Genomic DNA, 110,866 nt, shown 5'->3' with positions numbered 1-110,866 from the left:
GCTGGCCTGCTGGTTCGTCGGGGCCGGTGCGGCGGCGGGGATCATCCCGCTGACCGACGTGCTGAGCCTGCGGCTGGCGCGGCACGGCGGCTTTGCCTTTTCGGTGCCGCGCGGATTCGGTTCGGTCGCCTTCGTCGTCGCCAATGTGGTGATGGGAGCCCTGCTGGTGCGGGCCAGCGTCGATCTGGTGATCGTCTGGATCGTGGTCGCGGCGCTGCTGATCGCGGCGGTCGCGGCCTTCGTCCTGCCGCCGGAACCGGTTGACGAGGCCGGTCCCAGTCTCGGGGCCGAGCGGTTTCGCGGCATGGGCCGGCTGGCGGTCAACCCGACCTTCATGACCGCCATTTTCGCCATCGGCGCGGTGCAGGCGGCCCACGCGTTCTTCTACGGGTTTTCGGCCATCCTGTGGAAGGCGCAGGGCCTGGCCGAGAGCCTGACCGGCCTGCTGTGGGCCTTTTCGGTCGTGGTCGAGATCGGCTTCATGTGGTGGATCGAGCCGTGGCGGCGGCGGCGCGGGATCGGGCCGTGGCTGATGCTGGTCATCGGGGCCGGGGCGGCGGCGGTGCGCTGGACCGCCATGGCCTTCGCCCCGCCGCTGTGGCTGCTGTGGCCGCTACAGGCGCTGCACGCCCTGAGTTTCGCCGCCACCTATCTGGCCGGGGTCGAGATCGTCGAGCGACTGAGTCCGCCCGGCAGCCACACGGCGGCCCAGACCCTGAGTTCGGTGCTGTCGGCGGGGGTCCTGATCGGCCTGGCCACGGCCCTGGCCGGCCCCCTGTACGATGCCTTCGGTGCGGGCGGCTATCTGGCGATGACCGGCCTGGCCCTGACCGGGGCGATCGCATCCCTTTGGGTGCGGACGTCGCTGGAAAAGGCGGACGGCCAGGGTCCGCGACCCGGAGCCCGCCGGATCCCGGCCGGTTCGACCTGACCCATGCCGGGTCTAGGTGCCGTAGGCGCGGGGCAGGGGCGACAGGTGCAGGGCGATGGTCGCGGCGGCGACCTTGACGGCGCGCTGCATCGCGGCGTCGGACGCGCTGGCCGGGGCCCGCAGCAGGCCGATGGCCGGGCTGTCGATGCCGTCGGGCAGTCCGGACAGAATGCGGTACAGCAGATAGCTGCCGGCGTCGGCCTCGGACTCCGAGGAGGCCACCGCCGCCAGACCGGCCTCATTCAGGGCTTCGACGATTTCGAGCACCGGGGCGGTGGCCCGGGCCACGCCGGGACCGGTGTCGTCGAGGCGATCGGTGCCGTTGAGCACGCGGTTTTCGGCCCGCATCTGCACGCGGAAGGACTCGCCATGACCGGTCCGGCCGACCAGCAGCAGGGCCCGGCAGCCACGCGCCCGGAGGTGCTCCTGCAGGCTGACGGCGAGGTTCTCGGGGGCGTCGGCGGCAACCGCAACGGTGCGGGCCCCGGCCGGATTCCACGCCACGCCGGACAGGTCCTCGACCGGATCCCAGCCGGTTTCACCGGCGTCATAGGCACAGATCACGATGGCGGGTCGGCGATCGGATGCGGCGTCTGCCTGGATATCGAGCATGGACCCTGCTTGCGCATGACATTTACATGACGGCTGGGGAACGGTGTCCTTAACCCCCGGCGCGCGTCAAGCGCCGATTGATGGTCGTTCCCTGCGGAGAGCGGTTCGGCGGGGTCAGCCGAGGTCGCCGATGGCGGCATCCAGCAGCATGAAGGCGCGACCGCCGTCGGAGGTCAGCAGGGCCAGGACCGCGGCCCCGTCGCCGGTCCGCGCGCGCAGGCGCTGGCTGAAGCCGTGTACGAATTGTTCGGCATCGTTGCGCAGGTCCGCGTCGCTGAGCACGCGGCGCGAGACGCTGCGCACGGCAGCCGGGGCGACCCGGCGCACGATCTGACGGGCCCGGTCGGGATCGCGATCGGCGATGGCCTGTCCGGACTCCTCGACCCGGGAGCGGGGCAGCAGGGCATTGGGGTCGACGCCCATGCGGCGGATCGCGGCGATGATCCGTTCGGTCAGGACCTCGAGCTGGGCGTCCGTCTGCTCGTTGCCCCGGGCTTCGGGCATGACGGGTGTGTCCAGATCCAGCGGGGCCTCGGCCTGGTCGGTGTTTTCCAGATCGCTCCAGTCCAGACGGTCATCCGTCGGTGTGGGCGGCGGCGCCTTGCCGGCCGGCTCGAGCTTCAGGCGGCCGCGCAGACCGAAGCCGCGGCCTTCCTCGGTGCGCGGCGGCCGGGTCCGGGGCGAGTCGCCAGATGCCCCGTCCTCGGCCGGCTGGGGCTCGCGACGGCGGGGCGCGGGGGTGTCACCGGAGACGACCCCCATCAGCCGCACGGCCTCGGTCAGCATTTCGTAGTTGCGGCGCACCCGCTCCTGGAAGCCGGCATCGAGGGCCTCTGTGTCCTCGGCCGCCTTGCGCGAGGCAGCGGACAGGGCGGCGAGTCCTTCCTCGACGGAGGCTCGTACGGCATCGATCCGCTGCTGGGCCTGGGCGGGCAGGTCGCTGGCGCGATTGTCCAGCTCGCCGATCGCGTCCTCCATGCGGGAGAAGGTCATGTTCATCCGCTCGACCGTGGCCTCGAGGCGTTCCAGCGCCCGCTCGCCGGCCTCATCGACGAGACCCGCGGTCTCCCCGACCAGACGACGGGCCCCTTCGATCCGGGCATCGGCGGCCTGGTCGGCCTTCTGGGCGGCGTCGAACAGGGCCTCGCCCAGCCGGTCGGCGCGGACCTGGGCCTGATCGGCGGCCCCGGAGGCGGCGAGCCGGGAATCCTCGGCCGTGGCCTGCAGGGCGGCCAGGGCCCGGCGGGTTTCCTCGACCAGGTTGTCACGGGCTTCGGCGGCCATGGCCTCGAAGCGATCGAGCGCGACCTTGGTGGCGTTGTCGAAGCCGTCGGCCTCGCGCTGGGACATGTCGACCAGGGCGCGGAACTGGTCGGTGGCTGCGTCGACCAGCTCCTTGAGGGCGTCGGTCGAGCTGGCGGAGGTCTGGCCCAGATCAGCGGCGGCGGCGCGGGCGGCGGACAGCTGTTCGATCAGCTGGGCCCGCTGGCTCTCGACCTGGGCGGAGAAGTCCTCCTGGTCCGTGCGCAGGGCGTAGGCGGCGGTGACCAGGGCGGCGCGCTGCTGGCCGAGGCCGGCCTCGACCGACTGGATCTGTTCGGACACACCGGTGCCGGCATTCTCCAGACGCAGGGTCTGGCGGGCCAGGTCATCGGCGGCGATGCGGGCGGCGTCCTGGGCCTCGCCGGCGGCGGCGGCGAGGTCGGCGGCGCGGGCGGCGAGGGCGGCCTCGGCCTCGCGCAGCTGGGTCTGGGCCAGGTCGGAGGCATCGATGACCATGCGTGACTGGCGTTCCACCGCGTCGAGGACACTGGCGGCCTGGGTGTCGAGCTGCAGGCCGAGGGTCTGCATACCCTCGCGCTCGCGGCCCAGCTGTTCGGCGAGGCGGCGGGCGGTGCGCCCGGCGGTTTCGGCGGCCTCGTTCAGACGGGTGGTTTCCTCGGCCAGGGCCTCGCGCAGCAGGGTCATCCCGGAGCGCGCGCGTTCGGTGGCCAGGGAGGCCTGGTCGATGTCCTGACGCAGGGTCGAGAGCACCTCTCCGGCCTGCTGGGCGGCGAGGGCGGTCGGGGCGACCAGGGCCTGGGCCAGTTCGCGGGCCCGGCGGGTCTCGGCGGCGATGCCGGCCCCCTGACGCACGGCATGGGCCAGCAGGATGGCCAGGCCGGTCGGGGCGAGGGCGATCAGGGCGTAGATGGCCAGCCGGAGCGGTTCCAGTTCCACCACACCCGAGCCGATCTCATAGGCCAGCATCGAGGCGACGCCCCCGATCCACAGCACCGATCCGGCGCCGGCGATCATGTAGGACGACCGGCTGGCCGGGGCGGGCAGGTCGGAGGCCATCACCGACGACGCCGGGGCCGAGGGGGGCGGCGGCGCATCCCAGGCGACGGGGGGCGCGTCGGCGGATTCTGCGAGTTCGGCCGTTGTGGACGGCGCGGTCTCGACCTCGGCCTCAACGGCCGGCGGCGGCGCGGCGGCCCGTTCCGCGCTCAGACGCTTCTCCTCGGCCAGTCGCCGCCGTCGCCGCTCGGACATGGGGCGTTGCGGCTGGGCATTGGAATCGACCGTCGGACCCGCATCGCCCATCGCATCCGCCGCCGCCTTGTCGACGGTCACACGCGGGCCGTCCGGAGCCGGCAGCTCAAGATCGGTCAGGTTCAGCGGCGTACGTTTCGGAGGCTTCATGGAGCGTCGATCTCGATCCCGGGGGCGTCTTCGCGGCCGAGGCGCGCGAGCGTCGGGAACCCTAGCGGCTTAGCGGAGGGGAGCAAAGGCGGACCGGGCGATTCCCGATGACGCGCAGACGATTGTTCAACAGTCGCGATCGGTTCCGGAGGCCGGCGTGATCACCGTGGCGGTGGTGTTGTCACAGTCGGTGACCCGGTGGATTTCACGGTCAGCCTGGCGGGGCGCATGCATGTTGACGCCGAACTGGGACAGGGCCGCAGCCGCCAACATGGCGATGAAACTGGCAATCATCTGGATCAGCGCCTGCATCGCCGATCTCCCCCGTTCAGAAACGACGGTGTTTCTATGCGCCAAAACGGCCGATCGGGCAAATGCCGGTCCGCGGCAGGGCGGAGTTTTGTTGACCAGGCCGCGCTCTCCGTGGAACGGATGACCGGTTCAAACGTCCTGGATGCGGCGCGCATCCGGACGTCATGCGAATCGGTCAGGCTGGCGTCATGCACGAAGAGACCGACAGTCACGAAGAGACGCTGCTGCATCCCGGACGGGGCTGCTGGCGGGTCGAAACGGCGGACCGCTTCGCCGTCCTGATGGAAAACGAGGCCTATTTCGATGCGCTGAAGTCGTCGCTGGACAAGGCCAGGCGTTCGATCGTCGTCCTCGGCTGGCAGTTCGATCCGCGCACGCGGCTGGATCCGGAAACCCGGCACGGTGACCGCCAGGCGGAAATCGGCCATCAGCTGCGGATGCTGGTCAAGTCGCGGCCGTATCTGGACGTGCGGCTGCTGATCTGGAAATCGCCCCTGCTGATCGCCGCCTCGCAGGGATTCTATCCGCATCTGGCCCAGAGCTGGTTCCGCAAGCGGATGGTGGAGTTTCGCCTGGATTCGCCGGGCCCGATCGGCGCGTGTCATCACCAGAAGGTGGTGATCATCGATGACGCCATCGCCTTCTGCGGGGGCGGCGACATTTCGACGGACCGCTGGGACACGTCGGAACATCTCGACGGCGACCCCCGACGGTGCCAGCCGTCCGGCCTGATTTCGGCTCCGCGGCACGAGATGATGTGCGTGATGGACGGTGCCGCGGCCCGGGCGCTGGGCGATCTGGCGCGCGAGCGCTGGTTCCGGGCCACCTGGGAACGGACGGTCCCTGACACGGTGTCCGACGACCCCTGGCCGGACGGCGTCGTGGCGGATCTGGTCGACACGCCGGTGGCCATCGCCCGCACCGAGCCCAGATGGCGCGGGCGCAACGAGGTGCGCGAGAACGAGACCCTGTATCTGGAGATGATCCGTCGGGCCCGGCGGTTGATCTATCTGGAGAACCAGTATTTCACCTCGCCGGTGATCGCGGCGGCCCTGGCCGAGCGGCTGGCCGAGGCCGACGGTCCCGAGGTGGTGTTGATCTCGACCGGCGGGAGCCCGAGCTGGTTCGACCAGATGACGATGGATACGGCCCGGTCCGAAGTGCTGTTCCGGCTCGAAAGCGCCGACACCCACGGACGATTCTCGGCCTTTGCCCCGGTGACGCCGGAGGGGGGGCGGATCATCATCCACGCCAAGATCGCGGTGATCGATGATCGGGTGCTGCGGATCGGTTCGACCAATCTCAACAACCGCTCGCTGGGTCTGGATACGGAGTGTGACGTGGCCGCCGAGCCGGGCACCGAGGCCGGGCAGGCGACGATCGCCCGCATCCGCCACCACAGTATCGGCCACTTCATCGGGGTGACGGGGGAGGAATTCGCCGCGGCCGAGGCCGTCATGGGGTCGACCGGCTCGGCGATCCGGAATTTCGACACCGGCCGCATGCAGCCGCTGGGGGCGGCCCCGCCCTCGGTGGTGGAACGGTTCATCGCCGAGTGGCAGCTCGGCGATCCGTCGTCATCCGATGACGCCTGGCGACCGTGGAAGCGTCGCAACCCGTCCCAGCGGCAGGCCCACGGCCGGCTGAGCGACCTCAGGCAACGAGACGGCGAGTCGCTTCCGGATTGACGTCGAAATCCATGATCAGGGGCAGGTGGTCAGAGGCCATCCGCGCCAGCGGCGAGAACGGGGCCGACATCGACCGGACGATGATGTCGGAGCTGACAAAGCAGTGGTCGATGCGGATTGCCGGAAAGCTGGACGGGAAGGTCTTGATCGACGGCTTCAGGCCGAGGGTACGCTGGGCGTCGGGCAGGCAATTCGCCAGCAGCTGATAGGGCCGGGTCATGGAGGTGGCGTTGAAGTCGCCGGTCAGGATGGTCGGCCCGGCGCAGTCCGGATGGCCGAGCCAGTCGGGACCGGCCAGGGCCTGGGCCTGCAGGCGCTGTTCGCGCGGGACCAGACCCAGGTGGGTGTTGAGAATGTTGACCTGCACGCCGTCGATGTCGATCACCGACCACAGGGCCCCGCGCGGCTCCAGCCCCGGAATGCCGCGAACCGTCGGCAGGCTGGCCGAACGGATCAGGCGCTCCGGCCGACTGGTCAGGATGGCGTCGCCATACAGTTCCGCCTCGACCTGCATCGCCGGGTGGAAATGGAAGGACATCGACAGGCCTTCGGCGATGGCACAGGCCTGGTCGATGAAGCCGGTCCGGGCGCGACCGACGTCCAGCTCCTGCAGGCAGACGATGTCCGGATCATGCTCGGCGATGACACCGACGATGCGATCGATATCGAGTCGGCGATCCACCCCGACACAGCGGTGGACATTGTAGGTCAGAAGGCGGGGCATGGGATCCTTGGCGAGTGGCGGGCCCTGTCCGGTGGGGAACGGAGCGCCGCAACGGCGTAGCGAATGTTCAGATCACGACCAGCCGGTCGGCGATCTGGTTGGGGTTCTGTGAGCCGGGCGGGAACTGTTCGGCGAGGACCTGCGCGCACAGGCCGATCGCCTGCTCGAAGCCTTCGACCGGTCGGTCCGAGCGCAAACCGCGGACGAGCACCTCGACCGCTCCGGCCCAGACATCCCGGTCGACCCGGGCGTGGATACCCTGGTCGGCGATGACCTCGACCTGGTGGTCCGACAGGGCGGCGAAGATCAGCACGCCGGTGCGGCCCTCGGTCATGTGCAGGCCGTGGGCAAGAAATTGACTCAGGGCGACCCGCCGGACCCGGGCGCGACGAATGGCACGGGGCGTCACGAGGCGACGCACGACCGGGATGGAGGTCAGCAGGAAGACGGCGAGGAACACCGCCGCCTGGACCATCGCATAGGCGGACAGGGTGCGACCGACCGTGACCTCGCGCGCGGCGAGGTGGGCGACTTCCCAGCCACTGCCGAAACCGGGCAGCCAGGTGGCGTCGAAGCCGAGCGGTACCAGCGACAGGGGCAGGATCAGGGCCGCGGCCGCGGCCCAACCCAGTGAGATGTCCCGGTAGGCGGAGACCCGCCCCGCCAGGACGCAGAAAATTTCGCCCGAGGTCCGGGTCTCGGCCTCGGCGATGGCGCGGGCGATTCGGGCATGATCATCGGCCGTCAGTTTCATCACCATCCTCCCGAGGCCCCGCCGCCACCGAAACTGCCGCCACCGCCACTGAAGCCGCCGCCGCCGCCGAATCCGCCGCCCCGACCGCCGCGGGCGCTGCCTTTCAGGGCTTCCGCGGCCGCCCAGATCAGGATCGGGGTCAGGCCGTCACCGCCGCGCCGACGGCGACCCCCGGCCGAGGCGGCCCCGATCAGGCTGAACAGCAGCAGCAGGAAGACGACGCCGATGACCAGGATCGTCCTGACCGGCAAGTCATTTCGGGGTGCCGCAGCCTCGGCCGCCACGGCCTGGGCCTCGACCGGGTCGAGCCGCAGCTGGGTGTCGATGGCGGCGACGCCCCGGGTGATCCCGGCCTCATAGCCGCCCGTGCGGAAGGACGGCAGGATCTGGTTCTGGATGATCAGGGCCGACAGGGCGTCGGTCAGGACCGGTTCCAGTCCGTAGCCGACCTCGATCCTGACCCTGCGTTCCTCGGGGGCGACGATCAGCAGGACGCCATTGTTGCTGTCCCGCCGGCCGATACCCCAGGCGCGACCCAGCCGGTAGCCGTAGTCCTCGATCTCCAGACCTTCGAGACTGTTGACGGTGACGACCACAACCTGATTGCCGGTGTCCCGCTCGAGCGCGGCCAGGGTCCCGTCCAGTTCCGCCTCGCGGTCGGGGCTGAGCAGCCGGGCCTGGTCCACCACCCGGCCGGACAGGGCCGGAAACGCCGGCGATCCGGCGGCGAAGGCCGGGACGGCGGCGATCAGCCAGATCAGCACCACTGTGATCAGGACGGGCATGGCCCAGCCGTCGGAACGCTCTGCCGGTGACCGGCGGACCCGGGTCACGGGGCGGGCGTCGCCGCCGGGGTGGTTCCGGGGGTGACCGGGGGCGCCGCGCCGCCGGGGACGGCCGGGGCGAGTCCGTCAAAGCTGACGGTCGGGGCGGTCTGGGCCTGGGGCGCGGCGCTGAACAGCTGCATCCGCTCGGCGTCGGACTGGAGGGTCTTGGCCCAGATCACGGTCGGGAAGGTCCGCAGCGACGTGTTGTAGGCCTGGACCGCCGCATTGTAGTCGCGCCGGGCGATGGCGATGCGGTTCTCGGTGCCTTCCAGCTGTGACTGGAGGGCGAGGAAATTCTGGTTGGCCTGAAGCTGCGGATAGTTTTCGACGACCATCAGCAGGCGCGACAGGGCCTGGGACAGTTCCCCCTGGGCCGCCTGGTAGCGCTGGAAGGCGGCGGGGTCGTTCAGGGTCTCGGGGGTCACGGTCACGGCGGTGGCGCGCGCCCGGGCCTCGGTGACCTGGGTCAGGGTGGTGCGTTCCTGGATGGCCGCGCCCTGGACCGTCGAGACGAGGTTGGGGATCAGGTCGGCCCGGCGCTGGTACTGGGACTGAACATCGGCCCAGCGCGCCTTGGCGGCCTCTTCCCGGGTCGGAATGGTGTTGTAGCCGCACCCCGCCACCGTCGGCAGGATGATGACGGCCGCGGCGATGGCGGTTGCACGCGGGGGAAACCGGATCATGGACGTCTCCTGGATGGACAGTCGGGAGTGCGATGAACGTCGACTATCCGCCCTTGAGGTCAGGGCTTCAAGCGTCGAGTGGTTCCGGCGTGACGCCGGCGGCGCGGCACGCGGCCGTATAGGTATTGGCCAGCAGGCAGGCGATGGTCATCGGACCGACGCCGCCGGGCACGGGCGTGATGTGACCGGCGACCGTGACCGCCTCGTCGAAGGCGACGTCACCCACCAGCCGGGTCTTGCCCTCCGCGGCCTTGAGCGGGTCGCGCGACGGCAGGCGGTTGATACCGACGTCGATGACCGTCGCGCCGGGACGAATCCAGTCGCCGCGGATCATCTCGGGCCGCCCGACGGCGGCGACCAGAATGTCGGCTGTGCGGCACAGGGCCGGCAGGTCGCGGGTGCGGGAATGGGCGATGGTGACGGTACAGCTCTCGGCCAGCAGCAGCTGGGCCATCGGCTTGCCGACGATGTTGGAGCGGCCGACGATCACCGCATTGCGGCCGGACAGGTCGCCGAGCGCGTTCTTCAGCAGCATCAGGCAGCCCAGCGGCGTGCACGGCACCAGTCCGGGCAGGCCGACGGCGAGCCGGCCGGCGTTGACGACATGGAAGCCGTCGACGTCCTTGTCGGGGTCGATGGCGTCCAGGACCGCGGCGGTGTCGATGTGGGCGGGCAAGGGCAGCTGCACGAGAATACCGTGCAGCCCGGTGTCCGCGTTCAGGGTCGCGACCAGGGCGAGGAGCTCGGCCTCGGTGGTGGTGTCCGGCAGGCGGTGGGTGTCGGAGCGCATGCCGGCCGCCAGGGTGCGTTCACCCTTGTTGCGGACATAGACCTGGCTGGCCGGGTCCTCGCCGACGATGACGACGGCCAGGCCGGGCTTCACCCCCCGGTCGGCGATCAGGCGCGTCGTGGCGGCGGCGACACGATCCACCAGGCCGGCGGCAAAGGCCTTGCCGTCGATCAGGGTCGCGCGGGCGGGCTGGGCCGTCATGCGGCGCTCCTGTTGTCACAAGTCGGTAAAGAGCGACGTGATTTACAGCCCCCCCGGTTCGGCGTCTATGATCGACAGAGAAACCAAGGGGGTTCCAATGCGTCGTTCAATCTCTATTGCCACGGTCAGTCTGCTGGCCCTGATGGTCGTCGCGGGTCCGACCCTGGCGCAGGAGGTGATCCGCGTCGGGGCCTCGGTCTCGGGAACCCTGGATGATTCGGACCCCGTCGGACCCGACGGTGAGTACCGCTATGACGACTACCGGTTCACGGCCCGGGCCGGCCAGCGGCTGGAAATCACCATGCAGTCGGAAGCGTTCGACACCTATCTGGCGGTGTATGAGGCGGATGGAGCCGATGACGAGCTTTACGGCGATGACGACGGCTTCGGGCGCACCACCGATTCCCGCCTGCGGTTCACCGCCGACCGGGATGGCGACTATCTGTTGCGGGCGCGCTCGCTGTTCGGGCTGGAGGGCGGTGCCTATACGCTGAGGCTCAGCGAGCGGCCGGCGGCGGCCCGGGCCCCGCGGCCGACGGCGATCCGGGTCGGCCAGAGCCGGACGGGCACACTGACGTCCGGGGATCCGGAGACAGACGACGGTGCCGTCTACGACGCCTTCAGCTTCCGGGCGCGGACCGGTGACCGGGTCGGGATCCGGCTGAGCTCGGAGGATTTCGACCCCGTGGTCCGGGTCGGTCGGATGGACGGGAGCGAATTCGTCCAGCTTGCCGAGAACGACGACGGTCCCGGCGGCGGCGCGCTGGATTCCTATCTCGTGTTCACCGCTCCCGGGAACGACACCTATGTGGTGCGCGTCACGCCGCTGGGGGCGAACGGTGCCGGTGCCTATGCGCTGAGTCTGTCGGAAGCCCCCGCCGCGACCCCCGGCGAGCCCATCACTGTCGGCCAGACTGTCGAGGGGGAACTGGTGGCAACCGACGGCCCCAATGATGCCGGGCAGGCGGCGGACAGCTACCGCTTCAGCGGCCGGGCCGGGCAGAGGGTCCAGGTCGAGATGGCCTCGTCGGCCTTCGACACCTTCCTGGAGCTGTTCAGCATCGACGGGACCAGCGGCGCGATGACCAGTCTGGCGACGAACGACGACGGCGGCGAAGGCACGGATTCGCGGCTGACCTTCGTGTTGGCGACGGACGGCGAATACCGGATCGAGGCGCGCGGCTTCGCCGCGGATTCGACCGGGGCCTACACCCTGTCCGTCAGCGAGGTCGAGCCGGAACGCGCGCCCGAGCCGCTGGCCTTCGGGGCGACCGTCGAGGGCGCGATCGACGACGAGGATCCGCGCGATTCCGATGGCCGCGGCTATGATTCCTACAGCTTCGGCGGCAGCGTGGGACAGAGGGTGCAGGTCATCATGCGCTCGGGGGATTTCGACACCTATCTGGAGATCGGCGCGGCGTCGGGCGAGTTTTCGGCCACGGCCGCCGATGACGACGGCCTCGGCCAGGGCACGGATTCGCGCCTGAATTTCACCCTGACGGAGACCGGCTACTACGTCGTGCGGGCGCGCCCGTACGCGGCGGACACCAAGGGTCTGTATTCGATCGAACTGATTGACCGGGGACCGGAGCCGATGCCCGGCAGCATCCTGATCGGCGCGACCGCCCGCGGGACGCTGACCGACAACGACGCGACCGCGGACGACGGCAGCTATTTCGACGCCTATGCGGTGCATGTGAAGGAAGGCGACAAGCTGGTGATCACCATGGTCTCCAACGCGTTCGACGCCTTTCTGGTGCTGGGCCAGGATCAGGACGGCGGCGGCTTCGAGGTGCTGACGTCCGACGACGACGGCCTGTCCGACACCCACGCCAAGCTGGACTGGACCGCGCCCGCCGCCGGGACCTATGTCATCCGGGCCGGAAGTTATGGCCAGGGGCAGACCGGTGCCTATGCGATGACGGTCGACCGCCAGCCCGAGCACCGCTGAGGGCTTCGAACGCGATGACCGCCGGCGGAGCACCGGATTGACCAGGGCCGACCCTGACCGGAAGGATCAGCATCTCGACGTTGTCCTGTCGGGCGAGGGGCGTCACCGGCATGACGCCGGCTTCGACGCCGTGCGTTTCGTGCATGAGGCCCTGCCGGATCTGGATCACGGCAAGATCGATCTGGGGGCCGACCTGCTGGGGCGGCGGCTGCAGGCCCCGCTGCTGATCAGTGCCATGACCGGCGGGCCGTCGCGGGCCGGGGCGATCAATGCGCGGCTGGCCGAGGCGGCGCAGCATCTGGGCATCGCCCTGGCCGTCGGCTCGCAGCGGGCGGCGCTGGAAAGCGGCGGCGCGGCCGGGCTGGACATGGGGCTGCGGCAACGGGCCCCGGACACGCCGATCCTGGCCAATATCGGCGCGGCCCAGCTGACGCGGGGCTTCGGCGTCGACGAGGCGCGGCGGGTCATCGACATGATCGGGGCCGACGCCCTGATCGTGCACCTGAACCCGTTGCAGGAGGCCTGTCAGCCCGAGGGTGACCGCGACTGGTGGGGCGTGGGCGCGGCCCTGGGGGCGTTGATCCGCCGGCTGGACGCGCCGGTACTGGTCAAGGAGACGGGGGCCGGTCTGTCGGCGGCCACGGCGCGGCGGCTGGTCGAGATGGGCGTCGCCGGTCTGGATGTGGCCGGGGCGGGCGGGTCCAACTGGGGCCTGATCGAGGGTGAGCGGGCGCGGGATCCGGCCGACAAGGCCCATGCCGCCGCCTTCGCCGACTGGGGTATCCCGACGGCCCGGGCCATCGCCGCGGTGCGGGCGGCCTGTCCGCAGACGTTGCTCATCGGTTCGGGCGGGGTGCGCGACGGCGTCGACGCGGCCCGGGCCATCCGGCTGGGTGCCGACATTGTCGGTCAGGCCGCCGGGGTGTTGAGCGCCGCCACCGTCTCGACCGAGGCCGTGGTCGCGCATTTCCAGATCGTGATCCGCCAGCTGCGCACGGTCTGTTTCTGCACCGGCTCGTCCAGTCTGGCGGTGCTGCGACGGGCACCGCTGCAGTCGGACTGATCCCGCTGTCGCGCGCCGCTGGGTCCCGGGGTTCGCTACGCGCCCCCGGATGACGACAGCGATCAATCGGTCAGGCCGACGGCAACAGGCCCGCCGCGAAGGCGCGGTAGCGTCCCGCCCGGACCCCGTCCGTCGCCCGGGCGATGTCGGGGGCGAAATAGTGGTCACTGCCGTAGGCGGCGGCCGCCTCGCGGACGATGGCATAGACCTTTTCCAGATCGGGCGACGAGGTCAGGGGGCGGTGGAATTCGATGCCCTGGGCCGCGGCCAGCAGTTCGATGCCGACCACGGCGGCGCTGTTCTCGGCCATGTCGAGCAGGCGACGCGCGCCATGGGTGGCCATGGAGACGTGGTCTTCCTGGTTGGCGCTGGTCGGCACGGTGTCGACGCTGCACGGATGGGCGACCATGCGGTTTTCGGCCACCAGGGCGGCGGCGGTGACCTGGGCGATCATGAAGCCGGAATTGAGGCCGCTTTCCTTCACCAGGAAGGCCGGCAGGGCGCTCATGTTCGGATCGACGAGGATGGAGGTGCGGCGCTCGGAAATATTGCCGATCTCGCACAGGGCCATGGCGATCTGGTCGGCCGCAAAAGCAACGGGTTCGGCGTGGAAATTACCGCCCGAGATGACGTCGCCGTCCTCGAAGAAGACCAGCGGATTGTCGGTCACGGCATTGGCCTCGCGCGTCAGGGTGGCCGCGGCGTTGTTGAGCAGGTCGAGGATGGCGCCCATGACCTGGGGCTGGCAGCGCAGGGAATAGGGGTCCTGGACCTTGGCGCAGTCGTGGCGGTGGCTGTCGCGGATGGCACTGCCGGCCATCAGGGCGCGCAGCCGTTCGGCCACGGCGATCTGGCCGGGCTGGCCGCGCAGGGCGTGGATGCGGGCGTCGAACGGGGCGTCGGAGCCTTTCAGCGCGTCGACCGACAGGGCCCCGGCGGCGACGGCGGCGGCATATACGGCCTCGGTCGCGAACAGGCCGGCCAGCGCGAGCGCGGTCGAACACTGGGTGCCGTTCAGCAGGGCCAGACCCTCCTTGGGACCCAGCGTCAGGGGCGCGAGCCCGGCGCGGGCCAGGGCGGCCGTAGCCTCGAGGATCTCGCCCCTGTGGCGGGCCTCGCCGACACCGATCAGGACGCAGCTCATATGGGCCAGGGGGGCCAGGTCGCCCGAGGCCCCGACCGAGCCCTTGGCCGGGATACAGGGCAGGACGTCGGCATTGACCATCGCGATCAGGGTCTCGAGCGTGGCGCGGCGGATGCCCGAGGCTCCGCGCGACAGGCTGGCGATCTTCAGCACCATCATCAGGCGAACCACGGCATCGTCCAGATCCCGGCCGACGCCGCAGGCGTGGCTGAGGACGAGGTTGCGCTGCAGGGTCTCGAGATCCTCGGGCGCGATCGAGGTGTTGGCCAGCAGGCCGAAGCCGGTGTTGATGCCGTAGACGGTGCGGCCCTCGGCGACGATGGCGGCGACGGTGGCCGCCCCCTTGTCGACATCGGCCCAGGCCGCCGGGGTCAGGTCGACGGTGCAGGGGCCGTCGAGCACGGCGCGCAACCGGGCGAGGGTCAGGGGCGTCGTGCCGAGGGTGAGTTTCATTCGCTGATCCTCTCCCTTCCCCCTTGATGGGGGAAGGGCCGGGGTTGGGGGTGCGGCGGGCCCGATCGGCCGCCGAAGGAAGGTCCGGGCTGCGAGAGAGCGGTGCCTATATGGCCACCGTTTCACCCCCATCCCAACCCTTCCCCCATCAAGGGGGAAGGGCTCTAAAGGCTCGGCAGGTTGAGCCCGTGCTCGCGGGCTGCGTCTTTCGCAATGTCATAGCCGGCGTCGGCGTGGCGCATGACGCCGGTGGCGGGGTCGTTCCAGAGCACGCGTTCCAGACGTTTGGCCGCCTCGGGTGTGCCGTCGGCGACGATGACCACGCCGGAGTGCTGGGAGTAACCCATGCCGACACCGCCGCCGTGATGCAGGGAGACCCAGCTGGCCCCCGAGGCGGTGTTGAGCAGGGCGTTGAGCAGGGGCCAGTCGGACACGGCGTCGGAGCCATCAATCATTGATTCCGTCTCGCGGTTGGGGCTGGCGACCGAGCCGGAGTCGAGATGGTCGCGACCGATGACGATCGGGGCGCTGAGCTCGCCCGAGGCGACCATGTCGTTGAACATCAGGCCGGCGCGATGGCGGTCGCCGAGGCCGATCCAGCAGATGCGGGCAGGCAGGCCCTGGAAGGCGATGCGGTCGGCGGCCATGTCCATCCAGCGATGCAGGCCGGCATTGTCGGGGAACAGCTTTTTCATCGCCGCATCGGTCTTGGCGATGTCGGCCGGATCGCCGGACAGGGCGGCCCAGCGGAACGGGCCGATGCCGCGGCAGAACAGCGGGCGGATATAGGCGGGGACGAAGCCGGGGAAGTCGAAGGCGTTGGCGATACCGGCGTCGAAGGCGACCTGGCGGATGTTGTTGCCGTAGTCGGTGACCGGGATGCCGGCGGCCTGGAAGTCGAGCATGGCCTGGACGTGCACCGCGCAGGACTGGGCAGCGGCGAATTCGACGGCGGCGGGGTCGGAGACCCGCTTGTCCTCCCATTCGGCCACGGTCCAGCCCTGGGGCAGATAGCCGTTGACGAGGTCGTGGGCGCTGGTCTGGTCGGTGACCAGGTCGGGCCGGACGCCGCGCTGGACCAGTTCAGGCAAAACATCCGCCGCATTGCCCAACAGGCCGACGGATATGGCTTTTCCGTCCGACCTGGCCTGTTCGAGCAGGGCCAGGGCCTCGTCGAGGGTCTCGGCCATCACGTCGAGGTAGCGGGTCCTGAGGCGCATCTCGATGCGGCTGCGCTGGCATTCGACGGCGAGGCAGGAGGCCCCGGCCATGGTCGCCGCCAAAGGCTGGGCCCCGCCCATGCCGCCGAGGCCGGCGGTCAGGATCCATTTGCCCGACCAGTCGCCGCCGTAGTGCTGGCGGCCGGCCTCCATGAAGGTCTCATAGGTGCCCTGAACGATGCCCTGGGTGCCGATGTAGATCCACGACCCGGCCGTCATCTGGCCGTACATCATCAGACCCTTGCGATCGAGTTCGTTGAAATGCTCCCAGGTCGCCCATCTGGGCACCAGGTTGGAGTTGGCGATCAGCACGCGCGGCGCGTCGACATGGGTGCGGAACACGCCGACGGGCTTGCCCGACTGGACCAGCAGGGTCTCGTCGGGTTCGAGTTCGCGCAGTTCGTGGACGATGCGATCGAAGCTGGGCCAGTCGCGGGCGGCCTTGCCGATGCCGCCATAGACCACGAGATCCTCGGGCCGTTCGGCCACCTCGGGATCGAGGTTGTTCATCAGCATACGCAGGGCCGCTTCGGCCGCCCAGGTCTTCGCGGTCATCTCGGGGCCATGCGGCGCGCGAATGACGCGGGTGTTCGGTTGAGTCGTCATGGCGGCTTCATAGCCTCTTCTCCGCCTGCGGGTGAAGGGAGAGGGCAGGGGGCATCGTCGGCAGAGACTTCGCAGCGCCTCCCTCTCCCGGCGGGAGAGGGCTTGAGCGCCCGTGAGCGAAGCGAGCGGTTGCGCGAAAGGGTGAGGGCTTATGGTGCGACCGGGGTGAGACCGTACGCCCTCTCCCCAACCCCTCTCCCCCGGGAGAGGGGCTTGAAGGCGGCGGTTCCGGCCTTTCTCGACCCGCAGGGGGAGAAGGGCTTAGATGGGCGCATGACCGAATCCGAAGCCCTGTCCTGGCCCTCCGTCGCCGATCTTCTCGGCCATCATCCCTATGCCGATGTCGTCCTGATCGGGGCGGGGCTGAATGAACGGTCGCTGACGCCGGGGCGGTGCGATCTGGGGCCGAAGGCGTTGCGGGCGGTGCTGCCGCGCTTCTCGACCTATGATGTGGAGACCGGTCAGACGCTGGACCTGCGGGTCCACGATGCGGGCGATGTGCCGCTGAAGGCGGTGACGCCGGCGGATGGATTCGCGCCGGTGCGCGATGCGGTGGCGATCCAGGAATCGCGGGCGCTGACCATTCTGATCGGCGGCAACAACGCCATCACCCGGCCGGGGGTGCACGGCATCGGCCTGGCGCGGGCGGGGCTGCTGACGCTGGATGCCCATTTCGACCTGAGGGACACGGACCAGGGGCTGACCAACGGCAATCCGGTCCAGGCGTTGCTGGAAGACGGCCTCGACGGGGCGCGCATCAGCCAGATCGGCCTGGCGCCGTTCGCCAATACGCGGCGGGCGCACGACAAGGCGAAGGCGGTGGGGATTTCGGTGCGGACGGCGCGGGAGTGCCGGGAGCAGGGCGCCGCGGTCGTGGTGGCCCAGGAGCTGGCGCGGCTGGCGGCGCTGTGTGAGGTGATCTACGTCGATTTCGACATCGATGTGATCGACCGCAGCCAGTGGCCGACCTCGCCGGGGGCGCGGCCGGGCGGGATCAGCGTGCATGACTTCTTCGACGCCACCCGGGTGATCGGGGCCCACCCGAAGGTGAAGGCCGTGGACCTGACCGAATATGATCCGTCGCTGGAGATCGGCGACCTGGGCGCGCTGACCGCCGGGCGCTGGCTGTGCGAACTGCTGGCCGGGTTTCAGGGGCGATGAAGGATCGCACTCAGAACCCCTCTCCCATGGGGAGAGGGGCAGGGGAGAGGGGGTTCGGCGGCAGCCATCTTCGCACGATAACCCCTCACCCTTTCGCGCAAGTACGATCGCTTCGCGCTCGTGCGCTCAAGCCCTCTCCCGCCGGGAGAGGGTCATGAGACTGATCACCGACTGCCGGATCGCCACCATGGTCGCGGGCGGCGAACCCTATGGCGCGATCGAGGACGGGGCGATCCTGATCCGCGACGGGCGGATCGCCTGGGTCGGGGCGCGGGCCGACCTGCCGGACCATGAGGCGACCGAGACCGACCGGCTGGGCGGGGCCTGGGTCACGCCGGGGCTGATCGACTGCCATACCCATCTGGTGTTCGGCGGGGACCGGTCGGGCGAGTTCGAACAGCGGCTGGAGGGCGCGACCTATGAAGAGATCGCCCGGGCCGGGGGCGGGATCGTCGCCAGCGTCACGGCGACCCGGGCGGCCAGCGAGGAGGACCTGTTCGACTCGGCCATGAGCCGGCTGGACGGGCTGACCGCGACCGGGGTGACGACGGTCGAGATCAAGTCCGGCTATGGTCTCGATCATGAGAGCGAACTGAAAATGCTGCGCGTCGCCCGGCGCATCGGGGCCGAGACCAACGTGCGGGTGCGGACCAGCTATCTGGGCCTGCACGCGGTGCCGCCGGAGTGGAAGGCGGATCGGGGTCGCTATGTCGATCTGGCGGTGGACGACATCCTGCCCGCGGCGCACGCTGAAGGGCTGGTCGACATGGTCGATGCCTATTGCGAGCCGATCGCCTTTTCGGTCGAAGAGGTCGCGCGGCTGTTCGACAGGGCGCGGGACCTCGGCCTGCCGGTCAAGCTGCACGCCGACCAGCTGTCGAACGGCGGCGGCGCGGCGCTGGCGGCGAAATATGGCGCGCTGTCGGCCGACCATATCGAACACACGACCGAGGCCGGGGTGAAGGCCATGGCGGCGGCCGGGGTGGTCGCCGTGCTGCTGCCCGGGGCCTATCTGATGCTGCGCGAGACCACGCCGCCGCCGATCCAGCTGTTGCGCGACCACGGGGTGGCCATGGCGGTGGCGACCGACTGCAATCCGGGCACCTCGCCGCTGGCGTCGATGACGGCGGCGCTGAACCTGGCCTGTGTCCAGTTCCGCCTGACGCCGGAGGAGGCGCTGGCGGGGGCGACGCGGGTCGCGGCCAAGGCCCTGGGGCTGGAGGCCGAGATCGGCACGATCGAAATGGGCAAGGTCGCCGATCTGGCGGTGTGGGACATCACCCGTCCGGCCGAGCTCTGCTACTGGCTGGGCAAGCCGCTGCTGTTTTCACGCTATGTCGACGGCTGGCCGGAGCAACCATGACCACCACAACCACCGACGTCGTCATTCTGGGCGGCGGCCACAACGGGCTGGTCTGCGCCTTCTATCTGGCGAAGGCCGGGCTGAAGGTGACGGTACTGGAGCGGCGTCATGTCGTCGGCGGGGCGGCGGTGACCGAGGAATTCCATCCGGGCTTCCGCAACTCGACCGCCAGCTACACGGTCAGTTTGCTGAACCCGAAGGTGATCGCCGACATGGACCTGGCCGGGCACGGACTGCGGGTGGTCGAGCGGCGGATGTCGAACTTCCTGCCGCTGGACGACGGCCAGTATTTCACGGCCGGGGAGGGGCGGACCAAGGCCGAGGTGGCGCGGTTTTCGGTGCGCGATTCCGAACGGCTGGAGGCCTATGAGACGCGGCTGGAGACAGTGGCGGCGATCCTGCGCGATCTGGTGCTGCAGGCCCCGCCGAATGTGGTCGAGGGCGGCTGGCTGGCGGCCCTGCCCGAGATGCTGAAGGCGGGGAGCGTGGGGCGGCGGGTGGCGGGTCTGGACGTGACCGGGCGGCGCGACCTGCTGGACCTGTTCACCAAGTCGGCGGGGGACTGGCTGGACGGCTGGTTCGAGAGCGATCCGATCAAGGCCCTGTTCGGCTTCGACAGTATCGTCGGCAACTATGCCAGCCCCTACACGCCCGGCTCGGCCTATGTGCTGCTGCACCATGTGTTCGGCGAGGTGAACGGCCGCAAGGGCGTCTGGGGTCACGCCATCGGCGGCATGGGGGCGATCACCCAGGCCATGGCGGCGGCCTGCGCCGGTGTCGGGGTCGATATCCGGCTGGATGCGCCGGTGGCGGCGGTCCTGACCGAAAAGGGCCGGGCCGTCGGGGCGGTGACCGAGGCCGGGGATACGGTGCGGGCCCGGGCGGTGGTGTCCAATCTGCATCCGCGGCTGCTGTTCGACCGGTTCGTCGATCCGGCGGTGGTGCCGAAGGATTTCCAGGCGCGGATCGGCAACTATGCGTCGGGATCGGGGACGTTCCGCATGAATGTGGCCCTGTCCGAACTGCCGACCTTCACGGCCCTGCCCGAGGCGGGGGATCACCATACGGCGGGCATCATCATGGCCCCGTCTCTGGCCTATATGGACAGGGCCCATGCCGAGGCGCGGCTGCACGGCTGGTCGTCGAAACCGATCGTCGAGATGCTGATCCCGTCGACGCTGGACGACAGTCTGGCCCCGGCCGGGCAGCATGTGGCCAGCCTGTTCTGCCAGCATGTCGATCCGACCCTGGCGGACGAACATCGCGACACGGTGGCGGACCTGATGATCGAGACGGTCGATTCCTATGCACCGGGGTTCAAGGCCTCGGTGGTCGGGCGGCTGGCGCTGGGGCCGCGCGATCTGGAACGACGGTTCGGCCTGGTCGGCGGCGACATCTTTCACGGCAAGCTGGGGCTGGACCAGCTGTTCAGCGCCCGGCCGGTGCTGGGTCACGCCGATCACCGGATGCCGGTGCCGGGACTTTATCTGTGCGGTTCGGGCGCGCATCCGGGCGGCGGCGTGACCGGGGCACCGGGGCACAATGCCGCCAGGGCCGTGCTGAAGGCCGTCAGGCGACGCTGACGCGGCACTCTTGAGGGGGCGTCAGGCTACGCTGACGCGGCAGTCCTGAGGGGGCGTCAGGCTACGCTGACGCGGCAGTCTTGAGGGGGCGTCAGGCTACGCTGACGCCCATGGCCTTCATCAGGGCGTCGCGGATGGCGGCCTCGGTGAAGGGTTTCTGGATCGTCGCCTGACCGCGCCATGCGTCGGGCAGGCCGCCCTCGCCGTAGCCGGTCGAGAAGACGAAGGGCACGCCCCGCGCCTTGAGGACCTCGGCGACGGGGAAGATCTGCTGGCCGGCCACATTGACGTCGAGCAGGGCGGCATCGAGCGCCGATTCGGCTTCGGCCATGGCCAGGCCTTCCTCGACGGTGGCGGCGGGACCGACGGGGGTGCAGCCCATATCCTCGAGAATGGTCTCAAGCAGCATGGCGACGAGGGATTCGTCCTCGACGATCAGCACGCGGCGGCCGTTCAATCCTGGGTTCATGTCGGGTCTCCACGGTACAGCGGGATCGAGATCTCGGCCTCGAGCCCTGCCGACGGGTAGCGCAGTTCGATCGTACCCGCCAGATCATGGTGGACACTGCGCTCGATCAAGCGGCTGCCGAAGCCCCGGCGCGCCGGCGGGTCGACCGGCGGCCCGTCCAACTCGCGCCAGTTGAGGTTCAGCGTGGACGAGTCGGCACCGGTGAGGGTCCAGTCCACCAGCACACGCCCCTCGATCAGGGACAGGGCCCCGAATTTGGCGGCATTGGTCGCCAGCTCATGGAAGATCATGCCCAGCGACAGGGCGGTCGCCGGGGACAGGGCGAGGGCCGGGCCGTTGAGCAGGACCCGTTGCCGGCCGTGGACCTCGGTTTCGTGCTCGAGAATGGCGCGCAGCTCGGCCCCTTCCCAGTGGCTGCGGGTCAGCAGGTCGTGGGTATGGGACAGGGCCATCAGTCGCGCCTGGAAGGCCTCGGCGAAGGAGGCGGGGTCGATGTGGGTGCGGGCCGTCTGCATGGCGATCGACTGGACCGTGGCGAGGGTGTTCTTCACCCGGTGATTCAGTTCGTCGATCATCAGGCGCTGACGTTCGACGGCCAGAACGGTGTCGGTCACTTCGTGGCCCTGAACGAGAATGCCGACGACCCGGGCCGACTCGTCACGGATCGGCTGGAAGATGAAGTCGACATAGACGGTCTCCAGCGGGCTGTCGGGTTGACGTCGCAGCTGGACCAGGGTTTCGCGGCCCTCGATCGATTCGCCGGTGGCCCATATCTGGTCCAGCATATCGACGAAGCCCTGATCCCGGACCTCGGGCACCGCCTCGACCACCGTCTTGCCGAGCAGGTCGCTGCGTCCCAGCAGTTGGGCGTAGGCGGCATTGTGCATCTGGAACACATGGTTCGGCCCGGCCAGGACCGCGATGAAGCCGGGGGCCTGCATCAGGATATCGAACAGCCGGTTGCGCTCGCTCTGCAGGCGGCGATTGTCTTGCTGGACATGTTCGGCACGGGCCAGGACATCGCCGCCGACAATGGCGTTCAGCGCCGTTTCGGTCCGAAGTCCGGCGGTCTGGCGGCGCAGCGTCTCCAGTTCGGTGATGTCTGTGGTGTGCTGGAGGATGAAGGCGGTCCGGCCGTCGCTGTCGCGGAGCGGCGTGTGGGTCGCGGACCAGTAGCGCTCCTCCAGCCGGGTTTCGCCGGAGGGCTGGGCCCTGGGTATGGCGTAGCGGATGACCGCGAGATGGTCGGACTGACCGGTCTCGAGCACCCGTTCGAACGAGGCGCGCAGCTGGCGGCTGTTTTCGCGGCCCGCTTCGGTGGGGCCGGCGTCGAAGACGTCGAATACCTTCCGGCCGATCAGGGCGTCGCGGGTGCTGCCGGTGACCTCGAGATAGGCCGCGTTCATGCCGGCAAAGCGGAAGTCGGGTGTGATCAGCATGTAGGGATTGGGCGAGGCGTCAAACGCCGACGCCAGATCAACCGCGAGGTCGTCTGAATCCGCTAGCTTTTTCAACATGATCCCCGGACTACGAGCCGGGACAACGCGCGACAGGCGCAATTGGTTCGCTGTCGGGATCGATATTTGCCGGAAAAGGCGATGGCTGTGTCACCGGCGACATTCCGGCTAGGATCGCCGGCATGATGTTCGCCCGTCCGGCACTTGCGGTTTCTCGGTAAAATGGCTCCACGCATACCCCCGGCGGCGGATGTGAACCCGGTCGTGCGCATCGGCCAGGGCGCGCTGGTCGGGCGTATCGAGGCGGGCGTTGCCGGCTTCAAGGGCGTCCCCTATGCGGCCCCGCCCGTCGGACCGCTGCGCTGGCGGGCACCGCAGCCGCCTGCCGGCTGGCCGGGCCTGCGGGATGCGGCGACCGTCGGCCCGATCTGTGTCCAGCCCCCGGCCGGGGGGGACCCCGGCGTGGGACCCCTGCCGATGAGCGAGGACTGTCTGACCCTGAATGTCTGGACCCCGGACGCCGGCGACGGTCCGTTGCCGGTGATGGTCTGGATCCACGGGGGCGCGCTGATTAGCGGGTCCGGGACGGCGGCCCTGTATGACGGAACGGCTCTGGCGCGGCGCGGCGTGGTGGTGGTGACGATCAACTACCGGCTGGGGCGGCTGGGGGTCTTCGCCCATCCGGCCCTGAGCGCCGAGGCCGGCGGTGGGGGCCTGGTCGGCAACTACGGACTGGCGGACATGATCGCCGGCCTGGAATGGGTGCGGGACAATATCGCGGTCTTCGGGGGCGACCCCGCCAATGTCACCGTCTTCGGCGAGTCCGCGGGCGGCGCGGCGATCCTGCGGCTGATGATCGCCGGCCCGGCGCGCGGGCTGTTTCACCGGGCGGTGGTCCAGTCGGGTCTGGGTCGGGACGTGGGCACGCCGGTGTTCGCGGGGCGGGACGGGCGGCCGTCGCTGGAGGCGCGGGGCGTCGCCTTTGCCGACAGCCTGGGTCTGGCCGGGGCCACCGCCGCGCAGTTGCGGGCCGTTCCCACCGGGCGGCTGTTGAGCCCGCCGCCCAGCTTTTACGGCGGCGATCTGCTGGTCCTCGACGGTCACGACGGCCACGGGCTGATCGACGCGGATGTGGAGCCGGCCTTTGCCGCGGGCCGGCAGGCCGCGGTGCCGCTGATCATCGGCAGCAACAGCGACGAATTCGGGGACATCCGGCCGGAGGACATGAGCCCCTGGCGCGAGCTCGATGCGGCCATGACCGGACCGGAACGGCAGGCGTTGCATGCGGCCTATGGCGGCGCGGACGGCTACCGGGCCGGGGTGGTCAGCGATCTGGCCTTCAATGAACCGGCGCGGCGGCTGGCGCGGCTGCACGCCCGGGCCGGCCATCCGACCTGGCTGTACCGGTTCGACGTGGTCGCGGCGGCCATGCCCGGAGCCCGGGCGGGGGCTCCGCACGGGTCCGAACGCCCCTATGTGTTCGACAATCTGTCGGCCGCGCCCTGGCCGGTCGGGGAGCGGGACCGGCGGGTGGCGACGGCGATGGCCGGCTACTGGACCGGATTTGCGGCGACCGGCGATCCCAACGGGGACCAACGGCCGGTCTGGCCCGAATACCGGGCGACGCCGGGACAGCTGCTGATGTTCGGCAATGACGGCCCGGCGGCCGCGCCGGTGCCCTTTGTCGAGCGACTGGACCTGATCGAGGCCCTGTACGCCCGTATCCACTGATCGCCGTCAGGCGGCCATGCGGAAATGATCGGCGGCCGGCGTCTCGAAGGGTCCGGCGCGGAACTCGTCCCACAGGGCGTCTTCATCCGAATAGCGGGCGCTGGCGGCGGCATCGATCACGTCGACGACCTGTTCCTCCAGCCGGTCCCAGATGACGGCGAGGTCGGAACAGCCGTCGGCCTCGCACGGCACGATCAGATAGCGGTTGGCGGAAACGGCGGCGTGGGGGGCGAAGGCGCGGGCCATGGGGAACTCCTGAAGCGGGGTGACTTGCTGATGAGCCTACTTTGCGACAGTGTTGCGCCAGAAACGGACGTATAGGATCGCGTGACCCGATGAGACACGACAAGGCGGCGATGGTGATCGAGCTGGCGCGGCATATGGCGGCCAGCGCCGAGGGGTTGACGCTGGACGAGATGGCGACGGCGATGCGGGTCGGGCGGCGCACGGCCGAACGGATGCGCGACGCGGTGCTGATGCTGTTTCCGGCGGCGGAGGAGGTGTCCGATCCGCCGACCAAGCGCTGGCGTATCCGTGGCGGGTTGTCGGCCTTTGAGCAGGCCCCGACGGCGACCGAACTGGTCGAGCTGACCAAGGCGGCCCACGGACTGCGCGCCGCGGGCGAGCCGGGGCGGGCGGCGGCGCTGGAGGGGCTGGAGCGCAAGCTGAAGTCGGCGATGCGCTCGACGACGCTGAACCGGCTGGCCCCGGATCTGGAGGCCCTGATCCGGGCCGAAACCATCGCCGTCCAGGCGGGCCCGCGCCCGTCGGCGGATGAGGCCGTGCTGGCCGAGATCCGCGGCGCGGTGCTGGCCGGGCGACCGCTGGGCTTCACCTATTGCCGACCGGGGGCCGAGGCGCGGCGCCGCAGCGTGGCCCCGTGCGGCGTGATGTTCGGGCGGGCCAACTATCTGGTCGGGGCCGACCGCGAGAGCGCGCGCATCCAGACCTTCCGGCTGGACCGGATGAGCGCGGTCGAGGCGCTGGACGGCATCGCCGCCCCGCCCGCCGATTTCGACCTGCAGGCCTTCGCCAGCCAGTCGTTCGGCATCTATCAGGACGAGATCGAGGATGTGGTGTTGCGGGTGACACCGGAAGGCGCGGACGAGGCCCGGGCCTGGCGCTGGCACCCGACCCAGACGCTGGAGGATGAGGCCGGCGGATCGGTGATCGTGCGCTTCCGGGCCAGCGGAATGCGCGAACTGGCCTGGCACCTGTTCAGCTGGGGCGACCGGGTGGCCATCGTCGCGCCGCAGCGGCTCAAGACGGTGATGGCCGGGGAACTGGCGGCCGCCGGGCGCGCTCTGGAGCGGGCGGCACAGACGGATGGCGGCGACTGACGTTTTCGCCCAGACTCGTTGTTGTGGACTGTTCCGGAGTTCCGAATCCATGCGTTTTTCTGCCGGTTTGATCGCCGCCGTCGTCAGCGGCCTGTTGAGCCTGACCGGGTGTGCGACCGCAGCGGACAGTCCGGGGCGATCCCCCCTGCCGCCCTACGCCGCCCTTGATCCCGTGGCCGTGACCGTGACCCGTGACGGGAACCGCTGGGCCGCCGACTTCGCGCTGGATCGGGACGCGCCGGTATGGGCCTTTCGCGAGTCGGCGCTGCTGAAGGCGTCCCGCGAGCCGTGGCGGCCGCAGCAGTGGACGGTCGAGACGCCGGGCGTGGTGATGGAGCGGTACGGCTTCTATGACGTGCTGCGGGCCGTGGACGGGGGATCAGTGCCGCGACAGGTGCGGATCCGCCTGCGTCCGACGTCGGGGGATCTGGAAGCGGCCTATAGCCCGGCGCTGATCTTTTCCGACGGGTCGGTCGCCCTGGCCTCGGACCAGTTCGATCTGATGCCCTATGCCAGTGTGGCCGAGGTCTCGGCCCTGCCGCAGGACCTCAACGGTCTGAACCTTCCGGGGGGGCCGTCGCGCGTGACCTGGGTGGATCGGGCAGGGCCGGTATTGTTCAACGGCCGGCGGCAGCAGGCCCCGACCGCAGAGCATGCCCGGACCTATGTCCTGTTCGGCACGGCGCGCCTGATGGACAGCGACCGGTTGGCCACCGTGGTCGACCCCGGCCTGCCGTCGTGGATCGGTGACGAAATCGGGATCTTCGCGCCCCGTCTGACGGACTACTACGCCGATCGTCTGGGGCCGGGGCAGACGGAAAAGCCGACGGTGATGGTCAGCTGGTCGGGGGCCCGTGACGGCATGACCAGTATGGGCGGCAGCGTCCTGCCCGGACTGATCGTGATGAGCTTCGAGGGGACGGGGGTGGTGACGCGGTCGGACCGGGTGCTGGCGGCCGCGCGCTGGTTCATCGGCCATGAGACCGCGCATTTCTGGCTGGGTCAGACCGTGCGCTACGAATACGCCCGCGAGGCCTGGATCACCGAGGGCGGGGCCGATCTGATGGCGATCCGCGCCCTGGCGGCGGTGGACCCGACCTATGACCCGCGCGATCAGCTGCAGGGTGAGGTCAACGACTGCATCACCCTGGCCGCCGGGGGCAGCCTGGCCAGCGCCGGGACGCGGGGTGAGCACCGGGCCTATTACGCCTGCGGGGCGGTGTTCGCGCTGGCGGCGGAAGCGGCCCAGAGACGGCACGACGGCGGCGACTGGTTCGACTTTCTTCGGCCGTTGCTGGACAGCAATCGTGACGACGGCGTCCTGACCCGGGCGGAATGGCTGGCGGCGATGACGACGGCCGCGGGCGATGCGGAACCGGCCCGGTTGATCGCCCGCCTGCTGGACGACGGGGCAGGGGAGCCCGTGCCGGTGCTGGCCGCACTGTTTGACCGGACCGGCGTCGCCTACCGGGTGGACGACGGCACCCTGATCCTGCTCTGAGCTTCAGGCCTCGCCGAACGGATAGGGGCTGACCGATTTCGACCAGTCGTCGACGGTGAGCGGGCGGTCGACCGGCGGGGCGGCGCGTTCGGCGCAGGGGTGACGGTGGCACAGGCGGCAGGCCGGGCCGATGGGGGTGACCTCGGGCGCGGCCAGGTCGAGACCGCGGGCATAGGTCAGGCGGTGGGCGTGTTTCAGCTCGCAGCCGAGGCCGATGGCCAGGTCCTGACCCTCGCCGAAGCCGTCGTGGCCCTGGCGGTCGACGGTGCGGGCCAGGGTGAACCAGCGGGTGCCGTCGGGGGTCTCGATGATCTGGGTGACGATACGGCCCGGCGTGCGGAAGGCGCTGTGCAGGCGCCAGCGCGGACAGGCCCCGCCGAAGCGCGAGAAGGGGAAGGCCCCCGAGGCATAGCGTTTCGAGATATTGCCGGCCTGATCGACCCGCATCAGGAAGACCGGCACGCCGCGGGCTGTGGGGCGTGACAGGGTGGTCAGCCGGTGCGCCGCCTGTTCGAAACTGACGCCGAAGCGGGCCTGCAGCCGGGCCAGGTCGTAGCCGGTCGCTTCCGCGGTGCGCTGGAAGGCGGCGTAGGGCATCAGCATGGCGGCGGCGAGGGTGTTGGTCAGGGCGACCTTGAGCAGGTTGCGGGTCGCCGCGTTCGGGGCCTTGGCGGCCTCGGTCGCGGCGGTCAGTTCGGCGTCATGTTCGACCAGGGCCAGCTGATAGGCGATGGCGAAGGCGCGCGAGGCGGGGCCCAGGGTCTCGGAGATCAGCAGCCGCCGACGATGCGGGTCGAAGCGACGGGTCCATTCCACCATGACCTCGGCCGGCATGATGCGGACGGGCAGGGTATGGCGTTCGAGCAGCCGGGCGCGGGCGCGCACCTCGAACCCCTCGCCGCGGATGGCGGGGTCGTCGGGGAACAGGGCCTCGTGCAGGGCCTCACCCAGGGTGTCGAGCTCGGGAAAGTGGTTGCTGCGGGCCTGGATGTGGTCGCGGACCCAGTCGGCGGGCGACTCCACACCGGTGACGCCGCCCTGGCCGGCCTCGGCCTGTTCGCGGGTACGGCGGTCGGCGAAGGCCCGGTACAGGCGGACCAGGGCATCGGCGGCGCCCGGGGCGTCGTCGACCAGCTGCAGGATCTCATGGCGCGGGACGGCGAGGCCGCCGAACACCGGGTCGGCGAGAATTTCCGCCAGTTCCGCCTCGCCGGCGGGGCCGGCCTGCTGGGCCAGGGCGCGCAGATCGACGTCATAGGTGTCGGCCAGACGCAGCAGCAGCTGGGCCGAAACCGGGCGCTGGTTGCGCTCAATGTGATTGAGATAGCTGGGGGAAACCCCGAGATCGGCGGCCATCGCCGTCTGGGTCAGGGCCATGTCGCGACGCAGCCGCTTGAGGCGGCCGCCGAGGAACAGCTTGCGGTCCGTGGTCCCGGTCATCGTGACACCATGTCATGATATGACTGAATAGCAAGGGTCATATTGTGACATAATGACTGGAAATGACGACCGATCCTTGTATCAAAAGTGACTTAGCGGCGTAGGTTGGAGGAACCGGCGGTGCCCCGACCGTCCCACAAATCCAGGACCCTGTATCATGACCACCTTCGCAGACCTCGTCCCGTCGCCCGCCGGCCGTTTCGACGGCATTGAGCGGCCCTATTCCGTCGAGGACGTGCTGAAGCTGCGCGGTTCGGTCACCGTGGCCCAGACCCTGGCCGAGCGCGGGGCCAACCGGCTGTGGGAACTGCTGCACAGCGAGCCCTATATCAATGCGCTGGGCGCGGTGACCGGCAACCAGGCCATGCAGATGGTCCGCGCCGGGCTGAAGGCCATCTATCTGTCGGGCTGGCAGGTCGCCGCCGATGCCAATACCGCCGGGGCCATGTATCCGGACCAGTCGCTGTATCCGGCCAATGCCGCGCCGGAACTGTGCCGCCGCATCAACCGCACCCTGCAACGCGCCGACCAGATCGAACACGGTGAGGGCGGGGCCAAGCGTGACTGGTTCGCGCCGATCGTCGCCGACGCCGAGGCCGGCTTCGGTGGACCGCTGAACAGCTTCGAGATCATGAAGGCCTTCATCGAGGCGGGGGCCGCCGGCGTCCATTTCGAGGACCAGCTGGCCAGCGAGAAGAAGTGCGGCCATCTGGGCGGCAAGGTGCTGATCCCGACCCAGGCGCATGAGCGCAACCTCGTCGCCGCCCGTCTGGCCGCCGACGTCATGGGGGTGCCGACCATCACCGTGGCCCGCACCGACGCCGAGAGCGCCCAGCTGATCACCTCGGACGTCGACGAGCGCGACCGTCCGTTCATCGACCGCGACAACCGCACGCCGGAAGGCTTCTTCCGCCTGAAGGAAGGCACGGGGCTGGAGCACTGCATCGCGCGCGGCCTGTCCTACGCCAACATCGCCGACCTGCTGTGGTGGGAGACGTCGCACCCCGATCTGGACGACGCCAAGAAGTTCGCCGAGGCGATCCAGAAGAAGCACCCGGGCAAGCTGATGGCCTACAACTGCTCGCCGTCGTTCAACTGGAAGGCCAAGCTGGACGAGGCGACGATCGCCAAATTCCAGCGGGAGCTGGGAGCCATGGGCTACAAGTTCCAGTTCGTGACCCTGGCCGGCTTCCACAGCCTGAACAACGGCATGTTCGAGCTGGCCAGCGGCTATCGCGATCGCGGCATGTCGGCCTATTCCGAGCTGCAGCAGCGCGAGTTCGACAATGAGGCCGCCGGCTACACCGCCACCCGCCACCAGCGCGAGGTCGGCACCGGCTATTTCGACCAGGTCGCGACCGTGATCTCCAACGGGCAGTCGTCGACGACCGCCATGAAGGAATCGACCGAGACCGCCCAGTTCATCGCCGCCGAATAGAGAGGAGACCGACCATGGAACCGCTGGAACGCCCCAAGGCCATCATTGATTTCTGCCTCGCTCCGCTGGAGCTCGATCCGCAGTCCGAGGCCGCCCGCGAGGTGCGCCGCCGGCTGGAGCATGTGATCAAGACCTTCCAGACCAAGGCGGCCAAACCGATCGCCGTCGACTTCTCGTCCATGCCGTCACAGGTGATCAACGAGGCGGCCCACGGCTACGAATAGGGGTCGTCGTCGCCGATCGTGATCAGGCGACGGCTGCGCTCGCCGCGGTGGCTTCGGCCGCCGCGGCGGCCGGCAATTCAAACACGACCGACAGCAGCTGGGCGGCATTGAACGGCTTGGCCAGGTGCAGGTCGGCCCCGGCCTCTTCGGCGGCGGCGACGTGTTCGGACAGGGCGTTGGCCGTCAGCATGATGACCGGGGTGCGCTGCAGGCCCATCGTCGCTTCGTGCAGACGAATTTCCCGCGTGGCGGCGAGGCCGTCCATCACCGGCATCTGCATGTCCATCAGCACCAGGTCGTATTCCCCGGCGCGATAGGCTGCCAGCGCCTGGGCCCCGTCCTCGACCATCGTCAGTTCGACCGGGGCCTGGGCCAGGATAAGCTCGACGACCTTGCGGTTGGTCGCATGGTCGTCTGCCACCAGAACCCGCAGGATGCGGCTGTCCGGACCGGCAGCGACGGCGGAGACCTCCTGGCCTGCCACGGTCGGGCAGGCGGCGGGGCGCAGGGGGATGGTCAGGATGAAGGCAGACCCGCCGCCCGGTTCGCTCTCGCAATCCAGATTGCCGTCCATCAGGCCGGCCAGCTGGTGGGAGATGGCGAGGCCCAGGCCGGTGCCCCCGAACCGCCGGGTGATCGCGCCGTCGGCCTGTTCGAACCGCTTGAACAGGCGGTCACGGGTCTCGCTGTCGAAGCCGATTCCCGTGTCCTCGACGGTGAACCGCAGGGTCTCGCCGTCGCCGTTGTCCGGTCCGCGGGCGACGGTCAGGTTGACGAAGCCGGAGGCGGTGAATTTGACGGCGTTGGAGACCAGGTTGGTCAGGATCTGTTTCAGGCGGATGACGTCGCCGGACACCCAGAGTTCCGCGTCGGGGCTGACCTCGACATAGAATTGCAGGCCCTTGTCCCGGGCCGTCGCCGCGTAGAGCTGGGCAGCCTCCCGGACCGCGGCCGCCAGATCGAAGGCGTCATCGGACAGGCTGAGCCGGCCGGATTCGACGCGGGCCAGGTCAAGGATATCGCTGAGCAGGGCCTGCAGGGTCCGGCCTGAGGAATGGATCAGGTCCAGCATTTCCCGCTGGGGCGGGGTCAGGTCCGTCGCGGCCAGGGCCTGGGCGATGCCGATCACGCCATTCAGCGGTGTTCGGATCTCGTGGCTCATATTGGCGAGGAACTGGCTCTTGGCTCCGTTGGCCGCCTGGGCCGCGTCGCGGGCCTCGGCCAGATGTTGCGCGGCCTGCTTCAGATCGGTGATGTCGGTGGTGACCGTGACGATACCGCCCGCCGAGCTCCGGCGGTCAGCGACGCGCAGCCAGCGGTTGCCCGCGATCTGCTGTTCCATGGTGGTCGTCAATTGGCGGCGGGCGGCGAGACGTTCGGCGATGAATTCGTCCTCGCGGCCCTCGGCGTCGGCATAGAGGCCCTCGTCCAGCCCGATCTGGAGGATCTGACGGAAGGTCTGTCCGACCTGAAGCACGGTCGTCAGCTCGGGATTGATCTCGGCGTAGCGGCTGTTCCAGAGCACGAGACGGTCCCCGGCATCGAAGAAGGCCAGTCCGTCGGGCATGGCTTCGATGGCTTCGCGGATGTGCGACAGGGCGCTGGAGCGTGCCGCCCAGCTCACGGCGCTGACGGCACAGGCGACGACGACCACGATCAGGATCATCCCGATCACGATGGCGGACATGGTTGCGGCCGTGACCTGATGCGCCGCCACGAGCCTGCCGGGCTCGCTGACGAAGGTCATGCCGGCCATCGAGATGAAATGAAGGGTCAGGACCAGAAGGGCCGACGCGCCGGTGGCGACGATGAGACGGCGCACGCCGGGTCCGAAGACAAAGCCGGCCGTGCCGACGGCGAGGAGCAGTCCCAGGCCGACGCTGACGCCCACCGCTGTGGGATCGAACGCCAGGTGCCCGGGAAGTATCAGGGCCGCAAACCCGATGAAATGCATGGCGGCCAGCCCGAAAAAGGCCAGGGCACCGGCCCCGATGCGGTGCCATCGACTGTCGCGCCTCAGGATCAGCACCGTCGCGACCGAGGTACAGACGGCGATCGCGCAGAAGGACAGCAGGGTCAGCGGAATGTCGTAGCGGGCGCTGCCGGTCCAGTGCATGCCCTGCATGCTGGCGAAATGGGTGACGAAGACCGCCATGGCCCCGGTAAGGGCACTGAGCATGCCGGTGGCGTGGCGCCGATGGCCGACCTGGGTTCGCGCCGCGCTCAGCAGATGCAGCGCCGTGGCCAGGCCGAGGGCGCAGATCAGCGCCGCCGGCGCGATCCAGCGCCAGTCATGATGGGCGATAAGTTGCTCGAACATGGCCGCCAGAACCGTTCCCCTTTCGCAGACGATCTGCCAGAAAGACGTGAATAAAGGGTGGCTCCGGCGTCCTGGCGGCGAGGATTTATCGTCACAGAATCCATGCAGGGATGGCGTACGACAGCGATTCCGTGCACCCGATCGGCGGACTGCGAGACCGAATGCCCTACGAAGTGTCACCCTCTCCCGTCGCGCCGCCCATCGCCGCCCGGTGGCCGACGGTCCTGGCCAGCGCAGGCCTGCCGATCCTGATCCTGCTGGGCCTGGCCTTTGTGCAGCCGTCCCTGGCCGGCTGGCTGGTCGGCGCGGCGCTGCTGGTCGCGGTCTCGGTGGGCTGGATCAACCGGCCGGGGCGGCAAGGCCCGATCGACGTGGTGGCCGCCGAGGTGGAGCGCGACGGCGGCGGTCCGGTCGAGGGTCGCCTGCTGGACGCCCTGTTCGAGGGTCTCGGCGATCCCGTCCTGGTTGTCGCCGGCGGAGAAGCCGATGACATTGCCGGACGGCGCATCCTGCTGGCGAATGCGGCGGCGCGCGAGCTGTTGCGCATCCAGCGCGAGGGGGCGCTGCTGGTCTCGGTGTTGCGCGACCCGACGGTGCTGGAGGCCGTGGACGAAGCCCTGTTCGGCGGCGTGACCCGGGTCACCGACTATCTCTCGCGGGAGCGGCACTGGCGCGCCCTGATCCGCCCGCTGCCGTCCGGTGAAGACGAACATCTGGCGCTTGTGGTTCTGCATGACGATACGGACGTCCGGCGCATGGAAATGATGCGCGTCGACTTTCTGGCCAACGCCAGTCACGAACTGCGTACGCCCCTGGCCTCGCTGTCGGGCTTCATCGAGACCCTGAAGGGGCACGCCCGCGATGACGAGAAGGCCCGGGACCGGTTTCTGGACATCATGGCCATCCAGGCCGACCGGATGAGCCGGCTGGTCGCCGACCTGCTGTCGCTGAGCCGGATCGAGCTGAACGAGCACATTCCGCCGTCAGGCCTGGTGGACCTGTCCCGGGTCTGCGGCGATGTGGTGGACGCGGTGAGCGTGTTGTCGGGCGACCGGCAGGTCGACGTCCACATCGCCGGGCCCGGCCAGCCGCGGGCCGCGCCGGTCCAGGGCACGCGCGACGAGATCATCCAGGTGGTTCAGAACCTGGTCGACAACGCGATCAAATACTCGCCCGCGGGAGGCCGGGTTGAAATCACCATTCGTCCGGACGTCAGTCTGGACGAGGTGTCGACGCCGTGGTCCGGCGGCAGCCGGGGTGACGGGGCCACGCGCCTTCCGCTGCTGACGCCCGACCGCGTTCCGGGACAGCGCTATGCCTCTGTCAGCGTGCGTGATCATGGCACCGGCCTGGCGCGGGAACATTTGCCCCGACTGACCGAACGCTTCTATCGCGTCGAGGGCCAGAAGAGCGGCGAGAAGGCGGGCACCGGCCTGGGGCTGGCCATCGTCAAACATATCGTCAACCGGCACCGGGGCGGACTGACGGTCGAGAGTGCGCCGGGGAAGGGGGCCCTGTTCACGGCCTATTTCCCGGCCGCCCCCGAAGCCTGACGACGTAACAGAACTGTCACGGAGACGTCGTAATCCGCCAACCAATCACGGGCATTGATCCCCCGGTCTGACCCGGGTCCCGGGCCGGATGTGATTCTTCGCTTCCCCGGATGTCGATGAGCTGGCTGTTTCTGCCCCTGTTGGTCGTGTTGGTGGCCTCGGCTTTTGTCGGCGCGCGGGCGCTTGCGCGTCGTCGCGGGGAGCAGGCCCGGGCCGAGGGCCACCCGCCCCATTCACGGCCCGGGCAGCATGGCCTGTATGCCCTGATCTGGACGGCGGTCCCGGCACTGGTGGTCCTGATCGCAGCCTCCGTCTTCTCGGGCGAGATCGAGCACCGGCTGCTGACCGCCGGGGCACCCGAGAGTGTCTCCCAGCTTGAACCCTTCCGGCGCGACGCGTTCTTCGCGGATGCTCGCCGGGTCGGGGCCGGACAGCCGGCGGCCCAGATCTGGCCGGCCCCCCTGGCCGGGCAACTGCCGCCGGAAGGCCGCCGCGCCGCCAGCATCCATCTGGCCCTGAGTGTCGGCGGCATGGTGGGGGCGCTGCTGGCGAGCCTGCTGGGCGGCCTGTTCGTGTTCAGCCAGATCCGGCCCGGCATGCGGGCGCGCAACCGGGTCGAGGGCTGGATCGTCGGCCTGTTGTTTGCCTGTTCGGCGGTGGCGGTGCTGACGACCATCGGGATTATCGCCTCGCTTCTGTATGATTCCGTTCGCTTTTTCTCAAGCGTGCCGGTGTTCGACTTCCTGTTCGGGACCCAGTGGAGCCCGCAGACCGCCATTCGCGCGGACCAGGTCGGCTCGACCGGGGCCTTCGGGGCCCTGCCGCTGTTCGCCGGCACCTTCCTGATCATGGCCATCGCCATGCTGGTGGCCGCCCCGGTCGGCCTGTTCTCGGCCATCTATCTGTCCGAATATGCGAGCCCGACGGCGCGGGCCCTGATCAAGCCGGCGCTCGAGGTCCTGGCCGGGGTGCCGACGGTGGTCTACGGCTTCTTCGCCGCCCTGACCGTGGGGCCGGCCTTCCGCGCCTTCTTCAACGGCCTCGGGGCCCAGCTGGTCGGCGGGCCACTGGACGGGATCGGTCACTATCTGATGCTGGTGCAGAACCAGATGGCACTGGTCGCCGGCGCGGTCATGGGGATCATGCTGATCCCGTTCGTCTCGTCCCTGTCCGACGACATCATCAATGCCGTGCCGCAGAGCCTGCGCGACGGGTCCTACGCCATGGGGGCGACGCGCTCGGAAACGGTCAAGCGCGTGCTGCTGCCGGCGGCCCTGCCGGGCGTGGCCGGGGCCATGCTGCTGGCCATGTCGCGGGCCATCGGCGAGACCATGATCGTGACCATGGCGGCCGGCCTGGCCGCCAAGCTGACCATCAATCCGCTCGATACGGTCACCACCGTCACGGTGCAGATCGTGACCCTGCTGACCGGCGACCAGGAGTTCAACAGCCCCAAGACCCTGGCCGCGTTCGGCCTGGGCCTGACCCTGTTCCTGGTGACCCTGGCGCTGAACATCGTGGCCCAGCGTATCGTCCAGACCTATCGGCAGCAGTATGACTGAACCGACCCCCCCGATCACCGAGGCCGCGAGTGTGGACCGTCTCCGGGCGGGCCTGAAGCGCCGCCATGCGCGGGAAGGCCGGTTCCGGACCTACGGCCTGCTGGCGATCGCCATTTCCATCGGCTTTCTGCTGCTGCTGCTCGGCCGGATCATCGAACAGGGCCACACGGCCTTCTACGCCCATACGGTGACCGTGCCGGTCTATATGGATCCGGCCCGGATCGACCGGGCCTATCCGGCGGGGACCAATTTCGAACAGCTGGTGGCCGAACAGGCCCTGGCCCGCTTCGGCCTCGAGGACGACGCCGCCGGGACGCGGACGACGGCCATGCGCGGTCTGTTTTCGTCCGAACTCAAATACCGCATCGCCGAGCGGCTGCAGCGCCAGCCGGGTCTGATCGGCGAGACCCTGCCGATCGCCGCCCCGATGTCGGATGACGCCGATCTCTATTTCAAGGGCGAAATTTCCCGCGCCACGCCGGCGCTTCAGCGCCAGCTGAGTGACCAGCAGCTCGACTGGCTCGACCGGATGAATGCCGAAGGCGCCGTCTCGGCCCATTTCAACGCCGCCCTGTTCACCAACGGCGACTCGACCGAGCCGGAGCTGGCCGGGGTCGCGGGGGCCGTGGTCGGCTCGGCCCTGATGCTGCTGGTGACGGCCCTGATCGCCATTCCCCTGGGCGTGGGCGCGGCCGTCTATCTCGAAGAGTTCTCGCCGCGGAACCGGCTGACGGACATGATCGAGGTCAATATCAACAATCTCGCGGCCGTACCGTCGATCGTCTACGGCCTGCTGGGTCTGTCCCTGTTCATCAATTGGATGCACCTGCCACGGTCGTCGCCCCTTGTCGGCGGGCTGGTGCTGGCCCTGATGGCGCTGCCGACCATCATCATCGCCACCCGCTCGTCGCTGAAGGCGGTGCCGCCGTCGATCCGCGAGGCCGCGCTGGCCATGGGCGCGAGCCGGACCCAGACGGTGTTCCAGCATACGCTGCCGCTGGCCATGCCGGGCGTGATGACCGGGTCGATCATCTCCATGGCGCACGCCCTGGGCGAGACCGCGCCGCTGCTGCTGATCGGCATGGTCAGCTTCGTGCCGGGGATTCCGACGGGAATCGATCAACCGACCGGGGCCCTTCCGTCCCTGATCTACATCTGGGAGAATGCTTCGGAGCGGGCATTCCACGAGCGGACCGCCGCCGCCATCCTGGTGCTCCTCGCCTTCATGATCGTCATGAACGCCGCCGCGATCGTACTGCGCCGGCGCTTCGAACGCCGGTGGTAAGCCTATGAAGATCAATCTCCTTCGTGCTGTGGACGGTGCCGAGAGCGGGGGCGACGGTCCCGCTGCGACCGTTGATACGCGGACGGCCGCGTCCCGGGCCATCAGCGTGCCCCAGCCGCGCTCGAACGGGGACGACCCGGTCGGACCGACCAAGATCGCCGCCGGTGACGTGTCGGTCTTCTATGGCGACAAACAGGCCCTGTTCGACGTCAGCCTGGATATTCCGGACAAGACGGTGACGGCCCTGATCGGCCCGTCGGGCTGTGGCAAGTCGACCTTCCTGCGGACGATGAACCGCATGAACGACACGATTCCCGGGGCCCGGGTGACCGGCCGGATTGCGATCGACGGTGAGGACATCAACGCCAGATCCGTCGACCCCGTGCTGCTGCGCGCACGCGTCGGCATGGTGTTCCAGAAGCCGAACCCCTTTCCCAAGACCATCTACGAGAACGTCGCCTACGGCCCGCGTATTCATGGCCTGACCAGCACCAAGGCGGAACTGGACGAGGTGGTCCGGGTCTCCCTGCGGCGCGCCGGGCTGTGGGAAGAGGTCGCCGACCGGCTGCATTCGCCGGGCACCGGCCTGTCGGGCGGCCAGCAGCAGCGGCTGGTGATCGCCCGGGCCATCGCGGTCAATCCGGAAGTGATCCTGATGGACGAGCCCTGTTCGGCGCTGGATCCGATCGCCACGGCCAAGATCGAGGAACTGATCGACGAACTGCGCGAGCGCTACTGCATCGTCATCGTCACCCACTCCATGGCGCAGGCGGCGCGGGTCAGCCAGCGCACGGCCTTCTTCCATATGGGACGGCTGATCGAGACCGGCTCGACCGAGGACATCTTCACCAACCCGCGCGAGCGGCGCACGCTCGACTATATCACCGGCCGCTTCGGCTAGGATCGGCGACTGTCATGAACCAGCACACCGTCAAGGCCTATGGGGACGAGCTGAACCAGCTCACGGCCGAGGTCGCCCGCATGGGGGGGCTGGCCGAGGCCCAGGTGGCGGACGCGGTCGACTCCGTCGCCCGCCGCGACGTGGCCCTGGCCAAGGCCGTGGTCGAGCGTGACGCCCGGCTCGACGCCATGCATCGCGACATCGAGAAGAAGGCCATCCGCCTGATCGCCCTGCGTCAGCCGGTGGCCAGCGACCTGCGCAAGACGCTGTCGGCGATGAAGCTGGCGGTGGATCTGGAGCGCACCGGTGATCTGGGTCGCAATATCGCCAAACGGGCCCTGGTGCTGGCCGAGGGCGAGCCGATGCAGCCGCTGACGCGGTCGATCGAACGGATGGGCAAGCTGGTCTCGACCCGGCTGCGCGACGTGCTGGACGCCTATACGGCCGGCGAGGTCGACCGGGCGCTGGCGGTGTGGAGCACGGACGACGAGGTCGACGAGCACTACAACGCCCTGTTCCGGGAACTGCTGACCTATATGATGGGCGACCCGCGCACGATCGGGGCCTGCACCCACCTGCTGTTCATCGCCAAGAACCTCGAGCGGATCGGCGACCACGCCACCAATATCGCCGAGTCGATCCACTATGAGATCACCGGTGAGGAGATCGTCGGTGACCGGCCGCGCTGGACCCCGACGCCGGACGACGCCGCCGCTCCGATCATCGACCCCGACGCCCAGTAGCCGAACGATCCGAGACCGGAGCGCAGCCCATGCAGCCCTATATCCTGGTGATGGAAGACGAGGACGCCCTGGCGACCCTGCTTCAGTACAATCTGGAAAAGGAGGGCTACCGCGTCGTCATCGCGGCCGACGGTGACGAGGGCATGTTGCAGATCGACGAGACCCTGCCGGACCTGGTGCTGCTGGACTGGATGCTGCCGGGGCTGTCGGGGATCGAGGTCTGCCGCCGCCTCCGCGGCAAGGCCGAGACTCGCAACCTGCCGATCATCATGCTGACGGCGCGTGGCGAGGAGAGCGACCGCATCCGCGGGCTCGACACCGGGGCCGACGATTATCTGACCAAGCCGTTTTCGATGATCGAGCTGATCGCCCGCATCCGCGCCGTGCTGCGCCGCATCCGGCCGGGCCTGGCCGACGACCGCATCAACCACGGCGACATCGTCATCGACCGCGTCGCGCACCGGGTGCGCCGGGCCGGCAACGAGATCCATCTGGGCCCGACCGAGTTCCGCCTGCTGGATCACCTGATGCAGCATCCGGGGCGGGTGTTCAGCCGTGAACAGCTGCTGGACGCGGTCTGGGGTTCGGACGTCTATGTCGAGGCGCGGACGGTGGATGTGCACGTGGGCCGGCTGCGCAAGGCGCTGAACGTCGAGGGCACGGTCAATCCGATCCGCACGGTCCGTTCGGCGGGCTACTCGCTGGATCTGGGGGGGTAGTTCTCGGCTTCCTTCCCGCATTTCGGGGGAAGGAAGAGGCTGTAATGGCCGGCAACGCTTCACAGCGGCGCTCAAGGGGTTAGGGTTCGGTCTCGCCTTTGAGGAGCCCGCCCATGCGCCGCCGTACCTTCCTGTCGACCCTGCCGGCCGGGGCCATTCTGGCCGGGGCCGGTGTCGCCCATGGCGCGACGGTCCAGACTGCCGTCGCGCGGCCCGCCGGTCAGACCGCTCCGCTCACTGACCCCTATGCCGGCATCGGCCCCGGCAACCGCAACAGCGGGGTGCAGTTCGTCGGTCGGTCGACGGTCTGGGGCCAGCACGGGGCGGCGGCGACGGCGCATCCACGCGCGACCCTGATCGGCATCGACACCCTGCGGCGCGGCGGTTCGGCCATCGATGCGGCCATCGCCATCAATGCGGCGCTGGGCTTCCTCGAGCCGACGGCCAACGGTATCGGCGGCGACGCCTTCTGCCTGATGTGGGACCCGGGCCAGCGCAAGGTCGTCGGCTTCAACGGCTCGGGCGACAGCCCGCGCGGCCTGTCGCTGGCCACGGCCCGGTCAAAGGCCGGGGCGGACGGCTATCTGCCCAAATACGGGGCGGTGACGGTCAATGTGCCCGGCACGGTCGACGCCTGGTGGAGCGCGCACCAGCGCTACGGCAAGCTGCCGTGGAAGGACGTGCTGCTGCCCGTCGCCGAGCTGTGCGAGGAGGGGGTGCCCATGCCCCAGCTGATCGCCTGGTATCTGCAGCGCAACATGGCCGGGTTCGACGGCTCGAGCGCGATCATCGAGGAGAATGACAACCGCCGGAAGGTCTTCGCCCCCGGCGGCCGGACCCCCGCCGTCGGCGAGGTGTTTGCCAATCCGGATCTGGGCCGCACCTATCGGCTGATCGCCGAGGGCGGGCGCGACGCCTTCTATGAGGGCGAGATCGCCGACCATATCGAACGCTATTTCCGCCGTATCGGCGGCTGGCTGACCAGGGCCGATCTGGCCGCCCATCATACCGAATGGGTCGAGCCGATCCGCACGGACTATCGCGGCGTCAACGTCTATGGCCTGGGCCCCAATACCCAGGGCCTGTCGACCAACCAGATCCTCAATGTCTGCGAACGGTTCGACCTGAAGGGGATGGGGTTCCAGTCGGCCGCCTCGATCCACCACCAGGCCGAGGCCAAGCGGCTGGCGTTCGAGGACCGGGCGCGGTGGTTCGCCGATCCGCGCTTCAGCGCGACGCCGGTCGAACGACTGAACTCCAAGGCCTATGCCGCCCAACGCGCCGCCCTGATCCGGCCGGACCGGGTCATGGACCGGGTCTTCCCCGGCGACGCCCCGACCCAGGGCGACACCACCTATTTCAGCGTCGCCGACAGCGACGGGATGATGGTCAGCTGGATCCAGTCCAACTATCGCGGCATGGGCTCGGGCCTGGTGCCCGACGGCCCGGACGGCGCGACCCTCGGCTTCATGTTCCAGGACCGCGGCGAGCTGTTCAACCTGACCGACGGTCACCCCAACGTCTATGCGCCGGGCAAGCGGCCGTTCCACACCATCATCCCGGGCTTCGCCTGCAGGGGCGGCGAGCCGTGGATGGCCTATGGCGTGATGGGTGGCGGTATGCAGCCGCAGGGGCAGGCCCAGATCATCATCAACATGGTCGACTATGGCCTCGACCCGCAGGAGGCCGGCGACAGCCCGCGCTGGCAGCACGAGGGCTCGTCCGAACCGACCGGTCACCCGGCGGAGGGCGTTGGGGTGCTGCATCTGGAGACCGGCGTCCCGGCGGCGACGAAGGCGCAGCTGCAGGCCATGGGCTGGGTGCTCGGCGGTCCGAACGGCGGTTTCGGCGGCTACCAGAATGTGGTGCGGCAGGTGAATGAAAGCGGGCCGTGGACCTATGGCGCGGCGACGGAGATGCGCAAGGACGGGATCGCGCTGGCCTATTGAGGGCGGGCCCGCTTCAGGAGTCTTACCGTTTGTGGTAAGACTTTCGCATGCGCATCACCTCGAAGGGCCAGGTCACCATACCCATCGACATCCGCGAACGGGCCGGACTGCTGCCGCATACCGAGGTGGAATGGGCGATCGAGGATGGCAAGGTCGTGCTCAGGCCGGCCGACGGACTGACCCGGGGCGAGCGGGTCGTGGCGCGGCTTAGCGGAGCGGCGACGGACAGGTCGATGACGGCCGATGAGATCATGGAAATGACCCGCGGCCCCTACGATGATCTGGAAAACGGGACCGCTGCCGCGCTGCACGAGGCACCGAAGCGATTTGATCGATGATCCCGGTTCTGGTCGACAGCAATGTCATTCTGGACATCGCCATTGCGGACAGTCCCTGGCGCGCGTGGTCAGCATCGGCGTTGAGCCAGAGCGCCGAGAACCGATCGCTCATCATCAACCCGATCATCTACGCCGAGGTATCGGTTGGCTTTCTTGAGATCGCGGACGTTGATACCCTGGTGGACGAAGCCGGGCTGACCCGCGAAGACCTGCCGTGGGGTGCGGCGTTTCTGGCCGGAAAGGCGTTCAAGCGTTACCGGCGCGGGGGTGGCGAGCGCCGGTCACCCCTCCCGGACTTCTTCATCGGGGCCCATGCGGCGGTACGGCGTTACACTCTGCTGACCCGCGACGCGCGGCGCTACCGCACCTATTTTCCGGGCGTCGACCTGATCTGCCCGGACAGCGCCTGAACCCTTAGGTCGCCGCGACTTCTTCCGGCTCCAGTTCATACACCGTCGAGCAGTATTCGCAGGTGACCCGGATCTTGCCGTCGTCCTCGACCATGTCGGCCAGTTCGACCGGGTCGAACGAGGCCAGGACCGCGCCGATGCGGTCCTTCGAACAGCGGCAGACGGCCTTCAGGGGGCGGGCGTCCTCGAGCCGGACGCCGTCCTCGTGGAACAGGCGGAACAACAGGGTCTCGGGGGTGATGGTCGGGTCCAGCATTTCATCGTCGGCCAGGGTCTGGAACAGGGCGCGTGAGCGGTCCCAGACCTCCTCGGTCGAACCGCGGGCGTCGTCGGCGGCGATGATCTGGATCATGGCCCCGCCGGCGCGCCAGTGGGTACCGGTGGCGTCGGTGATCGCACCGACCGCGAGCTTGACCCGGGTCGGGACCTGTTCGGACTGCTGGAAATAATGTTCGGCGCACAGGGACAGGCTCTCGCCCTCGATCGGGGTGATGCCCTGGGTGCGTTCGAAGTCCGGACCGCGGTCCAGCGTCATGATGAAGAGCCCCTTGCCCAGCAGGGTCTGGGCCCCCGGGCGGGCAAAGCCGGTCGAGGCCGCCGCGACCGCGTCCGGGTCAAAGCGGCAGAAGCCGCGCATGGTGCCGGCGGTGTCATAGTCGGCGACGACGTAACGAACGGGCCCGTCGCCCTGGGCCTGGACGATCAGCCGGCCCTCGATCTTCAGGCTGGACCCGACCAGGGCGGCCAGGGCGCAGGCTTCGCCCAGCAGGGCCGCGACGGGCTCGGGATAGGTGTGGGTGGACAGGATGGTGTCGACCGTCTCGCCGAGGCGAACCAGCCGTCCGCGCACCGGCCAGCCCTCGATCTGGAAGGCCGCGGCGATATCGTCGACAGGGGCGGTTGCGGGCGCGTGATCGGTCACGGAGGGTCCTTGCAGGCGGCGTGTGGGAGCGATGCAAGATAGGCACCCGTCTCGCCGATGGTAAGGGGGCCGTGGTAGGGTGGTGCCGCACCCCCTGGCGGAACCTCTGTTCGTTCGGTTCGCTCCTGTGTCATGTGGTGCCACGGCCCCGCCTATCTGCCGTATGCGGACGGACTCCCCGAGCCCGCAGGACACGGCCCCGACGAAGAGGTTCACGATCCCATGGTTCAACAATTCAATGCTCTGGCCGAAATCCGCAAACATCCCGGTATTGCCGGCGCGGTTGTGGCCGTTCTGGCGGGCGTCGGGCTCGCCACCCTGTTGCTGAACCAGCGCTCGGGATCGACCCGGTTCGAGCATCTGCGCGATCGCATCAATCCGCGCGGCTGGGTCGACACCGCCGCCCTGCGCGACCAGTTCGGCGATCTGGCACGCAGCGTGCGGCAGGGCCTCGACGAGGCCGGTGAACGGGCCGGTGATCTGGGAGAGGACACCCGGGACAAGGCCGGCCGCTGGTACCGCGACGCCCGGCGCAGCTCCCGCAAGTCCCTCAAGCGCCACGGCAAGACGGCGCGTCGCTATGCCGACCGGGCCGGCGGCTATGCCCGCAGCCATGCCCGGGAGGGTGGGGCCATTCTGGCGATCATAACGATTGCGGCCGCGGTCGGGGCCGCGGCCCTGGAAGCCCGACGCGAGAACGCGCCGACCCGCAGCAAGTCCGGCTACTGACGGCACAGGCATTGCTGCAAGTGCGAAGGTGGGTCAGGCTGGTTTGATGACCCACCGCCCGACCTTCGTGTTTGATTTCGATTCGACGCTCGTCGCGTTCGAATCCCTCGATGTGCTGGCCGACCTGGCGCTGGCCGGTTCCGCCGATCGCGAGCGGATCGGCGCGGAGATCGCCGCCCTGACCGATCGGGCCATGACCGGGGACATCGCCTTCGGTGAGGCGCTGCGGCAGCGACTGGCCCTGCTGCCGTTGACCCGGGAGCATGTCACCGCCCTGGCGGCGCGCGCCGCAGAGTCGCTGACTCCGTCGATCGGGCGGAATCCCGGATTTTTCCGCAGCCATGCGGGCCGGATCGTCATCGTCTCCGGCGGCTTCCGCGAGATCATCGCCCCGGTGGCCGAGGCCCTGGGGGTGCCGGCAGACCGGGTGCTGGCCAATGATCTGGTCTATGACGCCGCGGGACGGGTCACCGGCGTCGATCTGGCCAACCCGCTGGCCGGAGCCGGCGGCAAGGTCGAGGCCCTGAACGGTCTGGACCTGGGCGGACCGGTGGTGATGGTCGGCGACGGCTGGACCGATGCCGAGGTGCGGCTGGGCGGGGTCGCCGATCGCTTCTACGCCTTCACCGAAGTGGTGCGGCGCGCGACGGTCGTGGCCGCCGCCGACGGCGAGGCCGCGTCGCTGGACGAGGTCCTGCACGCCGAGGGCATCGCCGGTCGCTGGTCCTATCCGCGCAACCGCATCCGCATGCTGCTGCTGGAAAACATCCATCCGGCGGCGGTCGAACGTCTGGAAGAGGCGGGCTATTCGGTCGAGAGTCTGAAGGGGGCGCTGGACGAGGACGCGCTGATCGCCCGGCTGAAGGGGGTCCATGTCCTGGGCGTGCGCTCCAAGACCCAGGTCAGTGCCCGGGTGCTGGAGGCGGCGGACCGGCTGATGGCGGTTGCCGCCTTCTGTATCGGCACCAACCAGATCGATCTGGACGCCGCCGCCGACCGGGGCGTGGCCGTATTCAACGCCCCCTATTCCAACACGCGTTCGGTGGTGGAACTGGCCGTCGGTCTGATGATCGTGCTGATGCGTGACGTGGCCGACAAGAACGCCGCCATGCACCGCGGCGAATGGAACAAGTCGGCGACCGGATCGCGCGAGCTGCGCGGCAAGACCCTGGGCATCGTCGGCTACGGGGCGATCGGGTCGCAGCTGTCGGTGCTGGCCGAGGGGCTGGGCATGCGGGTGGTGTTCCACGACCTGTCGGAGCGTATGGCCCTGGGCAATGCCCGGCGGATGCGGTCGCTGGACGCCCTGCTGGCCGAGAGCGACGTGGTCAGCCTGCATGTCGACGGCCGGACCGAAAACAGCGCCCTGATCGGGGCGGCCGAACTGGGGCGGATGAAGCCCGGGGCCCTGTTGCTGAACCTGTCGCGGGGTCATGTGCTGGATGTCGGGGCCCTGGCCCAGGCGCTGGGCTCGGGCCGGATCGGCGGGGCGGCGGTCGATGTCTTTCCCGAAGAGCCGGCGACGAATGCCGAGCCGTTCGACAGTCCGCTCAGAGGGTTGGCGAATGTGATCCTGACGCCACATGTGGGGGGATCGACCGAGGAGGCCCAGGAGGCGATCGCCGAATTCGCGGCCGACCGGCTGCTGGGATACCTCAACCGCGGCGACACCACCTTCTGCGTCAACCTGCCGAACGTGCAGCTGTCGGAGGTGACCGGGGCGCACCGGATTCTCCATATACACCGGAACCAGCCGGGGGTTCTGGCCGACCTGAACCGGGCGCTGGCGGGCGCGGGCCTCAACATCCTCGGGCAGCATCTCAAGACCGATGAGCGGACCGGCTATGTGATCACCGACGTCGACCGGGACTATGAACCCCGCGCCCTCGAAGCGGTGAAAGAGGTCGTGGGAACCCTCAAGTTCCGCATGTTGCACTAGGAAGCTTACCCAACGGCATCTTGCACTGTGCGCAAAGCCGCGCAGAGTGCGACTCTACGACCGCGTACCGACGGTTGAGGGAGGTTTTTCGATGTCTCGTTTCCTGAGTAGCGCTGCGCTCGCAGCCCTTACGGCCGCGGCCGCCTGCGCCGTGGCCGGAGCCGCCAGCGCCCAGAGCTATGGCCGACTGGTCGTGTTCGGCGACAGCCTGAGCGATAACGGCAACCTGTATGCCGCAACCGCCGGCGCGTCACCGACCTCGCCGCCCTACTTCCAGGGCCGGTTCTCGAACGGCCCCGTGTTTACCGAACTGCTGGGCTTCACCGTCGGCCGATCCGCCCTGGGAGCCCCGGTAACCGGCAGCACCAACTATGCCTACGGCGGGGCCCGTTCGGACAGTTCCGCCTTCCCCCCGGGCATGCGTAACCAGCTGCTGGCCTATACGGGGGCCGGCGGCACCTTCGGATCGCGGGATCTGGTCAGCATCCTGGGCGGGGCCAACAACCTGCTGCAGGGGGTTCCCGTCGCGGCCGGTGCGGTCAATCCGACGGGCGTGCTGGGCGCGATGGCGGTCAGTTCGGCGGCCGACATCACCTTCATCACCAATAGCGTCGCCAGCCGCGGCGCGGGCACCATCCTGGTCTCCAACCTGCCCCAGCTGAGTCTGACGCCGCAGTTCAACCAGGGGGCCGGCCTGCCGGCCGCACCATTGGCGGACTATGGCGCGTCGACCTTCAACGGCGCGCTGCTGACCGGCCTGATGACCACGGCGGCGGCCAATCCGAACACCAACATCATCATGATGGACCTGTTCAAGGTGGGCGCGGTGATCTCCGCCAACCCGGGTGCCTTCGGCCTGACCAATGTGCGCGACACCTGCTTCAACGGGCTGACCGTCTGCGCCACGCCGGGAACCTATTTCTATTGGGATACGGTCCATCCGACGGCGGCCGGGCATCGCCTGCTGGCGGCGCTGTCGAACGACTATCTGTACTATGGCGATATCGGTGCCCAATCGACGGTGCAGGGCGAGACCGCCTTCCGCCAGCGGGAGGACATGCTCGACCTGTCCAGCGAGGCCGTGTCCGGCCATGCGGCCTGGGAGCCCGGGACCCGGCTGATCGTCGGGGCCCTGACCGACAGCGTCACCACCGACGCGCGCGGTTCGGTGGCCGAGACCGAGGCTGACGGCTGGGGTGCCCGGGTGGGTATCGACCATGTGTCCAGCCCCAACTGGCGCGTCGGTCTGGCGGGCTCGTACCGGTCCACCGATGTCGCAGCGGGCAAGATGTCGTTCGAACAGCTGAGCTACGGATTCGACGTCTATGCCGGCTGGCGCGAGGGCAACATGTTTGCCAATGCCACGGCGGGTGCGGCCATCGAGAAATACGATGATATCGAGCGGATCACCTCCCTGGCCCCGATCGTCCATACCGGCCAGGCCGACGGCGGCAGCCTGGGCGCGCGCGTCCAGACCGGCGTCTGGTACGACATGGGCGGTATCGCCATTTCCCCGCGCGTGGCCGTGACCTGGGTCAAGACCACGGTCAACGCCTATAACGAGACCGGGGCCGCGGCCGAATACGCCTACCAGAAGCGGGAACTGCAGGGCGTCAGCGGCGAGGTGTCGCTCCGGGCCGAAGGCGGCGGTGAGGGCATGTCCTTCTACGCCGAGGGCGGCTACCGCGACGGCCTGTCGGACAGCTTCGACCCGGTCCGGGTCGGGATCGCCGGCAATTCGGCGCGGATTCTGGAGCGTCAGTTCGAGGATCCGTTCGGTGGCTCCTTCCTGGCCTCGGCCGGGCTGGAAACCCATATGGGACCGGTCCGGATCTCGGCCGGATATCGTGGACGCTTCGGCGACAAGGCCGAAAGCCACAGCGGGGCGCTGACCTTCAGCCTGCCGCTCTAAAACCGCCAGAGTCACACGGCCGGGGGGCGCGTCACCGCGAGGTGGCGCGCCCCTTCGTTTGTTCCGCCCTGCGACGACCTGACGCTGGTCGTGCCCAAAAGTCGCCCCATGGAGTCTTAGAAGGGCGGGTCTTACCGGCGTCGTTCGCCCCGGTGCGCCCGAGGCGGACCCGACGACGTCCCACCCCGCTCCCTGAGCCGAAGCCGGAGACGACGCCTCCATGCGAAGCCTGTTGCCGACCGCACGGTCGATCCTGATCCACACCGGCCAGACCGCCATTCTGGCCGGCATGGCCGTACTGGCCATGGCCGCCGCGCCGATGGGCGCGCCCGCGGGCGAGGCCGCCACCATGACCGAAACCCCCGCGCTTGCGCCCATCCAGGCCGTGGCCGAGCCGGCGGGACCGGTGACGCGCCAGATGGCGTTCATCGCCCCGGTGCGCGGCTATGGCGTCAATTCGCCGTTCGGCCTGCGCAAGCTGGCCGGGGAGGCCCGGGCCCGGGCCCACAAGGGCGTCGACATCGCCGCGCCCAAGGGCACCGGTGTTCTGGTCACGGCCGAGGGGCGGGTGCTGCGCACCGGCTATGACGCCGGCGGTTTCGGCAATTTCGTCGAGGTCAGCCACCCGAACGGCATGACCAGCCTGTACGGCCATCTGAGCCGGATCGATGTCGCCTCGGGCATGGCGGTCGAGTCGGGCCAGCGTATCGGCCTGGTCGGCTCGACCGGCTATTCGACCGGCCCGCACCTGCATTTCCAGATCGAGCGCAACGGCCGGACGGTCGATCCGGCCCGGGTCGTCGGGCGCGCATTCGCCGTGGTGGTCAAGGCCAGCCAGGCCTGACCGAGACCGGTATCGTCCCCGGTGCCCCTAGCCCGCCGCGGCGGGACGCGGCCGGGCCGTCCGGATACCCAGCCAGCCGCCGGCACCGATCAGGACCAGGGCGGCGATCATCAGCCACGCCGGGTGGGGCAGCATCACGAAGTTGGCTACGGTCGCGGCCATCATCACCGCCATGACCACCCAGCCGGACCAGACCCGGACGGTGATGCGCGTGGCGGTGAACGCCCCCAGGGCGGTGGCGACGAAATAGATGACGACCAGGCCCCATTTGGCGGCCAGCGGGGCCGAGGCCATCAGGGCTTCCATCGCCGCAGCGTCGGCCGGGTCCGGCATCGGCAGCGGCACCAGGACGTGCAGGACGAATTCACCGGCCATCACTGCCAGAATGGCGACGGCCACGCCGGCGAGCACACCCAGAATATTGCGGACCATCAACTTCGCTTTCGTTCGTTTTCACAGTCAACCCAAGGTTCCACGGCGTCAATCAACGGTTTCAGCCCCTTTCGGGTAGCGATACCGGCGCGGGGCTTGCTAGGCTGGTCGTCACGTTCCCGGGAGGCGATATGACGGCGGCACTGACGCTTGACGGACTGAGCAAGCGATACGGCGATTTTCATGCCGTGCGCGATCTCAGCTTCCAGGTCGAGAAGGGCACGATCTGCGGCTTCCTGGGTCCCAACGGGGCGGGCAAGACCTCCACCATCCGCATGATCCTGGGCCTGCAATCGGCCAGCGCCGGGCGGATCGACATCCTGGGGGCGAACGACGGGCGCAAGGTGCGCGACCGGATCGGCTTCCTGCCGGAGGAGCGCGGCCTCTACAAGAAGATGACCCCGGTCGAGGCCATCGCCTTCTTCGGGTCGCTGAAGGGACTGCCGACCGGCGAGGGCCGCCGTCGCGCCCGCGAGATGCTGGACGCCCAGGGACTGGGCGAGTCCAAGCGCAAGAAGATGAAGGAGCTGTCCAAGGGCATGTCCCAGAAGGTGCAGCTGATCGCGGCCGTGGTGCACCGGCCCGAGTTCGTGATCCTGGACGAGCCGTTTTCGGGCCTCGATCCGGTCAACCAGCAGGGGCTGGAGAGCATCATCCGTGATCTGGCCGCCAACGGGGCCACGGTCCTGTTCTCGACCCATGTGATGCAGCACGCCGAACGGCTGTGCGACAAGGTGGTGCTGCTGGCCCGGGGCCAGAAGGCGTTCGAGGGCACGGTGACCGAGGCGCGGGCGACCTCGCGCCGGTTCCTGGAGCTGGAGGGGGCGATCGCCCCGGCGCAGGCCGCCGCCCTGCCGGGGGTGACCCATGTGGATACGGTTTCGGACATGGACGGGGTCCGGGTGCTGAAGGCCCAGCTGTCGCCGGGTGGGCGGGGGCAGGACGCGCTGAAGGCGGCCTTCCTCGGCGGGCTGGACGTGCGCCGCTTCGAGCTGCGTGAGCCCAGTCTGCATGACGCCTTCATCGACCTGACCGGGGACAACCCCGACCAGGACCAGTCGGTGAGTGCCGCCCACGCGGAGATCGTCCGATGAAACGCATCCTGTTGATCGCGCGCCGGGAATACGGGGCCTATGCCCGCACCGTCGGCTTCTGGCTGTCGCTGCTGGCCTTTCCGATGTTCGCCGTCCTGGGCGGCGGGATTCCGCTGCTGATCAAGTCGTCCGAGCCCGTCAATGAGGTGGTGTTGATCGAGGAGGGACCCGAGGCCACGGGTCTGGCGGCGGCGGTGCGCGAAGCCCTGCAGGCCGATGTCGACCGACGATCGGCCCAGACCGAGGAGGCGGCGAAGGCCGCCCGGGCCATGGTGCCGGCGGGGACGGAGACCGGGACCGAGGCCGCTGCGGCCAGCCCGATGGTGAACAGCGCCGGAGCCAGTGCCGTGGCCGCCCTGGGGCGGTCGCGCATCCGGCTGGTCGAGACTCCGGCCGACATGGCCGCGGCCGCGCCGGGGGCCGAACAGGACGCCGTGGTGAACCGCTATCTCGGTGATGAAATTCCCAAGTCAGAACGGCTGGATGCGGTGGTCTTCCTGACCCGGGTCGAGGGGCGACCGGCGGCCCGGGTGTGGACGGCGGGCACGACCAACAGCACGGTCGAGAGCTTCGTCAAGCGATCGCTGCGCACCGCCAACAGCCGCCAGGTGTTCGAGGCCGCGGGCATCGACCCGGCCATCGTCGCCGAGACCGAGCGGTTCGAACCGGAGGTGACGGCCTTTTCACCCAAGTCGATCAGCGGCGGCGAACTGTCGTTCCGCGACCGGGCCCCGGCCTTCATCGGTCTGGCCTCGGGTTTCATCCTGTGGTCGCTGATCATCACCGGGGCCTCGATCCTGCTGAACAGCGTGATGGAGGAGAAGTCGAACCGGATCCTCGAGGTTCTGCTGTCCTCGGCCTCGGCCACGGAGATCCTGACCGGCAAGGTGCTGGGCGTGGCCCTGCTGACCCTGACGGTGATGGCGGCCTGGGGCGGGATCGGCGCGGTCAGTCTGATATCGTTCGCGCCGGACCGGGCGGGCGATATCGGCCAGGTGCTGCTGCACGGTGGCATCCTCGGCTATTTCGCGGCCTATATGGTCGGCGGCTATCTGATGTATGCGGTGCTGTTCGCCGCCATCGGGGCCTTCTGCGAGACGCCGCGCGACGCCCAGACCCTGATGGGGCCGATCATGATGATCCTGGTGGTGCCGATCCTGGTCATGCAGATGGCCCTGCAGACGCCTGACGCCCCGGTGGTCAAGATCCTGTCGTGGATCCCGTTCTTCACCCCGTTCCTGATGCTGGGCCGGATGCATGCCAATCCGCCGATGATCGAGATCGCCGGCACCATGGCCGGCATGTTCGTCACCGCCCTGTTCATGGTCTGGGTCGCCGGTCGCGCCTTCCGGGCCGGGGCCCTGTCCGACATCAAGCTGAGCTGGAAGAGCTTCGCCGGGGCGGTGAAGGGCGGACGGTAGGGGCAGGTTTCCTTCTCCCCTTGGGGGAGAAGGGCGCTGTTTCGAACAGGAAAAAGGCCGCCCCGGTTGCCCGGAGCGGCCTTTTGAATCTCTGATGGTCGCTTCGCCTATCCGCGCGCGGCACCGGGACCCGGCACGCGGGGCTTCGGAGGCGGCAGCAGGCCTTCGCGCTGCATACGCTTGCGCGCCAGCTTGCGGGCACGACGAACAGCCTCGGCCTTTTGACGGGCGCGCTTCTCCGACGGCTTCTCATAATGCACGTGGCGCTTCATTTCGCGGAAGCTGCCTTCGCGTTGCATCTTCTTCTTGAGGGCTTTGAGCGCTTGATCGACGTTATTATCGCGAACGAAAATCTGTACCAGGGTTATCTCTCCTTTGGCCGCCCGCCGCGTCCTTTCGAAGGGAGACGGGCAGACAAATAAAATCGTGTACCGTCGAGCATGGCCCACGGGTGAAGGCGGGCTGATACACGAGCGGGTCCACCCTGTCCAGATCGTCGCGGCGGGATATCGTGGCTCGCGAATGCCGTCCGGACGGCCTATTCTGGGGGCTGAAGACCGGGATTTCATTCTAGCCGAAGGCCGTTGGGCGCGCCATGACCGCATCGCAGACCTTGCCCCCCGCGGGCGACTGGGCCGACCGGATGGAGCAGGCGGTGCTTGATGCCGCCGTCCGTCTGGCCCCGCAGCAGGGGTGGAATGCGGCGATGGTGCGGGCGGCCTGCGCGGCCAATGATCTGTCGCGCGGCGACGAGGAGCTTTTGCTGCCCAACGGGGCGCGCGATCTGGCCGCCCTGTTGTCGCGCCGCCACGACGCCCGGGCCCTGGCCGAGCTGGCGACGGTCGAGGCCAAATCCCTGAAGATGCGCGAGCGAATCGCCCGGGCCGTGTCGGCGCGGATGGAGGCGGGGGCCGCCGATCTGGAGGCCACGCGCCGCTGCGCCGCCTTCCTGGCCCTGCCGCTGAACGTCGATCTGGGGCTGAAACTGGCGTGGGAGAGCGCCGATCACCTGTGGCACTGGGCCGGGGACACGGCCACCGACTGGAACCACTATTCGAAGCGCACCATCCTGTCGGGGATTCTTATTCCTGCGCTGACCATGCGCTGGTTCGACGGACGCGAGGCGGCCGAGGCCTTTGTGGCGCGCCGGATCGAGAACGTCATGAGTTTCGAGAAGTGGAAGGCGGGCAAGGATTTCGACGCGCCGTTCAAGCGGGTGACGGAGATGCTGAGTCGGATGCGGTACGGGGCGAAGGTCTAGGCACTGTCCCCCGGCTGGCCGGTGAGAAGGCGGGCGGCGGCCGCATGGGCCCTCGGGCTCAGTTCGCTCCGAAGAGCGGTCAGACATGTCGGCACCCCGGGCCGGGTGTGCTGAACGCCTTCGGCTAGCGAGAGACGATCCCAACGGTCGACCGCCTGAATCCACTGGCCAACCGACCTTGCAGACCGGCCGGGCAGGGCCCCCGAGGCCTCGATGCGTTGGCCATCGTCCAGCAGGATCGTGTACCGGATGCCTGGCGTGGTGTCCCAGCGACTGGTGCGCACGCCCGCGCATTCAATCTCGATCCCGACGATCCCCGAGAAGGGTACGGCGCGATCTTGCGCGTTCGGCCAGCCCTGGGTGATGGCGACGCCGGTGTGGGTCAGGCTGAATGTCGATTGTGTGCCCGACCCTGCGCTGCCGAGAGCAAGCAGGGCCAGCAGCCCGGCCGGTGCCCAGGTCCACCATGACAGACGCCGGGTCAGAAGGGTCAGTCCGCCCATTGCCAGCCCGACAACCATCGCCGCTGAAATTACCCCCGCCGCGTAGGGGCTGTGGTCCGGCCACCAGAGGAAGGTGTCCTGGGACGGGATCAACCGGGGTTCGGGCCGTACCAGCAACAGGATCAGGAGCGGCAGGAGCCAGGTGATGACGAAAACGAGCGTGGCACGTTGCCAGGGCGAACGGCTGGACGCCGCTTCTGACCCCCTGTCGGTCAAAGAGGCTTGACCCGGTTCACATGGGCCATCTTGCGGCCGGGGCGGGCCTCGGCCTTGCCGTACAGGTGCAGGCGGGCGTCGGGTTCGGCGGCCAGGGCGGGCCAGGCGTTGACGGCCTCGCCCAGCAGATTGGTCATCTCGACCCGGGCGTGGGCGGTGGTCGGACCCAGCGGCCAGCCGGCGACGGCGCGGATATGCTGTTCGAACTGGTCGCAGACGCAGCCGTCCTGGGTCCAGTGGCCGGTGTTGTGGACGCGCGGGGCGATCTCGTTGACCAGCAGCTCGCCGCTGCCGAGGTCGAACAGCTCGATGCCGATGACCCCGACATAGTCGAGCCCTTCCAGCACGGCGGTGGCGATGGCGCGGGCGCGGGCATCGGTCCCGGCATCCACCGCGGCCGGGGCCAGGGTGGTGGCCAGAACGCCGTCGGCATGGTGGTTCTGGCCCAGTGGATAGACGGCGATGCTGCCGTCGCGGCCACGGGCGGCGATGATCGACAGTTCGCGGGTGAAGTCGGCCCTGGCCTCGAGGATGGCGGGGACCTCGCCGATCGCCTTCCAGGCGGCGGCGGCCTGTTTGGCGGTGCGGATCCAGGCCTGGCCCTTGCCGTCATAGCCGTCGCGGCGGGTCTTGAGCAGGGCGGGCAGGCCCAGCCGGGTCACGGCGGCGGTCAGGTCGGCGAGGCTGTCGACGGCGGCGAAGGCCACCGTGGTGGCCCCGACAACGTTGAGGAAGGTCTTTTCCGCGACCCGGTCCTGGGCGGTGGACAGGGCGGTGGGGCCGGGCGCGACCAGGGCCCCGCCGCCGGCCAGTACCTCGATCGAGGCGGCGGGGACGTTCTCGAACTCGAAGGTCACCAGATCGCAGACGCGGCCCATCACATTGAGGGCGGTGGGATCGTCATAGGCGGCGACGATCTGGCCGCGCGAAACGCGTCCGGCCGGGCTGTTCTCTTCCGGGTCGAGGATGACGACGTCGAAGCCGAGGCGCGAGGCGGCCTGGGACAGCATCCGGCCCAACTGGCCGCCGCCGAGGATGCCGAGGGTGGAGCCGGGCGGAAGCGGAGCCACTCAGTCCTCGACCGTCTCGTGGACCGACTCGGTCAGGGCCTCGCGGTAGCTGGCGAGGCGACCGGCCAGGGTCTCGTCCGACAGGGCCAGGATCTGGGCGGCGAGGATGCCGGCGTTGGTGGCCCCGGCCTCGCCGATGGCCAGGGTGGCCACGGGCACGCCGCCGGGCATCTGGACGATGGACAGCAGGCTGTCGAGACCGCTGAGGGTCTTGGACTGGACCGGCACGCCCAGCACCGGCAGTTCGGTCATGGACGCGGCCATGCCCGGCAGGTGGGCGGCCCCGCCGGCGCCGGCGATGATGACCCTGAAGCCCGCGGTCTTGGCTCCGGCGGCGAAGTCGAACAGGCGTTTGGGGGTACGGTGGGCGCTGACCACCTTCGCCTCCCAGGCCACGCCGAGGCGATCGAGGGTTTCGGCGGCGCGCTTCATCGTCGGCCAGTCCGAGCGGCTGCCCATGATGATCGCCACGGGCGGTGTCGTCGCCATATCGCCGTTCTCCCCGGGCCCGCCGGAAGCGGACCTGACTGCGGAAGGGGGCGCGAGGGGGCCGGAACCCCCGGGCTCACGCTCCGGGAAAGAGGCCGGTTACAGCACACGCGTTGCGCCCGCAACCGAGGGCGATAGCATGGGGGTCGGTTGCGGCCACTGAGTCGCGCCGCCGGGAGTTCTTCTGACCGTGAGCCAGACGGCCGCTATTGACCTGAACGCCGAGATCGAGCGCCTGCGCGCCGAGGTCGAGGTCCTGCGTCTGCGGGCCGAGACGGCCGAGGCGGCGGCGGAGACCGATGTGCTGACCCCGGTGCTGAACCGGCGTGGCTTCGTCGGGGCGATGAACCGGACCATGGCCTATTGCCAGCGCCATAAGGTGCCCGCGGTGCTGTTGTATCTCGATCTGGACGGCTTCAAGCGGGTCAATGACGAGCTGGGTCACGCCGCCGGGGACGCCGCCCTGGTGCAGGTGGCCGAGCTGATGCTGACCAATCTGCGCGAATCGGACGCCGTCGGGCGGCTGGGCGGCGACGAGTTCGGCCTGCTGATGCTGAACGCCGGGGTCGAGGAGGGACGCGAGAAGGCCCGCAAGCTGTCGGCGGCGATGGAGGCCGAGGGCTTTACCTGGGAGGGGACCCGGGTCGCCCTGGGCGGCTCGTTCGGGGTGCGCGGCTGGACCGATCACAGCGACGCCGAGGTGTGGCTGGCCGAGGCCGACGCCGCCATGTGGCTGCGCAAGAAGGCGCGCTGAGGTCCGGCGACCCGTCGATCAGGCGATAATGTCGGGCAGTATGCGGTTCTCGACCTTGGCGATCTCGTCGCGCAGCACCAGCTTCTTGCGCTTGAGGCGGGCGATCCGCAGCTGATCCGGAATCGGAACCTCTCCCAGGGCCTCGATCGCGGCGTCGAGGTCGGCGTGTTCGGTCTGCAGGGTCTTGAGCCGCGCCAGCAGGGCGAGCTGCTCCTCGTTCAGATAGGGTAGGTCATCGTTCATGGTTCGGCCCCGGCGTCGTCGCTTATAACCGACCGGGGCTCAGGCCGGAAGCCGTTCGGCCAGACGGACCAGCGCCGGGCGCGGCGTGACGGTGCCCCAGGCCCGGGCGGCAGCGGCAAGGGCGGCGATCGGCGGCTGCGGCGTGGTGTCCGGTTCAGGGGCGAGCGCCTCCAGCGCGGCCAGCAGATGGCGTTCGGCCTCCAGCTCGACGGCCTTGACCCGGGTACGGACGGCCTCGCGGGCCGGATCGTCGATGTCGGGAATCGGGGCCTTGAGGGTGCGGCGCACGGCCCGCAGCGGGGCGACGGCGGCGAGGTCCCAGGCGCGGGCGGCGTCGGCGGCGGCCTCGAGCGTTTCCTCGTCCGGACGGCGGCCCGTAGCGGCGGTCCAGGCGGCCCACAGCAGCAGGGGCACGCTCTGTTCGTGGACGTCCTGCAGGGTCAGGCAGGTTTCGGACACGCCCTCGGCCCCGTAGGCCCGCACGGCCCAGTCCCACAGGCTCATGCCGGGGTCGGGCTGCTGAGGCCGTCCCAGCGGCGCACCGCGGCCCAGTCGAGGCCGAACAGGTCCAGCGCCCGACCCACGGACTGGTCGACCATTTCGGCGATCGATTCGGGGCGGGTGTAGAAGGCGGGCAGGGGCGGGGCGATGATCGCGCCCATCTCGGCCAGGGCGGTCATGGTGCGCAGATGGCCCAGGTGCAGCGGCGTCTCGCGCACCATCAGCACCAGCGGCCGGCGTTCCTTCAGGGTCACATCGGCGGCGCGGGTCAGCAGGGTCGAGGTCACGCCGGTGGCGATCTCGCCCATGGTGCGGACCGAGCAGGGCGCGATGATCATGCCCAGGGTGCGAAACGACCCCGAGGCGATTGTGGCGCCGACGTCGGTCAATTTGTGCACGACGGTCGCCTTGGCCGACAGGGCGTCGGGGCTGAGGTCGGTTTCCTGGGACAGGGTCAACAGGGCGGCGCGGGTCACGACAAGGTGACTTTCAACCCCGAGTTCGGCCAGGGCATCGAGCACCCGCGCGCCATGTATCACGCCCGATGCGCCGGAAATCCCGACCACGATGCGTGGCCGGTCGGTTCGTATGGCTCCGTTCACATCTTCGGCCAATTCGGGGTCCACGGTTTGGGTGCCTGGAGGGGCGGCGGGGTCACTGCTTTGTGATTCCACAGCCGTCTCCGTCAGGCGTTCATTGTGTGGTCCCTTAGACATGGAGGCGCAAGCCATGACCATTGAGGCTCGTATTCGCGAACTGGGAAACCGTCACCGTTCGCTGGATGAAATCATCCAGCGGGAAAGGATCCACCCCTCGGTGGATTCCCTGCAGATCCGGGAACTCAAGACACGGAAGCTGAGACTCAAGGAACAGATCACCAGTCTGGAGGCGCGAACGGGCTAGGCCCCGCGTCTCCGGAAACCAGAAACGGCCCCGGGAGCGATCCCGGGGCCGTTGTGCTGTCTGCCTCCGTTGGAGGAGGTGGATTGTCGGCGAAGCCGGCGAGACGGCGGAGGAAGCCCCCTCCACCGCTGCGCGATCCCCCTCCCCCGATGGGGGAGGCGCAAGGTCAGTCCTTGGTGCCGAACACCGAGGCGGCGGTCGGCTCGGCCCCGCGGCGCTCGCGTGCCTCGGGCACGAACTCGGGCTCGGCCGGTTCGGCCTCGACCGGCTGCATGGTGGCACCGCCCTTCTTGAGGTCGTCCTTCGCCTTCTTGTCGGCGGCCTTCTTGACCAGTTCGTCGAGCGCCAGCTGGCCGACGAGGCCGAGCGTCACCGGATCGACCGGCTTGATGTTGGCGCTGTTCCAGTGGGTGCGGTTGCGCACGCTGTCGATGGTCGACTTGGTCGTGCCGAGCAGTTTGGAGATCTGGGCGTCGGTGACTTCCGGATGGTTGCGCACGAACCAGGCGATGGCGTCCGGACGGTCCTGGCGGCGCGAGACCGGGGTGTATTTCGGGGCGGGCTTGCCGCCCTTCATCAGCTCGGCGTGGCGGCTGACCACGGCGCTCATGCGGTAGGTGTCGTCCGCCTGGGCCTTGTCCAGCTCCTCGCGGCTCAGCTGGCCGTTGACGAGGGGGTCGGCCCCGCGGATGTCGCGGGCCACGTCACCGTCGGCAATGCCACGCACCTCGAGCGGATGCAGACCGCAGAAATCGGCGATCTGGTCGAAGGAGAGGGAGGTGTTGTCCACCAGCCAGACCGCAGTGGCCTTGGGCATCAGGATATCGGTCATGAACGCGTTCCGGTTCTTGTCTTTTCAGCCCGGTCGCCGGGCTCTGGATACGACGGCGCCCGGCCTTTCGACCGGGCGTGCATGCTCATGATATAGGCTGTTTCGCGGGAAAAGAAAACGAAGACCGCCAGGATCATACAGCCAAGGTTCATCTCCGGGGATTGATGTTGACCTGCCCGGCGCGATCCGCGGCCGCAAACAGAAGGAGGACCCTATGTTGATCTCGAGCTTCGCCGCGCTTGCGGCCATGGTGACCGTGCCCCAGCAGGCCGCACCCCATAACGATCAGGAGCCGCAGCGGGTCTCGCCGCGCGGCAGCTACAGCCGCAGTTGCAGCGGCGACTACGTCAACCAGGGCCGGCTGTATGCCGACTGCCGCGACCGGCGCGGCAATGTGCGCGGGACCTCGATCGAGCTGAACCGCTGTTCCAGCCGCGACATCAGCAATGATGACGGCCTGCTGGTCTGCGGCCCGGTCCGCGGCGAGTATGAGGACCGCCGGGGAGACGGTCGCGGCGGTCGGGGCGATCGCTGGAACGACCGCGACAACGGCGGCGGTTGGGGGCGCGGCGGCCGCAGTTCGATCACCGTCTATCGCGACGCCGATTTCCGCGGGGCCTCGTACAGCTTCAACGGCGAGATCGTGAACCTGGGCAATACCGAGTTCAACGACGTGATCAGTTCAATGCGGTTCCGCGGTGAATGGGAAGTCTGCACCGACGCCTATTTCCGGGGCCAGTGCCAGACCTTCAGCGACGATGTCCGCAATCTGGACCGCTGGGGCATGAATGACCGGATCTCGTCGCTGCGTCCGGTGCGCCGCGGCCGCTGATCCCCGACGCCGCCGTCAGCCGGCGGTCAGCACCACCTTGCCGACGTGTTCGCCCGCCTCCAGCCGGAGGTGGGCGAGGGCGGCCTCGGCCAGGGGAAACACCGCCTCGACCGGCGGGCGGACCGCACCCGCAGACACCCATGGCCAGACGGTGGCCTCGACCGCCGCGATCAGCCGGGCCTTTTCGTCGGCGGGACGGGCGCGGAGGGTCGAGCCGGTCAGAACGATCTGCTTCATCATCACCCGGGCCAGATCGATCTCGGCGCGGTGGCCGGACAGGGTGGCGATGACCACCCAGCGCCCGAACGGCTTGAGGGCGTCGAGGTTGAGGGCGGCATAGTCAGCCCCGACCATGTCCAGGACCACATCGACCCCGCCGAATCCGGCGATGGCGGCGGCCATGTCATCGGTCGTGGCGTCGAGGCTGAGCTCAGCCCCGAGAGCCCTGGCGGCGGCGGCCTTGGCCGCGCCGCGCGAGGTGGCGATCACGCGGGCGCCGGCCGCCCGGGCCATCTGGAGGGCGGTGACGCCGATGCCGCTGGTCGCGCCGTGGACCAGCAGGGTCTCGCCCGCCTTCAGATCGCCTGCCTCGAACACATTGGCGAACACGGTGCAGACAGTCTCGGGCAGGGCGGCGGCCTGGACCCAGTCCAGGGCGTCGGGAACCGGCAGGGCGTGACGGGCGTCGACCACCGCATGGTCGGCATAGCCGCCACCGCCCAGCAGGGCGCAGACGCGATCCCCGACGGACCAGCGCGCGACGCCGTCGCCGACCTGGTCGACCTCGCCCGCGACCTCGAGACCGAGGATGTCGGAGGCTCCGGGCGGGGCCGGATAGCGGCCGAGCCGCTGCAGGATGTCGGGACGGTTGACGCCGGCGGCACGGACCCGGATGCGAATCTGGCCGGGGCCGGCGACCGGTTCGGGTCGATCGACCAGGGTCAGGGCGGTCGCCGGACCGGACCCGCCGGTGATTTCCACTGCCTTCATTTGAACCGTCCCGCCCTTGCAATCGTTCGTCGCTCAGCGTTCAGATAGGGGTTCGCGCGGTCCATGGCCAAGGAGGCGACGATGAGTCTGGAAGAATTGGAGCCCCGCCCGCAGCGTGGGGCGACTCTGACGGCGCTGGCGCGCGAGGACCTGGACCTGCTGTCCGTTGAGGAGCTGGGCGAACGGGTCGAGGCGCTGGAGGCGGAGATCGCCCGGGCGCGCGCGGCCATGGACGGCAAGTCCTCGCGCAAGAGCGCCGCCGACGCCCTTTTCAACTTCCGCTCGTAGCCGGGCATGGCCCGTGGCATGACCATTGCTGGTTTGACATTGAGGGCCCCGATTTGGGCCGACAGTGATACGGACGCCTGTGCTTTCCATGAGTGTATTTGAGTTGATGGCCAGCGACGACAACATCCTTTCCACCTCGGGTCGCAGCCGCGCAGCGGTTGTCGACGGTTTCGCGCGTTCGGAACTGTTCGACCGCACGTTCCGCGAGGGTATGGAGCTGGTCGAGGAAACCGCCGCCTATCTGGACGGCGACGGACGACGCGAATCCAAGATGCTGTCGCGGGCCGTGGCCCTGGCCTATGCGGGCGAGAGCATGAAACTGACCACCCGGTTGATGCAGATCGCCTCGTGGCTGCTGATCCAGCGCGCCGTGCGCGAGGGCGACATGGCGTCCGAGGCCGCGTGTGAGCCGCGCTACCGGCTGACCGAGCCCAAGGTCGAGATCGAGCCGACCCATCCCGAACTGCCGATCGCCCTGGTCGAATATCTGGTCCGGGCCGAGAAACTGTTCGGCCGGGTCCTGTATCTGGACCGCCGCATGTATCTCGACGGGCCCGAGGAAGAGGCCGAGAACGCCGTGCTGAGCCAGATGGGCAAGCTGGAAGCCGCGTTCAGGCTTTAGGGCAACACCCGATCGTTCCCGTCAGATCGTCATCCTCGGGACAAGCCCGAGGATGACGGGCAATAAGGGCTCTACGGCCCGACGTCGTTGGCGACGCGGGCCCCGTCATCGACCGGCTTGGGCAGGCTGACGGCGATGCCGAGGGCGGCGGCCAGCTTTTCGTCGCGGCTGTAGACGTCCTCGCGGAAGGCGACGCGGCCCTGGCCGTCGACGAAGGCGGTCCAGTACAGCAGGCGGACGGTGATTTCGCGACCGGTCTGGATGCGTTTGGTCTCGCGGCTGTCCTGGGCGGCGTCGAATTCCGCCAGCAGCATCGGATCGGGCGACAGCAGCAGGCGGGCGAACTCGACCGCGCCCTGGACGCGGACGCAGCCGTGGCTGCGCTGGCGCATCGACAGGTTGAAGGCCGATTTCGACGGGGTGTCGTGCAGGAAGATGGCGTAGCTGTCGCGCAGCTCGAACTTCACATAGCCGAGGGCGGCCGTGGGCCCGGCGCGCTGGATCACCGTGCCGTTGGAAATATACATGTTGTTGGCGGCCAGATAGCCGGGGCCGCGCGGCAGGATCTCGTTGCGGGCGATCGAGGCCGGGACATACCAGGGCGGATTGGCCACGACCGAGGCGAACGGCTTTTCAAGGCTGGGGGTCTGGTTGGCCGGCGAGCCGACGACGACGCGGTTGGAGTGAACCGGCTTGCCGTCCTTCCAGTAGACCATGATGGCGGCGGCGGTGTTGACCTCGATCCGCTCCGGCGCGAGGTCGCGCTTGAGCCAGCGACGGCGTTCCAGGTTGAGGGCGATCTGGCGGGCGCGGTCCTCGGCCGTGGCCGAGAGGGAGCGCTGGGTGCCGGCACCGATACGGGCGTCCGCGGCCAGGCCGTGACGGGTCTGGAAGCTGCGCACGGCCTCCTGGAGCTCGGGGCCGTAGAAGCCTCCGGCCAGGGCCAGGCGGGCACCGGCGGCGGCGCTGAGGTCGCCCTCGGCCACCAGGCGGCGGATCAGGGGCTGGATGCGCGGATCGCTGGTGTCGGGCTCGATCGTCGGGCCGGACGCGAACACGGGCCAGCCGCCGCCGTCGCGGATCAGGCGGCGGTAGCGGACATAGCCGGCGGACAGGTTGGTGTAGCCGATGTCGGTCGGGGCCAGGCCCTCGTACCAGTCGACCAGGGTGTTGCGGCTGATCGAATCGGCCATGCCGGCGGGCAGGTCGACGCGGTTCTTCTGCATCTCCCACAGATCCTCGACCGTCTCGGGCCGGACCCGGCCTTCGGACAGGACGCGGGCGTAGCCGAGGGCGGCGACCGTGGTGCGCATCTCGGCCGTGGCCGGATCGGCCGCGAGGGCAGGGAAGTCGAAGAAGTCGGCCGGGGACAGGCCGTGGCGCTCGGCCCGGCCGGCGGCGGTCTGCAGGGCGCGCAGGCGGTCGGCGTTCCACACCGGACGCCAGCCGGTGCGCTCGTAGAAGGCGCGGACGTCGCCCTGGAAGGCGGCGGGCAGGCGGGCCAGCTGGTCGTTGAAGGTGTCGTAGAAGGCATTGGTGCCGGGAGCACGAGGCTGCATCGGCACCTGCGCCAGCGCTGCCGTATTCGCCGCCGTGGTCATGGCCGCTGCCGCCACGCCCAGTCCCAGTTGCCGTCGGTTCATTTCAGTCGCTCTGCCTCGATCCGGCGTTGGACACGGTGTCCACGCCCCAGGATCGAACGGGCCCATGCTATCGACGTTCCGGACAAACAAAAAGCGCCGGTCCCGAGACCGGCGCTTTTCGTGGCCCTGAAGCCGCAGTCCACTACTTCTTGATGAAGCCGCCGAACTTGTTGTTGAAGCGCGAGACGCGACCGCCGCGGTCCAGCAGGTGGGCGTTGCCGCCGGTCCAGGCCGGATGGGTCGAGGGATCGATGTCCAGGTTCAGCGTCGCGCCTTCCTTCTGGTAGGTCGAGCGCGTCTGGTAGGACGTGCCGTCAGTCATCACCACGGTGATGAAATGGTAGTCGGGGTGCGTGTCCGCTTTCATGGTCGTCGTCCGGTCTCTGCGCGATGACGATGCCGACCGTCGGTGCGCGTCAATGAGAAAACCCGCCGAAGGCTCCGGCGGGAGAAGGGGCGGCGTTTACACCGGGGGGCGTTCCGGGGCAAGAGGCGGGCATATGACCCAGAGTTCGCCGCCCATCGCCCCGTCGTCTGAAGCCGAGGGGCGCCCCGGGGCCGGGGCCCTGCTGGTGGAGCAGATGGGGGAGGCCGGAGCCAGGCGGGCCAAGGCCCGGACGGTCCGGCCGCTGGGGCGGCTGCTGCCCTATCTGATGCGGCACAAGGCCCATGCCGCCATCGCCGTGTTCTGGCTGCTGCTGTCCACCGCCGGCTCCCTGGCCCTGACGGGTACGGCCCGCGGAGCCATCGACAACGGTTTCGACAACGCCGGTCGCGACCTGAATCTGTGGTTCCTGGTGCTGGGGGCCAATGCCCTGTTCCTGGGGCTGGCGACGGCCATCCGCTATTTCTACGTCACCAAGACCGGCGAGCGGGTCGTCGCCGACCTGCGCACCGGCCTGTTCGCGCGCATCCTGACGCTGGACCCGTCCTTCTATGCGCGGATGCGGACCGGCGAGGTGCTGTCGCGGCTGACGACGGATATCGCCCTGGTCGAGACCCTGCTGACCACCTCGGTCTCCTTTGCCCTGCGTAACGCCCTGACCATGGTGGGCGGGACCATCCTGCTGTCGGTGGTCAGTCTGAAGCTGACGGGACTGGTGCTGCTGACCGTGCCCTTCCTGCTGGGGCCGCTGTTCCTGTTCGGGCGACGGGTGCGCAAGCTGACGGTCCGGGCCCAGGATGAATTCGCCGGGGCCGTGGGCTTTGCCGGCGAGAGCGTCGACGCCATCGAGACCGTCCAGGCCTTCGGCCGTGAGGCCAGTGCCATCGCCCGCTTCGGTGCGGCGGTGGAGAAGGCGTTCGGCGTGTCGCTGGTGCGGATCAAGGCCCGGGCCCTGATGACGGCGATGATCATCGTGGTGATGTTCGGCGGCGTGACCCTGGTCCTGTGGCTGGGGGCCCAGGATGTGATCGCGGGGCGGATGACACCGGGGGCGCTGCTGCAGTTCGTGCTGCTGTCGGTGTTCGTCGCCGGCGCGGTGGGTGCGCTGGGCGAGAGCTGGGGCGATGTGCAGAAGGCGGCGGGGGCCATGGAGCGGATCGATGAACTGATGCGCGCCACACCCGGCATCGCCGCCCCGGCGCAGCCGCGCGCCTTGCCGGAGCCGCCACGGGGCGAGGTGTCGATGTCGGCGATCGATTTCGCCTATCCGGGACGGCCGGACCTGGCGGCGCTGAAGGGCTTCAGCCTGACCGTTCGACCGGGCGAGACGGTGGCCCTGGTGGGGCCGTCGGGAGCGGGCAAGAGCACGGTCTTCCGCCTGTTGCTGCGCTTCTACGACCCGCAGACGGGCACGGTGTCGGTCGACGGGGTCGATGTGCGCGAGGCCGATCCGGTGGCCGTGCGCCGCCGCTTCGCCTGGGTGTCGCAGGAAGCGCCGCTGTTTTCGGGTTCGGCGCTGGAGAACATCCGCTTCGGGCGTGAGGCGGCGACCGGGGACGAGGTCCGGGCCGTGGCCGACAAGGCCCAGGCGCTGGGCTTCATCGACGCCCTGCCGGAAGGATTCGACACGCCACTGGGTGAGCGCGGCAAGAGCCTGTCCGGCGGTCAGCGTCAGCGGCTGGCGATCGCCCGGGCCCTGGTGCGCAACGCCCCGATCCTGCTGCTGGACGAGGCGACCAGCGCGCTGGACGCGGGCAATGAGCAACTGGTGCAGCAGGCGCTGGACGCGGCCATGGAGGAGCGGACCACCCTGGTCATCGCCCACCGACTGGCGACCGTGCTGCGGGCTGACCGTATCGTGGTGATGGAGAACGGCGCGGTGGTGGATCAGGGCACCCACCTTGAACTGATCGCCCGGGGCGGCTTGTATGCGCGTCTGGCGGAGCTGCAATTCCGTTCGGACTGAACCCGGCCTGCCACGATCATCGGCGCGCCCAGCCTGAGGATACGGATGTCTGCCCTGATTGTGATGAGCCTGATGCTGTCCGCGCAGGCCCCGGCCGCTGCGTCCGACCTGCAGGCCGCCTTCCGAAACACGCTGGTTTCGACCTATCCGGACGGACGCACAGCGCGTCTGTGGCTGGCCGAGGACGGTCAGTACGAAGGGCAGGACCGGCGGGGCGGGCGCAATGCCGGAGTCTGGCGGGTGCGGGACGGCAAGCTGTGCCTGAGCCAGCGCCGCCCCCTGCCGATGCCGGGGCAGTTCTGCACGCCGATCGTCCGCGTCGCCGTGGGCGGCAGCTGGAGCACCCGGGCGATGACCGGTGAGACCATTCGCGTCACCCTGGTGGCGGGCCGCTAGAGCGGTCCAGCCCTAGAGGGCAGCGACGGCCACCGCGGCGGCCGGGAAGTCGCTGAAGGCGGCGTCGAGACCGAAGGTGCGGAACGCCGTCAGCCAGGCGGTCAGGTCGGCGGCCCCCGGCGGCAGGAAGGCCGGTTCGGCGCGGAAGGTCCAGGCGGCGACCTTCAGGCCCGCGGCATGGGCGTCGGCGATCAGGGACGTCGGGGCCCGGCCCGCATCCGGCGCGACCATGGCGGTCTCGACCCCGATCCAGCGCGCATAGCCCGCGACGGCCGCCAGCCCCGCAGGCGTGGCCATGGCGGCATAGGTCAGGTCCGGGCGGTCCACCGGCCCGCCCGCGACACTCATCAGCTGCAGCAGGGGCGCGTCGATGCGGGCGGCGAGCCGCCGCAGCGGACCGACCTCGAAACACTGGATCAGGATGGGCGCATCGGCCCCGGTCAGGGCGTTGGCCTCCAGCACGGCGACGAACAGGTCCTCCATCGGCAGGCCGGCGGCAGCGAAATGCGACGGATGTTTCAGTTCCGGGCAGACGCCGATCGGGCGGCCTGTGCGCCGCGAGCCCTCGCGGGCGATGTCGATGACCTGCTGGAAGGTCAGGACCGGTTCCCGGCCATCGAAGGCGGTATTGGCCGGGCGCACGGCGGGCAGGCGTTCGCGGGCGCGCAGGGTCTGCAGTTCGGCGAGGGTGAAGTCCTCGGTGAACCAGCCGTCGACCGTGTGGCCGTCGACGGTGCGGGTCGTGTGGCGTCCGGCGAATTCCGGATGATCGGCAACGTCGGTGGTGCCGCCGATCTCGTTCTCATGGCGCACGATCAGGACGCCGTCGCGCGACAGCACCAGGTCGGGCTCGATGAAGTCGGCCCCCTGGGCGATGGCCAGGTCATAGGCGGCGCGGGTGTGTTCGGGCCGTTCGCCCGAGGCCCCGCGATGCGCAATGACCAGCGGCGTCCCCATCGGTCCCGTCAGGTAGCCTGGAGGATCTTGCGCAGCTGCGGATGGATCTCGCTGTTGGCGGCGATGATCTGCTTGCCGTTCATCGGATCGCCGTCGATATCGATGGTCGAGACCATGCCGCCCGCCTCGGTGACGAACAGGATGCCGGCGGCCACGTCCCAGCGCTGCAGGTTGCGCTCGTAGTAGGCGTCGAAACGGCCGGCGGCGACCCAGGCCAGGTCCAGCGCCGAGGAGCCGAGGCGGCGGATACCGGCGACGCGCTGGCCGACGGCGTGGATGTCCTTGATCGACTGGGCGTGGCCGGTCTTGCCGATGAAGGGCAGGCCGGTGGCGATCAGGCTTTCGCTCATGTCGCGGCGGCCCGAGCAGCGGATGCGCTGGTCATTGAGATAGCAGCCCTTGCCCTTTTCGGCCCAGAACAGCTCGTTGGCGACGGGGTTGTAGGTGACGCCGGCGACGATCTCGGAGGTGCCGTCCGGCGCGCGCCGCTCCAGCCCGACCGTGATGGCGAAATGGGGGATGGCGTGCATGAAATTGGTGGTGCCGTCGATCGGATCGACGACCCAGGTATGGCTCTTGTCGGTGCCCTCCATCATGCCGCGCTCCTCACCGAGGAAGCCGTAGCCGGGGCGGGCCTTCATCAGCAGTTCGTAGAGGGTGTCCTCGGCCTTGATGTCGGCGGCGGTGACGAAATCCCCCGGGCCCTTGCGCGAGATCTGCAGCTGGGAGACCTCGCCGAAGTCGCGCAGCATCGGGCGGGCGGTCTTGCGGACTGCATCGAGCATGACCGAAACGAGAGCGGAGGCGAGAGCCATGGGGAATCTCCTGGTCCGCAGCTCCTGAAAAGGCATTTCGCCCGGAGGTGCGGAGAAGTTCAAGGGGGAAGGGCTTAGGGCTTAGGGCCTAGGAGGCGCATACAAGCCCCTAAGCCCTACTCACTACGACCTTTAATCCGCGCGGCGGACGTATTCGCCGGTCGCGGTGTCGACGACGATCTTCTCGCCGACGCCCATATAGGGCGGGATCATGATGCGCACGCCGTTGTTGGCGATGGCCGGCTTGTAGGAGGACGAGGCGGTCTGGCCCTTCACGGTGGGCTCGGTCTCGACGACCTCAAGATTGACCTGGTCGGGCAGCGACAGGCCGATGGGCCGGTCCTCGTGCATTTCGATGGTCACCTTCATCCCGTCCTGGAGATAGGCGATGCGATCCTCGCCGACCCAGTCCTTCTGCAGTTCGATCTGCTCGTAGTTGACGTCATCCATGAACACGAGGGCGTCGCCCTGCTCGTACAGATAGGAGAACTCCTTCTGCTCAAGCGTGACGCGCTCGACCTTGTCTTCGGAACGGAAGCGTTCGTTCAGCTTGTTGCCGGTCTCGAGGTTCTTGGCCTCGACGTTGGCGAAGGCCCCGCCCTTGCCGGGCTTGACGTGGCTGGCCTTGGTCACGACCCACAGGCCGCCGTTGTGCTGCAGGACCATGCCGGGCTTGATGGTGTTGCCGTTGATTTTCATGGGGTCTCAAATAGGGCTGGGGCGCGGCGACCAGACTGTCCGGCGCGCGCGATAATCGAGCGCTGTCCCTAGAGGAAGCGACACCATCCGGCAAGGCGGCGGGGCGTTCAGCCGGCGGCCGGGTTCCCGTCGCGTGATCGGCCCTGCAGCCTGTTGGCCAGGCGGACCCGGCCGCCGATCGGGGACGCCAGCTTGCCGGCCCCGACGTCGAGTTTGCGCGCCTCATGGGCGAAGGCGGCCGCGAGCCCGGCGGACGACATGGCGGCGGCGATCTGCAGGCCGCGTCCCGCCGGGCGCAGGGCGATCCACACGGCATTGACGGCCTGGGCCGCCGCCCAGAGACCGAGCGCGCTCTTGCGGCCGGGCCGGGACGGCGCGTTCCAGACCCTGAGCGCGGACAGGGTCGTGACCGAAAACATGGCCGGCAGCACCAGGCTGATCGGGCCGCGCGGGCGTTCGGTGACCGGGCCGTCCTGATCGTCGCTCCCGCTGTCCCGCCGCAGGGGGCGCAGGGTGCCGGTTGCAAAGGCGGTGGCCAGCAGGGCGAAGCCGGCCGTGACGGCCACGCCCAGAAGGATATGGCCGGGTCCGCGCCCTTCAGCATTGAAAAAGTCGGTGGCGGCGTCGCGCGCGTCGTCCAGCGTTTCGTCGATCGTGGTCATCGCTCATCCCTCTGCAACCGGTTGAGGAATGAGCGGGAGCGGGCGACAGTTCCCGGAGTCAGCCCGGATCGTCGTCGGGCACGGCCAGGTCGGCCGGGTCCAGGTCATAGTCCAGCAGGTCACCGGGGCGACAGCCCAGCGCCGCGCACAGGCGCGACAGGGTACTGAAGCGGATTCCCTTGACCTTGCCCGAGCGGAACAGGGACAACTGGGTCTCGCTGAGACCGATCTCGGCCGCCAGATCCCGGGCCTTCAGCCCTTTTTTGACGATCAGGGCGTCGAGGGTTACGCGAACCGGCATCAGATCATCTCGTCCAGTTCGGCCTGGACCTTGCCGGCCTGCTCCATGACCCCGCCGAGCAGGAACAGGGCGCCGCCGATCATGCCCAGGGTCATGCCCGGCACGTCGAAATAGGCCCAGCCGCCGCGCCCCCCCTCGACCAGTCGCATGACATTGGTGACGCCGAAGACGCTGAGCAGGCCGCCAAAACCGAGGGACAGGCCGACCCGGCGAAGGGCGTGCACGAGAGTCGGCTGGATCAACCGCCCTTTCGACAGCTGGCCCATGGCGGTGCCGATCGACCAGACGGCGAACAGGTAGAAGGCGGCGGGCAGGGCCCAGATCGTGTGCGCCAGCCACTGACGGGCCGGAACCAGATACTCGCCCCGCATCAGCAGGATGCCCGGGGCCACCAGATACATCAGGGCCAGCAGCCCACCGACGCTGATCACCATGAACACCGCCAGCCCGCGAAACTGGGCGCAGCGGCGGCGGAATTGGATCAGGTCGGTCTGGCTCATGGCGAAAATCCGGAGTCGGAAAGCTGTCTGATCTTTAATCTTGACTTAAAGGTGCGGGGTTTGCAACTTTATCTAAGAGTTAAACAAATCGGACCCGCCGCCATGAGTGTCGCCATTGAAACCCGGGGGCTGACCCGCCGGTTCGGTCGCCATCTGGCGGTGGACAGTGTGTCCATGTCGGTGCCGGACAAGGTCGTCTACGGCTTTCTGGGCCGCAACGGCGCGGGCAAGACGACGACGCTGAAGATGCTGCTCGGCCTGATCCGCCCGACCTCCGGTTCGGCGCGGGTCGCCGGCATCGACGTGAGCCGCGACCGCATCGGTGCCGCGCGCCGGGTCGGGGCGCTGCTGGAGGCGCACGGCTTCTACGCCAATCTGACCGGCCGCGAAAATCTCGACCTGACCCGCACCCTGCTCGGCCTGCGGGCCGGCGAGATCGACCGGGTGCTGGAGGTGGTGGAGATGGTCGAGCCGGCCCGTCGCCGGGTCTCGGACTTCTCGCTTGGTATGCGCCAGAGGTTGGGACTGGCCCGGGCCCTGCTGGGCGCGCCGCCGGTGCTGGTGCTGGACGAGCCGACCAATGGTCTCGACCCCGACGGCATCGCCGACATGCGCCGCTTCCTGAAGGCCTTGCCGGACCGCACCGGGGCCACGGTGCTGCTGTCCAGCCATCTGCTCGGCGAGATCGAACAGATCGCCAGCCATATCGGCATCCTCCATGAGGGCCGGCTGGTGCTGGAAGGGGAGCTGGCCAGGCTGAAGGCCGACCTGGCCCCCGAGATCGCACTCCGGGTCGACAATGTGGCCCGCGCGGCGACGGTCCTGCGCAGCCACGATCTGACCCTGTCGGAGCAGGACGGGGCACTGGTGGCGCAACTGCGGCGCGGGGACGACCATGACCGCGCCTGCGCGGGACTGAACCGGGCCCTGGTCGAGGCCGGCGTCGCGGTCTTCGCCATCGGGCCCCGCGCCCGCTCGCTGGAAGGCATCTATCGTCAGGTGTCGGTGCCCGATCCCGCTCGCCTCAAGCCGGAGCCCGTCTGATGCTGGCCGTCCTGTCCGTCGAACTGCGCAAGCTGAACCGGTCCCTCGCCCTGCTGCTGGCGCTGGCCGCCCCGTCGTTGATCGGGATCTTCATCTTCTTCAACATGATGCGTGGCGACACACCCCAGCCCTGGGCCATGTGGCTGGGAAGTTCCACAGGCATCTGGGCCTTCTTCATGTTGCCGATGAGTGTCACCGCCCTGACGGCCCTGGTCGCCCATATGGAGCACGGCCCCCGCTCATGGGATCACCTCCGGTCCCTGCCGGTGCCGCGCTGGCACCTTTATGCGGCCAAGGCGATCTGCGTCCTCTGCCTGGTGGCGGTCATGAGCCTGCTGAACCTTGGGCTCACCGTCGCGGCGGTCTCGGCCGGGGCGTCGATCAAGCCGATGCTGACGCCCACGGGCGATCCTGAATTGGCCGCCAGCCTGATGCTTCTGGGCAAGGTCTGGCTGGCCAGCCTGCTGATGGTGGCGCTGCAGTTCTGGACCGCGCTGCGCTTCGCCAGCTTTGTCCCCGCCCTGATCCTGGGCATCGGCGGCACCTTCTTCGCTGTGGTGGCGACGGTGGCCAGGGCGGGCGTCTTCTTCCCCTGGCAGATGCCGGTGAACATGCTGGCAACGGAGGCGTGGCGGGTGACCACCGCCCTCGGCCTGGGCGGTGGTCTGGGTCTGGTCGTGCTGACCCTCGCGGTGGCCCATCTGGCCCGCCGCGAGGTACTCTAGATCAGTTCCCCGTCGCGCTGCGGTCCGGGGCGATCTCGGTCATGGCGGACTGGAGATAGTTCGGCTCGCCCAGCTGTTCGATCAGTTTGAACTGGGCCTCGAGGAAGTCGATGTGTTCCTCGGTGTCAGCGAGAATTTCGGTCAGGATCTGCCGGCTGATGAAGTCCGAGGCGGCTTCGCACTGGGCGATGCCGTCGATCACGGTCTTGCGACCGCCCAGTTCCAGCGCCAGATCGGCCCCGAAGCATTCGACCACGCTCTCGCCGATCTTCAGCTTGTGCAGGTCCTGCAGGTTGGGCAGGCCATCGAGGAACAGCACGCGCTTGATCAGCTTGTCGGCGTGTTTCATCTCGCCGATCGATTCGTCGTAGATGACCTGGCCGAGGTGCTTCAGACCCCAGCTCTCGAACATGCGTGCGTGCAGGAAATACTGATTGACCGCTGTCAGCTCGTTGGTCAGCACCGCATTGAGGGTGCGGATAATCGCGGGGTCGCCCTTCATGGTCTTCGCCTTGTTATTCGGCGGCCAGAGCGAACGCCTCCTGGCTGTCCTGAATCATCTGCCGCATCTCGCAAACACATTTAGCACATTGAGCGGTGCATTGGTTGTTTGCGAAGATTTCGCGCGGGCGGGTGGCCCCGGCCTCGATGGCGAAGGCGACGTCACGCTGGCGCAGGCCGTTGCAGTTGCAGACATACACGGAAGGCGAATCCCGTCGGGCGTTGATAATGGTTCTCTATAGCACCGATTGAAGCGATTGCAAGTCGTTCGCATTGTCTGCCGGACGTTGACGTGTGCCGCCGATTGTCCCAGCGAGACCCATGGCCCGCACTCCCCAGATTCCGACCCGTCCGCCCTGCCGCCTGTATCTGATCACCCCGCCGGCGATTCCGGATCTCGACGGGTTTGCACGCGATCTGGAGGCGGCGCTGGGGGCCGGGGATGTGGCGGCGCTGCAGATCCGGCTCAAGGATGCCGACGACGCCGCCATCCTGACGGCGGTCGAGCGGCTGGGGCCGATCGCCCGCGCTCACGACGTGGCGCTGATCCTCAATGACCGGCCCGACCTGGCGGCCCGCTCGGGCTGCGACGGCGTGCATCTGGGGCAGGGCGACGCCTCGGTGGCCGAGGCCCGCCGCCTGATGGGGCCGGACGCCATGATCGGCGTCACCTGTCACGACAGTCGCGAACTGGCCATGGACGCGGCCGAGGCCGGTGCGGACTATGTCGCCTTCGGGGCCTTCTTTCCGACCACGACCAAGGCGACGACGCATTGCCCCGATCCCGAGATTCTGACGATCTGGCAGGAGACCGTCGAAATTCCCTGCGTGGCCATCGGCGGGATCACCGCCGCCAATGCCGGGGCGCTGGCGCGGGCGGGGGCGGATTTCGTGGCGGTGAGCGCGGCGGTCTGGGGCCATCCGCGGGGGGCGGCGCAGTCGGTCGGGGAGATTCTCGGGAGTATGGCGATGAGCGCCTGAATTTCAGGGGATATTAGTGAAGCCGATGCATGGTTACCGACTGATTTTGTGCGCCGAGACCTGACCTGATGACTGCGAGCCCCGCGGACCAATCCGCCGATCCTGCCCGAAAGGAGCCGGTCGCCCCCCGACCGGCCCCCGCCGGACGCAGCAGCGCCGCCGCATTCTTCGCCGAGCCGCTGGCACCGGTCTTCACGACCGTCGGTGTCGTCATTCTGGTCGTTCTGGCGATCGAATTCTCACGTTCGGCGGGGCTGGTCGCGGCCCTGTGGGGGGCCGGGGGGCTGGCCGTGGTCGTGTGGCTGCGCAATGCGCGGGGACCGATGTATGACCTGTGCTTCGGCAGTCTGATCGCGGTCGGCATCATGACCGGTGAGTTTCTGGTCGGAAACTCGACCCCGTTGTCCATCATGTTCACCGTGGCCAACATGATCGAGATCGTCGGGGCCGTGCTGTTGGCGCGGCGTTTCGCGCCGAACCTGAACCTGTCCACCGTCGAAGGCACCAGCCGCTTCCTGCTCAGCGCCGCCGTGCTGGCGCCGATTCCCGCAGGCCTGTTCGCCGCGGCCATGCTGGAGCTGATGACCGGACAGGGCTTCGCCTATTCGTTCGGCACCTGGTGGCTGGGGCACGCGATGGGGATCGCCGTCATCGGGGCCTTCGGCCTGGCCATGACCCGACGCAATCTGGCGCTGATCGCCCGCCCGGTGAAGATGCTGGAGGCGCTGCTTCTTCTGGGTCTGCTGACCGGGACCAGTGTCGCCATCTTCTCGCACCTGAGCCTGCCCCTGGGTTTCGTGATCCTGCCGATCCTGCTGGTGATCGCCGTGCGGCTGCGGGTTCTGGGGGTGACGGCAGCCCTGCTGATCGTGACCGTTCTGGCGGTCGGCGGCAGCATGGCCGGCTTCGGCCCCTATGCGCAGCGGTTCGAGGGGACGGATCGTGCCCTGATGGCGCAGATGCTGGTGCTGCTGGGCTATATGCCGGTTCTGCTTGTCGCCGCCCTGCTGGAAGAGCGCGACCGGCTGGCTGACCGCGCCAAGGCGGGTCAGGCCCGGGCCGAGCGGGCGTCCGAAGCCAAGTCGCGGCTGCTGGCCAATGTGGCCCATGAGGTCAAGAGTCCGGTCGGCGGCATCATCGGTATCGGCGAGCTGTGGCAGACGGGCCAGTTGGGCCCGATCACGCCGGTTCAGGCGGAAATGGCCGAGATGCTGGTCAAGACGGCCCGTCAGATCGAAACCCTGTCCCATGATCTGCTGGATGTCGCCCGGGCCGAGTCCGGGGCGGTCAAGGTCGAGTTGCGGCCCACCGATGTGCGCGGGGTTCTGGAGGACGTGCGTCGCGCCGTGGCCCTGCGACCGGAGTCCCGCGAGGTGCAGCTGGAGCTGGAGTGTGTGGGCGACGGTCTGGTCGCCCTGGCCGATTCCCAGCGCCTGGCCCAGGTGGTCGCCAACCTGGCGTCGAACGCCGTCAAATACGGCGGGGCGGGCGGTACGGTGACCTTCCGCGCCAGCCGGGTCCACGACGCCGTCCGCCTCGAAGTGATCGACAACGGCCCCGGCCTGTCGGTGGAGAAACAGGCGCAGCTGTTCGAACCGTTCAACCGGCTGGGGCTCGAGCGGTCGACCGTCGAGGGACACGGCATCGGCCTGGCCCTGGCCAAGCGGCTGACGGAACTGCAGGGCGGCACCATCGGGGTGAGGTCCCGGCCCGGCGAAGGCGCCACCTTCTGGGTCGAGCTGCCGGCGGCGTGACCGGGACCGGTCGCGCCGGGGCCTTGCGATCGCCCTGATCCGGAGCGAAGGTCGGGTCATGAAAATGCTCGCCTCCGCCTCCGCCACCGCTGTGCTGTTGCTGGTCACGCCGGGGGCTGCCCAGTCCCAGAGCGCGCAGGCGGCGTCGCCGCAGACGCCGTCAGTCACCGACCTGACCCGGGCCCTGAACGGCGGACCGCCGTTTGCTGCGCCCTCGCCGGTGCCGGCACCGGCACCCGCACCCGAACCTGTTCCGGCCGTGTCGACCCCGCCCGCGACGGTCGCCAACCCCGCCATCACGCCCGGGCCTGCCCCGACGACGGTTCCGCCGGCACCGGCCGTGGCCCGGCCGGCACCCGCCGTCGCCCCCGCGCCGGACGCACCGGTCGCGACGACGCCCCCGGCGGCGCCCGCCCCGGCCTACCGGCCGCTGGATGCGACGGCCCGCGCCGCCCTGCCGTTCCGCCTCGACCTGCCGGAGGCCTTCGAGCTCGGCACCGGTCGTCCGGGGCCGGACTTCACCATCTATTCCGTCCGGCGCGACGGCACGCCGTTCGTGATGATCTATGCCGGTCCGGCGTCGCAGTTCCCGATCTATGACGGCCAGATCGCCGAGGTCGCGGGACGGGCCTCGGTGGTGGTCACAGAGGCGGACGGCCGCCATGCGCTGGAGCATCTGTTCCAGCGGGCCGCGGCACCGCGCGAGATCCATGTCTGGGTGGCCAGCCTCGATCCGGCTGACCGGGCCGTGGCCGAGCGCATCGCCCAGTCGGTCGATCTGCGCTAGCCGGGGAGCACTCTTTCCGGCTTGCCGGGCCGGTGAGCTGATGTAAACTTGAGACTCATTCGCATTTGCGGGGAGTCAGCGATGATCCTGTTGTTCACCGGCTGTCGGGCCATGGCCCGGTTGATGGCGTCGGACCCGGCGAGGGTGCAGCCCTCCCGCCGTCATGACCCGGCTTCTCCGCATCCCGGCAGGGTCCGTGACCCGGTGCCCGCGCGGGTTCGGCCGGGTTGATGTCTACGGTCCGGCGCGGACACCGACCGAGAAGCCCGGTTCGCGGCATGGGGAGCCGGGCGGCGACCGCCCGACACCCGGCCCCGCCGGGGCGGGATCAGACCAGTTCGACGGCCACAGCCGTGGCTTCGCCACCGCCGATGCACAGGGCGGCCAAGCCCTTCTTGCCGCCGCTGGCCTTGAGAGCCGACAGCAGGGTGGCAAGGATGCGCGCGCCCGAGGCCCCGATCGGATGGCCGAGGGCCGTGGCCCCGCCGTTCACGTTCAGCTTCTCGTGCGGGATGTTCAGCTCCTGCATGGCGATCATGGCGACGACGGCGAAGGCCTCGTTGACCTCCCACAGATCGACGTCGGTGACGACCCAGCCGGCCTTCTTCAGGGCCTTCTGCATGGCCGGGACCGGGGCGGTGGTGAACAGACCGGGCTCATGGGCGTGGGCGGCGTGGGCCACGATGCGGGCGACAACCGGCAGGCCGAGGGCCTTGGCCGTGGACTCGCGCATCATCACCAGGGCGGCGGCCCCGTCCGAGATCGACGAGGCGTTGGCGGCGGTGATGGTGCCGTCCTTGGCGAAGGCGGGCCGCAGGGTCGGGATCTTGGCGGGGTCGGCCTTGCCGGGCTGTTCGTCGACGCTGACGGTCTCGCTGCCCTTGCGGGTCTTGACCTCGACCGGGGTGATCTCGGCCTCGAACGCCCCGTTGTCGATGGCAGCACGGGCGCGGGTCAGGCTTTCGACGGCATAGGCGTCCTGGGCCTCGCGGGTGAACTGGTACTGACGTGCCGCGTCCTCGGCGAAGGCCCCCATCAGCTTGCCGGGCTCATAGGCGTCCTCAAGGCCGTCGAGGAACATGCTGTCGGAAATGACGTCGTGGCCGATGCGGGCCCCGCCGCGGTGTTTGGCCATCACATAGGGTGCGCCGCTCATCGACTCCATGCCGCCGGCGACGATGACCTGGGCCGTCCCGGCCAGCAGGGCGTCATGGGCCATCATCGTCGCCTGCATGCCGGAGCCGCACATCTTGTTGACGGTGGTGGCCTCGACATGGAGACCCAGCCCGGCCCCGATCGCCGCCTGGCGGGCCGGGGCCTGGCCGAGGCCGGCGGGCAGGACGCAGCCCATGAAGATCTGCTCGATCTTCGCCGGGTCGATGCCGGCGCGCTCGACCGCGGCGCGCACGGCGGTCGCGCCCAGGTCGGTGGCCTTGACCCCGGACAGGGCTCCCTGGAAGCCGCCCATCGGGGTGCGGGCGAAGGAACAGATGACGACGGGATCGGCGGCTTGGGTCATGGGGGCTCCTGGGAGTGCGGATCGCAGCGGGGTAGCGCCTGACCCGCGCCGGGGCAAGCAGGGCAAATCCCGGCGCGGGTTCTGGTGTGCGTTTCGGATGTTGTTGTAGAGGTAGGGGGCAGGGGGAGCATCGCAAGTGGCGGCTGACGCGCTGAAAATTCGACTGACGCCCACCGTGTGGGTCGCATTGCTCGGCCTTGCCCTGACCCTGGTGGTGACGGTGTGGGCCGAACGCGCGGGGTCAGATCGACAGAAGGAACGCTTCGAGCGACAGGCGGATGCCGTCCAGTTTGCCGTCGAGGGGCGGCTGGATACCTATGTCGCCCTGCTTCGCGCGACCGTGGGGCTGTTTGCCGCCAGTGACGAGGTCACGCCGGGCGAGTTCCAGCAATTCGTCGGGTCGCTGGATCTGATCGAACGCTACCCCGGTGTGCAGGGCATCGGCTATGCCGCCTGGCTCGATACGCCCGGTGCCCGGGACGCGGTCCGGCGGGACCTGCCTGCCGGCGTGCGGCCCTGGCCGGATCCCGACACCGGCGAGAGTGCCATCGTCTTTCTGCAACCCCTGGACCGGCGCAACCACGCGGCCCTGGGCTATGACATGTATTCCGAACCGCTCCGCCGTGAGGCCATGCAGCGGGCGCGGACGCTCGACGCGCCCGCCACCACGTCGGCGGTGACCCTGGTTCAGGAACTGGATGCCGACCGGCAGCCGGGTTTTCTGGTCTATCTGCCGCTGACCCGCGCCGACGGCGTTTTTGAGGGCTGGATCTATGCCCCGTTCAGGTCCCGGGATTTCTTCGATCGGGTGTTCGCGGGCGAGGCGGCGCTGGAGGGCCTGGATGTCACCATACGGGACGGTGGAGTCGACGGCATGGTTCTGTGGCCCGCACGTCCGGCCGGGACTTCCGGCTTGCATTTCTCGACGGTGCGGGAGGTCAATTTCGGTGGCCATGTCTGGCGACTGGAGACGTCTACGGCCCGGGGGCTGGGTCAGATCGGCGTGCCGCTGGCCATTCTCGCCGCGGGGCTGTTTCTCACCGCCCTGCTGAGTCTGGCGTGGCACTGGCAGGATCGTCTGCTGGAGGCGGCCCAGAGCGCCCGGACCCGTTCGGACCTGTTGCTGGGCGAGGTCAACCACCGCGCTGCCAACAGCCTGCAACTGGTGGCCTCCTTCGTCTATCTGCAGGCCCAGGCGGTGACGGACCCGAAGGCGCGGACGGCGCTGGTCGAAACCCGGGCGCGGATTCTGGCGGTGTCGCGCGTGCACCAGCGGCTCTACACGGATGACTCGGTCGAGGGCGTCGAGCTGAAGGCCTATATCGAAACCCTGACCGAGGGTCTGGCCGATGCGTTCGAAGCCGGTGGCCGTCGTCTTGACGTCAAGGCGGTGGAGGTTCGCACGGATACGGATCGGGCGATCTCCGTGGGGGTGGTGCTGGTCGAGCTGGTCAGCAATGCCGCCAAATACGCCTATCCGGCCGATCAGCCGGGTGACATCCGGATCCGTCTGCGGCGCGACGACCAGACGCTGCGCCTCGAGGTCGAGGACGACGGGGCCGGTTTCGACCCCGCGAGCAAGGCCAAGGGGTCGGGGCTGGGCATGAAGGTAGTCCATGCCATGGTCACCAAGCTGAACGGCAAGCTGACCGTCGAGCCGCTGACCCCGGGCACCCGGGTTTCGGTCGCCTTTCTGGCCGGCTGAGGCTCAGCGCGTCGGCATCAATTTGCGGCGCTGGCGCACCACGGCCAGCGGGCGGCCGTCCGGGGCGAAGGCGACGCCGTCCTCGACCGCCCAGCCTCCGCCCAGGTCCATGGTGCGGAACTCGAAAAAGGCCCAGCCGTCCGGCGAGGTTTCCGGCGTCAGATCGCCGAACAGGTCGGCGCGCAGGTCGACGCTGGCCGAGATGGCGGGCGGGGCGGGCAGGGCGGTCCAGTAGGTCGGATAGACCCCGTCCAGCAGGAACAGCAGCCGGGCCTCGTCCAGCGGGACGGCGTCGCTGGTGCGCATCCACACGCGCAGGACCGGGGCCTCCGGCGGGTTGAGACCGAACAGGCGCGGGCCGGACTCGAACCGGTGTTCGATATGACGGGTGAACCAGGGGCCGAACCTGGCGTCCAGCGGGGTCGGTTCCAGTTGGTCGACCGGCGTGGCGGCGGCGACAAGCGGCGTCAGCTCGGGACCGGGGACGTCGCGGCCGAAGGTGGCCAGGGCCTGGAGGGCCGGGCGGTCCGGCTGACCGGCGGCGACCGAGGCATAGGCGATGTTGCGGCCCCCGCGCAGCAGGGTCGGGACGAAGACAATGGGCGCGAACCGGGCGGCGGCCAGATACTGGACCGTCAGGCTGCGCAGCGGAGTCCCGATCCCCAGCCCCTGACGCGCGGCGGTGCCGGCCAGGGCCGCCATCAGGCCGCCGAACGGCGCGCCCCTTTCCGGCGGCATGGCCTGGGGCGCATTGGAAAACGCCCCGCTGAGGCTGGCACCCAGGCCGCCGTTCTCATCGGGAGTCAGGGCCAGGGCTTGGGACAGGGTCTGGTCGGTCATGCGGTCCGTGGAGGCAGGGACGAAAGGCGGACGGAAGCGCCGGGGTTCGGCAGGCTTCCGCCCGAAGTCGAGGGATACAGGACAGACGTTCGAAGCCGGAACCGCGAAGGTAGGTCCGTATGCAAAGAAAACTGACATAGTGGGTTTAGATTGGCAACCCTCTTGCCAAAAGGATGACGCGGGGTCACTTTCCTCGCATGGGCCGTACCGCAGACTATTCCCGACAGAGCTGTTCCATCGCCGCCACGCTGGAGGTGATCGGCGATCCGTGGACGCTGCTGGTCATTCGCGACGCCTTCCAGGGCGTCAGCCGCTTCGAACAATGGCAGGAGCGGCTGGGTGTGGCCCGCAACGTTCTGGCGGCGCGGCTGAAGACCCTGGTGCAGCACGGGGTGCTGGAGCCGAAGCTCTATTCCGAACGGCCGCCGCGCAATGAATATGTGCTGACGGCCCGCGGCAAGGACCTGTACGCCGTGCTGGTGACCCTGCACGCCTGGGGCAACAAGCACGTCTATGGCGACACCGACTCCGGCATCGAGATGATGCACAAGACCTGCGGCCAGGCGCTGGACCCGAAGATCGCCTGCGGCTGTTGCGGCGAGATGGTCAAGCCGCGCGACGTCGGCCTGACCCGGGTCGAGAACTGCGCCACCGTGGGCGACGTCATGCCCCGCGAAGACGCGGCCTGACCACGACCTGATCATGCCTGACCGGCTCCGGCCGGTCTTCCTGTCCCGACCACCCTGCCGGTTCGCTCCGGCCAAGGAGTTTCCATGACCCAGACCCTGCCGACCCACGGCCTTCAGCTGCGCAGCCTCGTGCGCAAGTCCGGCGAGCTGGAACTGTCCCTCGCCCGGGTCGAGGTGGCTGCACCGGGGCCGGACGAGGTGGTCGTCCGGATCGAGGCGGCTCCGATCAACCCGTCGGACCTGGCGCTGCTGGTCGGGGCGGCGGACATGAACACAGCGACCCTGTCGGGTTCTGCGGCCAGCCCGGTCATCACGGCCCAGATCCCGGCCGCAGGCATGCGGGCCATGGGCGGGCGTCTCGACGAGTCGATGACGGTCGGCAATGAGGGGGCGGGCACGGTGATTGCCGCCGGCTCCTCGGCCGCGGCCCAGGCCCTGATGGGTCGGACGGTCGCCCTGTTCGGCGGTTCGATGTTCGGCCAGTACCGCACGGTCAGTGCCAACACCTGCCTGCCGCTGCCGGCCGGTACGACGGCGGCCGAGGGGGCGTCCTGCTTCGTCAATCCGCTGACCAGCCTGTGTATGGTCGAGACGATGCGACTGGAGGGCCACACGGCGCTGGTCCATACGGCGGCGGCCTCGAATCTCGGCCAGATGCTGAACAAGGTCTGCCAGGCCGAGGACATCGCACTGGTCAATATCGTGCGCAGCGAGGCCCAGGCCAAAATCCTGCGCGACCTCGGTGCGAAGCACATCTGCGACTCGACCAGCCCGACCTTCATGGCCGATCTGATCGCCGCCCTGGTCGAGACCGGGGCCACCCTGGCCTTTGACGCCATCGGCGGCGGGACGCTGGCCGGGCAAATCCTGACGGCGATGGAGGTGGCGGCCAACAAGACGGCCACGACCTACAGCCGCTACGGATCCCCCGTGCACAAGCAGGTCTATATCTACGGCATGCTGGACACGGGGCCGACGGTGCTGAACCGCGCCTTCGGCATGGCCTGGGGCGTCGGCGGCTGGCTGCTGCCGCCCTGCCTGGCCCGGATCGGCGGCGAGCGGGCCCAGGCCCTGCGCCTGCGGGTCGCCTCCGAGTTGAAAACCACCTTCGCCAGCCACTATGCGGCGGAAATCTCACTGGCCGACGCGCTGAAACCTGAGGTCATCGCCCGCTACAACAAGCGGGCCACCGGCGAGAAATACCTGATCAATCCAAGTCTCGACGCGGGTTGATCCCCGCGATCCGACCGGGCAGCCAAGTGCCGCCCGGTCGGCATGCGGCCCCTATTTGCGCACGTAGCGGTCCAGGAAGGTCAGATAGGCCTCCTGAGCCGTGATGCGGTTGTCGCGGCGCTGGAAGCCGTGACCCTCGTCCGGGAACAGCACATATTCCACGGGCACGCTGTTGGCGCGGATAGCGGCGACCAGCTCGTCACTCTCGACCTGCAGGACCCGCGGGTCATTGGCCCCCTGGACCACCAGCATCGGGCGGCGGATGTTGGTGGCGTGGAACAGCGGCGAGATCCGGCGGTGACGTTCGGCATCGGTCGCCGGATCGCCCATCTCGTCGAAGAGGGCATCGCGCTGCGGCCCCCACCAGGCCGGGATGGATTCCAGCGTGCGCACCCAGTTGGTGACGCCGAAGATGTTGACGCCGGCCTCGAAGGCCTCGGGATGGAAGGCGAGGGCCGCGGCGGTCATATAGCCCCCGTAGGAGCCGCCCATCACCGCCACCTGGTCGTCGGCGACCCAGTCCTGGTCGCGCAGCCATTGTCCGGCGTCGACAATGTCCTGCAGGTCGGACTCTCCGTGGGCGCGGTCGTCCATGTGGAAGAAGGTCTTGCCATAGCCGGACGAACCCCGGTTGTTGGCCGCCAGCACCGTGTAGCCATGGTTCACCAGATGCTGGATCATCGGCGAATAGCCGCGCGTGCTCTGGCCGCCCGGACCGCCATGAACCAGCACGATCGCCGGGCCCGGATTGGCCGCGGAGGCCCCGCGCGCCTGGTAGAGGACGCCCGGAATGATGGTTCCGTCGGAGGCGGCGTAGCGCACGATGCGGGCCTCGACCAGATCGGCCTCGTTGATGTCGGGATTGAGCGCCGTCACCAGCCGCCGTGCCTGGCCTGTCGTCAGATCGGCCGTGTAGACGTCGTTCGGCGAGGTATCGGACGAGACGGTGAAGGCGATGCGGGTCTCGTCGGCGTTGAAACGCACCTGGCCGAGGTTGCCGGCCGGCAGGCCGGAAAGACGGACCGGTTGGCCCGTGCGGGTATCGAGCAGGGTCAGTTCGGTCGAGGCGTCCGCGTTCAGCGCCGAAACCCGATAGCGACCCGACGGCGACCAGCTGACGAACTGCACATCCCAGTCTGCCTGGATGAGCGGTGCCTTGGCACCGGTCGTCAGGTCATGGGTCCAGGCCTGGTTGAACTCGCCATGTTCGTCCGTGCCATAGATCAGCTGGCGGCTGTCGGGGCTGAAGGCATAGGTACCGTGGGCCACAGCGCCCTCGTGGGCCGTGACCAGGCGCGGCTCACCGTCGCCCTGAAGGTCGACCACATAGACATCGCTGTCGGCGCTGGTGTTGGGCTTGTCGATGGCCAGCCAGCGCCCGTCGGGCGATATGTCGGCGATGAACATGCCGGGGTTCTGGAACACCAGCCGGCTTTCATAGGTGTCGGCATCATAGGCGTAGAGGTCAAAAACCTCAGGGTCGCGGAGGTTGGACGTGACGTAGAAGACGTCGCGGGCGGCGCTCCAGCCCAGCAGGTCGGCCTTGACGTTGTCGCCCGGGGTCAGGTCGCGGACAGTCCCGTCCAGTTCCCGGACATAGACGTGGGTCAGTTCGCTGCCGCCGCCGCCGCTGTCGGCCGCCAGCAGGACACGGTCGTCCCCGGGGAAATAGCTCAGGCCCCGCGTGGCTACGGTCGTTGATGTGCTGAGCGGCACGGGAGGGCCGCCGGCGACCGGCAGGGCCCAGGCGTTGAATACCCCCGTCTCGTCACTGCTGATCAGGATCGACCGGCCGTCCGCGGAAAAGCCCAGTCCTGCGGGACTGGACATGCCGTAGTTCCGGGTCTGGTAGAATTCGGCGGCCGTGTAGGTACGCAGGGTCGCGGCCTCGGCGGAAACGGCCGTCGGCGCGGGGGTCTGGGCCATGACCCCGGGGGCGGCGGCCATGAGGGCGAAGACGGAGACGAGGCAGACGGTCGGGCGCATGGCGGATCCTTGCTGGATGAATGTCCATGGGTGAGGCGTCATCTCATCACAACGGATGCGACCTGTCGGCAATTTAATGTTCGGTGGGGAGGCAGCCGGCCAGCGATCCCGCGCGATGGCGTCACGTGGATAGTAAAACTCGGCGGGCGGGCCGCAGGGCGGGGCGAACGCCCCGGCAACGCAGCTTCGGTCAGGCGACGGCGGTGGTGGCCTGGATGAAACCGCCGCCCAGCAGCCGGTCGGGGTCGGCCGGATCATAAAGGGCGCAGGCCTGACCGGGAGCCACGCCTTCCTCGCCTTCGGCAAAGACGACCGAGATCACGCCGTCGGCTAGGGCCAGGCGGGCGGGGGAGGGCGGCCGGGTCGAGCGCACGCGGGCCAGAACCGGGGTGCCGGCCTCGGCGGCCGCCACGATGGTCGGCTGGTCGCCCAGCCAGTTGGTTTCATCCAGGGTCAGGGCGGCGGTCAGCAACGCCTCACGCGGGCCGACGATGACGCGGCGGTTGTCGGGATCGAGCTTCGTCACGAACAGCGGCTCGCCCACGGCGACGTTGAGACCGCGGCGCTGGCCGATCGTATAGTCGGTGATACCGGCGTGGGTGCCCAGAACCCGGCCGTCCATGTGTACGATCTCACCGGCCTCGCGGCCCTGGGGACGCAGCTTGTCGATCAGGGTGCGATAGTCGCCGTTCGGCACAAAGCAGATGTCCTGGCTGTCCGGCTTGGCCGCGATCTTCAGCCCCAGCTCGGCGGCGACGCCGCGCACCTGGGGCTTTTCGAGGTCGGCCAGCGGAAAGCGCAGATAGTCGAGCTGGGTCGGTGTGGTGGCGAACAGGAAATAGGACTGGTCGCGCGAATGGTCGATCGCCTTGCGCATCTGGGCCCGGCCGTCGGCACCGACCGCGCGGCGCACATAGTGGCCGGTGGCCATGGCCTCGGCCCCGAGGTCGCGGGCGACGTCGAGCAGGTCCCGGAATTTGACCGTCTGGTTGCAGCGGATGCAGGGCACCGGCGTCTGGCCGGCCAGATAGGAGTCGGCGAACTGGTCGATCACCGCGTCGCGGAAGCGGCTCTCGTAATCCAGCACATAATGGGGGATGCCCAGGCTCTCGGCCGCCAGTCGGGCATCATGGATGTCCTGACCGGCGCAACAGGCCCCCTTCTTCTTCAGGGCCGCGCCGTGGTCATAGAGCTGCAGCGTCACGCCGACGACATCGTAACCGGCCTTGTGCAGCAGGGCCGCGACCACGGTGGAATCGACGCCGCCCGACATGGCCGCCACGACGCGGGTGCCGACCGGCAGACCGACCGCTGCGCGCGCGGCCGCAATCGCCCCGTCCATGTCGGCGGGCGCGAAGGTGGGCACGGGGCAGGTGGGCTCAAGCAACGTCATGGCCCCCATTTAGGGGGAAAGCGGTGCGAATTCGAGGCCGGGGCGCAATCCGGCCCGGAAACGGCAACGGCCGCCCCCGTTTCCGGGAGCGGCCGCTGTCTTCGGGGGGGAGAGAGTTGGGGAGCTAGCCCCGGTAGTGCTGGATCCGCGTCGTGCGCAGACCCTGCATGCCCCATTTGTCGATCGCCTTCTGCCAGGCGAGGAATTCCTCGGCCGTCAGACGGTATTGCGTCAGGGCATCGTCAAGGCTGAGCAGCCCGCCGCGAACGGCAGCCACCACTTCGGCCTTGCGCCGGATCACCCACCGGTCGGTGGATGGCGGCGGCAGATCACCCAGGGTCAGGGGCGTACCCGTTGGTCCGACCACGTATTGTTCGCCTTTACTGTTAAGGCGTCGCTCTTGCAGCATGGGCTTAAGCCTCATTCACCAATCACCATCTGAGATGTGAATGTAGGCCGGCTCAGCTAAAGGCCGTTTAAGGGTCGTGGTGAAGGAAAGAATAAAATCCCTTCCTCCACTGATGACTGAACGGCCAAAGGTAAAGCGACGATTCATTGAACCTAACGATCAGTTACTTGCGGATCAGCGTTTGATGCTGATCAGTTCGGCGAGCATCTCGTCGGCGGTGGTGATGATCTTCGAGGAGGCCGAATAGGCCCGCTGGGTGGTGATCAGACCGGTGAATTCGGCGGAGAGATCGACCGTCGAGGCTTCCAGCTGCGAGGCCCCGATCAGGCCCGCGCCGCCGCTGCCGGCCCCCTTCAGGTTGAACGTGCCCGAGCTCTGGGTGACCCGGAAGGCGTTGCCGCTGACCTGGGAGAGGCTGTCGGGGCTGGTGAAGGTGGCCAGGGCAACCAGGGCAATCTGCCGGGTCACGCCGTTGTCGAAGATGGCCGTGACATAGCCCTTCTCGTCGATCTTGATCTCCGACAGGTTGCCGAAGGCCGTACCGTTGGTCAGCGTGGCCTGCACGACCGAGGCGCTGTCGTACTGGGTCAGGCCGCCGGCGGCGTTGGCGAGTTCGAAGGCCACGCTCTGATTGTCGATACCCAGGCTGGGGGCCCAGTTGAATCCCCCGGCGGCGGGCGCGGCCGCGTCGGAGGCTCCGAAATTGAGCGCAGCCACCGTGGCGTCGGGGAACAAGGCCTCGCCGGCCGGCATGGCCAGCATGGCGTCAACGTCGAGGCGACCGTCCTGGGTGAAGGCGACCTTGCCGAATTTGAGCTGACCGTTGGCGAGGCCTGCCCCGGTGACGACGTCACTCGCCGGAATGGCCCGGATTTCGGCGTGCCACTGGTTCGGCACATCGCTCTTCAGGAAGGACAGGGCGACCGTCCTCTGTCCGCCCTTGGAGTCCGAGACCGGAATGGTCAGCTCGAAGTCGGGCTTGACGCCGGTTCCGGTTTCCGGATCCCACATGGCCATGGAGTTGGTGGCCGGGCTATAGGCATTGGGGCCTGCGGGCACCAGGGCGGCGTCCGATGCCGCGACGGAAATCGGCTGACTGGACCGCAGGTTGGCGTTCAGCTCGATCCGGGTCGTGGCCTCGGCGGTGCCGCCGACCGAGCCGACGTTGATGGTCTTCAGGCGCGTCAGGTCGGAGGGATCGATGTTGATGGAGCCATTGCTGTCGATCGGCCAGCCCTGGAGATACAGGCCGGCGGTGTTCTTCAGGAAGCCGTGGTTGTCGACGCGGAAGGCTCCGGCGCGGGTGAACAGCCGGGTGTCGGCCGGGGTCAGATCCTCAGCCTTTTCGGTGACCACGAAGAAGCCCTGACCGGCGATGCCCAGGTCGGTCGAGGAGGTGGTGCGCTGCAGCTGGCCGTTCTGGCTGGTGAAGTGGCGGGCACTGGCCTGGACGCCACCCGCAGAGTAGCCGGCCCCGTTGCTCTGGGTGTTGACCACGGTGGCGAACTCGCCGGTCGTGCGCTTGTAGCCGACCGTGTTCACGTTCGCGATGTTCTGGGAAATGGCCGCGAGCGCGGCGGCGTTGGCAGTCAGGCCGGACACGCCGGCCAGCAGGGCGCTGTTGATGCTCATGACTTGGAACTCCAGGAAATAGCGATTTCAATCGGATGGAAGGAAGGGCGCATCGCGCCGGAGAGGGACGGGATCATGCTGTGCCCGCCGGTGGGACGGGGGCGGCGCGCTCCTGCAGGGCGATCACCGAGGACAGCGGCAGGATGGAGTTGCCGACCGTCAGATAGGGCTCGCCGTTGTAGAGCTCGACACCGGTGATGCGGCCGCGAACCAGGGTCTGGCTGGTGACCGTCTCGTCGGATCCGGTCTTGGCGGTGACCTTCAGGGTATAGACGCCGCCGTCGGGCAACTGGCCCCCGGCGGAGGTCTTGCCGTCCCAGACGAAGTCGTGGGTGCCTTCGGTGCGGTTCGGGGCCGGTCCACTCCAGACCACGCGGCCGCCGCCGTCGAGAACCTGCAGGTCGGCGGTCGCGGCGTCGGTCGCCAGTTCATAGCTCCAGGTCGCCTTGCCGGCGTCCAGTTTCATGGCGGACCAGGCGGCGGTGGTGTCCTTGCCGATATAGTTGGCGGCTCCCGACAGACCGCCGCTCTGCTGGGCGGCCAGCAGGCTGGTGAGCAGGTCGTTGGTCAGCAGTTGCTGCTCGACGCCCGACATCTGGGTCAGCTGGCTGGTGAACTCGTTGGAATCCACCGGCGACAGCGGGTCCTGGTTCTTCAGCTGCGCGGTCAGCAGGGTGAGGAAGGTCTCGAAATTGGTGGCCATGGCGGTCCGACCGGCATCGGTGCGGTCGGTGGCTGTGGCGGCGGTGACGGCGGCAACCATCGGTCAGACTTTCATATCGACGCGGTCAGGCGTCAGGGACAGGGACATCCAGCGCGGTGCCGTAACCGGGGCAGCGGCGTCGGTTTCATCAGACAGGCGGGAGGCGGCGGCAAAGGCGCGGCCCTGGCGGCGGTCAAAGGCCTCGCCGGACGAGCGGTCGCGCTCCGCGAACTGGAAGGCGTCGTCGGCGAGATGGAAGCCGGCGGCTTCGAGCTGACGGCGCAGCTCATCGACGCGCCCCTTCATGTCGAGGGCGGCGGCAGGGTTGTCGAAGGCGAGCCGGGCGGCAAGGCGGCCGTGCTCGTCGATGTCGAGGCTGACGTCGACCCGTCCCAGATTATCGGGTGTCAGCGCCATTTCGAACCGGGTCGAACGGGCGTCCAGCCGGCGAATGATCTGGGCCGCCAACTGGGCTGTGGCCTCAACCGCGGCATTGGAGAGGTTGGACAGGCTGTAGGTCTGCGACGCGGTGCCGGTCTGGGAGACCGGTGCGGGCGGGGTCTCGGCCGGCGGCTGGTCGACGGGCGATTTCACCGTGACGTCGGGCGCATCGGCGACTGGGGGTACCGGGACAGCGTTGCCCTGAGTCAGCGGTCGATCCGACAGTGACGTGGCCTCGGGCGCGGTCAGCGTAGCCCCTGCCGGCGGCACGGCAGCGGCCGTGACGGAACCCGTCGCAGGGGCCGCAGCGGACGGTCCGGCCCCCGTGGCGCGCTCGCCGGTCGCGCGGACGCTGTTGGATATGGTTCCGGTCCGGTCGGCGAGCGGACGTGTCGGGGGCGGCGCGACGGCCGGGGCCAGGGCGGCCATGGCGGCGGCCGCAGCCCGGGTGCCGGCGGCGGTGACCGCCGGGGTGGCCGGCTCGGCGGCCGTGCCGGTCTGGGCGGCGGCGTCGGTACCGGGCAGGATCTGACGGTCGCCGGACTTGCCTGCGGCCGGGACGGGCGCGACGCCCGGCAGGACCTGGGGTCCCTCGGCCGTGGCGGCCATGGCCGGCAGAACCGGGCGAGGATCGGCCGCGCCGGCGCGCGTGTTCTGTGCCGGCACCGGTGCCGGGGCGGTTTCGTCCAGGGCGGGCAGTACCTGCGGACCGGTCGTGCCCTTTCCGTCGAGCGGCGGGCGTTGCGGCACCGGCGCGTCCTGCGGCATGACGGCTGCGGGCGGTGGACCCGGGAGGACCTGGGGCCCGTCGGCCCCCTTGTCGACGGCAACGACCGGCGGCCGGACCTCGTCGACGGGGGGCGGCGGGACCGCGGCCGCTGCCCCGTCCGGGGCGGGCGGAGTCGCGTCCAGGGCTGTTTCGTCCGCGACGTCAGCGACGGTGTCCTCTTCGGTGAGGGTCACCGGCCCGGAGGACGGGCGGGGCGGGGCGGCTCCGGTGCCGGTCAGGGGCGAGTCGCCCTTGCCGGCGGAACGGGCCCGTTCCGTGTCGACATCCATGGCCTCGCCCAGCATCCGGTCGAATCCGGAGTCCCCATGGGCGTCGACCGCCCTTGAGGCGGCGACCGGCGCGGGGGCCGGGGCGACGATGGAGAAGAGACTTGCAGCGGACATGGGTGCCGGAGGCCTGGATACAGTCGGCGCTTGCTGCGCCCAAGGGTTCGTCAGGGGTGTCGCAAGTCGCGGGCCACCTCGAAAAAACGTCGTAACTGTGCGAAAATAAAGCGAAAAATATAACCGTAGCCAGCCGGCATCCAGGCGCGGGGCGGTCGAATCTTGCCGCGCCGTGACGTTTTTTGCCCGGCTGGTTCCGCCCGGGAGTCAGGGGCGGACGGGTCTGGCCCGCCCCTTGCGCACCTGTTCGGGTATGAACGCGGTAAAAATCGTGATGCCCCATGTATTCAATGACCTAGCCGGATCGGTGAGCGATCGGGCCGGGCAAAAAGCGCACATCGGCTGGCAGGGATTGCCGGGCGGCGGGGTTGTCATGTCATCGGGAGCGCTCTGATGTCGCTGAACGCCATCATGAACACGGCCTCGTCGGGCCTGACGGCCGCCCAGGCCCAGTTGCGTGTGGTCTCGGACAATGTCTCGAACGTCAACACGCCTGGCTATGTGCGCAAGATCGCCGACCAGGTCGCCGTTTCCAACCAGGGGATCGGGGCGGGCGTTGATATTGCCCGCATCCGTCTGGCCACCGACCGCTTCCTTCAGGCCGCGAGTCTCAACTCGGCGTCGGATGCGGCCCGCCAGGGTGTGCGCTACGAACTGTACGACCGGATCCAGTCCCTGTTCGGCGATCCGGGAGACGCGGGCTTCTTTTCCCAGGTCGACGACATCTTCTCGGCCTTCGCCGCCGGGGCTGAGGATCCGGTGTCGGCCCCGCGCCGCCAGGAGGCCCTGTTCAAGGTCCAGGCCCTGTTCGATGAGGCCAGTCGCATCGCGGCGCAGATTCAGTCCGTGCGTGAGGATGCCGACGGGCGGATCCAGAGCGCCACGGAAACCGGCAACGCCCTGCTGGAGCAGATCGAGGCACTGAATGTCGAGATCTCCCGGGCCGCTGCCGTCTCCGGCGACTCGTCGGGGGCCGAAACCGCCCAGGCCGCGCTGATTTCCCAGCTGTCCTCGCTGATGGACATCCGGGTGTCCGTCCGGGCCGTCGGTGGCGTCTCGATCCGCACGGGCAGCGGCGTGCTGCTGGCCGGGCAGGGTCACGCAAAGCTGGAATACAACCGCGCCGGCTCGGTCAATGCCGAGACGTCGTTCAGCGAGATCTGGGTGACCGAACCCGGCGGTCAGAAGCGTCCCCTGCTGGACAGTGTGGTGTCCGGCGAGATCAAGGGGCTGGTGGAACTTCGCGACACCGAGGCACCCGAGGCCGCCGCACGGCTGGGCGAGATGATGACCCGGATCGCGGATGAGCTGAACCGCGCCCATAATGCCAACAGTGCCGTTCCGCCGCCGTCGACCCTGACCGGCCGCAATGTCGGCCAGTCGCTGGCAACGGCCGTGGCCGGCTTCACCGGCAGTACGACCGTCGCCGTGACCAATGCCGCCGGGGTCATTCAGGCGCGGGCTGACATTGTATTCTCGGGCGCGTCGATGACCATCAACGGCTCGGCGGCGACGCCGGCCAATTTCCTGGCCGTGCTGAATACGGAACTGGGCGGCGCGGCCACGGCCAGCTTCAACGGCGGGGTCCTGAGCCTGGCGGCCACCAGCCCGAACGGCGTCGCCATCGCGGACGACCCGGCCTCGCCCAGCGCCAAGGCCGGGCGCGGCTTCTCACACTATTTCGGCCTCAATGACCTGGCCTCAAGTGATCGCGTGGCGCTGTATGATACGGGGCTGACGACGGCATCGCTGCACGGCTTTACCGCCGGCGAGACCGTGGCCTTCCGTTTTGTGGACGCCAACGGCTCCAAGATGCGGGACCTGACGGTCACGGTTCCGGGGGGCACCGGAACGGTGGCCGAGCTGCTGACGGCCCTGAACGATCCCGCGACCGGCGTCGGCCGGTACGGTGCCTTTACGCTGGACCCGGCCTCCGGTGCCCTGACCTTCAAGGGGTTGGGAAGTCCGCCGCCGGCCATGTCGGTGATCAATGACAAAACCACCCAGGTGCCGTCGGGCGTGTCGCTGACCGAACTGTTCGGGATCGGGACCGGGGTCCGGGCCTCGCGCGCGGACGGCTTTACCCTTCGGACCGACATCAACCGGGACCCATCAAAACTGGCCCTGGCCCAGCTCAACCTGTCCGCTGCGCCGGGCACGGCCGCGCTGACGACCGGTGACGGGCGCGGAGCCCTGCTGCTGGCCGACGCCGGTCAGCGGGCCGCCCGGTTCGAGGCGGCCGGCAGTTCATCCGGCGGGTCGATCAGTGTCTCGCGCTATGCGTCGGAGCTGGCCGGAGAAATCGGCGGCAAGGCGAAGCTGTCGAAGAGCCGCTCCGACAGCGCCACGGCGCTTCAGACCGAGGCGGCCGCCCGTCAGGTCGCGTTTGAAGGGGTCAATCTCGACGAGGAACTGGTGCTGATGACGACCTATCAGCAAGCCTTTAACGCTTCGGCGCGCCTGATCCAGGCCGTCAAGGACATGTATGACGTCTTGCTGGGGATGGTGTGATGACCAGGGTTTCGACCGCCGGAAACTATCATTCAGCCCTGGCGGAGCTGATGAACACCCAGGTGCGCGCCCAGGACGCGCAAAGACGCATCTCGACGCAGAAGGTGGCCACGGATCTGACCGGGTTCGGCCGGGCTTCGGAAACCCTGACCGCCCTGAAGTCGATGCAGAGCCGGATCCAGGGCTTCATCAACACCGGCGAGACCGTGTCGGCCCGGCTGGGTGCCCAGGATCTGGCCTTCGAACGGATCGCGGACGGTGCCGGCGGCGGACGGCAGGCGATCGCCGACGCTCTCGCATCCGGTCGTGTCGATGGCTTGATGCAGCAGTTGCAGAACCAGTTTCAGGTCGCCCAGGACGGACTAAACGCCCGGCACCAGGGACGTTACCTGTTCGCCGGAGGCAGCGTCGAGAAGGCACCGGTTGTGTCCATGACGTTGAGCGATCTGGCCGCAGCACCGACGGTGGCAGACAGTTTCGTCAATGACAGCCTGAAGCAGACCTCACGGTTGGACGAGGGCTCGCGCATGGATACCAGCTTCCTTGCCAACGAGATCGGCAGCGACCTGTTCCAGATCTTCCGCGACATTCAGACCTTCCACGGCACCACGCCCATCGCCGACCCGATGAGCGACGCGACCCGCGACTTCCTGACCAGTCAGCTGTCGCGGTTCGATGTCGCCCGCACCAAAATTACCGACATGGCGGCGCGCAACGGGGCCATGCAGAACCGTGTTGATGCGATCCTGAAGTCACAGACCGAGCAGAAGACGTCGCTGGATGAACTCCTGTCGACCAAGACCGACGCCGACATGGCCCAGGCGATCACCGATCTGCAGCTGTCACAGGTTGCGATCCAGGCCTCGGCCCAGGTTATCAGCCAGCTGAGCCAGGTCTCGCTGTTGAACTATCTGAATTGATCGCCGCGTCGGTGTCGCGTCCGGCCGTCAGGCCGCAGCTACAACCGGGGGCCGTGGCCGAACGGTAACGCCCGGCCGGCGTTCATGGCGCGCCGGGAGCAAAGAGCATGGGCAAAGTCCCGAGCCCCGGCTAGTGAGAGACATGATCAGCGCGGATTTCCAGATTGAGCACGGCGAGGCGGGGCTGGTGCTCCGCCTCAGCGGCGACTGGACCACGGCCGGTCTGGGTCGGGCTTCGCGGCGGCTGGAAGCGGCGCTGAAGGCGCAGACGCCCGCGCGGCTGGAACTGGATGAAATGGGCCGTTTCGACACCGCCGGGGCCCTGTCGATCGTGAAGGCCACAGGATCCCTTCTGCCCGCGTCGGTCTGGGCCGCGCGCCCCGAGGCGGGGCGCATCTATGCGATGGTTGAGCGGCTGGAACGCGAGAGCGTCGAGCCGCGCAAGCGTGCGGACGGCTTTACCCGTGCCTTTGCCAAGGTCGGACGGGGTGTCGAGGACATCGGCCACGAGGCGGTCATGTCCCTGGCCTTTCTCGGTCGGCTGATGGTCGCCACGGGGGCGGCACTGGCCAGTCCGGGTCGCATTCGCTGGCCCGCCTGGGTCAGCCAGGCCGAGCGCGCCGGACTGGATGCCCTGCCGATTATCGCCACCACCAATTTCTTCGTCGGTGCCGTGATCGCCTTCCTCGGCGCCGACCTGCTGACCCAGTTCGGGGCCGGGGTGTTCACCGTCCAGCTGATCGGGGTCTCGGTGCTGCGGGAGTTTGCCGTGGTCATCACCGCCATCCTGCTCGCGGGCCGGTCGGCCTCGTCCTTCGCGGCCGAGATCGGTTCGATGCGGATGAACCAGGAGGTCGACGCCATGCAGGTCATGGGGGTCAATCCGTTCCAGGCCCTGGTCATTCCCCGGCTGGCGGCCATGCTGGTGATGCTGCCGATCCTGACCTTCGTCGGCATGATCGCCGGTCTGTTCGGCGGCATGCTGGTGACCTGGGCCCAGCTGGACCTGGGCCCGGCCTTCTTCATCCAGAGGATCGCCGACACTCCCGATATCGGCACGCATATGGGGGTGGCGATGATCAAGGCTCCGGTGTTCGCCATCGTCGTGGCCGCGATCGGCTGCCGTCAGGGCATGTCCGTCGAAGGGGACGTCGAGTCGCTGGGGCGTCGGGTGACCGCCGCCGTGGTTCAGGCGATCTTCGCCATCATCCTGCTGGACGCCGTGTTCGCCCTGATCTTCCTGGAGCTGAACTGGTGACCGCGCCGGTGCAGCCTTTCGCCCCGGTCGAGCCGGCTCCCGAGGTCTTGATCGAGGTTCGGGGGCTGCTGAGTCAATTCGGCGAGCGGGTCATTCACGACAACCTCGATCTGGACGTGGTCAAGGGCGAGGTCCTGGGCATTGTCGGGGGGTCCGGTTCGGGCAAGACCGTGTTGCTGAACAGCATCATCGGCCTCAAGGAACCCGACGGCGGCACCATCCGTATTTTCGGTCATGATATCTCCGAGATGACCAAGGGACAGGCGGCCGACATTGAGCAGCGGACCGGCACGCTGTTCCAGCAGGGGGCGCTGTTCTCGTCGCTGACCGTGCTGGAGAACGTGGCCTCGCCCCTGGTCGAGCACACGCGTCTGCCGAAGGAGATGATCCGCGAACTGGCGGAGATGAAGATCGCCATGGCGGGCCTGGGGCCGGAAGCCCATCATCTGAAGCCGGCCGAACTGTCGGGCGGGATGCGCAAGCGGGTCGGGCTGGCGCGGGCCCTCGCCCTGGATCCCGAGGTCCTGTTTCTGGACGAGCCGACGGCCGGGCTGGATCCGATCGGGGCCGCGGCGTTCGATTCCCTGATCCGGAACCTGTCAGACGATCTGGGGCTGACCGTCTTCATGATCACCCACGATCTCGATAGTCTGTACGCTATCTGTGACAAGGTGGCGGTGCTGGCCGACAAGCGTGTGATAGAAAAGGCCACGGTGGCGGAGCTGGAACGTTCCGATCATCCGTGGATCAAAGAATACTTCCTTGGGCCGCGCGGACGCGCCGCCACGAAGGCCGCCTGAGGAGAGCGGAGCGATGGAACGAGACGCCCACTATGCCGCCGTCGGCATTGCCACGATCGCCCTTCTGGTGGCGCTGGCGGTATTTGCCATCTGGCTGGCCCGCCTGCAGTTCAACAACGACTACGACGTCTATGACATCGTCTTCTACGGCCCGGTTCGCGGACTGTCCGAAGGCGGCGACGTCAATTTCAACGGCATCCGCGTCGGCGAGGTGACGGACCTGAACCTGGATCCCAAGAACAGCGATGAGGTCATCGCCCGCATTCGCATCGATGCCACCACGCCGGTGCGGGTCACCTCGCGTGCCCAGCTGGAGCCTCAGGGCATCACGGGCCTGAACTATATCCAGATCACCGCCGGTACCCCGACCAGTGCGCTGTTGAAGGCCCAGTACCCTGACAATGTCGTGCCGGTGTTGCAGAGCCAGCCGTCGCCGATCGCCGAACTGCTGTCGGGATCGGGCACGGTGCTGGCCCAGACCGTGGATGCGCTGAACCGCATCAACCGGGTGCTGTCGGACGACAATATCCGCTCGTTCTCGACCAGCCTGAAGAACGCCGAGTCGCTGACCACCGAGCTGGAGGCCCGCAAGGGCATGATCGAGCAGCTGGAACAGTCGCTGACCAAGGCCAATGCCGCGATCGACGAATACCAGCAGCTGGGGGCCAGCCTGCGCGTCCTGGTCGACGGTGACGGTCGAGCGGCCGTCGGCAACATCAACCGGGCCACCGCCGACGCCCGGACGGCCCTGGCCTCGATCAACCGTACGGCCAATGCCCTTGAAGGTCCGCTGGGCAATGTGGCCAGCGAAGGCGTGCCGCAGCTGATGCAGGCGATCCAGGGCCTCGAGGACGCCACGGACTCCCTGCAGAGCCTGATCGACGAGGTCCGCGCCAGTCCGCGCGACTTCATCGGGCGTCCCCCCTCCACCGAAATCGAGGTCCGGCCATGATCGGCATGTTTGTTCGTCTGTCGGCTGTCACGGCCACGGTCGCGGTTCTGGGCGGGTGTTCTCTGCTGGCGACGCCGGACCCCGTGCAGCTCTATCGGTTCGGGGTCACAGCGGAGCCCGGCGACGGCCCGGTTCTGGCCGCGCCGGTCCAGGTGGCACTGCGCCGGATCGAGTTCCCGGCGGCGTCGAAAGGCGACCGGATGCTGGGCATTACCGGGACGGAGGCGGCCTATATCGCCGGTGCCCGCTGGGTGTCTCCGGCCGAAGACCTCTACGCCCAGAGCCTGCACGAGGCGTTTCTGTCGCAGTCGAACCGGGTGAGACTGATCGCCCGGCGCGAGCTGACCCCGGCCACGCGGACCCTGGACATCGATGTTCGCACCTTCGAGTCGCGCTACGAGCGACCGGGTGCCGCGCCGCTGGTGGTGATTTCGGCGACGGCGCGCATGCTGCGCCTGCCGGAACGGACCGTCGTGTCCGAGCGGACCTTCACCGTGTCGCAGCCGGCCGCCGAGAACCGGGTGTCGAGCATCGTTGCGGCCTTCGACATCGCCACGCGGGATCTGAATACCCAGATCGTCGACTGGACCGAGGCCGCCGTCGGCACCTGAGTCGGTCCGGGGCTCTGTCTACAGGGGACGGCGAAGCGCCTCGATCCGGGCGGCGATCTCGACCCGCCGGGACTGCGCCGTGTCCAGTTCCGCCAAGGCGCTGTCGATCCGGGCCAGCAAGGCGTCCCGCGTCCGTGCCAGCCGTGTCTGATCGGGCCGGACCCGTTTCGGGCGGCGTCCGGCCAGACCCAGTCCGTCGGTCCAGTCGTCGCGCCAGGTGTCGATACCCTGACGACACAGCCCCAGACTCTCGGCCATACGGGCATCGGTATTCTGCACCCGACGGATCAGGGGCAGGGTCTGCAGGGCGGCCTGACGGCCGGCGGCCAGGGCTTCCCCCCGTTGCCGCAGGGGGGACGGGTCTGCGGCGGTGGCGCGGGCGAAGATGGCGCTCAGATGGGTGTCCAGATCACCGACGACGTCGCGCAGATCGTTCCAGGCACTGTCCAGCGCCCCGTTTCGCCGGCCCACGCTCTCGATCCGCTCGGCCATGTCGCTGGCCACGTCGGCGAGGCCGGCGGTGGCGGTGGCGAAGCGGGCGCGGAAGCGTTTCAGGCGACGGCCACGGCTGTCGAACAGACCGCCCAGGCCCTTGCGGGTCTCCAGTGCGGTGGGGGCGAGGTCCTGCAGCACCGAACGGGCGTGGGTCAGCTGGGCCGCGGCCTCGGTCAGGTCGCCGGTGCGAACCGCACCGAGGGCGCGCTCCAGACGGTCGAGGGCGGCGGCACGCGCGGGCTCGGCGAAGGCTTCGGGGGGATCGGTGTCCAGAGTCGCCGCGATCGCGGCCACGCGGGCGGGATCGGGCAGGGGCGCGCCGCCCGTCACGCGGTATGAGCCATCAGCCGCCATTGTCACCCTCCCTGGTCCGGCCCCAGCGCCGATCGGGAGGACTATGCCAGCGACTTCAGCTTTTCGGAAATCGTATAGCTTGCCTCGGTCTTCGCCTGGACCTCGTCCAGGGTCACGCCGTCGACGAGTTCGATCAGTTCCAGGCCCGCACCGTCCGGCTTGACGTCGAACACGCACAGGTCGGTGATGATGCGGCTGACCACGCCGGTGCCGGTCAGGGGCAGGGTGCAGGCCTTCAGCACCTTGGACTGGCCGTGCTTGTTGGCGTGGTCCATGACCACGACGACCCGCTTGACGCCGGCGACGAGGTCCATGGCCCCGCCCATGCCCTTGACCAGCTTGCCGGGGATCATCCAGTTGGCGATGTCGCCGTTCGCGGCCACCTCCATGGCCCCGAGGATGGACAGGTTGATATGGCCGCCGCGGATCATGGCGAAACTGTCGGCCGAGCTGAAATAGCTGCTTTCCGGGATCTCGGTGATCGTCTGCTTGCCGGCGTTGATCAGGTCGGCGTCGACGTCTTCGTCATAGGGGAAGGGTCCCATGCCCAGCATGCCGTTCTCGGACTGGAGGGTGACCTCCATGCCGTGCGGGATGTAGTTGGCGACCAGGGTCGGGATGCCGATACCGAGGTTGACGTAGAAGCCGTCCTGCAGCTCTTGCGCGGCGCGTTCGGCCAGTTGTTCGCGGGTACGGGCCATGATCAGACGCCCTCTTTCTGGCGGATGGTGCGCTGTTCGATGCGCTTTTCGGACACGGTCCTGACGATGCGGTCGACATAGATGCCGGGGGTATGGATGCAGTCCGGATCCAGCGAGCCGGTCGGGACGATCTCCTCGACCTCGACCACGGTGACCTTGCCTGCCGTGGCCATCATCGGATTGAAGTTGCGGGCCGTCTTGCGGAACACCAGATTGCCGCGCTCATCGGCCTTCCAGGCCTTGATGATCGACAGGTCGGCGAGTAGCCCGGTCTCCATGATGTAGCGCTCGCCGTCGAAGGTGCGCTCTTCCTTGCCTTCGGCCACCAGGGTGCCGACCCCGGTCTTGACGAAGAAGGCCGGGATGCCGGCCCCGCCGGCGCGGATGCGCTCGGCCAGGGTGCCCTGGGGGTTGAACTCCAGCTGCAGCTCACCGGCCAGATACTGGCGCTCGAACTCCTTGTTCTCACCGACGTAGGACGAGATCATCTTGGCGATCTGTTTGGTTTCCAGCAGCTGGCCGAGGCCAAAGCCGTCGACGCCGGCATTGTTGGAGATGACCGTCAGCCCCTTGGCACCGCTGTCGCGCAGGGCGGCGATCAGGTGTTCGGGAATGCCGCACAGGCCGAAACCGCCGGACATGACGGTCATGCCGTCGAAGGTCAGACCCTTCAGCGCAGATGCCGCATCGGCATAGATCTTCCGCATCAACTTCCTCATTTCATCATATGATGAATAACCAGCCTCTACCCCGTCTCTAGTCCGGGGACGGCGAGGGGGCAAGGGTCAGAGGGCGCGACCCAGGGTGACGGGTCTGTGCGGAGGGCGGGGCCGGTCGCGATAGCGGGCCCCCTTGATCATGCTCCGCAGGGCCTCCCAGTGAATTCCGGCCATGACCTTCCACGTCAGCAGGGGGTGGGTCAGCCAGGCGCGGAGCAGCTGGCCGTCGGTCAGGGGGCGACGCGCGCCGGCGAAACTGGCGGTCAGAATCGGCATGTCACCGCGGCGGACGGCGACGACCACGGACACGCCCTCGGCCGGGGGGCGGACGGTGAAATCATAGGTCAGGTCCATGTCCATGAAGGGCGAGACGAAGAAGGTCTTGTCGGCCGTCTGGCGGATCGGGCCCGGGGTATCGACGGGCCGGGCCACAAGATAGCTGTGGCGTTCGCCGAAGGTGTTGGTGACCTCATAAATCAGGGCCGCCACCGGGCCGTCGGGTCGATGGCAGAAGTAGACGCTGATCGGGTTGAAGCCGTAGCCGAGGATACGGGGCATGGTCAGCAGACGGATCGGGCCGCCTTCAAGATCGATCCCGGCCTCGGCCAGATGAGCCTCCAGCTGCGGGCGCAGGGGGCGTCCCGAGCGATCGCCATGGTCGGCGGCGCGCCAGCTCATCAGGCCGATCCGGCCGCGGCCGAGCAGGCGCAGGCGGTCGAGGCGGGTCTCGATGTGGTCGAGGTCCAGCAACAGCATGAAGACGCGGTAGCCGAGGGCATGGCGGATGGTTCGGACCCGGGCGTGTTCGACCCGGCCGACGTAGAGGGCGCTGTGATCCGCCGTCACGCCACCCGGTCCATCAGCGAACGCATCGCCGTCTCCGTCGGGGCAGCGGTGTCCTGCAGTGAAATCCGTCCGCTCTCGTTGGCGACGGTCCAGGGACGGCGAACGCCGCCCAGCTGTTCGGCCACGGCCAGACCGGCCTGGAGGCCGTCCTCGTGGAAACCCGAGCCGAACCAGGCTCCGGCGAACCAGACATTGCGCCGCCCCTGCAGCGACCAGAGCTCGGCCTGGGCCGTGACGGCGGTGGCGTCGAACACCGGGTGCTCATAGTCCCATTCGCCGATGACCAGGCCGGGGTCCGGTTCACGCGCCGGATTGAGGCTGACGAACAGGGGCGGGCCGGGCAGGCTCTGCAGCTCGTTCATCCAGTAGGTGACACCGCCCTCGCCGGCGCGGTCGGAATAGCCGAGATGGGTCCAGGCGGCCCAGGCCTTGCGCCGTTTCGGCATCAGGTCGGTGTCGCGGTGCAGGATCACCCGGTTGGGACGGTAGGGGATGGCTCCCAGCAGGCGGCGATCGTCGGCCGACGGGGCCTCCAGCAGGGCCAGGGCCTGGTTGGAATGGGTGGCGATGACCACGGCGTCGAACCGTTCCAGCCGACCGTCGCCGAAACGCAGGGCGGCCCCGTCGAGACCCCGGATGACACCGGCAATGTCGGCCCCTGTCACGACCTGGCCAGTGAAGGCGTCGGCAAGGCGGCGCACATACTCGCGGCTGCCGCCGTCGACGGTGCGCCAGGTCGGCTTGAGGTCCAGCTTGAGCAGGTTGTGGTTCATGTAGAACCGGATGAAGGAAGCAGCCGGGTAGCCGGCCATCTGTCCCATCGAGCAGGACCAGATCGCCGCCGCCTGGGGCAGGAGATGGGCCTCGCGGAACAGGGGGCCGTAGCCGCCCAGGGTCAGATAGGCGTCCAGGGTCATGCCGCTGAGTTCGAGAGCGGGCAGGTCGCGTGGGGCCTCCTTCTGGAAGCGCAGCAGGTCGCCGATCATGCGCCAGAATTTGGGACTGGCGTAGTTGCGCTTCTGGGCGAACAGGGCGCGCAGGCCGTGACTGGAATACTCGAAGGCCCCGTCGTCGATCGAGACCGCGAAGGACATGTGGGCCGGTTTTGTCGGCACGCCCAGATAATCGAACAGGGCGGTCAGATTGGGATAGTTGGCCGCGTTGTAGACGATGAAGCCGGTGTCGACCGCGATCGGTCCCGCCGGCGACGGAGCCTCGACCGTATGCGAATGGCCACCCAGCCGGTCGGCAGACTCGTACAGGGTGACCGTATGTTTCTGCGAGAGCAGCCAGGCCGCCGACAGGCCGGAGATGCCGGACCCGATCACGGCGATACGCTGGCCGGGACCGGCGGCGGGGGTTTCGGCGACGAGGTGGGGGCTCATGGGGACTCCGTGGCGGTCAGATCCACAGCTACGGGGCCAGACCCGATACGGATGTCATCCGTCCGGCCATCAGCTTCGTATTTGCAAAGGTTCAACCGGTGCAACGGTGGAGTCCCCCGGGACGTTCCGCAGGCCCGGGCGATCACGACGTCCTTCAGTCCCCCTAACCCGGAATGCCCATGTCCCTCGCCAATGCCGCCATCCGCAAGCTTCAGGACGCCCCCTTTCCCGACTTTGTCGCCCGGCCGGCCATCGACAGTCTGGTGACCGAGGCGCGGCGGCGGCTGGACCGGGACGGCCCGCATGATGAGGCGGCCTTCGCCGCGGACATGGGCCGTCATGCCATCGCCGAACACACGGCGGCGGCCAATGAGCAGCACTATGAGCTGCCGCCCGAGTTCTTCGAGATCTGCCTCGGCAGCCAGCTGAAATACTCGTGCGGCCTGTACCCCGAGCGCGATACCACGCTGGATGAGGCCGAGGCGGCGGCCCTGGTCGAGACCTGCGCCCACGCTGACCTGTCCGACGGCCAGACCATTCTCGAACTCGGTTGCGGCTGGGGCTCCCTGAGTCTCTGGATGGCCGAACACTATCCGCGGGCCCGCATCACCGCCGTGTCCAACAGCCACGGTCAGCGCGGCCATATCGAGGCCCAGGCGGCGGCGCGCGGTCTGACCAATCTGACCGTCATCACCTGCGATATGAATGATTTCGACCCGCAACGGGCCGGTGAGGGGCGTTTCGACCGGATCGTCTCGGTCGAGATGTTCGAGCACATGGCCAATTGGCGCACCCTGCTGGAACGGGCCCGGGGCTGGCTGAAGCCGGACGGGCGGATGTTCATCCATGTCTTCACCCATCGCGACGCGCCCTATCGCTTCGATCATACCGACAGCGAGGATTTCATCGCCCGGCATTTCTTCACCGGCGGGGTGATGCCGAGTCGCGGGCTGATCCGGCAGTTCCCCGACCTGTTCACGGTCGAGCAGGAATGGGTGTGGAGCGGCACCCACTACCAGCGCACCGCCAATGACTGGCTGGCCAATATGGACGCCAATGCCGATCGGGTGATGGAGCTGATGCAGCAGACCTACGGGGCCGATGCGGCCCTGTGGCGGCGGCGCTGGCGGCGGTTCTACCTGGCCACGGCCGGACTGTTCGGCAATGACGATGGCCGCACCTGGGCCGTCAGCCACTATCGTCTCAAGCCGGCGTGACCGGCGTACAGGAGGACCACCCATGATCCGCTTCATCCTCGCCTATCTCGGGGCCGGCCTGACCTTCGCCGCCATCGACGCCGTTTGGCTGACCACGATGACCGACCGGTTCTACAAGCCACTGCTGGGGCCGCTGCTGGCACCGGCCCCGGACATGCGGGCGGCGGTGGTCTTCTATCTGGTGTCGATCTTCGGCACCGTCTTCCTGGCGGTGCTGCCGGCGCTGAAGGCCGGGTCGTGGCGGCGGGCGACGCTGAACGGGGCGGTGCTGGGGTTCGTCGCCTATGCGACCTATGACCTGACCAACCAGGCGACCCTGGTCCAGTGGTCGACCCAGCTGACGATCGTCGACATGTGCTGGGGCACGGTGCTGACCGCCGTTTCGGCCACCGGCGGCTATTTCGCGGGAAGACTGGCCGGACCCGCAAAGGCCTGAAGCGGCGCGCGGCATTAACCTTTTTGTTCGCTCGCGAGGGGCAGGCGGTGGCGGACGCGCGCCAATGCGCTACAAATGTTCCCGGTAGGATGGCTTAACCACGCCATCGGTCGAATGCCGGGGGACGGACGTGCGGGCAGGCATCAATGCTTTGACGGTGGCCTTTGTGGTCGGCGTGCTGGCCGGGCTGATCCTGACGCCCGACGGTCGCGCCTGGCTGCGCCATCCGACGCTGATGCTGGGCGGTTCGGCCAATGCCTCGGCCCCGGCCTTGATCCCGGTCGAGCCCGCGCCGCCGCCCGCGGTCGTGGTCGCCGCCCGCCCGGCGGTGACGCCGCTGACAACCCGGATGGCCCGGGGACAGCTGCGGATCGGCGTGTTCGGCGACTCGATGGCCGACGGTCTGTGGGCCGCCCTGTACCGCGACCTGAACAGCGTCTCCGGCGTATCGGTCACCAAATTCAGCGAGGTGTCGACCGGCCTGTCGCGCTACGACTACGTCGACATCCAGGCCAAGACGGCGCGCCAGCTGGACGAACAGCCGATGGACGTCGCCGTCATCCTGTTCGGCACCAATGACGCCCAGGGCATCAGTCTGGACGGTGAGGTGCATCCGTTCGGCAGCGACGGCTGGAAGGCGGCCTATGCCAAACGGGTCGATGACCTGGTGGCCCTGCTGCGCAGTCGTGACGTCGCCGTCTACTGGGTCGGCCTGCCGCGCATGAAGCGCGAGTCGTTCGACGCCAGGATGAGCCTGATCAATGATGTGGTGGCGGCACGGATGGCGGCGCTGGACGTGCCCTATATCGACACCGTGCCCCTGACCGCCAATGACGCCGGGGGCTATGAGGCCTATCTGCCGACCGAGTCCGGCCGTCGTACCCTGATGCGGGCCAATGACGGGATTCACATGTCGATGGCCGGCTATCTGCGCATCGGCCATCCGGTCGCGGCGACCCTGAAGCATGATGCCGGCCTGGACCGGCCCCGGCCCGATGCGGCCAGCCCGGGGTTGGTGTCCGCGGTCACCCCGCCTGTCTCACCCGCCGCCTGACGATGAGGACCGGCTCCGCCCTGACGGCGGCCGTCCTGGCTCTGGCCCTTTCCGGACCCGCGCCGGCCCAGACGGCCTATGTCCCGCAGGCGGTGCCCTCGGCCGGCATGCCGGTCTGTCCCGGCGGCCTGTGCCAGACGGAAGCTCTGGCGGGACTGTTCGAGGCGCTGGCCGCGACCGAGGCCGGGCAGCGCAAACGGCCGGTCCACATCCTGCAGATCGGCGACAGCCATACAGCCGGGGACCGGATTACCGGTGCCGTGCGGGCGGCGTTGCAGGTCCGGTTCGGTAACGGCGGGCGCGGGGTCCTGCCACCCGGAATTCCCTATGACGGCTACCGCCCGATGCAGGTTCAGGTCGAGGCGCGCGACTGGACGTTGGCCCAGGAACCCTTGAGCCCGGCCACCGGCTACAGTCGCGTCGGGGTCGGTCTGCCCGGGATCCGCGCCGTCCGCTTCGGGACCGATCCGGTCCTGACCCTGACGCCGGAATGGGGCGGGCGACCGCGGGTCCTCGGCCTGTGCGGCGAGGCCGGGCCGGGCAGCGGCGCGATCCGCCTCCGCACGGCCGTCGGCGAGGTGGTGGCCGATTTCGCCGCGCCCGAGGCCGGCCCCGTGTGCCGCGAGATCGACCTGTCGACGACGGCCAAGGCCATCACCCTGACGCCGGTCGGGCCCGGTGTGCCGCTGTATGATGTGTGGCTGGCGACCGGCGGACCCGGCGTGATCGTTTCCAACCTCGGCGTGGTCGGGGCGACACTGCGCGATCTCGCCGCCCGCGACGAGGCGGTGACCGCGACCGAGCTGGCCTATTGGCGGCCGCAACTGGTCATCCTGGCCTACGGGACCAACGAGGGGTTCGACGACGGGCTGGACCGGGCCGCCTATGAGACCCTGCTGCGGGATCAGATCGGGCGAATGCGGCGACTGGCCCCGGCGGCGTCGCTGCTGCTGATGGGCGCGCCGGATGCCGTGCGGACGGGCGTCGCGGGCGGCTGCAGTGCCGACGGTCAGCGTCGACCGCCGCCGTCGCTGGCGGTGGTCCGCGATGTGCAGCGCCGGGTGGCCGCCGACATGGGTGTGGCGTTCTGGGACTGGCACGGGCGAATGGGCGGCGATTGTTCAGCGGACCGATTGGCTCTGATGCCCGATCCGTACATGCGCGGCGACCGGGTGCATTTCACCTCCGTCGGCGCCGACTGGATCGGTGCCGTGTTTGCCGCCGACCTGACCGCGGCCTTTGACGGCTGGAAGGCCGCCGCGGGGCAGGGCGACTAGATGCTGTTCCCCACCCTGGCCTTCGGCGTCTTCTTCCTGTTCGTCTATTTCACCAGCTGGTCGCTGGATCGCGAGAACGGGCGGCGCAAGCTGTTCCTGCTGCTGGCCAGCTGGTTCTTCTACGCCCAGTGGGACTGGCGCTTTGTCGGCCTGCTGATCCTGAGCGCCGTTCTCAACTGGGGCGTGGCGGCGGCGATCGCGCGCAGTGATGACGACAGCCGACGCAAATGGCTGGTCGGGCTGGGCGTCGCCTTCAACCTGCTGGTGCTGGGATTCTTCAAATACTACGGCTTTTTCATCGAGCAGGCGGCCGAACTGCTGAACCAGTTCGGCTGGGGCCGGGACCTGCCGCTGTTGCAGGTGATCCTGCCGGTCGGGATCAGCTTCTTCACCTTCCAGGGCATCAGCTATGTGGTCGATGTGTATCGGCGCAAGACGCCGGTGGCGCGCTCGCTGCTGGATGTGATGCTGCTGATGAGCTTCTTCCCGCATCTGGTGGCGGGACCGATCGTGCGGGCCTCGGACCTGCTGCCGCAGTTCGACCGGACGCCGCGTCTGACGCGGGCGATGGCGACGCACGGGTTGCTGCTGATCGTCTGGGGTCTGTTCAAGAAGACGGTGATCGCCTCGGAACTGTCGGTCCGTCTGGTCGATCCGGTCTTCTTCGATCCCACCGCCTACGGGACGCTGGACATGGTCGCCGCCGTCTATGGCTATGCGGTCCAGATCTACTGTGACTTCTCGGCCTATTCGGACATGGCGATCGGCACCGCGGCCCTGCTGGGCTATTCCTTCCCGCGCAATTTCGACCAGCCGTACCGGGCCGGGTCGCTGCAGTCGTTCTGGCGGCGCTGGCACATCAGCCTGTCCAGCTGGCTGCGGGACTATCTGTACGTACCGCTGGGCGGCGGTCGCAAGGGCCTGGTTTCGTCGAGCCTCAACGTGTTCATCACCATGGTGCTGGGCGGGCTGTGGCACGGCGCGGCCTGGACCTTCCTGGCCTGGGGGGCGCTGCACGGCGGAGTCCAGGTGGTCGAGCGGATCGGCCGGGCCGCCTTCGGCGAGCGGCGGGTGATCCATCCGGTGCTCGGCGTGCTGATCACCTTCCACATCGTCTGCCTGGGGTGGATCCTGTTCCGGGCGGAGAACTTCGACCTGGCCATGCAGGTGCTGACGGGCCTGGGACGCTGGTGGCAGCCGACGGTGATGCTGACGCCGCTGCTGCTGACCCTGATCGTCGGCGGTCTGGCCATGCACTGGCTGCCGCCGCGCGCCATCGAAGGCCTGGCCGAGCGGCTGAAGACCGCCCCGTCGCTGACCCTGGCGCTGTTGCTGGGCGGGGCCTTCCTGCTGGTCGAGGCCGTACGTCCGGACGGCGTCGCGCCCTTCATCTATTTCCAGTTCTGAGGCGTTGGCAGAACCATGACCGACGATCACGATCCTCACGACGACACCGATCCCCGGCCGGATCCTTTTCCGGTGCCGGACCCCGAGTCCCCCTTTCCGCCGCTGGAACAGGGACGCACGGCGTGGGAGCAGCCGACTCCGGGCACCGAGGCAGGGACGGAGGCCGGGTCCGATCCCGAGCCCGGGACGGCACCGGTCGACCCCGTCAGTGACTGGAACGCCGGGGCCGACGCCCATGACCTGCCGACGCTGGAACACAGGCTCAGTGCCCTGCACCGGTTTGCCTTCCCGCCGGCCCCGCCGCTCGACGACGAAGGGGTGGCGGCGCGCGACCGGCGCTGGACCAGCCGTAGCCTGCTGCTGCTGACCGCGTTCATGCTGGTCTTCAACTCCGCCTCGCTCCAGAACTGGTCGCGGCAGCAGCCGCCGGGCTGGGTGAGTTCGACGGTGCAGCAACTCGCCGATGTGTGGGCCGAACAGGTGGCGCAGCTGGGGGCGGACCAGCCGCGCACGGCGGTTCGCGAGTCCTATGAGACTGCCCGGGACCAGCGTTTCATCGGCCAGCGTCCCGCCGACGGTCCGGCTGCTGTTGCGCCTTGACCGATCCCCGAACCTGTTCATAGCTGACGTCGCCTGCGCGTGCCGGCGAAGGGGATGTGACCATGGGTAAGCGGTTCCTGAAGCAGGCTCTGCCGGTGATCGTCCTGTTGCTGTCGGGGCCGGGACTGGCGTTGGCCCAGACTGCGGACGGCCTGACCTATCAGCAGCCGCCGGCCCCGATTCCCGATATTCTCGACACACGGCCGACGCCGCTGCCCAGCCTGAGTCCGGACCGCGGGACCCTGGCCCTGTTCGAACGCTCGAACCTGCCGTCGATCGCCGAGCTGGCCGAGCCGATGCTGCGGCTGGCCGGCTATCGCATCAATCCACGCAACAACGGCCCGGCCAACAGCCGGGTCACCTGGTTGACGGGGCTGAGTTTCCAGCCGGTCGCCGGGGGTGCCGCCCGCCCGGTGATCCTGCCGGACGGAGCCCGGTTCACCTCGCCGGCCTGGTCGCCGGACGGACGCGCCGTGGCCCTGCTGATCGACCAGCCGACCGGTCTGGAACTGTGGGTGGCCGATGTGGCCAGCGCCCGCGCGCGCCGCCTGACCGGGCCGCGGGTCAATGCCACGACGGGATCCGGCCTGACCTGGCTGCCCGACAGTTCCGGGCTGGTTGTGGAGACCGTCCCGGCCGGCCGCGGGGCTGCCCCGGATGTGAGCCGCCCGCCGTCGGGTCCGACGGTCGAGGAGAGCATGGCGCGCGCCGCGCCCGTCCGGACCTACCAGGACCTGCTGGCCAATGCCGGCGACGAGGCGTTGTTCGATCACTATTTCACCTCCCAGCTGGTCCATGTGCCGCTGCAGGGGGCGATCCGGCCGATCGGCACGCCGGGCGTGATCCTGGGGACCTCGGTCTCGCCGGACGGGCGCTATCTGCTGCAGACGGTGGCCCGACGTCCCTACAGCTATGTGGTGCCGGCGGCCCTGTTCCCGGCCGATATCGTGGTCACGGACCTGGGGGGCCGGATCGTGCACCGGGTCGCCAGCCTGCCGTTGCGCGATGACATTCCCTCGCCGTTCGACGCGGTGGCGACGGGACCCCGGTCGGTCCAGTGGCGCGCCGACGCGCCGGCGACCCTGGCCTGGACCGAGGCCCAGGATGGCGGCGATCCCCGCACGCCCGCCGAGGTTCGCGACCGGGTCTTCATGCTGGCGGCCCCGTTTGCATCGACCCCGGTGCCGCTGGTCGATCTGGGCGAACGCTATGCCGGGATCACCTGGGGCCGCGATGACGTGGCCCTGGTCTACAGCCGCTGGTTCAACACCCGGCATGAGACCCGCTATCTGGTCGACCCGTCGCGACCGGGCCAGGGGCGGGTGCTGCTGGAGCGCAACTACCAGGATCGCTACAATGATCCGGGCGCGGCCGTGACCGAGCCGAACGCTGCGGGGCGGCCGGTGATCCGGTTCACCGGCGACGGCACGAAGGTGCTGATCGAGGGCGGCGGGGCGACCCGGGCCGGCCAGTATCCCTTCCTGGGCACGCTGGACCTGGCCACCGGACAGACCGAGCGGCTGTGGACCTCGGCCGACGGCGAATATGAGACCATCGTCGGGTTTGTCGACGAGGCGGGACGCCGGATGGTGACCCGCCGCGAGACCCGGCTGGATCCGCCGAACCTCTATGTGCGGGATCTGGACGGCACGGCCCCGACGGCCCTGACCGCGTTCCCCGATCCCGCGCCGCAACTGGCCGGGGCCAGCCAGCAATTGATCACCTACAGCCGTGACGACGGGGTACAGCTGTCGGGCACCCTTTATCTGCCGGCCGGCTATGACAAGGACCGGGACGGGCCGCTGCCGCTGCTGATGTGGGCCTATCCGGCCGAGTTCACCGACGCCGCCGTGGCCGGGCAGGTGGTCGACACGGCCAACCGCTTCGTGCGGCCGGGCGGATCCAGCCATCTGTTCCTGCTGACCCAGGGCTATGCGGTGCTGGACAATCCGGCGATGCCGATCATCGGTCGCGACGGGGCGGAGCCGAACGATACCTATATCGAACAGCTGACGGCCAACGCCCGGGCGGCGGTGGACGCCGTGGTGGCGCTGGGCGTGGCCGACCGCGATCATCTGGCGATCGGTGGCCACAGCTACGGGGCCTTCATGACCGCCAACCTGCTGGCGCATACGGATCTGTTCCGCACCGGCATCGCCCGGTCCGGGGCCTACAACCGCACCCTGACCCCGTTCGGCTTCCAGGCGGAACAGCGCACCTACTGGCAGGCGATCGAGACCTATACGGCGATGTCGCCCTTCACCTATGCCGACCGGGTCAATGAGCCGATCCTGCTGATCCACGGTGAGGCCGACGACAATTCGGGCACCTATCCGGTCCAGTCGGAGCGCTTCTATGCGGCGCTGAAGGGCCAGGGGGCGACGGTGCGCTATGTCGTGCTGCCGCTGGAAGCCCATGGCTACCGGGCCCGCGAGTCGGTCGGCCACACCCTGTGGGAGATGGCCCGCTGGCTTGACCTCTATGTCCGGGATGCTCCGCCGCGGGCCGTGCCGACCCCGGCCGGAGGGCAGTAAGGCCCAGCCCCGGGGGCAGGCTCCTGTAACGGTTTGGCCCGGCGCGCGAATAGCGGGTGTCCGGCGACAGGCCGAACGTTACGGGAGACTCACATGACCGTTGAGATTCAGGCCGGGGGGCCGCGCGGTAGCCATCTGAAGTCTGGCGCACTGGCCGGTGTGATCGCCGGTGCCGTCTTCATGATGATGGAGATGGGACTGGTGGCCCTGGCGGGGCAGAGTCCCTGGGGCCCGCCCCGCATGATCGCCGCCATCGTCATGGGCGAGGGCGTGCTGCCGCCACCGGCCAGTTTCGACCTGATGATCCTGCTGGCCGCGATGGCGGTGCATTTCACGCTGTCGATCATGATCGGCATCGCCTTCGCCGCGGTAGCGAGCCGGTTCGGATGGCCGATGGTGCTGGCAGCCGGGGCCGCCGTCGGCCTGGGCCTGTATGTGGTCAATTTCTACGGGTTCACCGCGATCTTCCCGTGGTTCGCCATGGCGAGAAACGCGATCTCGATCGTGTCGCACATCGCCTTCGGCATGGTTCTGGGTCTGTCCTACCGCATGCTGACCAAATAGCGCACCGCCGGTGGACCGGGGTGGCGTCTGAGGCGTTACCCCGGTCCCGGCCGGCGCAGGCGCGCGCCGCCGCTCCTTCTGAAAGGATCATGCCCATGCCGACCTATGATGACCTGAGCGCCGTCTTCATCAACACCAGTCTGAAGCGGTCGCGCGAGCCGTCGCACACCCAGATGCTGATGGATGTGGCCATCGGCATCATGGAAGCCCAGGGGGTGAAGACCACCACCCTGCGCGCCGCCGACCTGGATATCCCGCCCGGGGTTCAGCCGGACATGACCGAGCATGGCTGGGACAGCGACGGCTGGCCGGCGGTGCAGAAACAGGTGATGGACGCCAACATCCTCGTCATTGGCACGCCGATCTGGCTGGGCGACAAGTCATCGGTCTGTACCCGGGTGATCGAGCGGCTGTACGGATATTCCGGCAAGCTGAACGACAAGGGCCAGTGGGCGTATTATGGCCGGGTCGGCGGCTGCATCGTCACCGGCAATGAGGACGGCATCAAACACTGCGCCATGAACATCCTCTATTCGTTGCAGCATCTGGGTTATGTCATCCCGCCCCAGGCCGACGCCGGCTGGATCGGCGAGGCCGGTCCGGGACCCTCCTACGGCGACGATGACAAGGCCGGAGGCAAGGTCGGGCTGGACAATGAATTCACCCAGCGCAACACCACCTTCATGGCCTGGAACCTGATGCATATGGCCCGCATGCTGAAGGACGCCGGCGGCATTCCGGCCCACGGCAACCAGAAGGCCGCCTGGGACAGGGGCGAACGTTTCGACCATCCAAACCCGGAGTATCGTTGAGCCCATGAACGCAACCGACTTCAACTTCGCCAACACCCACGGTCGGGAACTGTCCGGCGTGCTCGAACGCGGTGCCGGGCCGGTGCGGGCCTGGGCCGTGTTCGCCCACTGTTTCACCTGCGACAAGACCTCGCTGGCGGCGACCCGGGTCAGCCGCGCGCTGGCCGCGCAGGGCATCGGCGTGCTGCGCTTCGACTTCACCGGCCTCGGTGAAAGCGAGGGCGAATTCGGCAAGGGGCTGTCCGGCGATATCCAGGATGTGGTCTGCGCCGCCGAGGCCATGGTGGAACAGGGTATGACGCCACAGCTGCTGGTCGGCCACAGTTTCGGGGGGGCGGCGGTGCTGGCGGCGGCCGGTGCGCTCGACACGGTCAGGGCGGTGGCCGTGATCGGGGCTCCGTTCGACGCCGAGCATGTGCTGACCCACATCGATCCGGCGTTGATGGATGCGCCGGCCGGGCAACGGGTGCCGGTCGAGATCGGCGGGCGCGCGTTCGAACTGGGGGCCGACTTCGTCCGGGACCTTCGCGGCCAGAACCAGAAGACACGCATCGAAAATCTGGGCCGCGCCCTGCTGGTGCTGCATTCGCCGGTCGACGAGATCGTTTCGATCGACAATGCCTCGGGGATTTTCATGGCCGCGCGC

At 68.8% G+C, this 110,866-nt stretch carries 108 protein-coding genes and 1 pseudogene (2 of these 109 only partly in view); 60 read left to right on the top strand and 49 right to left on the bottom strand.

Features of this window, described 5'->3' with window-relative positions; translation table 11 throughout:
* Positions 1-931, top strand: partial view of an MFS transporter gene (locus AACZ75_RS01580; RefSeq protein WP_339870809.1) — the 3' portion only. It extends 281 nt beyond the left edge of the window; only the last 931 of its 1,212 coding nucleotides appear in the window; its start codon lies off the left edge, out of view; its stop codon occupies positions 929-931.
* Positions 932-943: 12 nt separating this feature from the next.
* Here AACZ75_RS01580 and AACZ75_RS01575 read toward each other — a convergent pair whose 3' ends face one another.
* From AACZ75_RS01575 to AACZ75_RS01565, 3 genes are all read right to left on the bottom strand, one after another.
* The gene (locus AACZ75_RS01575; protein ID WP_339870808.1) at positions 944-1,543 is read right to left on the bottom strand and encodes a hypothetical protein; all 600 of its coding nucleotides are present in this window, start codon (positions 1,541-1,543) and stop codon (positions 944-946) included.
* 114 nt (positions 1,544-1,657) lie between these two features.
* Positions 1,658-4,228, bottom strand: coding sequence for a tipN (locus tag AACZ75_RS01570; protein WP_339870807.1), 2,571 nt, complete (start codon positions 4,226-4,228; stop codon positions 1,658-1,660).
* Between the two features lie 126 nt (positions 4,229-4,354).
* On the bottom strand, positions 4,355-4,540 hold the full coding sequence (locus tag AACZ75_RS01565; RefSeq protein ID WP_339870806.1) for a hypothetical protein: 186 nt from the start codon (positions 4,538-4,540) through the stop codon (positions 4,355-4,357).
* A gap of 188 nt (positions 4,541-4,728) precedes the next feature.
* Here AACZ75_RS01565 and AACZ75_RS01560 point away from each other — a divergent pair, with 188 nt between their 5' ends.
* Positions 4,729-6,228 carry a phospholipase D-like domain-containing protein gene (locus AACZ75_RS01560; RefSeq protein ID WP_339870805.1) on the top strand — a complete coding sequence of 500 codons (1,500 nt, stop codon included), beginning with the start codon at positions 4,729-4,731 and terminating at the stop codon, positions 6,226-6,228.
* Here the strand turns inward: AACZ75_RS01560 and AACZ75_RS01555 are convergent.
* The 5 genes from AACZ75_RS01555 to AACZ75_RS01535 all read right to left on the bottom strand — a co-directional run bounded on the left by AACZ75_RS01555 (position 6,194) and on the right by AACZ75_RS01535 (position 10,207).
* Complete coding sequence (locus tag AACZ75_RS01555; RefSeq protein WP_339870804.1) at positions 6,194-6,952, bottom strand: endonuclease/exonuclease/phosphatase family protein; 759 nt, start codon at positions 6,950-6,952, stop codon at positions 6,194-6,196. The genes AACZ75_RS01560 and AACZ75_RS01555 overlap by 35 nt on opposite strands.
* A gap of 67 nt (positions 6,953-7,019) precedes the next feature.
* Positions 7,020-7,706 carry a TPM domain-containing protein gene (locus tag AACZ75_RS01550; protein WP_339870803.1) on the bottom strand — a complete coding sequence of 229 codons (687 nt, stop codon included), beginning with the start codon at positions 7,704-7,706 and terminating at the stop codon, positions 7,020-7,022.
* A complete protein-coding gene (locus AACZ75_RS01545) occupies positions 7,706-8,491 on the bottom strand; it encodes a TPM domain-containing protein (RefSeq protein WP_339870802.1) in 786 nt (261 codons plus the stop codon). Before AACZ75_RS01545 ends, AACZ75_RS01550 begins: the two co-directional genes overlap by 1 nt.
* Positions 8,492-8,535: 44 nt before the next feature.
* Positions 8,536-9,216 (bottom strand): LemA family protein, encoded by a 681-nt coding sequence (locus tag AACZ75_RS01540; RefSeq protein WP_339870801.1) that lies wholly within the window; start codon positions 9,214-9,216, stop codon positions 8,536-8,538.
* Positions 9,217-9,283: 67 nt separating this feature from the next.
* Entirely contained in the window at positions 9,284-10,207 is a 924-nt protein-coding gene (locus AACZ75_RS01535) for a bifunctional methylenetetrahydrofolate dehydrogenase/methenyltetrahydrofolate cyclohydrolase (RefSeq protein ID WP_339870800.1), read from the bottom strand.
* Positions 10,208-10,304: 97 nt separating this feature from the next.
* Between AACZ75_RS01535 and AACZ75_RS01530 the strand changes: the two genes are divergently transcribed.
* Positions 10,305-12,158, top strand: coding sequence for a PPC domain-containing protein (locus AACZ75_RS01530; protein ID WP_339870799.1), 1,854 nt, complete (start codon positions 10,305-10,307; stop codon positions 12,156-12,158).
* 37 nt (positions 12,159-12,195) lie between these two features.
* The gene (gene fni / locus AACZ75_RS01525; protein ID WP_339870798.1) at positions 12,196-13,221 is read left to right on the top strand and encodes a type 2 isopentenyl-diphosphate Delta-isomerase; all 1,026 of its coding nucleotides are present in this window, start codon (positions 12,196-12,198) and stop codon (positions 13,219-13,221) included.
* Between the two features lie 70 nt (positions 13,222-13,291).
* Here fni and hutH read toward each other — a convergent pair whose 3' ends face one another.
* Both hutH and hutU read right to left on the bottom strand, forming a co-directional pair.
* On the bottom strand, positions 13,292-14,818 hold the full coding sequence (gene hutH / locus AACZ75_RS01520; RefSeq protein WP_339870797.1) for a histidine ammonia-lyase: 1,527 nt from the start codon (positions 14,816-14,818) through the stop codon (positions 13,292-13,294).
* A gap of 164 nt (positions 14,819-14,982) precedes the next feature.
* A complete protein-coding gene (gene hutU, locus AACZ75_RS01515; protein ID WP_339870796.1) occupies positions 14,983-16,644 on the bottom strand; it encodes a urocanate hydratase in 1,662 nt (553 codons plus the stop codon).
* Positions 16,645-16,917: 273 nt separating this feature from the next.
* On the opposite strand from hutU, the gene AACZ75_RS01510 reads away from it, so the two are divergent.
* The 3 genes from AACZ75_RS01510 (at position 16,918) to AACZ75_RS01500 (ending at position 20,751) form a co-directional block, all read left to right on the top strand.
* A complete protein-coding gene (locus AACZ75_RS01510) occupies positions 16,918-17,805 on the top strand; it encodes an agmatinase family protein (protein WP_339870794.1) in 888 nt (295 codons plus the stop codon).
* 154 nt (positions 17,806-17,959) lie between these two features.
* Positions 17,960-19,168 carry an imidazolonepropionase gene (gene hutI / locus AACZ75_RS01505; RefSeq protein ID WP_339870793.1) on the top strand — a complete coding sequence of 403 codons (1,209 nt, stop codon included), beginning with the start codon at positions 17,960-17,962 and terminating at the stop codon, positions 19,166-19,168.
* Positions 19,165-20,751, top strand: coding sequence for an NAD(P)/FAD-dependent oxidoreductase (locus tag AACZ75_RS01500; protein ID WP_339870791.1), 1,587 nt, complete (start codon positions 19,165-19,167; stop codon positions 20,749-20,751). Before hutI ends, AACZ75_RS01500 begins: the two co-directional genes overlap by 4 nt.
* A gap of 91 nt (positions 20,752-20,842) precedes the next feature.
* Here the strand turns inward: AACZ75_RS01500 and AACZ75_RS01495 are convergent, their stop codons facing one another.
* Together AACZ75_RS01495 and AACZ75_RS01490 are read right to left on the bottom strand one after the other, a co-directional pair.
* Positions 20,843-21,220 carry a response regulator gene (locus tag AACZ75_RS01495; RefSeq protein WP_339870790.1) on the bottom strand — a complete coding sequence of 126 codons (378 nt, stop codon included), beginning with the start codon at positions 21,218-21,220 and terminating at the stop codon, positions 20,843-20,845.
* Positions 21,217-22,737, bottom strand: a complete 1,521-nt coding sequence (locus AACZ75_RS01490; RefSeq protein ID WP_339870789.1) for an HWE histidine kinase domain-containing protein — start codon at positions 22,735-22,737, stop codon at positions 21,217-21,219. Before AACZ75_RS01490 ends, AACZ75_RS01495 begins: the two co-directional genes overlap by 4 nt.
* Before the next feature lie 162 nt (positions 22,738-22,899).
* Here AACZ75_RS01490 and AACZ75_RS01485 point away from each other — a divergent pair, with 162 nt between their 5' ends.
* On the top strand, positions 22,900-24,408 hold the full coding sequence (locus tag AACZ75_RS01485; RefSeq protein ID WP_339870787.1) for a carboxylesterase family protein: 1,509 nt from the start codon (positions 22,900-22,902) through the stop codon (positions 24,406-24,408).
* 6 nt (positions 24,409-24,414) lie between these two features.
* On the opposite strand, the gene AACZ75_RS01480 is transcribed toward AACZ75_RS01485, so the two are convergent.
* Entirely contained in the window at positions 24,415-24,654 is a 240-nt protein-coding gene (locus tag AACZ75_RS01480) for a hypothetical protein (protein ID WP_339870786.1), read from the bottom strand.
* Positions 24,655-24,743: 89 nt separating this feature from the next.
* Here AACZ75_RS01480 and AACZ75_RS01475 point away from each other — a divergent pair, with 89 nt between their 5' ends.
* Together AACZ75_RS01475 and AACZ75_RS01470 are read left to right on the top strand one after the other, a co-directional pair.
* Positions 24,744-25,748, top strand: a complete 1,005-nt coding sequence (locus tag AACZ75_RS01475) for a WYL domain-containing protein (RefSeq protein WP_339870785.1) — start codon at positions 24,744-24,746, stop codon at positions 25,746-25,748.
* A 49-nt stretch (positions 25,749-25,797) separates the two neighbouring features.
* A complete protein-coding gene (locus tag AACZ75_RS01470; protein WP_339870783.1) occupies positions 25,798-27,249 on the top strand; it encodes a hypothetical protein in 1,452 nt (483 codons plus the stop codon).
* A 3-nt stretch (positions 27,250-27,252) separates the two neighbouring features.
* Here AACZ75_RS01470 and AACZ75_RS01465 read toward each other — a convergent pair whose 3' ends face one another.
* A complete protein-coding gene (locus tag AACZ75_RS01465) occupies positions 27,253-28,689 on the bottom strand; it encodes a short-chain fatty acyl-CoA regulator family protein (RefSeq protein WP_339870782.1) in 1,437 nt (478 codons plus the stop codon).
* A 157-nt stretch (positions 28,690-28,846) separates the two neighbouring features.
* Here AACZ75_RS01465 and aceA point away from each other — a divergent pair, with 157 nt between their 5' ends.
* Both aceA and AACZ75_RS01455 read left to right on the top strand, forming a co-directional pair.
* The gene (gene aceA / locus AACZ75_RS01460; protein ID WP_339870781.1) at positions 28,847-30,127 is read left to right on the top strand and encodes an isocitrate lyase; all 1,281 of its coding nucleotides are present in this window, start codon (positions 28,847-28,849) and stop codon (positions 30,125-30,127) included.
* Positions 30,128-30,141: 14 nt separating this feature from the next.
* Complete coding sequence (locus AACZ75_RS01455) at positions 30,142-30,351, top strand: hypothetical protein (protein ID WP_339870780.1); 210 nt, start codon at positions 30,142-30,144, stop codon at positions 30,349-30,351.
* Between the two features lie 22 nt (positions 30,352-30,373).
* On the opposite strand, the gene AACZ75_RS01450 is transcribed toward AACZ75_RS01455, so the two are convergent.
* Positions 30,374-32,671 (bottom strand): ATP-binding protein, encoded by a 2,298-nt coding sequence (locus AACZ75_RS01450; RefSeq protein ID WP_339870779.1) that lies wholly within the window; start codon positions 32,669-32,671, stop codon positions 30,374-30,376.
* A gap of 161 nt (positions 32,672-32,832) precedes the next feature.
* On the opposite strand from AACZ75_RS01450, the gene AACZ75_RS01445 reads away from it, so the two are divergent.
* The 9 genes from AACZ75_RS01445 (at position 32,833) to AACZ75_RS01405 (ending at position 42,131) form a co-directional block, all read left to right on the top strand.
* Positions 32,833-34,224, top strand: coding sequence for an ATP-binding protein (locus AACZ75_RS01445; protein ID WP_339870778.1), 1,392 nt, complete (start codon positions 32,833-32,835; stop codon positions 34,222-34,224).
* Positions 34,225-34,340: 116 nt separating this feature from the next.
* Positions 34,341-35,786 carry a phosphate ABC transporter permease subunit PstC gene (pstC, locus tag AACZ75_RS01440; protein WP_339870777.1) on the top strand — a complete coding sequence of 482 codons (1,446 nt, stop codon included), beginning with the start codon at positions 34,341-34,343 and terminating at the stop codon, positions 35,784-35,786.
* Positions 35,779-37,071, top strand: a complete 1,293-nt coding sequence (gene pstA / locus AACZ75_RS01435; RefSeq protein ID WP_339870776.1) for a phosphate ABC transporter permease PstA — start codon at positions 35,779-35,781, stop codon at positions 37,069-37,071. The genes pstC and pstA overlap by 8 nt, the downstream gene beginning before the upstream one ends.
* A 4-nt stretch (positions 37,072-37,075) precedes the next feature.
* The gene (gene pstB, locus AACZ75_RS01430; RefSeq protein ID WP_339870775.1) at positions 37,076-37,972 is read left to right on the top strand and encodes a phosphate ABC transporter ATP-binding protein PstB; all 897 of its coding nucleotides are present in this window, start codon (positions 37,076-37,078) and stop codon (positions 37,970-37,972) included.
* A 14-nt stretch (positions 37,973-37,986) separates the two neighbouring features.
* Positions 37,987-38,715: a phosphate signaling complex protein PhoU gene (gene phoU, locus AACZ75_RS01425; protein ID WP_339870774.1), complete on the top strand. Its 729-nt coding sequence runs from the start codon at positions 37,987-37,989 to the stop codon at positions 38,713-38,715.
* Positions 38,716-38,744: 29 nt separating this feature from the next.
* The gene (gene phoB / locus AACZ75_RS01420; protein ID WP_339870773.1) at positions 38,745-39,434 is read left to right on the top strand and encodes a phosphate regulon transcriptional regulator PhoB; all 690 of its coding nucleotides are present in this window, start codon (positions 38,745-38,747) and stop codon (positions 39,432-39,434) included.
* 113 nt (positions 39,435-39,547) lie between these two features.
* Positions 39,548-41,383, top strand: coding sequence for a gamma-glutamyltransferase family protein (locus AACZ75_RS01415; RefSeq protein ID WP_339870772.1), 1,836 nt, complete (start codon positions 39,548-39,550; stop codon positions 41,381-41,383).
* Between the two features lie 47 nt (positions 41,384-41,430).
* Complete coding sequence (locus AACZ75_RS01410; protein WP_339870771.1) at positions 41,431-41,721, top strand: AbrB/MazE/SpoVT family DNA-binding domain-containing protein; 291 nt, start codon at positions 41,431-41,433, stop codon at positions 41,719-41,721.
* Positions 41,718-42,131 carry a type II toxin-antitoxin system VapC family toxin gene (locus AACZ75_RS01405; protein WP_339870770.1) on the top strand — a complete coding sequence of 138 codons (414 nt, stop codon included), beginning with the start codon at positions 41,718-41,720 and terminating at the stop codon, positions 42,129-42,131. Before AACZ75_RS01410 ends, AACZ75_RS01405 begins: the two co-directional genes overlap by 4 nt.
* 4 nt (positions 42,132-42,135) lie before the next feature.
* On the opposite strand, the gene AACZ75_RS01400 is transcribed toward AACZ75_RS01405, so the two are convergent.
* Positions 42,136-43,053: an Hsp33 family molecular chaperone gene (locus tag AACZ75_RS01400; RefSeq protein WP_339870769.1), complete on the bottom strand. Its 918-nt coding sequence runs from the start codon at positions 43,051-43,053 to the stop codon at positions 42,136-42,138.
* Between the two features lie 222 nt (positions 43,054-43,275).
* Between AACZ75_RS01400 and AACZ75_RS01395 the strand changes: the two genes are divergently transcribed.
* The 5 genes and pseudogenes from AACZ75_RS01395 to AACZ75_RS01375 all read left to right on the top strand — a co-directional run bounded on the left by AACZ75_RS01395 (position 43,276) and on the right by AACZ75_RS01375 (position 48,477).
* Positions 43,276-43,782, top strand: a complete 507-nt coding sequence (locus AACZ75_RS01395) for a hypothetical protein (RefSeq protein ID WP_339870768.1) — start codon at positions 43,276-43,278, stop codon at positions 43,780-43,782.
* Positions 43,783-43,828: 46 nt separating this feature from the next.
* Positions 43,829-44,356 (top strand): annotated as a pseudogene (locus AACZ75_RS01390) (HAD-IB family phosphatase); the annotation flags it as partial.
* 135 nt (positions 44,357-44,491) lie between these two features.
* A complete protein-coding gene (serA, locus tag AACZ75_RS01385) occupies positions 44,492-45,721 on the top strand; it encodes a phosphoglycerate dehydrogenase (RefSeq protein ID WP_339870987.1) in 1,230 nt (409 codons plus the stop codon).
* Positions 45,722-45,812: 91 nt separating this feature from the next.
* Entirely contained in the window at positions 45,813-47,633 is a 1,821-nt protein-coding gene (locus tag AACZ75_RS01380; RefSeq protein WP_339870767.1) for an autotransporter domain-containing protein, read from the top strand.
* Between the two features lie 220 nt (positions 47,634-47,853).
* Positions 47,854-48,477 (top strand): M23 family metallopeptidase, encoded by a 624-nt coding sequence (locus AACZ75_RS01375; RefSeq protein WP_339870766.1) that lies wholly within the window; start codon positions 47,854-47,856, stop codon positions 48,475-48,477.
* A gap of 27 nt (positions 48,478-48,504) precedes the next feature.
* Here AACZ75_RS01375 and AACZ75_RS01370 read toward each other — a convergent pair whose 3' ends face one another.
* Entirely contained in the window at positions 48,505-48,909 is a 405-nt protein-coding gene (locus AACZ75_RS01370; RefSeq protein ID WP_339870765.1) for a hypothetical protein, read from the bottom strand.
* A 131-nt stretch (positions 48,910-49,040) separates the two neighbouring features.
* Here AACZ75_RS01370 and AACZ75_RS01365 point away from each other — a divergent pair, with 131 nt between their 5' ends.
* Both AACZ75_RS01365 and AACZ75_RS01360 read left to right on the top strand, forming a co-directional pair.
* Positions 49,041-50,003, top strand: coding sequence for an ATP-binding cassette domain-containing protein (locus tag AACZ75_RS01365; RefSeq protein ID WP_339870764.1), 963 nt, complete (start codon positions 49,041-49,043; stop codon positions 50,001-50,003).
* Positions 50,000-51,424 carry an ABC transporter permease gene (locus AACZ75_RS01360; RefSeq protein WP_339870763.1) on the top strand — a complete coding sequence of 475 codons (1,425 nt, stop codon included), beginning with the start codon at positions 50,000-50,002 and terminating at the stop codon, positions 51,422-51,424. Before AACZ75_RS01365 ends, AACZ75_RS01360 begins: the two co-directional genes overlap by 4 nt.
* Positions 51,425-51,531: 107 nt before the next feature.
* On the opposite strand, the gene rpsU is transcribed toward AACZ75_RS01360, so the two are convergent.
* On the bottom strand, positions 51,532-51,786 hold the full coding sequence (gene rpsU / locus AACZ75_RS01355; protein WP_339870985.1) for a 30S ribosomal protein S21: 255 nt from the start codon (positions 51,784-51,786) through the stop codon (positions 51,532-51,534).
* A gap of 233 nt (positions 51,787-52,019) precedes the next feature.
* Here rpsU and AACZ75_RS01350 point away from each other — a divergent pair, with 233 nt between their 5' ends.
* Positions 52,020-52,685 (top strand): COQ9 family protein, encoded by a 666-nt coding sequence (locus AACZ75_RS01350; protein WP_339870762.1) that lies wholly within the window; start codon positions 52,020-52,022, stop codon positions 52,683-52,685.
* Here the strand turns inward: AACZ75_RS01350 and AACZ75_RS01345 are convergent.
* Genes AACZ75_RS01345 through purE form a run of 3 tightly spaced genes read right to left on the bottom strand, consistent with a single transcriptional unit; the run spans position 52,682 to position 54,963 of the window.
* Positions 52,682-53,404, bottom strand: coding sequence for a hypothetical protein (locus AACZ75_RS01345; protein ID WP_339870761.1), 723 nt, complete (start codon positions 53,402-53,404; stop codon positions 52,682-52,684). The two genes, AACZ75_RS01350 and AACZ75_RS01345, sit on opposite strands and share 4 nt — an antisense overlap.
* Positions 53,401-54,474, bottom strand: a complete 1,074-nt coding sequence (locus AACZ75_RS01340; RefSeq protein ID WP_339870760.1) for a 5-(carboxyamino)imidazole ribonucleotide synthase — start codon at positions 54,472-54,474, stop codon at positions 53,401-53,403. Before AACZ75_RS01340 ends, AACZ75_RS01345 begins: the two co-directional genes overlap by 4 nt.
* Positions 54,475-54,963, bottom strand: coding sequence for a 5-(carboxyamino)imidazole ribonucleotide mutase (purE, locus tag AACZ75_RS01335; protein ID WP_339870759.1), 489 nt, complete (start codon positions 54,961-54,963; stop codon positions 54,475-54,477).
* A gap of 190 nt (positions 54,964-55,153) precedes the next feature.
* Here purE and AACZ75_RS01330 point away from each other — a divergent pair, with 190 nt between their 5' ends.
* Positions 55,154-55,717, top strand: a complete 564-nt coding sequence (locus AACZ75_RS01330) for a GGDEF domain-containing protein (RefSeq protein ID WP_339870758.1) — start codon at positions 55,154-55,156, stop codon at positions 55,715-55,717.
* 18 nt (positions 55,718-55,735) lie between these two features.
* Here the strand turns inward: AACZ75_RS01330 and AACZ75_RS01325 are convergent, their stop codons facing one another.
* The 3 genes from AACZ75_RS01325 to AACZ75_RS01315 are packed head-to-tail and all read right to left on the bottom strand — an operon-like array spanning position 55,736 to position 57,075.
* Positions 55,736-55,960: a DUF465 domain-containing protein gene (locus AACZ75_RS01325; protein ID WP_339870756.1), complete on the bottom strand. Its 225-nt coding sequence runs from the start codon at positions 55,958-55,960 to the stop codon at positions 55,736-55,738.
* A gap of 39 nt (positions 55,961-55,999) precedes the next feature.
* Positions 56,000-56,464: a TIGR02444 family protein gene (locus AACZ75_RS01320; protein WP_339870755.1), complete on the bottom strand. Its 465-nt coding sequence runs from the start codon at positions 56,462-56,464 to the stop codon at positions 56,000-56,002.
* Positions 56,461-57,075, bottom strand: a complete 615-nt coding sequence (locus tag AACZ75_RS01315) for a UbiX family flavin prenyltransferase (protein ID WP_339870983.1) — start codon at positions 57,073-57,075, stop codon at positions 56,461-56,463. The genes AACZ75_RS01320 and AACZ75_RS01315 overlap by 4 nt, the downstream gene beginning before the upstream one ends.
* Before the next feature lie 115 nt (positions 57,076-57,190).
* Here AACZ75_RS01315 and AACZ75_RS01310 point away from each other — a divergent pair, with 115 nt between their 5' ends.
* Positions 57,191-57,364: a DUF465 domain-containing protein gene (locus tag AACZ75_RS01310; protein WP_339870754.1), complete on the top strand. Its 174-nt coding sequence runs from the start codon at positions 57,191-57,193 to the stop codon at positions 57,362-57,364.
* 166 nt (positions 57,365-57,530) lie between these two features.
* On the opposite strand, the gene AACZ75_RS01305 is transcribed toward AACZ75_RS01310, so the two are convergent.
* Positions 57,531-58,196, bottom strand: a complete 666-nt coding sequence (locus tag AACZ75_RS01305; protein ID WP_339870753.1) for a cell cycle transcriptional regulator TrcR — start codon at positions 58,194-58,196, stop codon at positions 57,531-57,533.
* A gap of 214 nt (positions 58,197-58,410) precedes the next feature.
* On the opposite strand from AACZ75_RS01305, the gene AACZ75_RS01300 reads away from it, so the two are divergent.
* Positions 58,411-59,028 (top strand): beta/gamma crystallin-related protein, encoded by a 618-nt coding sequence (locus tag AACZ75_RS01300; protein ID WP_339870752.1) that lies wholly within the window; start codon positions 58,411-58,413, stop codon positions 59,026-59,028.
* Positions 59,029-59,043: 15 nt separating this feature from the next.
* Here the strand turns inward: AACZ75_RS01300 and AACZ75_RS01295 are convergent, their stop codons facing one another.
* A complete protein-coding gene (locus tag AACZ75_RS01295; protein ID WP_339870751.1) occupies positions 59,044-60,018 on the bottom strand; it encodes an NAD(P)H-quinone oxidoreductase in 975 nt (324 codons plus the stop codon).
* A gap of 81 nt (positions 60,019-60,099) precedes the next feature.
* Between AACZ75_RS01295 and AACZ75_RS01290 the strand changes: the two genes are divergently transcribed.
* Together AACZ75_RS01290 and AACZ75_RS01285 are read left to right on the top strand one after the other, a co-directional pair.
* Positions 60,100-60,306 (top strand): DUF1192 domain-containing protein, encoded by a 207-nt coding sequence (locus AACZ75_RS01290; RefSeq protein WP_339870750.1) that lies wholly within the window; start codon positions 60,100-60,102, stop codon positions 60,304-60,306.
* An 88-nt stretch (positions 60,307-60,394) separates the two neighbouring features.
* Positions 60,395-60,928, top strand: a complete 534-nt coding sequence (locus AACZ75_RS01285) for a DUF1465 family protein (protein WP_339870749.1) — start codon at positions 60,395-60,397, stop codon at positions 60,926-60,928.
* Between the two features lie 71 nt (positions 60,929-60,999).
* On the opposite strand, the gene AACZ75_RS01280 is transcribed toward AACZ75_RS01285, so the two are convergent.
* Both AACZ75_RS01280 and rpmE read right to left on the bottom strand, forming a co-directional pair.
* On the bottom strand, positions 61,000-62,571 hold the full coding sequence (locus AACZ75_RS01280) for a L,D-transpeptidase family protein (RefSeq protein WP_339870747.1): 1,572 nt from the start codon (positions 62,569-62,571) through the stop codon (positions 61,000-61,002).
* 142 nt (positions 62,572-62,713) lie between these two features.
* The gene (gene rpmE / locus AACZ75_RS01275; RefSeq protein ID WP_300443442.1) at positions 62,714-62,938 is read right to left on the bottom strand and encodes a 50S ribosomal protein L31; all 225 of its coding nucleotides are present in this window, start codon (positions 62,936-62,938) and stop codon (positions 62,714-62,716) included.
* Positions 62,939-63,071: 133 nt separating this feature from the next.
* Here rpmE and AACZ75_RS01270 point away from each other — a divergent pair, with 133 nt between their 5' ends.
* A complete protein-coding gene (locus tag AACZ75_RS01270) occupies positions 63,072-64,922 on the top strand; it encodes an ABC transporter transmembrane domain-containing protein (protein WP_339870745.1) in 1,851 nt (616 codons plus the stop codon).
* Positions 64,923-64,967: 45 nt separating this feature from the next.
* Positions 64,968-65,318, top strand: coding sequence for a hypothetical protein (locus tag AACZ75_RS01265; protein ID WP_339870744.1), 351 nt, complete (start codon positions 64,968-64,970; stop codon positions 65,316-65,318).
* 12 nt (positions 65,319-65,330) lie between these two features.
* Here the strand turns inward: AACZ75_RS01265 and AACZ75_RS01260 are convergent, their stop codons facing one another.
* The 6 genes from AACZ75_RS01260 to AACZ75_RS01235 all read right to left on the bottom strand — a co-directional run bounded on the left by AACZ75_RS01260 (position 65,331) and on the right by AACZ75_RS01235 (position 69,252).
* Positions 65,331-66,275 (bottom strand): glycerophosphodiester phosphodiesterase family protein, encoded by a 945-nt coding sequence (locus AACZ75_RS01260; RefSeq protein WP_339870742.1) that lies wholly within the window; start codon positions 66,273-66,275, stop codon positions 65,331-65,333.
* Positions 66,276-66,283: 8 nt separating this feature from the next.
* Positions 66,284-67,090 (bottom strand): inositol monophosphatase family protein, encoded by an 807-nt coding sequence (locus tag AACZ75_RS01255; RefSeq protein WP_339870741.1) that lies wholly within the window; start codon positions 67,088-67,090, stop codon positions 66,284-66,286.
* Positions 67,091-67,222: 132 nt separating this feature from the next.
* Positions 67,223-67,789 carry an elongation factor P gene (gene efp / locus AACZ75_RS01250; RefSeq protein WP_339870740.1) on the bottom strand — a complete coding sequence of 189 codons (567 nt, stop codon included), beginning with the start codon at positions 67,787-67,789 and terminating at the stop codon, positions 67,223-67,225.
* A gap of 107 nt (positions 67,790-67,896) precedes the next feature.
* A complete protein-coding gene (locus AACZ75_RS01245; RefSeq protein ID WP_339870739.1) occupies positions 67,897-68,451 on the bottom strand; it encodes a TspO protein in 555 nt (184 codons plus the stop codon).
* A 58-nt stretch (positions 68,452-68,509) separates the two neighbouring features.
* Entirely contained in the window at positions 68,510-68,752 is a 243-nt protein-coding gene (locus tag AACZ75_RS01240) for a helix-turn-helix transcriptional regulator (protein WP_339870738.1), read from the bottom strand.
* Positions 68,752-69,252, bottom strand: a complete 501-nt coding sequence (locus tag AACZ75_RS01235) for a DUF2975 domain-containing protein (protein ID WP_339870737.1) — start codon at positions 69,250-69,252, stop codon at positions 68,752-68,754. Before AACZ75_RS01235 ends, AACZ75_RS01240 begins: the two co-directional genes overlap by 1 nt.
* A 102-nt stretch (positions 69,253-69,354) precedes the next feature.
* On the opposite strand from AACZ75_RS01235, the gene AACZ75_RS01230 reads away from it, so the two are divergent.
* The gene (locus AACZ75_RS01230; protein WP_339870735.1) at positions 69,355-70,296 is read left to right on the top strand and encodes an ABC transporter ATP-binding protein; all 942 of its coding nucleotides are present in this window, start codon (positions 69,355-69,357) and stop codon (positions 70,294-70,296) included.
* On the top strand, positions 70,296-71,021 hold the full coding sequence (locus AACZ75_RS01225; protein ID WP_339870734.1) for an ABC transporter permease: 726 nt from the start codon (positions 70,296-70,298) through the stop codon (positions 71,019-71,021). Before AACZ75_RS01230 ends, AACZ75_RS01225 begins: the two co-directional genes overlap by 1 nt.
* Position 71,022: 1 nt before the next feature.
* Here the strand turns inward: AACZ75_RS01225 and bfr are convergent, their stop codons facing one another.
* Both bfr and AACZ75_RS01215 read right to left on the bottom strand, forming a co-directional pair.
* Positions 71,023-71,523 (bottom strand): bacterioferritin, encoded by a 501-nt coding sequence (bfr, locus tag AACZ75_RS01220; RefSeq protein ID WP_339870733.1) that lies wholly within the window; start codon positions 71,521-71,523, stop codon positions 71,023-71,025.
* Positions 71,524-71,536: 13 nt separating this feature from the next.
* Positions 71,537-71,722 carry a (2Fe-2S)-binding protein gene (locus AACZ75_RS01215; protein WP_339870732.1) on the bottom strand — a complete coding sequence of 62 codons (186 nt, stop codon included), beginning with the start codon at positions 71,720-71,722 and terminating at the stop codon, positions 71,537-71,539.
* Positions 71,723-71,843: 121 nt separating this feature from the next.
* On the opposite strand from AACZ75_RS01215, the gene thiE reads away from it, so the two are divergent.
* The 3 genes from thiE (at position 71,844) to AACZ75_RS01200 (ending at position 75,044) form a co-directional block, all read left to right on the top strand.
* Positions 71,844-72,503 carry a thiamine phosphate synthase gene (gene thiE, locus AACZ75_RS01210; RefSeq protein WP_339870731.1) on the top strand — a complete coding sequence of 220 codons (660 nt, stop codon included), beginning with the start codon at positions 71,844-71,846 and terminating at the stop codon, positions 72,501-72,503.
* Positions 72,504-72,571: 68 nt separating this feature from the next.
* Positions 72,572-74,257 carry an ATP-binding protein gene (locus AACZ75_RS01205; RefSeq protein ID WP_339870730.1) on the top strand — a complete coding sequence of 562 codons (1,686 nt, stop codon included), beginning with the start codon at positions 72,572-72,574 and terminating at the stop codon, positions 74,255-74,257.
* 58 nt (positions 74,258-74,315) lie between these two features.
* Positions 74,316-75,044 carry a hypothetical protein gene (locus tag AACZ75_RS01200; protein ID WP_339870729.1) on the top strand — a complete coding sequence of 243 codons (729 nt, stop codon included), beginning with the start codon at positions 74,316-74,318 and terminating at the stop codon, positions 75,042-75,044.
* Positions 75,045-75,372: 328 nt separating this feature from the next.
* On the opposite strand, the gene AACZ75_RS01195 is transcribed toward AACZ75_RS01200, so the two are convergent.
* On the bottom strand, positions 75,373-76,563 hold the full coding sequence (locus tag AACZ75_RS01195; protein ID WP_339870728.1) for an acetyl-CoA C-acyltransferase: 1,191 nt from the start codon (positions 76,561-76,563) through the stop codon (positions 75,373-75,375).
* A 136-nt stretch (positions 76,564-76,699) separates the two neighbouring features.
* On the opposite strand from AACZ75_RS01195, the gene AACZ75_RS01190 reads away from it, so the two are divergent.
* Complete coding sequence (locus AACZ75_RS01190) at positions 76,700-78,268, top strand: CHASE domain-containing protein (protein ID WP_339870727.1); 1,569 nt, start codon at positions 76,700-76,702, stop codon at positions 78,266-78,268.
* A gap of 3 nt (positions 78,269-78,271) precedes the next feature.
* Here AACZ75_RS01190 and AACZ75_RS01185 read toward each other — a convergent pair whose 3' ends face one another.
* The gene (locus AACZ75_RS01185) at positions 78,272-79,108 is read right to left on the bottom strand and encodes a thioesterase family protein (RefSeq protein ID WP_339870726.1); all 837 of its coding nucleotides are present in this window, start codon (positions 79,106-79,108) and stop codon (positions 78,272-78,274) included.
* A gap of 197 nt (positions 79,109-79,305) precedes the next feature.
* Here AACZ75_RS01185 and AACZ75_RS01180 point away from each other — a divergent pair, with 197 nt between their 5' ends.
* Positions 79,306-79,797 carry a helix-turn-helix domain-containing protein gene (locus tag AACZ75_RS01180; RefSeq protein WP_339870725.1) on the top strand — a complete coding sequence of 164 codons (492 nt, stop codon included), beginning with the start codon at positions 79,306-79,308 and terminating at the stop codon, positions 79,795-79,797.
* An 84-nt stretch (positions 79,798-79,881) separates the two neighbouring features.
* Positions 79,882-81,030: a zinc-binding dehydrogenase gene (locus AACZ75_RS01175; protein WP_339870724.1), complete on the top strand. Its 1,149-nt coding sequence runs from the start codon at positions 79,882-79,884 to the stop codon at positions 81,028-81,030.
* A 51-nt stretch (positions 81,031-81,081) separates the two neighbouring features.
* Here the strand turns inward: AACZ75_RS01175 and AACZ75_RS01170 are convergent, their stop codons facing one another.
* The 6 genes from AACZ75_RS01170 to AACZ75_RS01145 form a co-directional block, all read right to left on the bottom strand.
* The gene (locus AACZ75_RS01170; RefSeq protein ID WP_339870723.1) at positions 81,082-83,016 is read right to left on the bottom strand and encodes a S9 family peptidase; all 1,935 of its coding nucleotides are present in this window, start codon (positions 83,014-83,016) and stop codon (positions 81,082-81,084) included.
* Positions 83,017-83,206: 190 nt separating this feature from the next.
* Positions 83,207-84,418, bottom strand: coding sequence for a tRNA 2-thiouridine(34) synthase MnmA (gene mnmA, locus AACZ75_RS01165; protein ID WP_339870722.1), 1,212 nt, complete (start codon positions 84,416-84,418; stop codon positions 83,207-83,209).
* Between the two features lie 115 nt (positions 84,419-84,533).
* Positions 84,534-84,818 (bottom strand): DUF1153 domain-containing protein, encoded by a 285-nt coding sequence (locus AACZ75_RS01160; RefSeq protein ID WP_300443519.1) that lies wholly within the window; start codon positions 84,816-84,818, stop codon positions 84,534-84,536.
* A 174-nt stretch (positions 84,819-84,992) separates the two neighbouring features.
* Positions 84,993-86,450 (bottom strand): flagellar hook protein FlgE, encoded by a 1,458-nt coding sequence (flgE, locus tag AACZ75_RS01155; protein WP_339870721.1) that lies wholly within the window; start codon positions 86,448-86,450, stop codon positions 84,993-84,995.
* 73 nt (positions 86,451-86,523) lie between these two features.
* Complete coding sequence (locus tag AACZ75_RS01150; RefSeq protein ID WP_339870720.1) at positions 86,524-87,213, bottom strand: flagellar hook capping FlgD N-terminal domain-containing protein; 690 nt, start codon at positions 87,211-87,213, stop codon at positions 86,524-86,526.
* A gap of 3 nt (positions 87,214-87,216) precedes the next feature.
* On the bottom strand, positions 87,217-88,767 hold the full coding sequence (locus AACZ75_RS01145; protein ID WP_339870719.1) for a flagellar hook-length control protein FliK: 1,551 nt from the start codon (positions 88,765-88,767) through the stop codon (positions 87,217-87,219).
* A 393-nt stretch (positions 88,768-89,160) separates the two neighbouring features.
* On the opposite strand from AACZ75_RS01145, the gene flgK reads away from it, so the two are divergent.
* From flgK to AACZ75_RS01115, 6 genes are all read left to right on the top strand, one after another.
* A complete protein-coding gene (flgK, locus tag AACZ75_RS01140; RefSeq protein ID WP_339870718.1) occupies positions 89,161-91,278 on the top strand; it encodes a flagellar hook-associated protein FlgK in 2,118 nt (705 codons plus the stop codon).
* A complete protein-coding gene (locus AACZ75_RS01135) occupies positions 91,278-92,198 on the top strand; it encodes a flagellin (RefSeq protein WP_339870717.1) in 921 nt (306 codons plus the stop codon). Before flgK ends, AACZ75_RS01135 begins: the two co-directional genes overlap by 1 nt.
* A 142-nt stretch (positions 92,199-92,340) precedes the next feature.
* Positions 92,341-93,456 carry an ABC transporter permease gene (locus AACZ75_RS01130; protein WP_339870716.1) on the top strand — a complete coding sequence of 372 codons (1,116 nt, stop codon included), beginning with the start codon at positions 92,341-92,343 and terminating at the stop codon, positions 93,454-93,456.
* Positions 93,453-94,256, top strand: a complete 804-nt coding sequence (locus AACZ75_RS01125; RefSeq protein ID WP_339870715.1) for an ABC transporter ATP-binding protein — start codon at positions 93,453-93,455, stop codon at positions 94,254-94,256. Before AACZ75_RS01130 ends, AACZ75_RS01125 begins: the two co-directional genes overlap by 4 nt.
* Before the next feature lie 13 nt (positions 94,257-94,269).
* Positions 94,270-95,208, top strand: coding sequence for an MlaD family protein (locus tag AACZ75_RS01120; protein ID WP_339870714.1), 939 nt, complete (start codon positions 94,270-94,272; stop codon positions 95,206-95,208).
* A 5-nt stretch (positions 95,209-95,213) separates the two neighbouring features.
* A complete protein-coding gene (locus AACZ75_RS01115; RefSeq protein WP_339870713.1) occupies positions 95,214-95,819 on the top strand; it encodes an ABC-type transport auxiliary lipoprotein family protein in 606 nt (201 codons plus the stop codon).
* Positions 95,820-95,837: 18 nt separating this feature from the next.
* Here the strand turns inward: AACZ75_RS01115 and AACZ75_RS01110 are convergent, their stop codons facing one another.
* The 5 genes from AACZ75_RS01110 to AACZ75_RS01090 all read right to left on the bottom strand — a co-directional run bounded on the left by AACZ75_RS01110 (position 95,838) and on the right by AACZ75_RS01090 (position 100,319).
* Positions 95,838-96,668 (bottom strand): hypothetical protein, encoded by an 831-nt coding sequence (locus AACZ75_RS01110; protein WP_339870712.1) that lies wholly within the window; start codon positions 96,666-96,668, stop codon positions 95,838-95,840.
* 41 nt (positions 96,669-96,709) lie between these two features.
* The gene (locus AACZ75_RS01105) at positions 96,710-97,369 is read right to left on the bottom strand and encodes a 3-oxoacid CoA-transferase subunit B (RefSeq protein WP_339870711.1); all 660 of its coding nucleotides are present in this window, start codon (positions 97,367-97,369) and stop codon (positions 96,710-96,712) included.
* A gap of 2 nt (positions 97,370-97,371) precedes the next feature.
* Positions 97,372-98,079, bottom strand: coding sequence for a CoA transferase subunit A (locus AACZ75_RS01100; protein ID WP_339870710.1), 708 nt, complete (start codon positions 98,077-98,079; stop codon positions 97,372-97,374).
* A 75-nt stretch (positions 98,080-98,154) separates the two neighbouring features.
* Positions 98,155-98,934 (bottom strand): DUF1365 domain-containing protein, encoded by a 780-nt coding sequence (locus tag AACZ75_RS01095; protein WP_339870709.1) that lies wholly within the window; start codon positions 98,932-98,934, stop codon positions 98,155-98,157.
* Positions 98,931-100,319 (bottom strand): FAD-dependent oxidoreductase, encoded by a 1,389-nt coding sequence (locus AACZ75_RS01090; RefSeq protein ID WP_339870708.1) that lies wholly within the window; start codon positions 100,317-100,319, stop codon positions 98,931-98,933. The genes AACZ75_RS01095 and AACZ75_RS01090 overlap by 4 nt, the downstream gene beginning before the upstream one ends.
* A gap of 179 nt (positions 100,320-100,498) precedes the next feature.
* Between AACZ75_RS01090 and AACZ75_RS01085 the strand changes: the two genes are divergently transcribed.
* From AACZ75_RS01085 to AACZ75_RS01040, 10 genes are all read left to right on the top strand, one after another.
* Positions 100,499-101,536, top strand: coding sequence for a cyclopropane-fatty-acyl-phospholipid synthase family protein (locus AACZ75_RS01085; RefSeq protein WP_339870707.1), 1,038 nt, complete (start codon positions 100,499-100,501; stop codon positions 101,534-101,536).
* Between the two features lie 22 nt (positions 101,537-101,558).
* Positions 101,559-101,972, top strand: coding sequence for a DUF2177 family protein (locus AACZ75_RS01080; protein WP_339870706.1), 414 nt, complete (start codon positions 101,559-101,561; stop codon positions 101,970-101,972).
* Between the two features lie 130 nt (positions 101,973-102,102).
* A complete protein-coding gene (locus AACZ75_RS01075) occupies positions 102,103-103,026 on the top strand; it encodes a DUF459 domain-containing protein (protein ID WP_339870705.1) in 924 nt (307 codons plus the stop codon).
* 2 nt (positions 103,027-103,028) lie between these two features.
* A complete protein-coding gene (locus AACZ75_RS01070; protein WP_339870704.1) occupies positions 103,029-104,303 on the top strand; it encodes a GDSL-type esterase/lipase family protein in 1,275 nt (424 codons plus the stop codon).
* Positions 104,304-105,710: an MBOAT family protein gene (locus AACZ75_RS01065; protein ID WP_339870703.1), complete on the top strand. Its 1,407-nt coding sequence runs from the start codon at positions 104,304-104,306 to the stop codon at positions 105,708-105,710.
* Between the two features lie 15 nt (positions 105,711-105,725).
* A complete protein-coding gene (locus AACZ75_RS01060) occupies positions 105,726-106,310 on the top strand; it encodes a hypothetical protein (RefSeq protein WP_339870702.1) in 585 nt (194 codons plus the stop codon).
* A 62-nt stretch (positions 106,311-106,372) separates the two neighbouring features.
* The gene (locus AACZ75_RS01055; protein WP_339870701.1) at positions 106,373-108,844 is read left to right on the top strand and encodes a prolyl oligopeptidase family serine peptidase; all 2,472 of its coding nucleotides are present in this window, start codon (positions 106,373-106,375) and stop codon (positions 108,842-108,844) included.
* 93 nt (positions 108,845-108,937) lie between these two features.
* Positions 108,938-109,408: a hypothetical protein gene (locus tag AACZ75_RS01050; protein WP_339870699.1), complete on the top strand. Its 471-nt coding sequence runs from the start codon at positions 108,938-108,940 to the stop codon at positions 109,406-109,408.
* A gap of 95 nt (positions 109,409-109,503) precedes the next feature.
* Positions 109,504-110,220, top strand: coding sequence for an NAD(P)H-dependent oxidoreductase (locus tag AACZ75_RS01045; protein WP_339870698.1), 717 nt, complete (start codon positions 109,504-109,506; stop codon positions 110,218-110,220).
* Between the two features lie 4 nt (positions 110,221-110,224).
* Positions 110,225-110,866 carry the 5' portion of a bifunctional alpha/beta hydrolase/OsmC family protein gene (locus AACZ75_RS01040; protein ID WP_339870697.1) on the top strand. Its footprint extends 624 nt past the window's final position, so 642 of the gene's 1,266 nt are visible here — the first part of the coding sequence; its start codon is at positions 110,225-110,227; its stop codon lies off the right edge, out of view.

It is taken from the genome of uncultured Brevundimonas sp. (assembly GCF_963975535.1).
Classification (GTDB): Bacteria; Pseudomonadota; Alphaproteobacteria; order Caulobacterales; family Caulobacteraceae; genus Brevundimonas.
The sequence above is the reverse complement of the archived record's forward strand: the minus strand, read 5'-3'. Positions and strand labels throughout refer to the sequence as shown.

Coding starts and splice junctions, on each gene's coding strand:
- AACZ75_RS01200 (WP_339870729.1), top strand. CDS start 74,316: ATGAAAATGCTCGCCTCCGCCTCCGCCACCGCTGTGCTGTTGCTGGTC.
- AACZ75_RS01305 (WP_339870753.1), bottom strand. CDS start 58,196: ATGACCGATATCCTGATGCCCAAGGCCACTGCGGTCTGGCTGGTGGAC.
- AACZ75_RS01415 (WP_339870772.1), top strand. CDS start 39,548: ATGCGCCGCCGTACCTTCCTGTCGACCCTGCCGGCCGGGGCCATTCTG.
- AACZ75_RS01485 (WP_339870787.1), top strand. CDS start 22,900: ATGGCTCCACGCATACCCCCGGCGGCGGATGTGAACCCGGTCGTGCGC.
- AACZ75_RS01185 (WP_339870726.1), bottom strand. CDS start 79,108: ATGACCGACCAGACCCTGTCCCAAGCCCTGGCCCTGACTCCCGATGAG.
- flgK (WP_339870718.1), top strand. CDS start 89,161: ATGTCGCTGAACGCCATCATGAACACGGCCTCGTCGGGCCTGACGGCC.
- AACZ75_RS01320 (WP_339870755.1), bottom strand. CDS start 56,464: ATGAGCCTGTGGGACTGGGCCGTGCGGGCCTACGGGGCCGAGGGCGTG.
- AACZ75_RS01245 (WP_339870739.1), bottom strand. CDS start 68,451: ATGACCACGATCGACGAAACGCTGGACGACGCGCGCGACGCCGCCACC.
- bfr (WP_339870733.1), bottom strand. CDS start 71,523: ATGAAGGGCGACCCCGCGATTATCCGCACCCTCAATGCGGTGCTGACC.
- AACZ75_RS01285 (WP_339870749.1), top strand. CDS start 60,395: ATGAGTGTATTTGAGTTGATGGCCAGCGACGACAACATCCTTTCCACC.
- AACZ75_RS01380 (WP_339870767.1), top strand. CDS start 45,813: ATGTCTCGTTTCCTGAGTAGCGCTGCGCTCGCAGCCCTTACGGCCGCG.
- hutU (WP_339870796.1), bottom strand. CDS start 16,644: ATGACGACTCAACCGAACACCCGCGTCATTCGCGCGCCGCATGGCCCC.
- pstC (WP_339870777.1), top strand. CDS start 34,341: ATGAGCTGGCTGTTTCTGCCCCTGTTGGTCGTGTTGGTGGCCTCGGCT.
- AACZ75_RS01065 (WP_339870703.1), top strand. CDS start 104,304: ATGCTGTTCCCCACCCTGGCCTTCGGCGTCTTCTTCCTGTTCGTCTAT.
- AACZ75_RS01050 (WP_339870699.1), top strand. CDS start 108,938: ATGACCGTTGAGATTCAGGCCGGGGGGCCGCGCGGTAGCCATCTGAAG.
- AACZ75_RS01470 (WP_339870783.1), top strand. CDS start 25,798: ATGCGTTTTTCTGCCGGTTTGATCGCCGCCGTCGTCAGCGGCCTGTTG.
- AACZ75_RS01550 (WP_339870803.1), bottom strand. CDS start 7,706: ATGAAACTGACGGCCGATGATCATGCCCGAATCGCCCGCGCCATCGCC.
- AACZ75_RS01290 (WP_339870750.1), top strand. CDS start 60,100: ATGAGTCTGGAAGAATTGGAGCCCCGCCCGCAGCGTGGGGCGACTCTG.
- AACZ75_RS01205 (WP_339870730.1), top strand. CDS start 72,572: ATGACTGCGAGCCCCGCGGACCAATCCGCCGATCCTGCCCGAAAGGAG.
- pstA (WP_339870776.1), top strand. CDS start 35,779: ATGACTGAACCGACCCCCCCGATCACCGAGGCCGCGAGTGTGGACCGT.
- AACZ75_RS01365 (WP_339870764.1), top strand. CDS start 49,041: ATGACGGCGGCACTGACGCTTGACGGACTGAGCAAGCGATACGGCGAT.
- AACZ75_RS01175 (WP_339870724.1), top strand. CDS start 79,882: ATGACCCAGACCCTGCCGACCCACGGCCTTCAGCTGCGCAGCCTCGTG.
- AACZ75_RS01300 (WP_339870752.1), top strand. CDS start 58,411: ATGTTGATCTCGAGCTTCGCCGCGCTTGCGGCCATGGTGACCGTGCCC.
- AACZ75_RS01360 (WP_339870763.1), top strand. CDS start 50,000: ATGAAACGCATCCTGTTGATCGCGCGCCGGGAATACGGGGCCTATGCC.
- AACZ75_RS01130 (WP_339870716.1), top strand. CDS start 92,341: ATGATCAGCGCGGATTTCCAGATTGAGCACGGCGAGGCGGGGCTGGTG.
- AACZ75_RS01255 (WP_339870741.1), bottom strand. CDS start 67,090: ATGGCTCTCGCCTCCGCTCTCGTTTCGGTCATGCTCGATGCAGTCCGC.
- AACZ75_RS01475 (WP_339870785.1), top strand. CDS start 24,744: ATGAGACACGACAAGGCGGCGATGGTGATCGAGCTGGCGCGGCATATG.
- AACZ75_RS01465 (WP_339870782.1), bottom strand. CDS start 28,689: ATGACCGGGACCACGGACCGCAAGCTGTTCCTCGGCGGCCGCCTCAAG.
- AACZ75_RS01530 (WP_339870799.1), top strand. CDS start 10,305: ATGCGTCGTTCAATCTCTATTGCCACGGTCAGTCTGCTGGCCCTGATG.
- AACZ75_RS01350 (WP_339870762.1), top strand. CDS start 52,020: ATGACCGCATCGCAGACCTTGCCCCCCGCGGGCGACTGGGCCGACCGG.
- AACZ75_RS01545 (WP_339870802.1), bottom strand. CDS start 8,491: ATGCCCGTCCTGATCACAGTGGTGCTGATCTGGCTGATCGCCGCCGTC.
- AACZ75_RS01455 (WP_339870780.1), top strand. CDS start 30,142: ATGGAACCGCTGGAACGCCCCAAGGCCATCATTGATTTCTGCCTCGCT.
- mnmA (WP_339870722.1), bottom strand. CDS start 84,418: ATGGGGGCCATGACGTTGCTTGAGCCCACCTGCCCCGTGCCCACCTTC.
- AACZ75_RS01235 (WP_339870737.1), bottom strand. CDS start 69,252: ATGAGCCAGACCGACCTGATCCAATTCCGCCGCCGCTGCGCCCAGTTT.
- AACZ75_RS01565 (WP_339870806.1), bottom strand. CDS start 4,540: ATGCAGGCGCTGATCCAGATGATTGCCAGTTTCATCGCCATGTTGGCG.
- AACZ75_RS01490 (WP_339870789.1), bottom strand. CDS start 22,737: ATGTTGAAAAAGCTAGCGGATTCAGACGACCTCGCGGTTGATCTGGCG.
- AACZ75_RS01375 (WP_339870766.1), top strand. CDS start 47,854: ATGCGAAGCCTGTTGCCGACCGCACGGTCGATCCTGATCCACACCGGC.
- AACZ75_RS01410 (WP_339870771.1), top strand. CDS start 41,431: ATGCGCATCACCTCGAAGGGCCAGGTCACCATACCCATCGACATCCGC.
- hutH (WP_339870797.1), bottom strand. CDS start 14,818: ATGAAACTCACCCTCGGCACGACGCCCCTGACCCTCGCCCGGTTGCGC.
- AACZ75_RS01110 (WP_339870712.1), bottom strand. CDS start 96,668: ATGGCGGCTGATGGCTCATACCGCGTGACGGGCGGCGCGCCCCTGCCC.
- pstB (WP_339870775.1), top strand. CDS start 37,076: ATGAAGATCAATCTCCTTCGTGCTGTGGACGGTGCCGAGAGCGGGGGC.
- AACZ75_RS01495 (WP_339870790.1), bottom strand. CDS start 21,220: ATGAACCCAGGATTGAACGGCCGCCGCGTGCTGATCGTCGAGGACGAA.
- AACZ75_RS01445 (WP_339870778.1), top strand. CDS start 32,833: ATGCCCTACGAAGTGTCACCCTCTCCCGTCGCGCCGCCCATCGCCGCC.
- AACZ75_RS01325 (WP_339870756.1), bottom strand. CDS start 55,960: ATGAACGATGACCTACCCTATCTGAACGAGGAGCAGCTCGCCCTGCTG.
- AACZ75_RS01575 (WP_339870808.1), bottom strand. CDS start 1,543: ATGCTCGATATCCAGGCAGACGCCGCATCCGATCGCCGACCCGCCATC.
- AACZ75_RS01370 (WP_339870765.1), bottom strand. CDS start 48,909: ATGGTCCGCAATATTCTGGGTGTGCTCGCCGGCGTGGCCGTCGCCATT.
- AACZ75_RS01295 (WP_339870751.1), bottom strand. CDS start 60,018: ATGAAGGCAGTGGAAATCACCGGCGGGTCCGGTCCGGCGACCGCCCTG.
- AACZ75_RS01045 (WP_339870698.1), top strand. CDS start 109,504: ATGCCGACCTATGATGACCTGAGCGCCGTCTTCATCAACACCAGTCTG.
- AACZ75_RS01055 (WP_339870701.1), top strand. CDS start 106,373: ATGGGTAAGCGGTTCCTGAAGCAGGCTCTGCCGGTGATCGTCCTGTTG.
- phoB (WP_339870773.1), top strand. CDS start 38,745: ATGCAGCCCTATATCCTGGTGATGGAAGACGAGGACGCCCTGGCGACC.
- AACZ75_RS01570 (WP_339870807.1), bottom strand. CDS start 4,228: ATGAAGCCTCCGAAACGTACGCCGCTGAACCTGACCGATCTTGAGCTG.
- AACZ75_RS01555 (WP_339870804.1), bottom strand. CDS start 6,952: ATGCCCCGCCTTCTGACCTACAATGTCCACCGCTGTGTCGGGGTGGAT.
- phoU (WP_339870774.1), top strand. CDS start 37,987: ATGAACCAGCACACCGTCAAGGCCTATGGGGACGAGCTGAACCAGCTC.
- AACZ75_RS01195 (WP_339870728.1), bottom strand. CDS start 76,563: ATGACCCAAGCCGCCGATCCCGTCGTCATCTGTTCCTTCGCCCGCACC.
- AACZ75_RS01150 (WP_339870720.1), bottom strand. CDS start 87,213: ATGGTTGCCGCCGTCACCGCCGCCACAGCCACCGACCGCACCGATGCC.
- AACZ75_RS01105 (WP_339870711.1), bottom strand. CDS start 97,369: ATGGCCCGTACCCGCGAACAACTGGCCGAACGCGCCGCGCAAGAGCTG.
- AACZ75_RS01115 (WP_339870713.1), top strand. CDS start 95,214: ATGTTTGTTCGTCTGTCGGCTGTCACGGCCACGGTCGCGGTTCTGGGC.
- AACZ75_RS01260 (WP_339870742.1), bottom strand. CDS start 66,275: ATGGGGACGCCGCTGGTCATTGCGCATCGCGGGGCCTCGGGCGAACGG.
- AACZ75_RS01225 (WP_339870734.1), top strand. CDS start 70,296: ATGCTGGCCGTCCTGTCCGTCGAACTGCGCAAGCTGAACCGGTCCCTC.
- purE (WP_339870759.1), bottom strand. CDS start 54,963: ATGGCGACGACACCGCCCGTGGCGATCATCATGGGCAGCCGCTCGGAC.
- AACZ75_RS01560 (WP_339870805.1), top strand. CDS start 4,729: ATGCACGAAGAGACCGACAGTCACGAAGAGACGCTGCTGCATCCCGGA.
- AACZ75_RS01310 (WP_339870754.1), top strand. CDS start 57,191: ATGACCATTGAGGCTCGTATTCGCGAACTGGGAAACCGTCACCGTTCG.
- hutI (WP_339870793.1), top strand. CDS start 17,960: ATGAGACTGATCACCGACTGCCGGATCGCCACCATGGTCGCGGGCGGC.
- AACZ75_RS01080 (WP_339870706.1), top strand. CDS start 101,559: ATGATCCGCTTCATCCTCGCCTATCTCGGGGCCGGCCTGACCTTCGCC.
- AACZ75_RS01540 (WP_339870801.1), bottom strand. CDS start 9,216: ATGATCCGGTTTCCCCCGCGTGCAACCGCCATCGCCGCGGCCGTCATC.
- AACZ75_RS01120 (WP_339870714.1), top strand. CDS start 94,270: ATGGAACGAGACGCCCACTATGCCGCCGTCGGCATTGCCACGATCGCC.
- AACZ75_RS01090 (WP_339870708.1), bottom strand. CDS start 100,319: ATGAGCCCCCACCTCGTCGCCGAAACCCCCGCCGCCGGTCCCGGCCAG.
- AACZ75_RS01180 (WP_339870725.1), top strand. CDS start 79,306: ATGGGCCGTACCGCAGACTATTCCCGACAGAGCTGTTCCATCGCCGCC.
- AACZ75_RS01170 (WP_339870723.1), bottom strand. CDS start 83,016: ATGCGCCCGACCGTCTGCCTCGTCTCCGTCTTCGCCCTCATGGCCGCC.
- AACZ75_RS01145 (WP_339870719.1), bottom strand. CDS start 88,767: ATGTCCGCTGCAAGTCTCTTCTCCATCGTCGCCCCGGCCCCCGCGCCG.
- AACZ75_RS01510 (WP_339870794.1), top strand. CDS start 16,918: ATGACCGAATCCGAAGCCCTGTCCTGGCCCTCCGTCGCCGATCTTCTC.
- AACZ75_RS01450 (WP_339870779.1), bottom strand. CDS start 32,671: ATGTTCGAGCAACTTATCGCCCATCATGACTGGCGCTGGATCGCGCCG.
- AACZ75_RS01060 (WP_339870702.1), top strand. CDS start 105,726: ATGACCGACGATCACGATCCTCACGACGACACCGATCCCCGGCCGGAT.
- AACZ75_RS01535 (WP_339870800.1), bottom strand. CDS start 10,207: ATGACGGCCCAGCCCGCCCGCGCGACCCTGATCGACGGCAAGGCCTTT.
- AACZ75_RS01265 (WP_339870744.1), top strand. CDS start 64,968: ATGTCTGCCCTGATTGTGATGAGCCTGATGCTGTCCGCGCAGGCCCCG.
- AACZ75_RS01405 (WP_339870770.1), top strand. CDS start 41,718: ATGATCCCGGTTCTGGTCGACAGCAATGTCATTCTGGACATCGCCATT.
- AACZ75_RS01160 (WP_300443519.1), bottom strand. CDS start 84,818: ATGCTGCAAGAGCGACGCCTTAACAGTAAAGGCGAACAATACGTGGTC.
- AACZ75_RS01240 (WP_339870738.1), bottom strand. CDS start 68,752: ATGCCGGTTCGCGTAACCCTCGACGCCCTGATCGTCAAAAAAGGGCTG.
- rpmE (WP_300443442.1), bottom strand. CDS start 62,938: ATGAAAGCGGACACGCACCCCGACTACCATTTCATCACCGTGGTGATG.
- thiE (WP_339870731.1), top strand. CDS start 71,844: ATGGCCCGCACTCCCCAGATTCCGACCCGTCCGCCCTGCCGCCTGTAT.
- AACZ75_RS01280 (WP_339870747.1), bottom strand. CDS start 62,571: ATGAACCGACGGCAACTGGGACTGGGCGTGGCGGCAGCGGCCATGACC.
- AACZ75_RS01070 (WP_339870704.1), top strand. CDS start 103,029: ATGAGGACCGGCTCCGCCCTGACGGCGGCCGTCCTGGCTCTGGCCCTT.
- AACZ75_RS01230 (WP_339870735.1), top strand. CDS start 69,355: ATGAGTGTCGCCATTGAAACCCGGGGGCTGACCCGCCGGTTCGGTCGC.
- aceA (WP_339870781.1), top strand. CDS start 28,847: ATGACCACCTTCGCAGACCTCGTCCCGTCGCCCGCCGGCCGTTTCGAC.
- efp (WP_339870740.1), bottom strand. CDS start 67,789: ATGAAAATCAACGGCAACACCATCAAGCCCGGCATGGTCCTGCAGCAC.
- AACZ75_RS01480 (WP_339870786.1), bottom strand. CDS start 24,654: ATGGCCCGCGCCTTCGCCCCCCACGCCGCCGTTTCCGCCAACCGCTAT.
- AACZ75_RS01135 (WP_339870717.1), top strand. CDS start 91,278: ATGACCAGGGTTTCGACCGCCGGAAACTATCATTCAGCCCTGGCGGAG.
- AACZ75_RS01500 (WP_339870791.1), top strand. CDS start 19,165: ATGACCACCACAACCACCGACGTCGTCATTCTGGGCGGCGGCCACAAC.
- flgE (WP_339870721.1), bottom strand. CDS start 86,450: ATGAGCATCAACAGCGCCCTGCTGGCCGGCGTGTCCGGCCTGACTGCC.
- AACZ75_RS01085 (WP_339870707.1), top strand. CDS start 100,499: ATGTCCCTCGCCAATGCCGCCATCCGCAAGCTTCAGGACGCCCCCTTT.
- AACZ75_RS01270 (WP_339870745.1), top strand. CDS start 63,072: ATGACCCAGAGTTCGCCGCCCATCGCCCCGTCGTCTGAAGCCGAGGGG.
- AACZ75_RS01395 (WP_339870768.1), top strand. CDS start 43,276: ATGGTTCAACAATTCAATGCTCTGGCCGAAATCCGCAAACATCCCGGT.